Source organism: Paenibacillus sp. 01T424 (genome assembly GCF_056398745.1).
This window is the reverse complement of the sequence record NZ_JBFTPZ010000012.1, coordinates 1-115,343: the sequence shown is the minus strand read 5'-3', so window position 1 is coordinate 115,343 and position 115,343 is coordinate 1. Positions and strand designations below refer to the sequence as shown.

Sequence of the window (115,343 nt, the reverse complement as noted above, 5' to 3'; positions counted from 1 at the left end):
ATTCCTTTAAAACATCAAGTGCTTCTATAAATACAAAGTTCTTTTTGTTTTTAATCTCAATATAAAAGTCCCGCTCCAAATACTTCTCATCATCGCTAAAATAATCTTGTTCTGCTTTCTGAATCAGCTGCTTGGCGTTATCGTACTCCCAAACGACTCCGTATCCAACCATCTCGTCCTCAGCCTCGATGACGTAAATGTTTTCCGGAAGCTCTGATTTGTCCTTTTGGCTAAGCTCCCCTGCGTGATAGGCGGAGTGTATATCGCTTAACAGGTTCTGCATTTCTTGATCAAATGGTTTCGCAATAATAGTAGGCATTTTCAATCCCCTTTTTGCTACTCAAAGCATATAACGTTTCCAAACAAAAAGAAGCAGGGTATCATCTTGTACCCTGCTTCTCCTATTGATTGATTTTGTATCGTTTATTAGTCTTAGACATCTTACCATAAATGATCGAAGCCAACTAGTCGTTCTCTTTTCCAATTGTCATCTAGGCTGATTTGCCGAGCCCAATATCGATTATTCCATTAACGATTCTTTTTCCTGAAATTTTGCAGCGTATGGACAAGCTTATCTCGCGCATCCTTGTTTTTCATTAAATAAGTGACGCCAGCTCCAATTGCAGTTATCAATAGTTTTTTCTTGCTCATGGGTACTACCTCCCTGAATTCGTCTTTGTATGAATGTACCCTGTTTATTGAGTTTTTAAGCACATTATGTTTCGCATTTTCCATTTCAACTTCATTTATCGTCTTGCTATATTTTTTGAAGATTAAACCTACATGATAAGGTTTTGTTCATTGAAGACCCGTTGCTTCTAAGAAAAATACGTCAAACCTTTTCATTTGCATGAATGTTGTAAGATTGAAATGCAACTCCAAAAATCGGAGAAAATTGAAAGGGGATAACGTATGAAGCATACAAATCCATTACAAGCATTTCTTGAGGAAAGTGACGAAAGTACCATTGCTGCGATTGGAAGCTATATTACAAATCATATGAATGAAAGCTGGGAAACCATCCTTCTAAACCATCAAGATATTTTGCAAAAAGCTTACAACGAGGCAGGAGATGCTGCTTATGGAACATTTCTCAATCTGTTGTTCCTTCCTGTTCATAGGCAATTTAAAGAATCCGGTTTCCATCTCGAACCCAAACTTCCAGGCCATTTCGACCTGTYGCGGGAATGGGGAAATGCGGAGGAAACCGACCAGCAGCGTTGGATGTGGAGCACGGTTTATTCCTCCAATGACGAGGCGATAGGGACCATCGTCACCATCACATTTCACGATCATACGTTATTCCGTATTCCTCGCCAACCTCAAATCATTGCATTAAGCGTCACATCGAAAGCAGATGTAATAGCGGCACTTTCTCTCCTGTCTCCAGACTTTGAGCAAGCACTCGAGTTTACCGTTGAATACGAAAATTACCTGCGGAGCCAGCAAGGCTAGAACAGAAATAAAGCACGCTGCATCTAATGTTCATGATTTCCCTCGATTAGTGATAAAAATCATTAGTATGTATAAGAAGTAAACATAACCATTTGAAAAATAGACGATATAATAGAGATACAGCAAAAAACCTCCTTTTGACAGGAGGCCAGTTATCATGATTACAGTGTCATAGCTTGACCATGCCTTGCTAGAAACTCTTCCTTCTCTTTGTAATCCGGCATAATGCTGCCCACTCGTCTCCAGAAGGAACGATCATGATTCATATGCGTCAGATGGCAAAGCTCATGGATGACGACATAATCGATTACCTCAAGCGGAGCCATCGCCAGTCGATAATTAAAGGTTAATTTTTTACTTGAGCTGCAGCTTCCCCACTTCGTTCTTGACTCTTCGATTTCGAAGCTTTTATGTTTTACTTTCAGCTGCTCTTGATATCGTTTGATTCGTTCTCCAATGATTTTCTTACAGCTTGCAAAATAAAACTTTTTAAGATTGATTTTTAACTCCTCTTCACTCAGATCAGCTGTGTCGATCAATTCATGAAGAAAGTACTCTTTTCCAAGGTGAAGGAATTTTCCTTGCTCTTGATATTCTTTTGTCTTAGGGGTATCTCGAACCTTCGCGATCTGCTGCAATCTCTGAGTGAGCTGTTTACCATGCTGCTCCACGGCCCGCATGACATTCTCTTCCGTTGTTCCATTGGGAGCCTTCACGGTTATGAATCCCAATGAGTCCATTTGGATATATATCTTTTTTCTATTGGCATATTCAACATTAAACTCAATGATATGATTTTCAAATTCGATTTTCATAGCGACCATCATTTCTATTAGGTTATTTCTGAATCCCTTTCATTTTATCACAACTACAACAATGACCGTTCAAAATGCTTTTTTCTAGCATGCTATGGGTTTAACTCGATGTTGTTTTTAAAGATCGAGTTAAACCTCTATTTCCTGTGCGGAATATCCCATTTTTATTATATTTTTGTAAAATATTCCCCTTTTATCATCGTAATTTACCCCTTCCTTTCATGAAATCAACGTCTCATGCTAGGAATAGTTATACAAAATAAATGCAAGTTTTGCAGGAGGTGATACCAAATTATCCCCTTTTAATTCCGTGACAGTTGGTGATTGTGACTGCCAAATTCGGTCTCGGAAAAGCAAGAACCCGCCCAAAATACTCCGTAACACATTGAGAAAACAACCACACCCAGACTTGCACATGAATGCTAATGCTGCAATGTTCGACTATGAAAATTAGAGGTGATATGGTGAATATTTTTGCAAGAAAAAAAGGAATGAAGTTTGTCATTATGTTTATGTGTCTCGCACTTCTCGTTTCTCCTTTCCTTGACACAACAACAGCTTATGGGAATGAAGCAGCGTTGCCAGCATTGAACGAAGCTGCTCGAGCCGTAACGGATGCTGTCTATGAGGCAGCCCCTCCCGTCCCTCAAAACCTAACTGTTGTAACCGATTCCATCACTGCGACGAGTGCACAGCTTAAATGGGATGTTCATCCAGAGCAAGCTGACGTTGATGTATGGTACTACGTAACTCCAGACCCTGCTAATCCAACAAAAGAAGATATAAACAACTATTTAGCTACAGGGAAAGGCGGCAGTGTGGAGCTGCAAAACTTGCAGCCTAATACGACGTACAAGCTGTATACCACTTGGTACAAGAGACCTTACACGCGGGTGTTGCGAAGCAACTACGTTGAATTTACGACACTTGCCGGCGAGCCTTCCAATGAGCCGACTGGCAATCCAGGACCTAGCAACCTAAGTATTGTGAATGTTACACATAATACGGTAACCGTTACCTTTGATCCTGCGCATAAGCTAGATGATTACTGGGTTTGGAATCCGGACAATCCTCCTCTTAACAAAGATCCTTATTCCGGCTTCACACAAGTAGGAGGCAGTACGATTGGCGGATTAAAGGAAGAAACCAAATATACCTTCTTCTTAGGTCCGAACGGTACTCAATATGCTAATCTAACAGATAAACAGAAGAGCAATTCGATTACTTTCACTACGCCAAAGGATACAAGTGAATATAAAGAACCGCCATTAACGCCTCCTCAATATTTAAAGGTAAGCGATATTACATCATCCAATATTACGTTCAAATGGACAGGCAGTCCTGATGCCAACGGCTATGACTTCTATGTTAACGGTGGATGGAAAGGCGGAATATGGAATGGCTCCGACACATTCATCTATACGTTCCCAGAAGGTGGACTTACAGCAGGCAGCATCTACAAATTTATGGTTGGCGCGCAAAATGGCGCTTCCGGCAAAGATCCGGTTAACGGCCCACCTTTAGAAATCAAATGGGGCGAGCTTGCGGCGCCGCTCGATCTTCAAGTCATTACAGCCAACCGCACAACTGCTTCTCTAGGCTGGGCACCGACCCCTGGCGCAACGAGCTACGACATCTATGAAGCAGGCAAGCTTATCGGCTCCAGCGATTCCAATCGGTATGTTGCTGAGGGTTTAACAGAAGGCAAATCCTACAGCTTTACAGTTGCAGCCAAAAATGCGCTATGGAAATCAGCTGCCAGCAGCGCAGCAACGACGATTCCAGGTGCGGACTACACTAATTTCACCTATTACGGCAGCTGGTTTTCCTATGACAATAATCGTCAATACTTTCCAGAAGACATCGATGTTTCACAGCTTACACATCTCAACTACGCCTTCTCCGATATATGCTGGCGTAAAGTTGGTTCAAACGGTGTAGCTTGCCAAAATAAAGACATTCCGCTGCAAGAGAATTATGTTTTCGACGGAGAGCTTGTGCTTGGAGACCAGAAGGTCGATATTGAGCAGATTGCTGCTTTTAACAAAATTAAAAATAATAACCCTGAGCTGAAGCTGATGGCTTCCGTAGGCGGCTGGACATTCTCCAATCATTTCTCCGACATGGCTGCATCTGAGGTCACACGTCGTACGTTTGCGAATTCCGTCGTTAAATATTTGCGTACGTATAAGATGGATGGACTCGATATCGACTGGGAATATCCGGTTGAGGGCGGAGAATCGGATAATATCAATCGTCCAGAGGATAAACAAAACTTCACTCTTCTCATGCAAACCGTTCGTGCAGCGCTTGATGCAGCCGGCTCCATCGATGGCAAATATTATTTGCTCACCATCGCATCCGGTCAAGGAGATGATTTCGTAGTCAATGCTGACTTCGTAAATTCTGTTCAATACCTAGATATGATCAACATTATGAGCTATGACTATAGCGGAAGCTGGGAACTGCGGGCTTTCCATAATTCGCCTCTCTATCAAGACCCTAATAATGTAAGAGCCTCTGCGAAGCGCAACAATGTTAGAGGCGCCTTGCTTGGTCATTTGAACGGCGGCGTTCCGGCTTTTAAACTAAACATGGGTGTTCCTTATTATGGAATAGGCTGGAAGGGTTGTTCCGCAAACGGTGAATATCAAAACTGCACATCCATTCCTTATGGATCATGGGAGAGCGGTAAGTTCGATTTTGCCGAGGTTGAGAACAATATGATAGACCAAAACGGATATACCCGTTACTGGAACGAGCATTCAAAGGTCGCTTATGTTTACAATAATGAAACCGGAATGTTTATTACTTATAATGACCAAACAACAATGATGTATAGCACTTCGCTTGTCAAAACGTTGGATTTGGCTGGCGTTATGACTTGGGACATTAGCGGTGACCGCAACAAAACACTTACAACGCAGTTGATCAGTGATCTTCCGATTGACGGGAAGGTGAATGAAAACGCACTAGCTGCTCCTCAAAATGTAACAAAGCTCAGCGCGGACAAACAATCCTTTGAAATCAAATGGGATGCTGTCCAAGGGGCTGCTGGCTATGAAGTATTCGTGAACGCCATATTTACAGGATATACAGCGAATACGCAGTTTAAAGCAGACAAGCTGAACCTTGGATCAGACTACACCGTTACCGTGCTCAGTATCAGAAAAGACGGCAATAACATTACAGAGGTTTCTCCTGCAAGCAGTGCACTGGTTGTAAGTACAGCAGGCGTAATATCTCCAGCTCATCTCACGGTTACGAGTTCAACCTATGACGCGATTAGCGTTCAATGGACAGCTTCTCCGAAAGCAGATGGGTATGACGTTTATCTGGGTGATAAATTGGTGGAATCTACAACTGCTACAAACTACACGTTTACGCAACTGACGCACAGTACGACCTATTCCATTGGTGTAGTAGCCATTACTAAAAATGAGGATGAGATAATCGAAAAGTCCGAAATGACAAAACTAGAGGCAAAAACATTAGATTACACGGCTCCGCCAGAGTCGTCATCTGGGAACCCGCAAGCGGTCAAAGATAAAAATGAGCTTGATTCCAACGTTACGAAATCCGGCGGCAAGTGGACCGTTACGATTTTGAAAGATGCGGCTATTCAAACTATTGGAGCGGCTAGCTCCGCCGAGCTAAAAGTGACTGTCGGCAACGATGCAGCCCAAGTGGATGTCATCCTTCCTAAGGAAGTTATTGCAGCGCTTGCCAGCAAAAACGATAAGGCGAATTTGTCCATCATCTGGAACGGAGTTACCTATGTCATTCCAGCCCATGCGATTCACCTGAAATCAGATATCAAAATTTCGATTACTCCACCGACTGCGAGCGAAGCAGCTACAATTGAACAAGTGGCGAAAAAGAATGGCTATACGCTAAAAGTTTCGTCGCTTGATTTTAAGATTTTTAAGCTAATAGCTGACAACAAATATGAGGAAGTCACTGATTTTGGCCAGTCTGTTCTCACCCGTATTTATCAATTGAATGCTAAAGATATAGATACAAACCGTGCAAACGGCGTTGTTTACTTGCCTGGCACAAATGAATTCCGTCCACTCCATACGGTGTTCAAAAAAGACGATAAAGGCGGAGTTACCGCTCATCTGGTCAGCAACGGCAACAGCATCTATACCATTGTCGAATCCATCTTCAACTTCAAAGACGTGACGGCTGAATGGAACAAAAACCATATCGAGCGTGCAGCAGCCAAATTAATCGTTTTTGGACAATCGAATGAACAATTCGGAGGAAACACGATCATCACTAGGGCTGAATTTATTTCCATGATCAGCAGAGGCCTCGGCATCGTGCCAAAAGTAGAAGGCGCTCCATTTGATGATGTAGCGGCAGATTCCAAATATGCTGGAGATATTGCATTAGCTAAGGAATTAGGCATCATTACAGGCAAGAGCGAGCAGCTATTTGATCCGAACGGTACGATTACTCGCCAGGACATGGCAGTCATTTTGGCAAAAGTGATGAAGCTGATTGATCGTACGGCAGACGGTGACGCAGCATTGCTTGAGTCATTCCGTGATCAAGCTTCTATATCATCCTATGCTAAAGCTTCCGTTGCACTATTAGTTAAAGAACAAATTTTGCAAGGCGTATCCGAGACGAAATTTGATCCTCAGTCGAAAGTGACGAAAGCACAGGCAGTCGTAGCCGTGATGAGATTGCTTGATGATTTGGGATTAGCGAGCAAATAACCTTTTTAAAAAATGCAAAAGAGGGACGGCGCAGTTTGAACTGCTCCGTCCCTCTTCTATTACTGTACTGTCTGCATTTTCTCGTATAAATTAAATTCCCCCATCGCATTGGAGGATAAACCTTTATGTTCATACCCGCAGCTTAGGTAGAATGCATTGAGCTTCGGATTATTCGCAATACAGTCCAGCCGAATACGGTCTTTTCCCTCAAAATGAATACCTGATCCTGCCCAATCCACAATGGCCTCACCTAAGTTTTTGCCTGCAACCTCACGGTTAATGTTAAGTCGATGCAGATAGATGGACTGTTCATGCCCCTCTTCGCCCCATAGCTCGCGATCCCAAGCGCTTGCTTGCTGCATAAGCATGACCATTCCTGCCAATCGGTTGCCTTGCCTAAATAGGTATACTTCACCGCGTTTAATTGCCTCAGGCGTTTGATGAGAATCCTCACCCTTCAACAAGCCGCTCCACTGCGTAGAGCCTTTGCTCTTTAGCCATTTAGCTGTTTGGATGAGAAGCTGCAATACAGCTTCCGTATCCTCTGGTTTTGCTTGATATACGTTGATATCCGGTTGAATGACGCCAATATGATCCGTGCGTGTAAATATAGACATGTTGATTAACCTCCATATAATAGGTCCTTCTATTATAACTCTTCTCGTCTTATTTCAGCTATGTCAGCCCTCTTCCATGCGTCAAATCATATATTGCCGAAACTGCTAAAGCGAATCAACTTGCTCACTATAAATGCTGCCACAACTAAACCACGTGTGAGGATGTGGTTTTTGTTCATTAATACATGATGCAGCTCAACTATCGGAGGTTTTAGAAAAAGCCAGAGAGTCTATCGAGGACGAAGAAAAATAAATAAAAACAACGGTAGTTTTTAATAGATCGTTGCTTTTAGAATTAAATTTCTAAAAATCATCTATTATAATAAGATACCTCTATAATTGTTTATGGGTGTTGGATTTAACTTTAATTTGGGGGTGTTGGAAATAGATAACGGTGCTTTTGTTGCAATTTTTTCGAGTTTTATGGCAAACACTCCATAGCTTCATGCTCATCTACAACAATGTGAAAGAATGCTTGCCTTTTGTTTGAGAGCTTCGTCAGATTCCCCCTTTCATTTCTTACTGCTGTACTATCGTTTGACCGATCAAGCTAGTATCATCGACCCATTGTCCCCCTGCTGTACTCACCAGGAGTTATTCCTACTATCTTCTTGAATGCTTTAGAAAAATGATGAATATCTGAAAACCCACAATAACTTGCGATCTGCTCTTGTGTCAGCTTGGATGCAAGCAGCAGATCACAAGCATGATCTATGCGTGTTTTTAACAAATATTGATGCGGTGTTACACCGTACTGCATTTTAAATACATCGTTAAATCTTGAAGTAGATAGATTAGCTCTTCGCGCCATATCAACTACCGATAAAGGTTCGCTCAAGTTAAACGAAAAATAAGAAGTAATCCAATTTAATGCCTGCGGTGACATTTGCTTCACATGATTGGCAGGTATGTAATCCTCTAGTATGGAGGTGATCAATTCCATCATTCGGGTTTGTGCCTTCAATTGCATAATGGAGTCTTTATACTGCCAAAATTCCACCACTTGCAAAAATGTATCCCGAAATTTAGATGGATGACTTAGCTTCAGCTTCACCGGAATATGAGTTTGGAACTGCTCGTCCAATCTCGGCTGCATAAGATGCTGATAGGGGGTCAAATCCAATTGGCCCGCTCGTGTTGGGAAGCTTTGGTCGCTAGTCGTGCTATAAAATAGATCAAAGTGTGCAAACGGCGTTACCGTATTCGTTGTCCCTTCCAAACGATTCACACTATTCGGCTGAATGAAACAAAACTCACCTTTTTCGAATGGATAGGCCACCCCATCAACTGTGAACAAGCATTCCCCTTCCTGTACATAGACAAGCAAGTAATCAAGCAAGCGGCGTTCCGGCAGTACCCACGGTTTTCGCAGCGCAAAATCGCACTCCCGTATATAGGGCACGATCCGGTGGTTCATCGTTGCATCCATGCCAGGTTTCATGAACATCCTCATCCTCTACTCGTAATTACTCACAGAATATCATATCTATCCCACAATTACAGTTGTTTTTGACAAACTTATTTGAAGCTTTGACAAAGCCAGATCATAGAAGAATCCTTTACACTGTATGTATTGCGAAGCTGAAACAAACACATACAATTAGGAGGAAATATGATGAATGAAAACAATAGGTTAAGCACGCTGCCCCTGCTTGAAGAAAGCTATTCTCTCACGCAAGAACAAATCGCTTCTTATCAAAAAGATGGCCATCTCTTTTTAAAAAATGTCGCATCCGCAGAAATGATAGAAACGTATGAACCAATCATTAGTGACTTGGTATTTAAGCACAATTACCATGATAAACCGGTCTCTGAACGGGATACTTACGGCAAAGCTTTTATACAAGTAGGCAACCTTTGGGAGATGAGTGAGGCTGCAGCTGCATTCACACTGGCAAAACGTTTTGCAAGAATAGCTGCAGAATTAATGGGTGTTGAGGGTGTCCGGATTTATCATGATCAAGCATTATTCAAAGAACCTGGCGGCGGTCATACGCCATGGCATCAAGACCAAATTTATTGGCCTTTCGATACCAATAATACCATTACGCTGTGGATGCCGCTGGTCCCTATTCCTGAAGAAGTGGGTACAATGAACTTTGCTTCCGGCACCAATCATTTGGGTTATGTCAGCAGGCAAGAAATTTCGGATGAATCACATAAAACCCTTGGTCAATTCATCGAAGGACGCAGCATTCCTCAAGTAAATTACGGTGCTATGGCGGCTGGAGACGCTACCTTCCATGCAGGTTGGACCATCCACTCTGCTCCGGGTAATCCAACTGACCATATGCGCAAGGTGATGACCATTATCTACTATGCAGACGGTACACTCGTTGGTGAGCCAGACAGCAAGGCAAGACGCTCTGATCTTGAAAATTGGCTGCCAGGCTGCAAGCCGGGCGGAATCGCAGCGAGTATTAAAAATCCGTTGGTTTATAAGAGGGAAAACGAATAATAAATAGTTTTAATAAAACAAAAAGAAGAGGGGCTGCGTGCACCCCTCTTCTTGATTTATTCAAATATACCCTGACTTGTTTTAACTCTTTAAGCTTCTTCTAATTATTATACAGCTCACTCTTAGTCTTATTTGTTTTCACACTAGCTTTCTTAAGAGCCGATTTCACAAGAGATTTCAAATAGCTATTCAATTCCCCTTACATTCTATCAATTCCAGTCCGTATATAAGGAATCGCTAATTTGATAAATTCTTCCGGCGGTGTCTTGTGACTATTTCTTCGCCATTCTACAGAAACCCCATAAATTCCCCAGCTTAATAGGACAGCTGTAAGTTTTAGAGCTTCATCCTTCTCCGCTTTATGCTGCTTTAACAACATTTTATAAAAAATAATTTCAAGCTGTTCCCTAATAATACGGGCAATGGTATCTTCGTAGCCTCTATGGCAACGACTGGATAATGACTTTTGAAAATTTGTTACAGCTTCAAAGATGCTAACAAATACTTCTTCATTTAGTTCGTCATTTTGATAAAAGTCATAATTCAAATTGACTAACAATACTTCTGACAGTACTTTTTCCAATAAGTTGTGTATATCTTCAAAATGATAATAAAAAGTTGCACGATTAATCATCGCTTCTGTAGTTATATCTTTTATCGTAATATCTTTAAATTCCTTTTTCCCTGAAAGTTCAATGAAAGAATCCATAATTAATTTGCGGGTACGTAGAACTCGGGGGTCCGACTTTGATTCGGTCATTTTGTTAACCTCCTACTTTTTAAACAACTTCTTAAATGTGTTGTATAAACGACACATCCACAGATCTATTGGTGTTGATGATTTTAATTATGATTTAAAATTTAATTGCAAGCAAATAAATATGTATTTCGCTAACGAGGTATAAGTGTTTGCTTTTCATCGCTTATCTTTACTTATTAAAAGAGAAATGAGGAATTAAAATGGGGAACAATAATAATATGGTTTGTGATCTACAAACAGGCGTATGCGGGGTAGCTGAAGAGGAGGAAGTGGAGATTATTGATTTTAATCCGCCCACAAAAGCAGTTAATCTTTACTATGTGACCGATCCTATTTGTTCGCATTGCTGGGCGCTTGAACCTGTGCTTCGTCGTTTTGTAGAGCAATACGGGAACTTTTTTAACTTTCATAAGGTTATGGGCGGTTTGCTGGAAAAATGGCATGATGGACCAATCGATCCGGCAAACGGCATTCATAAACCAGCCGATGTGGCCCCTCACTGGAGAGAAGTTGGAGAGCATTCAAGAATGCCAATTGATGGGACTTTAATGATAGATAATCCAGTTCAATCATCCTACCCGCCTTCTCGTGTATTTAAGGTGATTCAAAAAAATCATACTGATGCAAAAGCAACAGAATATTTGCGTCGTTCAAGAGAAGCACTGTTTGCATTTAATCAAAATATATCAGATAAATCGGTTATGATTGAAATCGCAAATCATATCGGCCTTGATGGAAAAGCAATTGTAAACGAAGCTGAACAACAGGTCGGTCTTCAATTGTTACATGAGGATTTTGATCTAGTTAGAAGGTTGGGTGTCCGAGGTTTCCCTACCATTATTATGACTAATGAGGAGAATAAGGGCGTAAAAATTGTTGGCAGCCGTCCGTTGGATAACTATGTTGACGGTTTGAAAAAAGTTCTGAATCTCGAAGATTTACAACCCAAACCAGTCCCTTCCCTTTCTGACTTGCTTGAAAAAGAAAAGCTTCTTTTCTCCAAAGAAATTGAAGTCATGTATGATGTTGAACAAGCAGACGTAAAATTTCTTATTGAACAAGAGCTTCCAACAAATCATTATCAGGTGAACAAAATTTTAGGAGAATTGTATTTTACCGCTACTAAATAAACAAAGGGAAGTGACTATAATGTCGTACGTATTACAAGTGGATTTTAAAATGAATGGACCGTTCGGAGATGAGATGGCAGAGGCGTTTTCTGATTTAGCAAAAAGTATCAACGAAGAAGATGGATTCATATGGAAAATCTGGACAGAAAATTCCGAAAAAAATGAAGCCGGTGGAATTTATTTGTTTGAAACAAAAGAAACGGCTGAAAAATATAACATTATGCACACTAGCAGATTAGCTGACTTTGGTATAACAGATATCAATGCAAAAATCTTTTCCGTCAATCCCAAACTTACTGAAATCAATAAGGGACCTGCTTATTGCAATGAGAGTTCTAGTCCGGGAAATCCTACTTCATAGTTACCAACTCCTTCTATTCTATGTATATAGCCCTAGCGTAGAATACGTTCGGGCTTTAAATGGCAGGTAAATGTGGCTCATAAAATGCTAATTACTAACGAGCGACAAAAAGCACTCCACATGTGTGGAGTGCTTAACATAGCGATATAAACTATTTCAAAGTTATTACCTTCGACAGCTCGACTTCCATCGGAATAACCTTGTATTACTTGCTCGCTAGCGCCATATCAATCCACGAAGAAACTTTTAGCATCTTACATGCTTGCGTTTGAAACCAAGCCGCTGTTTATCAACTGCTTTTTGAATCTGTTCAGATGCGACCAAAAAACTGCTTTTTTTCTTGTCCCGATTAACTTCTACCGGGCCTACTTCCAATGCGATCTCCATTGCTTTATCATGGAGCCGCATGTAGGATACCCCTACTGTGTAAATAAAATTATTCATTGCATATTTTGTTCGTTCGGGAGCATCATGAATCGTATTTTTCACAGTTTCGAGCAGATTGGCCATTTTGCTTTCGGTAAATTCATCATCCGGCCGACTCCCCAAAAGCCAGCAGTAACAGCTCCAACCCGCAGACATTTTCAGTTCTTCTCCGCTTGCGATCCATTTGTCAGCCACTTCTTGTGCAATATCGGCTTCTGCCAAGGTTACCGCAACAACATAATCGGACAGCATATAAAAATAAGCTCCATCCATCCAACGGTCATAATCCGCTTCCGTCATCGCATTGGGATCTGCAATAATTCCGGCAAAATACATGGCGTCGTAGTTCCCTGTAGCATAAAGCTGCTCAGCCAACGGTTGATTTATTTTTGTTTTTTTGAAAATAGGCTTCATTTGGCCTGTAGCAACACCAAAAAGCGGTTCCTGTGCGCCATTGGATTGGTATATTTTTTTAGTTCGATCCTTGCCAAGAGCTTCAATCTCCTGCATAACCATTTCTAAATTCATTGTTTTACACTCCCTTTTGAGATTTCACCGTCTTCTCCTACACCAGCAGTTTGTTTCTGTTGCATTAGTAACTTTTCATCCTATTTCAATGACCTTCTATAAAAAAACCACAGACCAGTAAGATTTTATTTATCCATAAAATTCGTTTTTCGCGTCCGTTTCACATCAAAATCTCAACGAAGACAAGTATATGTTACCACTATTTGAGCATAGAGAATATGAAATGAAGTTAAAAAATCATTCCTTGCTAGAGCACAACCACATGAACCATACATGGGATTATATCTAGCTTCGGCACTTCATGCTTGAACCTGCTCCCTTTGCTGTTACTTCATTTTTCGAAAAAGTCGTTCAAACGAAAAAAATGCCCCAGAGAAAATTCTCTGAGGCATTTTTTCAATGGAGCATCTCTGCTCCTATTTCTTTTTCTTCACTTTTTTATTCGCGGCTTTTTCAATATTCTCAGCTACTCTGTATTTTACGATCTCACCAATTAATTCGTAAGGTATAGGCTCGTCTAAAGGGAAGCGAATCGACCCTTTTGCCCCTTTATACGGGGATAATTGCTGTTTAAAGGCCTCAATTCCGCTTGGAGCCGGATATAAGCCGATATGATTTTTGTAAGCTGCAAAATGAACCAAGTTCCCGTGGAGCACGAAGGTCGGCATTTGATAGCTGATTTTTTCTGTCGCTTCTGGTGCAGCCACTTTAATCACGCCTCTTATCTTCTCCAAAATGTCCTGAATCTCAGGAGAGTAATGGGCGATATACTGATCGATTGTCTCAAATGTGATTTTATTGCCGTCCATGGCTGCTCCTTTCGGGCCTTATAGTTATTTGCGGCGCTTCTGGGCCATTCTCGAATAAATGATGAATGCTGCGACAAGCATGCTAATGAAACCAACATTTTCTGCCGGTCCCTGTTCCATCCCAAATACCATACAAAGATTCGTAATAAGGCTTTTTACAAGCAGTGCTATGACAATCAGCATTAACGGACGAATAAAATTATATTTCTTCATCTTTAGTACCACTCCTGACGACGCCCATAGTAGATCAGCTCCCGCTAAAACTAGCAATTGAAATCGCTTTAATAGGAGCAATCCCGGCAAGTATACCAGTTTCCAGCCTGATCGTCCAACCTTTCCGCGCAGCTGGCTTCTACAAGGTCCTCGCCTGTCCATGCCTTGCTAGATACTCCTCATTTTCTTTGTAATCCGGAATGATGCTTCCTACGCGTCGCCAAAAAGAACGGTCATGATTCATAGGGGTAAGATGGCAAAGCTCAAGGATGATTATATAGTCGATCACCTCATTAGGAGCCATCGCACCAGACTCCCACCATTAAATCCCCATCTTTAACAGCCAAGCAGAAAGCTTTTCCTCCCGCCCCTTAACATCGTCGCTATCAAAACGATATTTCCCTAAATACTGCTCGCCAACAATCTCTCCATCCTCCATCAACAGGACGCGCTCGGTTTTGGCAGCGACCTTGACGTCGTGCGTGACCAGCAGTATGGTAGTTCCGGATTGGTTGATGCTGCCAAGCAGCTCCATGATGTCAGATGTCGCTTTCGAGTTTAGTGCTCCCGTCGGCTCATCTCCGAGAATAATCTTCGGCTGGTTCATGAGCGCCCGGCAAATGCTCACCCGTTGGAGCTGTCCGCCGGAAGCCTGCGTTATATCGCGGTCTGCGAGCGCAGAGATTCCTGTTTTCTTCATCAACTCCTCCGCTCGCAGGCGAATGGAGTCCCGGCTCTCTTTGGCTGCAAAATATTCGGACAGAATGATATTATCGAGCATGCTGAGATTTTTGAGGAGATGGATCTGCTGAAAAATAAATCCCATTTTGTTCTGGCGCAGCTGATCCAATTCCTTCTCCGAAAGGGAGGAAATATTTTGCCCATCAAACAAGACTTGTCCGGAAGTCATCCGATCCATGCCGCTAATTGTGTAGAGCAAGGTCGACTTTCCCGAGCCTGACGCCCCCATGACGGCAACGAACTCGCCCTCGTGTATCTGCAGATTAATATTTTTCAGTACGGCTTGTTCTTGCCCTTTGCTTATTGAATAGGTTTTATTCAGGTCTGTAATCTCCAATATGTGGTTCATGCTTTATCCCCTCATTCGGTTATCATTCTCGTCATGCTGTATTTTTTCATCGATAGCGTGCCTACCAGCGTTGCAATGGTGACAACTAAACCAAGAGCTAATGGATACAAGAAATAAGATACCCATGGGTTCGTCACAAACTGGATATTGGAGGCTCCCATCGAAGACATCAGCAAACCTACCAGACTTTGCCCAAACGTATGGGCCATAAGCGTACCCATGAGAATACCGCCTGCAAGCACAACCAGTATCCGTATCACGTACTGCTTTCGAATATGTGCGGCGGCAATACCAAGGCTTCTCATAATGGCGATGCCGGAATAATCTTTTGCGGTCAGCAGCTTTAAGAAAAGCGAAGTAATCAGAATGGAGATAAACACAGCAATGATAACGGCAAGTACCGTAACCATCTTGATCTGCTTAATCGTCGAGCCGAGTGTCTGATGCATATAATCTTGGAGATGCGTCACTTTCACCCCTGGAAAAAGACCCGTATATTCGGTTATTTTGGCCCCTATATCGCTGCCATGTCTAATGTCCGCATTAAAGGTATACCAGAGTACATCCTCCGGTTGATAGGGCAGCAGCGCTTTGGCTGTTTTGCCGCCATTGGTCACGTCCTGATAAATGCCGCTAACGGTCATCTCATGCTGCTTACCGTTAATGACTAATATCAGCGCGTCTCCCACTTTTTTCGACAGAGCGTCAGCGTTCAGACTGGAGAGAGCCATATCGTTTTTGTTGATAGGAGCGTTGCCGCTGCTGTATTTCAAAGGGAAAATGGAGAAATCCCCCGTTTCAACCTGTATGCTCTCTAATGCTCCTTCACTTCCTACGACGCTGTATTTACTCGTCACGAGCGGAGAAAATTTCACTATATCCGTATCTTGAGCAAGGTAATGCTGAACTTCGTCAAATTTATCCTGCATGTGATCGGATTGCTGCAAATCCATTCGCATATCGCTTTGTCCGACCCCCATATACGCAACAAAGCTAGGTGACTGCATCGTATGCAGGAAATTGACCGGAACAATGATGATGAAGAAGCAAATGACAAAAATAATAAACAATAAAAAATACATTTTAAACCGTCCGACGACATCTTTCAGCGCCAAAAATACGTTAACACTAGGAATTCTGCTTTTATAAAGCGGCAACCGCTTCGTATTCACCTTAAGCTCGCCCATCGCACCGGCTCGCAGCGCTTCAACGGCCGAGATTTTATGAAATCGCCTCAGCACAAGGGTGCAGAAGAGCAGAACGAAAGCAAACACCAATCCAGCTACCAAAATAGGAATCAAGCTTTGCAGTATGCTTTGCGGAGCAATCCCGATATACAACGCCATATTGGATAGGAATAGCGGACGAATACAAAGGGAAAGCACATATCCGAAAAGACTAGCGGCCCCCGCCAGAACAATATATTTGGTCAGATAGATGTTTCGAATATGCTGTTGACGGATGCCGAAGGCTTTCATGACGCCAATCTCTTTATAATCCTCTTCCAGCGTGGTCAGTATGGTGAACCGCAGACACAGCACCGCAATAAGAACTAATAAGCTGCTGACCAGAAAGATGATGACAGCGACTACCCCGTCCGTTAATGCATGAAGCATCTGGAACAAGGAATAGTCAATGGCAGGGCCTTTAGCCGGTAGTCCGGCTGACTGGTATGCTGTCTTGAATTCATTAAGCTTGCTTAGATCCTTAAGCTGAAATGCAATCATATACTCCGTTTCACCGGTCATACTCTTCAAGGCTTCATGATCCGCTTCGCTTACGACGAAACGCTTGGAGCTGATAATCGAAGGATTCATTTGAACATCACGCACAAAATCTGTAATGGTGAACGTCATATTCTGTGATCCAACCGAAATTCGAATCGGATCGCCCAGGTTTAAGTGATGCTGCTGCCTATAATAAATAGGAACCGCAATCTCCCCGTCCAAAACCTCAATCCGCTTATTTTCCAGCGTAAGTAAATAATCAAAGCTCTTGTTCTGCACGACAAAGCCGTTATCCATTACGCTGCTGCTATCCGCTTCCTGATTGTCGCCAAAGAAGAGATTAGCATTGTCGATCACCAGCATTTCAGAGATTTGCTCACTCTTGATAAGGGAGTTCTTTGCCGCAAAGCTCTGAATGGCAGCTCTGTCCACGGGTCCGGCGTGCATCTGCACGTAGTGCGGCGCACTAGATACAGTAAATAAATGGTTGATGGAGCGAAATAGCTGCGTTATCATCGTCGTCCCGCTGGAAGCAAGCAGCACAGACAGCATAATGAACACGAACAAGATAATCGTAATCGCCTTATTTCGTTTAAAATCTTTTTTTATTATTTTCGCTAGCATGTTAGTCCCTCCTTTCCTTACTTTGTCTCCAGCGCCCGAATCGACTYCATCCTTGCCATAATAAGTGCTAAAACGATGACCAAAATGCCAGAAATAATAAATAACAAGCCGATACCGCGCCCTTGGCCGCTGCCGATCCATTTTCCAACCGAGGAAGCTAGCCCCCCACCTTCAACCATCAGAGGATTAAATATATAGTCGGATAAAAGACCTGCCGATGCATACGCAGCAATATAGCCGAATTGGGAAACCACTCCGATCATTCCCCAAGCCCTGCCTTGTGCTTCGTTTGGTATGTTCGTTCGAATCAATACATCTGCGCTTGTATTAACGAAAGGCAAGGTCGCAAAAAACAGAAAGCCTGCGGCTGCGATTACGTAAATATTCGTTGATACTCCAATAAGCGAGAAGAAAATGCCAGCGACAAAAAGTCCAGCGGAAAGCACTCGTGCATACTGTTGATTAACGCTGAAGATACCAATAAACAAGCTGCCAAGCAGCAGCCCTGTCGCACTGACCGATTGGACGATCCCTAATGTCTTGGCATTAGATAGCGGAAGCACCATGGGCGTAAATAAGGTTTGCAGAATGCCCATATAAAAGGTGACCACAGTCATTAGCAGCGTGAGAGTAAAAACCCCTTTTCGAGAGACAAGGATACGCCATCCCTCTTTCAAATCCTTTGCTAAGCTGAACTTCTTCTTACTGACTGGCTTAGCAACCAAGCATCGGCGAACGGCGGAAATCGTAATGATCGTGATGAATACTGTGCTTATATCTATAATCAGAAGTACCTCGATATCCACCACAGCAAGCAGCATGCCCGCAATGACAGGGGAAAATAAATATTTGGAGGAACCGGCAAGCTGCACCAGCCCACTCGCTTTCGCAAACTGTTCTTCAGGCAGCAAATCGGTAATCGTCGCTTTATAAGCCGGGTCGGTCAACGATGCGAATATAGAGCTGATCGTCACCCCCACACAGAGCTGCCAAAGCTGTGCCTCGCCTGAGAACATGACGATTAGAATGTAAATAAGCCCAAGCGCCGAGCCGCCATCACCGAGCAGCATCATCAGCCGTCGATCAAATCGGTCCGCCAATACACCGCCAACTGGACTTAACAGGATCATCGGCAAAAAGGTGCACAGCGTCACGAGTGACACTGCCGTGGCGGAGTGGGTCGTCTGGAAGACGTAAACCCCTAAGCCGAACGCGGTTAAGCCGCTGCCGATACTGGAAACCAGTTCCCCGAACCATAGAATGATAAATTTTCTAAAAGCATTATTCGCCATTCGTCTTACCGTCTGCCGGGTCTGCTTGCTCAAACAGCCTTGCCACGTAAGCGAAGCTGCCTTTCTCTGCTCCAAGCAGCGTTTCCATGGCATAAATGAAGCCTTGAATTTTTTGAGATATCTCCTGCGGCTGCCAGTTGAATATGCCCTCATCAAATAGGGTTACAGCTGACACAAGCAGTAACTCTATTGCTTCCTTCGGATATGGCGTGGCAAACAGCTTTTCTCTTATTCCTTGCTCTGTAACCTCCTGCAAAATAGGAGTCAGCTTGCACACCGTCTCTGACAAGCTTTTTTGATGCATTTGGGCGTTATTGACGTCATGCAACGTTTCAATAAGCTGGCTTTTTGAGCTGTTTGAGGCCGGCTTTTGCGCGAGCATGATGTACAGAAACTTCTCGTGGACGGTAAGACTAGCATTTGCGGAGATTTCTTTGGCTGCCAATACCCCGCTATCCACAATCCTGATGACGATTGCATCCATCACTTCTTCTTTCGATTTGAAGTAATAGTAGAAGGTTCCTTTTGCAATTCCGATTTCTTTCAAAATATCGTTGATCGTCGTCTTGTCGTAACCCTTGGTATGGAATAAAGCTTCCGCTGTATCCAATATTTCATTTTTCCGTTCTTCCGGCTCTTTGAGCGTTCTCATGAAGACCCTCCGTTCTATAGACCGACCGTCAGTCTATAAAGAGGATTATAATATATGATCCTTATTTTGTAAATATGGAGAATGACGCGGGGTAACACAGCCGAATGAACAATACGCAAAAAAAAGACGCATAAGAGCTCTGCTCCCTGCGCCCTATTGGTGATGGTACCTGCAATCATTTGGAAGCCGTTGAAGGCTGTTCAAAAAACAGCTATAATAGCTGGCCAAATCTGTATATGAGTCTAGTTTATACGTATCAACTCTCTATTTCACTAGCGTAATACCGAAAGCAGATCCCGCATTTCCAGCAAATACGATATATCCGTTCGCAGGCAATACAACTTCATTTTTACCGCTAATGACCGTATTATTCACCAGTGCTCCTGCTTCATCGTATACCATAAAACTACCTTTAGCTGGCATCTTGACTACCATTTTCTTGCCAGCAGCTGTTTCGGGAACGCTGAACCATCTAGCATAACCGTCAGCTTGAATTGTAGTTATCGACGATTTGCCTTTATACAGCGGCTTCACTCCATCCTCGCTCATATACACGGTTGCAGCCGCATTAAGGTACTCTACGCCCTCTTTAGCATAAAAAAGAATACTCAGTGTATCTCGGCCTGCTGTTCCAGGAATCTGATGCTGGCTCTCAGCCGTATTGGCACCTGTTATTTTTATATCATTGAAATAACCTTGGCTTGTCTTTATTGTTGGCCTAATAATGTTCATATTGGCGATGGAACTGAATTTCTCGTTGACTGGATAGTAGGATTTGCCTTCTCTTTTTGCCCACGCATCTGCCGTTTCTTTATCCAGCACTGCACCTTCCAATTTCTCCGCTTTGTATTCAGAAAATGCAAGCTGGCCTAATTCAGGTACTGAAACATACTGGCTCATCCACAAATAAGTCCGTCCGTTGCTTTCTTTTACAAAACTAACCTTTGTGCTTCCATCTTCGTCGACAAAAGTTCCATCCTTGGTGTATATAAATTTCTGATCTGGAGCAACCATTCCTGACAACGACAGTTCCCCGTCTTTTATAGCTATATTCCACTGATCGCCTTGAGTACTGTAATAACCTGCGTACTTCACAAGATCTTTTGGCATGTCAGCCTTAACCGGCTTGCCAAATGATTTATCTGGCTTGATCTCTTTAATTGCGCCCTTCTCTTTCATCGCCTGAAGGAGCAATTCACTCGCTAGCAGCTGATTTATTGAGGAGCTACCGCCTGAGGTAATGACTGCTGCAGCCATGTTCTGCTCGGGAAGCACGATGAAGGAGGAATGATACATCTGTGTGTCTCCTCCTTTGACGAGGGCTTTTATACCATAATCATTGAAAGGGAATAAGCGTACGCTATCCCAACCAAGTCCGTAGTCCATCGAGTTATCCGCTTCTTCGGGCCATAATCCCTTCCTATACTCTTCTTGCTCCATGGCCTGTGCTGATTTGATGGAGAGTACGTCCGCTCTCTTCCCAGTAAAGATTTGCGAGAATCGAACCAAATCCTCCGCAGTAGAGTAGACTCCGCCTGTACCAATCGCATTGGTCGTCTCCGTTGGAAGCTGGCCCTCATAGGCTGGAGAGTAAAGGCCGGCAAATTTGCTCGTCTCTACCATGTCTTGTGGCGTCATGGTATGGCTCATACCCAAAGGCACAGCAAAATTGTCATGAATGAATGCGGTAAAAGTCATTTTGCTGACTCTTTCTACAAGAATTTCTGCGAGCGTGAATCCATCATTACAATACACTGAAAAAGCTCCCGGTTCTGCCTTTAATTTCTGTGTAGACAAGTTCTTTAGCAGCGAATCGTGTACGTACGTATCTGGATCATTAAATAAAAATGCACTGTTTAAACTCGAACCCTGCAAACCAGATGAGTGATTCAACAACATGCGCGGAGTAATCTTTTTATAACGTTCATCTTCCATCTTAAAATCCGTAATATAGTGTACGACGGGGGTATCGAGATTGATCTTACCTYCATCCACTAATTTCATGACTGCTGACGCGGTAAACATTTTGCTCGTAGAGCCAATACCATAGATGGTTTCCTTCGTTAAAGGGATTTTTCCTTCTATGTCGTTAACTCCTGATTGTCCCGATACTTTGATCACTCCATTATCGATCAAGGCATACTGCACGCTAGGTATTCCATATTGTTCAGTTAGAAGTGCCGCTTTCTCAGAAGCAATCTTCTCTAGCGTCTTAGAATAAACCGAAGCTACGGTGTTGGAAGCCATTGCGTTTGTAGGAATAAGCGGGGTCAGAACTAAGGCCGCTGCAAGCGTCCATATGAATCTTTTTTTCAAATCATCCACATCCTTTTGTCTCTCATTTTGAACGATTACGAATTTTCCATGATTCAATTCTAGCCTGTACTGAGTCTCCTTTCTTACCGTCATTCTAGCATTCCAGTCTTACACGCTATTAAACTTAACCTTAATTCCATCTACGATATTTGGAAGACAGTTAAGTTTCTGTTAAGGCTCTCCATAATTGAGCTGTGTTCTGAAAATAAAAAAAACCGCGTTAATCGCGGTTTAGATAAAACTATGTTTTATATGTCATTTCTATTAGCAAAGCTTATTTGGATCCTTATATACTTCATCATCTGTATTTAGATTCAATCTTATTTTAAGATTTGTACATGAAAAAGAATAACTCAATTTTTCTCTCTGTTCATGTTTTGTTAATCTCTTAAATTTATTTCCACTAACCATCATATCAAAATAAATCGTATCGTCCTTCTTCACATACCAGGCCGTTGATTTTCTTTTATGATAGACAGTGAAAAAAAGTTCTATATCAAAGTTGGTCTGGCGCCTCTTATCTCTTAACTCTTATAAACCAAAAAATTCCTCAGACGTTTTTCTCGTAGCCTCAGCTACCTCTTCTACTGGTTTTCCTATACACCGTGATACAGTTTGCAAAATGTGTGGTAAGAAAGCCGGCTCATTCCGTCCATCCTGCGGCTTCCCTTTCAAATCCCGTGGCGTTAAAAATGGCCCATCCGTCTCGATCATGAGCCGGTCCAGCGGAATCATCCTTACAAGCTCTTTCAGGTGTTTGCCTCTTCGCTCATCACAAATCCAGCCTGTGATTCCAATATGGAATCCCATTTCGAGATAAGCCTTAAGTTCTGGCAAAGTCCCCGTAAAACAATGGACGACCGCTTTCCGAACCGATTGTTCCTTAAGAATGGCTATAAAATCCGAAAATGCTTCCCGCTCATGCAGAAACAGCGGCATATCCTGCTCAAGCGCTAAATCAATTTGCTTGGCAAACCATTTGCGTTGTACATCCCGTGGAGAGAAATCTCGGTTATAATCTAGTCCGCATTCTCCGATAGCAACCACCTGTGGCTGTGCCGCCAGTTGTTTGAGCTGCTTCATTGTCGCATCTGTACAGCTCTTCGCATCGTGTGGATGAACACCCGCAGTAGAGTACAGCTTTCCGGGTAAACGACCTGCATAGCGGGCAGCTTCCATGCTGTTCCTCAAGCTTGTTCCCGTAATAACAAGTGGAGAAACCCCATTTGCTTCCGCCCTTTCAACCACCTGTTCACGATCTTGATTATACGATCGATGCATCAAGTTGACGCCAATATCTATAATTTTATGCTCCATTTTTTATTTGCTCCGTTCGATTTCATTTCTTGTTGCTTCTAATGTACATACATACTCACCACATCCAAATTATTCTAATTATATTATAAGCATTTCAAATCAATGGAGGGTAGGGACTGTTTGATTAAAAGCATTTTTTACAATGAAATGATATTGCTTCAATGGTTACTTTCATTTTTCAACTTAGCTATATTCCTTTGCATCCAACACATGCATTTCACTTTGAAGCCACAGAAAAAAGCTAATATAGGCGTGGAATCATCTCCTACATGAACTGTTGCTCCACTACCCAATAATCACAATAAATTAAAATATTGACGCAAAAGATAATAGTGTATATATTATATATATACGGTAGATACTCTATCAACGAGAACGAGGTAATGAAACATGAAAATTATTATATCCAACGCATCAAGCGATCCGATTTACATCCAAATAATGAACCAGATTAGGCAGAGCATCTTGAGCAATGAAATACGTGCAGGTGAACTCCTTCCCTCCATTAGGCAGCTTGCCAAGGATTTGCAAGTTAGTGTAATTACAACTAAGCGTGTTTATGAAGAGTTAGAGAAAGAGAAGTTAATCGACTCAGTTGTAGGTAAGGGCTGTTTCGTATCAGGAGCAAATAAAGACTTTATTCGGGAGCAGCGTATGAAACTATTAGAAGAGAAAATGATAGAAATCATTCGAGAAAGCAAGGAACTAAACATGAGTCAACAAGATCTAATCAATCATTTCACTCTCTTTTTCGAGGAGGAACAGACCCCATGAATGCAATAGAATTACGTAATCTTACGAAAACGTACAATCAATTTACAGTCGATAATGTATCTTTAGATGTAAAAAAGGGCTACATAACCGGACTGATTGGTCCGAATGGTGTTGGTAAAAGCACTTTGATCAAAATGATGCTCGGCATGATCCGTCCAGACTCCGGTAGTGTAAAAATATTAGGCCGCGCTATGCCTGAACATGAAGTTGATATTAAGCAGCGCATCGGCATCGTGTCGGATGACTGCTTCTATTATGAACATCTTACGATTCGTGATATGAAGGAGATGATCGCACCTTTCTACAAAAAGTGGAGCAATACTAAGTTTAACGGCTTACTTGAACAATTCGAGTTGTCTCCTAAGAAGAAGATCGATGAGTTATCAAAGGGGATGAAAATCAAGTTTTCACTTGCAGTTGCCTTATCGCATGAGGCAGAGCTCTTAATTATGGATGAGCCAACCTCTGGACTTGATCCTGTGTTTAGAAGAGAATTGCTTGATCTACTTGGGGATATGATGCAGGACGAGAGAAATACCATTATATTTTCGACCCATATTACAACAGATTTAGATCGCATTGCTGACTACATTACTTTCATCAATCGTGGAAAGCTCGTATTTAATGAATCAAAAGATGAAGTATTCGAGAGGTATGCAATCGTCAAAGGTGACTTGCAACTGCTTGATTCGGATATACGAAGCAATTTTATCGGGATTCGTGAGACTGATGTTGGGTTTGAGGGCTTAGTAAACAATAGGCAAGATGCCTTACAGTTGTTTGGCAATTATGTTGTTTTCGATAAACCATCCTTAGAAGACATCATCTATTACACCGCTAAGGGAGGACGAATTCATGCTTAACTTGCTTCGTAAAGACTTCATCGCTTTAAAAAGCTCACTAGGGCTTATTATACTTTTTCTCGCTGTATACAGTATTGCATTTATACCAAAACATGAATCTTCTATTCACCTTGTGGCTATCTATACAGCTTGTGCATCACTTAGTCTAGGTATGATGATTGATATCAAAAAAAATCACCATAATTTTCTGGTCACGCTGCCGATTAGCCGTAAACATATTGTAAAAGCGAAATACATAACAGCCATCATTTACACACTTTTTGGAGTCCTTGCTTCTTATGGGATTCACTCTCTCGTTAAACTAGCATTCCCTCAGCTAAACAAGCCGGATTATTCGGTCATAGACATGCTAGTTCCATTAGGAATAGTGCTTATTCTAACTTCCATCTATATGCCACTCTTTTACACACTTAGTAAAAAAGGAACCGGTATTATAAATTTCGTATTTATGATTATCCTAATTGCTCTGGCGCAGCCTACAGCTATGTTTATGAATATGATAAACAACCAAGGCTTTAGCAATAACCAAACGCTATTTCTTATCCCGATTGCTGTCTTACTGTTATTCATTGCTTCCTATTACTTAACTGTACATCTGTTTACTAGAAAGGACTTATAGGAGGCCGCACAAGTATATAACAAGTGATGAAATAATAAGGAGAACTGGTCAAATGAAAGTTACACCAAACAAAGGTCGATCTAATCTAAAAAGAAGTTGGATGTTTCCGATTGGACTATTTCTTGTTTTACAATTATTCTTTATTATCTGTGATCGTTTTTCATGGGCGCCAAACTTGCAAGATGGGGCATTATTTAACCGGATCTATAACTCCATATCTCATTCGAAGCTGTTTACGGAATGGTTCGTCCCTTATAAAACCACACAATTCAACATATTCACAGCCATCTTTTCTATTACATTACTTCCCTTTGCATTAATAAGTGCAGTAAAAAGCAACGATTCCAGAAAATGAATGGTTTAGTACTTATATTGTCTGCCGTTCCTCTAAACACAAAACCAGCTCATGCAAATTTCGCATGAGCTAGTTCAATGTCTATATTTTCGTATATATGGATCAGACTTTTCCGATCAATTGTTTATACGATTTAGTAAAACTACCGACTCCACATGAACCGTCCAAGGAAACATATCCACCGGCACAACCTCAGTCGTCCTATACCCGCCGTCCTCCAGCACGCGCAAATCCCTTGCCAGTGTAGACGGATTGCAGCTCACATACACCACTCGCTCCGGCTTCATCGCCAGAATCGTCTCAAGCAATGCAGGATCGCAGCCTTTGCGCGGCGGATCAACGACAATAACATCGGCCGTTATGCCTTCCTTGCGCCAGCGAGGAATAACAACCTCCGCAGGGCCCGCCTCGAACGAGGCGTTCGTAATGCCGTTGAGCGCCGCATTCCGCGCCGCATCCTCGATTGCCTCGGGTACGATTTCAACGCCATAAACGCGTCCAGCCTGCCTTGCAAGGAACAACGATATCGTACCGATGCCGCAATAAGCATCAATAACGGTTTCCGAGCCTGTTAAGCCTGCATACTCGACCGCTTTACGATATAACTCCACCGTTTGCATCGGATTGACTTGATAGAACGATCTCGCCGATATTGCGAAGCGAATGCCGTCGAGTTCATCATAGATAACCTCGCTTCCCCAGAGGACACGAGTCTCATCACCGAATATAACGTTCGTATTCCGCTCGTTCACATTTTGAACGATGCTCTTCACGCCCGGGAGCTCCTCGCGGATGCGCCTAACCCATTCATCCGACGAAGGCAGCTTCCTGCTGTTCGTGACCAACACGACCATGATCTCGCCGGTGACAACGCCTGTCCGTGCCATCACATGGCGCAGTACGCCGCGGCCAGTTTCCTCATCATAAGGTGTGGCGCCAAGCTCACGTCCGATTCGCTTCACGACACGAATAACCTCATCATTATGCTCATGCTCAATCAGACAATCGTCCATATCGATAATTCGATGACTGCCTCGGGCGTAGAAGCCAGCAATTAATTGACCATCTTTAGAACTGGTGCCGATTGGTACCGATGCTTTATTGCGATAACGCCATGGCTCGTCCATACCAACAGTAGGGTGAACAACAATCCCAGTAGACGCATTCTCTCCATCTGACAGATTGCCTTCACCATCCACATTCAGTTTGCCGATTCGCATCAAGTTATCCACAACATGCTGGCGTTTCCACTCCAGCTGCGCCGGATAATCGAAATGCTGCAGCTGGCAGCCGCCGCATTCCTTATAAATATCACAAGGCGGTTCTATACGCGATGGGCTCTTAAGCATCAGCTCTTCAAGCTTCGCATAACCATACTGCTTCTTTACCTTCATCACCTTCGCGCGCACACGCTCACCAGGAAGTGCTCCCTGTATAAAAAGGGTAAAGCCGTCAGCGCGGCCTACCCCTTCTCCATCATGTGTCAGGCCGATAATATCGACGGTGACTTCTTCATTTTTCTGAAAAGGTGCATCTGCTGAAAACGCCGCTGCACGAGTACCCGTACCCGCAGCACTGCGCGATCTGCCTTTGCCGCCTCTGCTTCTACCTTTGTTCATAAACTCTCTCCGCTCTATCTTCAATGCTGTTGCATGCTAGTTCCTATTTATCATTCCCAGATTTCCGAATACATAAGGGCTTAACGGTAAGTCGATTCCCCAGTCTCATCAGCAAAAATACGCAAATGCGACGGCAGCACCGAAAAAGTACACGGCAGCACGCCGCCATATTCGCCATCGAGGTTAATTTGCACATAATCCGGTGTAGTCACCTTTAGTTCATCCGTCCGAAAATGAATCACATGTGGATCGTTCAAATGCTCACCGCGCAGCGCAAGCGTCACAAGCTTTATAAATTCCGGCAAATTGCATTTGCGGATAAGCAGGACGTCCAGAAGCCCATCATCAAGCTTGGAGTCCGGCGCCAATCGCTCGAAACCGCCAACCGAATTGCTGTTGCATATGAGGAACATCATGAACTCGTCATGGAATTCCCCTACACCAGCTGCATGAAAAGTCAGCTCAGTTGGCCGAAGTCGGGTCATTTTCTCCATGCCCTTCATATAATATGCCAGCTGCCCAATCATCGTCTTAAGCTTGCTCGGCACATCATAGGTCAGTTCCGTTAAGGAGCCGCCCCCAGCAATATTGATAAAATAGCGATCATTTGCCTTACCGACATCAATCGGCCGGCTATATTGCTGAATAATAAGGTCGACTGCGTACTCCCAATGCTTCGGAATACCCATCGCCCGTGCGAAATCATTGGTTGTGCCTACTGGCAATATGCCAAGCGGAGGTCGATTCGCCTTGTTCGTCAAGCCGTTGATAACCTCATAAAGCGTACCGTCACCGCCTGCAGCAATGATCATATCATAACCGCGGTCCGCGGCTTCAGCCGCTGCAAGCGTAGCATCACCCTCGCCTATCGTGGCGTGGCAGCTCGTCTCAATACCGCCCTGTTCAAGACGCTGAAGAATATCTGGCAATCTTTTTTTCATTTCTTCTCTTCCCGATGTCGGGTTATATATAAGTCTTGCTCGTTTGATTGCCATCTCGGTTCACCCCTAACAATCATTCAACCTAACATTTATTCTGTAAACGTGACATGCTTCTCTTCGCGCAACCGTTGTAAACCGTCGATCATCTGATGCTCCAGCCACTGCTCAATCGCTGCATTAGGAAGCATCGCCTTGCCGTTATAGCGATATACAAAACCATTAAGCCGATTTGGAATGACATGATTAGTAAAATAGCCTTGGCTCAGAAATAGCGGCACAACAATGACCGCTTCCTGTGGATTCGCTGCCTGCATCACTGCCAGCTTTCCTGCCGCTTGATCTGGCAATAGCATGGCATACTCTGCGCGCTTAAATCCACCGAGCCCTCTAACCCGCTCGCCAAGCTTCTTCAGCCCTTCCTGCCAGCGCTCATGAAATACCTTTTCTTTGCTTCCGTGGCCAATAAGCAGTAACGATTCTGACTCTGGTCTTGTGGATAAGGGTGCAATGTTTGAAGCCAGCAGCTCTGCAATTTGGGGATCATCGTCAATTGGGAGACCATAATGAATTGTAGCTTTGACTCGAAATGTACCTAAGTCACCCTCCAGATCGGAAACCCATGGAAAACCAAATGCTTGCCCAATTTCATCCACATGTGTACTACCCGAAGAAACGAACAGCGGCACTACGAACATATCCGTAACACCTTGCCGCTCTAATTCATCAATGCCATCCTGAATAAGCCGTCCCTCCACGATCTCGAGAAAGGACGACATAATTGGAACACCTGATAAACTGGGCGAAGCTGCTGCTGCTGCAATCGCCTCATCGACTAACTGTACCCATGCAGCTTCTCTGGAGCCGTGGCTAATGATTAGAATGCCTGGCTTCATCGAATGATTCCTACCTTCCAAGCCGTTCTAAAGCCATTTTATAACCGTCATTGCCATAGTTCAAGCAACGCTTCACTCTCGATATTGTTGCTGTACTCGCGCCTGTCTCGGCTTCAATCGCATTATAAGTGCTGCCTTTTCCGAGCATCCGTGCTACTTCAAGTCTTTGCGATAACGATTGGATCTCATTCACCGTACACAGATCATCGAAGAAAACATAACATTCCTCAACTGACTTCAATGTAAGCACCGCTTCGAATAATTGATCTATTGCTTTATCGTTCAGCTTTTTAAGCTGCATGCGAATTCACTCCTATTAAAACTAATGCTACTATTGTAACTTTTTTACCCGTTTTTTTCAAACATTACCGAATTAACGCAAGGAAATGCTCCACTTATTTGACGCGAACTCACATACAAGCAGCAGGCATTTATCTAGAAAAAAATCTGCACCCCGAGACATTCGTCCAATCCTTATGTTCGCCTACTCCATAAACTGTTATAAAAGAAGGGTTGTGATCCGTGTGAACTATCGCAATAACCCCGGTACCGGCAACCAGCAAAACGATTGGCACGGCGGCCAGCGTCTGGCACAAGAGCCGTTCAGCAAATCGTCTGGCGCAAAGTCGAGCGGTTTCAGCTTTGGCGGAAACCTGCCAACAATGCCGCCGGCTTCGCAGCAGGCGCAGGATATCCTGCCCGTCGTTGTACCGGATACAGCTGCTGAGCTTATAGAATCGACCAGCACCAAAGCAAGCGGCTTCTCACTTGCCAATCTAGGCGAAATTAAAGGTTATATCGATCGTTTGGGCGGCATCGACGGTATCTTAACGACCGTGACAAAGGTCCAGAAGGTCATGTCGAGCGTTTCTCAGATGGCTCCGCTAGTCAAAGTGCTTATGGGCTCCTTCGGCAAAAAAGACAAATCTGATGACGATGATTCTGACGAATGGAAACCAAAGCGCCGCAAACGCCGCAAGCCAAGAGCTGGTTCCGGCTCAGGCAAAAAAACAGTTCGTCGTCGCCGTACTACGCCTAAGAAACGTTAAACACGGATTCGAAGGTTTATTCTAAACATATTTAACCTACATCTATTAAAGTGAAGCACCCTGATTGCCGCGAATAGCGCAGCGATCGGGGTGTATTTTATTTCATCCATTTATGCACATTATCACACTGAAAATAAAATAGTTATCCAGCTGTGGATAACCCATTTCCCTTGTCTGTCCACATAAAAACCGTTCGAATTCGTACATCATTGTTGTGAACTGTGTACAAGTACAACCTTCGACAGTTTTCGTCAGCTTCTATCTTGCAATCCATACACAGCTGTTCGTACAATGTGCATATGTTTTCTGCTTATGCTGAAAATATATAAATATTTAAAAGATAAACGAATCAATTCTGCCGCATATTATGGTAGCAACGAAGCTGCATCGGCTGTACAATCATCAAATGTGGAACTCATACACAGCTGTTATTAATTATGTGCATAGATGCAATTTTCGCGTTTTTTCGATAAACGTTGTCCACAGTGGGTAAACGTTAGAAGAGAACACAAAAAATAGTGAGGAACATCTCATTCCCCATGAGCCTAGGCTCATGGCGAGTGAGGTTTTCCTCACTATCTCATTTAAAGAGTCAGATCACTATATTACCGAAGAGTAATCGTTTTTTCAAGCTTTTCTTATAGGAAGAAGAAATGAATGATCCAGTAGAAAAACATCGCCATGATGATTGTAATGGGAATTGTAATAACCCACGCAACGATGATACGACCTGCAACTCCCCATTTAACAGCGGAGAAACGTTTCGCGCTGCCGACACCAAGGATTGAAGACGTAATAACATGTGTTGTACTTACTGGAAGATGAAGCATCGTAGCCGTCAAAATAACAGCTGCTGAACCAATGTCAGCTGCAAAGCCGTTGATTGGCTCGATTTTGAAAATTTTTGTCCCCATCGTTTTGATGATTTTCCAGCCGCCGACTGAGGTACCGAGCGCCATTGCTGTCGCCGCGGAAATTTTAACCCATAGTGGAACGTCCATCGTGGTTTGAATACCGGAAGCAACTAGAGCAAATACGATAATACCCATTGCTTTTTGAGCGTCATTCGTACCATGAGAGAACGATTGGAAAGCAGCTGTCAGAATTTGACCGAAGCGAAATCCTTTATTCACCTGATGCGGGCTTGATTTGGCAAAGATTTTCTTGAGAATCCACATAATGATAAAACCTGCGGAGAAAGCAATGAGCGGTGAAAAAATCAACGCTTGTACAATCTTGATCAATCCGCCGCTGTTAATTGCACTCATGCCTGCTCCGCCGATTACTGCGCCTGCGAGGGAGCCAATCAAAGCATGTGAGGATGAGGAAGGAATACCGAACCACCAAGTAATCAGGTTCCATGCGATTGCTGACAATAGAGCCGCAATAACTATGGGAACGCCGTGCTCCAGCTCTGCTGGATTGGCTACACCTTTACCAATTGTGGCCGCAACGCCTGTAAACGTAATTGCACCGACAAAGTTCATTACGGCGGCCATTACGATTGCAACTCTAGGTTTTAACGCCCGAGTCGACACGGCAGTTGCAATCGCATTTGCCGTATCATGAAATCCATTTATAAAATCAAACGAAAGCGCTAGAAATACGACAATCCATAGAACCATTAAATCCATTGTAAAAGACTCCCACTCTCTAGATTAGCTATTACGCATAATGATCGATTCCAGCGTATTGGCAACGTCCTCGCAGTAGTCGGTCGTTTGCTCTAGCATCTCATAAATCTCTTTGCGCTTCATCAGCTCAATTGGATCTGTAACATTTGCGAACAAGCTCTTGATGCAAACCCGAAGCAGGTCATCAGCTTGGTTCTCCAGCTCGTTAAGTGCAATATTTGGCTCGCGTATAGCAAGCAGCTTCCGTTCTGTAAGCAAATAAATTGCTTTCTTAATTTGATGCGACGAACGAACGAGAATATCGCCAAACAACGTTATGTACTCGTCCTTCTCAAGAATGTTGTACATTTCAAAACGAGATGCGCAAGCTTCGATGCCATCAAGCACATCATCAAGCGAAGTCGTCAGGGCCATAATATCTTCACGTTCAATCGGAGTAATGAACGTTTTGTTCAGCTCCTTCAAAATCGTGTGTACATGCTTGTCGCATCTACTTTCGTATTCCTTCATGGTCTTGGCGAAAGCTGATACATCCGATAGGTCTGACAATCCTTTGGCAAAGTACTCCACAGCCTCGACAATTGCGTCAGCCATTTCTTCGAACGTCTTAAAGAAAATATCCTTTTTCTTGAACATCGTAATCCCCTTTACACGACTTGATGTTTAGGCGCACTGCTATGAGCCCACAATATCTTAACATAGTTTACATGTGAATTGTTAAGAGAATGTAAAGGTTTTATGAAAAATTTTAGATTTTCATAAAAAATATAAAAAAGACGCAATCCTGTAACAAGATTGCGTCCTTTTGATCCTTGGAAGCTCATCCGTCAACGTCTGTTAACAGTGTCTCCAACTTGCTACGTTTGTACCCATGTTACATGCCCTTCGAATGTCGGTTTGTTTGGCACGATATGAAAGAAAGTTTTTCCAGGGACAAACGGCAGCTCTGCTCCATTCTTTACAATTCGAATCATTCCATCTGGAGCTCTTACCCATTCTGCTTCGATCGCTTTGCCTTTCTGGAACAGAATCGCCGAGCCCCCTTTTGTCAGATCGACGGCCAATCGTCCCTCTTTATCAAGCGTCTTGTGATCCGCTCCAAGAACAACCAAATTTGTACCGGAAAGCTGTTCATTATTGTTCATATCAATATGCGGTTTGTCGCCTATCGACCGTTTGTATAAGCCTGATACTGAATCGTACTTGTATCCGACGTTATAATTTTTGAGCATAAAATTTATTGTAATGTCGGCTGCCGGGACACCAACCTCTGTGGAACCCGCTTCCGCGAACGTGTAAGGCGGAACCTGCTTGTCCATGCTGTATTTCTTCTTCTCTGCGCCCGTACGAAGCTTCTCTAGATTTGAATACAAATTATGGGGAGCTTTGCGTTCCTTGCTTCTCCAGAAGTAGCTGCCTGCATTCGAGATTTCATCCAAATAAGGTTTGCCCTGCCTTTGCAGCACTGCATAACCATCATTGCTCGCTCCTGCATGGGCAAGCACCGCGCCATAACTGTCTCCAATATCAATAAGATAAGGTCTGATGCTGCGTATAGGTCCAATCGTATCGGTTATTGCGCTCGTACTCTGAAATACGGCAATTAAACGAGTAATGCCGCCTTCCGCAAGCACTTCCCAGATGACATCAGCATTCGTTAAACCAGACTGTGGACGAGCTGCTGCGAAATTATTAATCATAACAACAATCGGTCTTGAGGTTGCCGCATTTTCCAGCTTCAGTCCGCTTAGTGGAGCATCATAAGGGAGCGGCGTCGGATCTGTCACTGGCTCATCCGTACTATTAGGATCAATAATATCATTTGTCTCTGTCGGTGTATCGTTGCTGCCTTTCCCTCCACTGCAAGCTGTAATAAGGAGTATAAGCGATAATAATAGCAAAACTGCCGATTTTCGAATTCTTTTATTCATGCGTTTACCTGCCTTTTCCCGCTAAAACATAGCTTGTATTCGTTTTCATATTACTTCCATTTAAACACAATTGAGGACGTATGTCTCGACAAATAAGTTGCTTTCCAGGTTAAAAAATCCAAATTTTTCATATCATATCCCAATTTCCTGACARAAAGCTTGGTCTTAGCACCGCATGGACGTGCGGCAAAAAAATAGAAGGGACAAGCTCTTGGTTAACAAGAACTTGCCCCTTCTATTTGTTCATACCGCTTTAAATACTCCAGTGATGCCATTCTTCTTGCTGTTTATCAAGTCCGTTTAGCCAATCTGAGGTTACGCGAATCGCTTCCTCCTGATGATTGCGAGCGGAGTAGGTGTGATTCGCTTGAAAAATAATTTCCTTATCGCAAAGGCCCTCATTGCGGGTCCAGAACACCTTCTGATATAAGAAGCTGTAATCGACAGGTATAAGCTCATCGCTAGTACCGTGAACCAGCAGCACCTCGCCGCCAAATTTAGTAGCTGCTTGGAAAGGCTGGTGTTGAAGCAGCGAATCAAAAAATACAGGTTGCAGCGTATACCCTTGATAATCGGAGCTTCCTCCAGTTACAGCATCGTCATAGCTGCTGCGTCCTACGATCCGTACAATATCATTGAACGGATAAGCAACAGGCGACCAAAGCACAAGACGTTTAGCGCGCTTGTCTTTAACTGCTGTCATAATCGCTACCGCCCCGCCGAGGCTGTGGCCAAGCAATACGATTCTGAGCGGATCAACACATTCCATGCTTGATAAATAATCAATCGCGCTTCTAGTCTGATCTACCATGGAATCAAAGCCGAGAGCACCGTAATCACCGCTGCTCTCGCCGCAGCCGCCATAATCGAAACGAAGGACATAAGAGCCTTGCGCCGCAAGCGCTCTAGCCGTTTTTACAAACAAACGGTCAACGCCTATGCGAGAGCCTATGAATCCATGGCAAATAATGATGGCTTGTTTTTTTTCTGAATCGTTTTTATTTCCATCCGTAGGGTAATGCAGCGTTGCCGCAAGCTCAAGCTCGTTATGTCGCAGCGTCAAGTGCTTTTCCATCCGATAACCTCCTGAAAGCCTATATATAATAATTCCTACCCGTATACTATGAATTAATATTAAAACCATAATATCATCACTGCTCTGTACCTGTCAATCTCACAAAGAAAATAAAACCAGCAAACTTTATACTGCTCCTAATCGGGACATACTACCCATATGTTTGGCAGATTCACATTTTAGGAGGTGCAAAGCTATGCCTTTATGGATTGCCTTTATAAAGGATCACTGGCTATCCTTGCTGCTTATTATAGGAATCGCAGTTGCGATATCGTTTGTATATGCGAACCGCAAGCTGCTGTTCTATAAAGAATGACGATAAGAGCACCGCAAGCAGCTGAGGGAATGGATTATTCCTCATGCATGATCGGCACTCGAATCGTCACAATTGTTCCGGCTCCACGTTCGCTGTCAATGGTTAACTGACCGCCGTGGAGCTCAATGATCTCCTTGCATATAGCTAGTCCGAGTCCAGATCCGCCATGGCCGGTACTCGCTTTATAAAACTTTTCAGTGACATGAGGCAAGTCCTCTGCTTCAATCCCACAGCCTGTATCCGCTATCGTGAGCATCGCGCTATCTTGTTCGATGGTCGTTGCTACATGAATGGTGCCGCCAGCAGGTGTAAACTTGAGCGCATTGTCAATTAGATTAATGATTACCTGCTTGAGCCGATTCGCATCCCCTCGAACAACAATTGGGCTTTTTCCATAGTTAGCCAAAATACGTACCCGCGTATGCTCCTCGCGAACCCCTAGCTGATTAACCGTTTCTTTAACCGGACCATTGAAATCAAGCACTTCACTATGCAGCTCCATCGTCCTAGCCGACAGCTTCGAGAAATCGAGCAAATCTTCAACCAGCCCCGATAAGCGCTCCGTTTCCTTGCTAATAATGGATAAGCCCAGCTTTACCTCTTCATCATCCTCGGTAGGCTCGCTTTCCTTTAAGGTTTCACTCCAGCCCTTAATCGATGTAAGCGGGGTGCGAAGCTCATGGGATATCGAAGAAATAAAGTCATCCTTCAGCTTCTCACGTTTGCTAAGCTCTAATACCATGGCATTAAACGTTTCCGCTAGCTGACCAATTTCATCATCATTCCGCTGAATAGCCCGATGTGTCCAATCTCCCTCGGCCATATAGCGCGCCGCTCGTGTAAGCTCTCGAATCGGCTTGACGATTCGCTGGGCGAGAAACAAGCTTAAGCCAAGAAACAACAGGACAACTCCGATACCAACCGCTGTTGCCATCCGGATAAGCAAGCTCACCATCGCATCTACTTGATTTAAGGAAGCTGAATAACGAAGCATGGATACGACCCGTGTTTCATTCCAAAGCGGTATCGTGACCGACATGACCCGCTCTCCATAATAAGGGTCAACTCCCCGCCAGCTTCCCGTTGTCCCTGCAATCGCGGACTTTACGTCAGCAGTCGTATAACGAATATCTGGTGCAAAACCGTCGGAATCGATCCGAATTTGCCCCGTGCTGTCAAGAAGCTGCAGCCTAGTGCCGCTTTCAACCATGTATTGCAAAATATAATCGCCCTGATCCTTCACTGTAAGCGAGGAAAGCGAACGGCTGTGCAGTGTTAACGCCGACTCCGCACGTTGTTTAACGGAGCTCTGCGCGCTTCCGTAATAGTAGTTCCACATTAATGCTGCGAACACGCCACCAAGTACGCTGACGACAAGCACGATGAGCAGCAAATAGCTCCACACCATTCTCGTTTGTACGCTTTTCATTCGTTGCCGCCCCGCTTCCACCGATAACCATAACCCCAAACCGTTTCAATAAAGGCTGGATCGGATGGGTTTTTCTCGATTTTCTGGCGAATTCTTCGAATATTCACGTCCACTACCTTAAGATCTCCAACATAATATCTGCCCCATACCTCTGTCAAAATATGATCTCGGCTGACGCTCTCGCCGACTCGTTCCATCAATAGTCGTACAAGCGTCCATTCCGTAGGCGTCAAAATAATTTCCTTGCCCTGCTTCCACAGCTTCCGCTCTGCTACAGAGAGCCGGAACGGCTGTACATGCAGCTCCTGATGATGAAAGCCCCCGCTTCCATAAATCGTCGTAGGCTGCTGTTCTTCTATCGGACGCTGTACATTAAATGCAGATGTCGCTGCCGCTATAGGCGCTGCTTCGCCACGGGACACTCCCTCACTTGCCGCAATCGATTCAGATGCAGCACCAACCTCTTGCTCCTGATCATCCAGCTGAGGCTTCATTCTCCGATAGAGCGACTTAATCCGCGCAATAAGCTCGCCTGGACTGAAAGGCTTCTGCACATAATCATCTGCACCTAGCTCCAGCCCATGAATTTTATCCTCTTCCTGCGACTTCGCCGTTAGCATAATAATACCCATGCGCGGATAGCGGGCACGCAGCTGCTCGCACACTTCAAACCCGCTGATCGTCGGCAGCATAACGTCGAGCAGCGCAATATCGATAGGCCCTTCTGTATCTGCAAGCGCTAACGCTGATTCGCCAGTTTCCGCCTCTATCACTTCCATATCGTTGCGCTTTAGATTAATGCGGACAAAGCCGCGGATGGACTCCTCGTCCTCCAACAATAATATACGCATAGCTTAAAGCACCCGCTTTTCTCTCTTAATCGTTACGGATAGTAAGCGAAGATGCAAACTCTGCTTCTACCCCTGCCATCTCGCTAAAAGCTTGCCGGTCTGCTTCAGGCCACTCGGCTGGAGCTTCCACTACGAATGAAACCGCAAAAACATTGCCGCTGTCCGTCATTAGCTGCCGATATCGTTTAGATTGCTGCTTCCAAGTTGATTCAACGCTATCCCACTGCTTCTGCGGTACTGCATATAAGGTCGCCAGCTTGGCTGTCTTATTCAATTTTTCATTCCAGTAATCGATGGATACAAGGGCATGCGGCTCGTTCAAGCTGTGCATCGTATAACGGCCTAACCATTGTTCAGGTATACGAAGCTGTATACCATAACTATAATCAGAAAATTCCTCTGTTATTTTCACAAAATCAGATTTACCGTCCCATTGCATCCATTCATCCAACCATTTGGAATCGGAATAAGGAACCTCTGAATAACCCGGAGCCTCTTTCGTCCATGGCAGTTCAAAAATGCCATCGCCATTTATATCCTTGCTCATCGTTGGCGTTCCGCTAATTCCTTCCTGCCCTATAGAACGATTCGGATAAACGAGCCTGAGCTTGTTTCGCTCCCAAACGTACATAGTGGTATAAGTACTATGCGCGCCGGTCGACGCTTCCAAAATAATACCTCTACGAGTAGGTGAAATCCGTCCAATGAGCAAACGATCATAACTATTCACTTCTTTATACAGGTTCTCTGTATGTATTTCCCGCATGCTCCCGTTGATCCAATTGTAAATGGTTAAATGGAATTCAGGCAGCGCCATTTCTTGATTCGTACCAATCTCCGATATAATCGCAAGCTCAATTCGTCCATCTTCATTAATGTCGCCCGTATCTCCATAAGAATAAGGCAAGGTCTCCATAGGCTTCAATGTCAATTTGCCGACATCATTGCGAACTGGCTTCGATTTAAACGAATAAATCTCGAGAACATTCGGACTGTCAAAAGCTCCGATCCACCCGATCATGATTTCCATTTGACCATCGTTATCGAGATCCTCTATTTTCAGCCAATCGATTAATCTGGCCAGCGGCTGCTGAATGAGCACCCACGGCTTCCATACGGAATTCGTATATTTGAACACCATTAACTCAGGTGAACTGTATTCATTGTAATAAGAAACGATAGCCTCTTCCGTTCCGTCTCCGTCCACATCAATGAGGCGTATGGCTTCCATATGATCCTCTCTAAGAGGAAGTGTCAGCTTGCTGTAATCCGGTAAATTTTTTTCAATTGCCTGCACGATAGCCTGTTTCTCGGGTGAAATAGCAGGCTTCTGCAGAAGATCTGCAGGCGCGGCTGTATAACGACAGCCAGCTGCGAGCAATAGGAGTGGAATCAAGCCACCGAGCATTAAGCTCCATCTCATGATTGGTCCACGCCTATTTCTCACATTACTATCACTTGCGTTATCCAACGTTGCAGCCTCCTCGTGCATGTTCCCAGTTAAGCCAATTGATCGGCAGTCACTAACGTATAACCCATATTTTCCAAAAGATCAATGATAGCAGGTAAAGCGTGTACCGTATTTTTAACATGTTTGCTTCCAAAAGAATGCATTAATATCATACCATTTGGTTTGGCTTCTTTCTTAATCATTTTGATCATATCGGAAGACGAGGTGCCCGCCCAGTCGCGCGTGTCGATATTCCAGCCAATTAGTTCACGATGATTTTCTTTCACTAATGCTTTAACCGTATCCGATACTGCCCCATAAGGCGCACGAACCATTGCTGGTGTAATGCCAATTGCTTCTTTAATTGCGTTGTCCGCTTCTTTAAATTGTTCAATAATTCCCTGCTCGTCTAGCTTAGACAAATCCTTATGATTGTTTGTATGATTGCCAATTGCATGCCCTTCGTCTACAATACGCTGCAGCACTTCTGGATTTTTCGTAACTTGTTGCCCGACTACAAAGAAAGTGGCCTTAACTCCTTTTTCCTTCAGGATATCCAAAATATCGGTTGTATAACGCTTGTCTGGACCATCGTCGAACGTGAGCGCGATAAGTTTTTTACCTTTGTCAGGCTTTGATGCTGCTATAACTTGATCCGGCTTGTCCAGCTTTTCCGTTACAGGAACTTCAGGTTTTCCCTTGTCTGGTTCGACTGGCTTATTATCCACATCGCCATGAATGATATCACCGTCTTTGCCTCCGTTGTTGCCGATAATAACGACATCTCCGTCACCAGTGGTTCCGCTTCCCGTTTCTGGCCCTTTCTCGTTGTTCCCATTATCTACAATGGGATTTTTCTCACCTGTCAAAAGCGTTGATAAGCTTAATCCGCCTTTTGCCCCACAAGCACTGAGGCTCATGATTACTACAATCGATAGAACTCCTAAAAACAAAAAACGACGCTGTCTTACTTTTTTCATTACACTCACCTTCTATTCCTCGCTGATAGATTCATTGTAACGCTGCGGCATATTGATAGAGTTACAAATTAGTAACACCTTTCGAGTGATTTTGACACACTTGGCACAAAAATAGGCGAAAATAAAAAAAAGCCAACCAGAGATTTCTGGTTGACCAAAATAAAGGAAAGACCATATTTTTATTTCGTACTAAGCAACTTAGATTAGTGCTTTAGCTGCGATGTCCGTTCGGTTTTGCTTGCCTTCAAAATCGATCACGCTAACCGCTTCATACGCGCGTGCACGAGCCTCTGCAATGTCGCGGCCGCGGCCAACGATACCTAGAACGCGTCCGCCATTCGTAACGAATTGCCCATCCTTCTCAGCTGTTCCAGCATGGAACACAAGTGCTCCCTGCGCTTCTGCTTCTGCAAGACCGGTGATTACTCGACCTTTTGGATAAGAAGCTGGATACCCTTCCGATGCGACAACAACACAAACGGCTGCTTCCTCGCTCCACTGAATATCAAGTTGATCCAAATTGCCATTCAGCGATGCAAGCACGATGTCGATCAGATCCGTTTGCAAACGAGGCAGTACAACCTGCGTTTCTGGATCTCCCATGCGAGCATTAAATTCGATCGTTTTTGGACCGTCCTTCGTAATCATAAGACCAGCGAACAAAACGCCGCGGAATGGACGGCCTTCGCTGACCATCGCTCTTGCCGTTGGAATGATGATGTTCTGAATCGATTCGTCAATGATGGCTTGATCGATATGAGGCAGCGGTGTATAGGTACCCATGCCGCCTGTATTTGGCCCTTTGTCTCCATCAAAGATGGGCTTATGATCCTGTGCTGGAACCATAGCGCGCACCGTCTCACCGTCAACGAAAGCGAGAATGGACATCTCTTGCCCTACTAAGCATTCCTCGATAACGATTTGGCTTCCTGCTTGGCCGAATACTTTATCAACCATCATGTCGCGCAGCGCTTGCTCCGCTTCCTCTAGCGTAGCTGCAACCGTAACGCCTTTGCCAGCTGCGAGCCCGTCAGCTTTAATAACGATAGGAGCGGATTGCTCGCGAAGGTAAGCGGACGCTGATTCATAGTCGGTGAATGTTTCATATTTCGCCGTAGGAATATCGTATTTTTTCAATAGATTTTTCATGAAAATTTTGCTGCCTTCGATTTCAGCCGCATTTTTGCGAGGACCGTATGCCACGATTCCTGCTGCTTCGAATGCGTCTACGATACCATCTGCAAGCGGATCATCTGGACCTACAAAAACAAGATCAATTGCAGCATCCTTTGCAAACTGAATAAGCTCATCAAATTGATTGACCGCAATCGGTACAATTTCAGCTAGCTGAGCAATGCCTGCGTTGCCCGGTGCGCAAAAAATTTCTTTTACCTTCTCGCTTTTCTTAAGCGCCCATACGATTGCATGCTCTCGTCCGCCGCCGCCAACTACCAAAATACGCATAACCGATAACCTCCCAAATGACTAAATACAAGTAAAAACGCCTTCGGCGACCTTTGTACGCTGAAGCAGCTTTGACGAATAAAAACAAGCCCTTTATAAGCTAACAAACTTATTTTAAAAAATGCAGCCGCCGCCCGCGCCAGCTGTCTGTCGTTAACGTGCGGCTGCCTATTTGAATAGCTGCGCCAGGTTCTAGTGTTTAAAGTGACGTACGCTTGTGAACACCATCGCGATGTTGTTCGCATTAGCAGCAGCAATCGACTCTTCGTCTTTGATTGAGCCGCCTGGTTGAATGATCGCCGTGATGCCAGCTTTGGCAGCAAGCTCTACCGTATCGCCCATTGGGAAAAATGCGTCCGATGCAAGTGCTGCTCCTTTTGCCGCTTCGCCAGCTTGTTCAATTGCAATGCGTGCTGCGCCTACGCGGTTCATTTGACCAGCACCAACGCCAATCGTCATATCGTCCTTCGCAAGCAAAATCGCATTCGATTTAACATGTTTAACAACTTTCCAGCCGAATAGCAGCTGTTTCAGCTCTTCCGCAGTCGGTTTGCGATCTGTTACAAACTGCAAATCTGCTTCTGTTACCGAATGAACGTCGCTCTCTTGTACGAGCATACCGCCGTCAACTGAAGTAACAAGCCATTCCGGCTTGCGCTCACTAGCTGCCGAAAGCTCTCCCAGCTTCATCAAACGGATATTTTTCTTCTTCGTCAAAATCTCAAGCGCTTCAGGCGTGAAGTCAGGCGCGATGATGATTTCGAGGAAAATACCGCCAAGCAGCTCAGCTGTGTCTGCACCGATCGTACGGTTAGCAGCTACGATACCGCCGAAGATCGACGTTCGGTCTGCTGCATAAGCTTTTTGATAAGCTTCATGGATTGTAGCGCCGATTCCTACGCCGCAAGGATTCATATGTTTGACAGCAACGACCGCTGGCTCATCGAATTCTTTTAGAATTGCGAGTGAAGCGTTGGCATCGCTAATATTGTTATAGGAAAGCTCTTTGCCGTGCAGCTGCTCAGCAGTCGTTACGTTGCCTGCTGCTGCAAGCGGCTTGCTGTAGAATGCAGCTTTCTGGTGCGGGTTCTCGCCGTAACGCAGATCCTGTACCTTCTCATAAGTAACGGTGTACGTTTCAGGCAATGATTCGCCCACTTGCTTGGTCAAGTAATCAGAGATAAGGGAATCATAAGCCGCAGTATGACGGAACACTTTGGCAGTCAGGCGTTTGCGCGTCTCAAGCGTCGTATCGCCTTGTGCTTTCAATTCCTCAATCACCGTACCGTAGTCGGCTGTATCTACTACAACCGTTACGAATGCGTGGTTTTTGGCAGCTGAACGAAGCATCGTCGGGCCGCCGATATCGATATTTTCGATTGCATCCTCATAGGAAACATCAGGTTTCGCAATCGTTTCTTTGAACGGATACAAGTTAACGACAACGAGGTCGATGTAATCCAGACCAAGCTCCTTCATCGTGTTCTGATGCTCTTCATTGTCACGCACCGCGAGCAAGCCGCTATGTACGGCCGGGTGAAGCGTTTTGACACGACCATCCAAAACCTCCGGGAAGCCCGTTACATCGGAAATACCGATAACCGGAATGCCTTCCTTTTGCAGCAGGCTGAATGTACCGCCCGTCGAAATAATTTGCACACCTTGGCTAGCCAGTTCTCTAGAAAACTCCACGATTCCTGACTTATCCGAAACACTAATTAACGCTCTGCGAATTGCCATGCAAATCCCTCCTCATCTATTTGACCAAACAATTTCTCTTCTCCAAATACTGCATCCACACTTGCCGATATGATTGGTCTCATCATCGGTGTTGTTTCGGTTCACACTATCGCACCAAATTGAGCTTATATTAGCCGTTTACTGTCACATGACGACCATTCAGTGTGACGCGACCCTTCGCGATATGCTGAATAACTGCGGGCAGCAGCGCCTGCTCGGCTGCGTGAATACGCTCCGCTAGCGAATCTTCCGTATCTCCGCCTTGCACTTCCACTGCTTGCTGCGCGATAATTGGTCCGCTGTCCATGCCGCCGTCCACGTAGTGAACGGTGACGCCAGTCAGCTTAACGCCATACGCAAGCGCCTGCCCGATGCCATTCACGCCGGGGAATGCCGGCAGCAGCGCCGGATGAATATTAATCATCCGACCATAAAATGGCTCAACCAGCAAAGGCGTAATAATGCGCATGTAGCCTGCAAGCACGATCAGCTCAACGCCGCGCCGCGCTAGCTCAGCGATAATTTCCGTCTCATAAGCTTCGCGAGACGGGTATTCCTTCGGCGTGAACAGGAACGTGTCCACACCAGCCTTCCGTGCGCGCTCCACAACGGGAGCGGCAGGCTTGTCACAAACAAGAAGCTCGATGGTTACATCGAGCTTCCCTTCCTGCACCGCATCTACAATCGCTTGGAAATTCGTACCTTGTCCCGAAGCGAAAACAGCGATGCGAAGTGCTCCCATTATACTTCCGCTCCCGTAAACGTTACGATGCGGCTTCCTTCCGTAACCGTTCCGATACGGTAAGCCTGCTCACCAAGCTCAGAAGCAATGCGAAGAGCTTCATTTGCTTGATCAGCTGGAACAACAACAACTAGACCAATACCCATATTGAAAGTCGTGAACATATCACGATTCGTAATCGCGCCTTTATTTTGCATCAAATCGAAGATTGGCAAAATCGGCCATGAGCCGTATTCCACATCAACGTTCACGCCGTCAGGCAGTACCCGCGGAATGTTCTCGATAAAGCCGCCGCCAGTAATATGTGCCATGCCCTTCACTTCCACTTGCTCAACCAGCTTAAGCGCCGATTTCACGTAGATGCGTGTTGGCTCAATCAGCACATCGCCTAGCTTCGCGCCGCCAAGCTCTTCAAGCTCTTGATCAAGCGAATAACCTGCGTCTTCAAGCAGCAAGCGGCGAACGAGCGAGAAGCCGTTGCTGTGAATACCGCTGGAAGCAAAACCGATAACCGCATCGCCAGCAGCGATAGTTGATCCGTCGATCATTTTTTTCTTATCCACAATACCAACTGTAAAACCAGCGATATCGTATTCTCCGCCTTGATACATGCCCGGCATTTCAGCTGTTTCGCCGCCGATGAGTGAACAGCCAGCTTGTACGCAGCCTTCTGCAATACCTTTAACGATCGCTTCGATTTTCTCAGGAACGACCTTGTCGCATGCCAAGTAATCAAGGAAGAACAACGGCTCTGCGCCTTGTACGATAATATCGTTCACGCACATGGCTACGGCATCAATGCCGATCGTGTCATGCTTGTCCATGGCAAAAGCAAGCTTCAGCTTCGTTCCGACGCCATCTGTTCCAGACACGAGTACAGGCTCATCGTACTTGTCCTTGTTAAGGCTGAACAGACCGCCAAAGCCGCCAAGTTCTGCCAGCACCTCTGGACGGTAAGTCCGTTTTACGTGCTTCTTCATCCGTTCAACCGCTTCGTTGCCTGCCGCGATATCGACGCCGGCTTTTTTGTACGCTTCTGACACTCTCGGTCAACTCCTTAACTAATTTAGGAGCAGCAATCGCTCCATGAGGTTAATCATTTATGTTATTAACAGCTGCAGCTTTTGTCTGATTCTTCGTTAACTGGTGTTGGGTAGTCATTATCGAAGCAAGCTAGACACATGCCGCGATTATAAGCCCCATCATTGCCGCCAACAGACTCAACAAAACCTTCGTTGCTTATAAAAGATAATGAATCAGCATTAATTTGCTTGCGGATTTCCTCTACTGTCCTTGAAGAAGCAATGAGCTCTTTGCGGTCAGGAGTATCAATTCCGTAGTAGCATGGGTTTTTGAAAGGCGGCGATGTGATGCGCACATGCACCTCAGTCGCTCCCGCTTCACGAAGCAGGTTTACGATCCGCAGCGATGTTGTGCCCCGAACGATTGAATCATCAATCATAACGACACGTTTGCCTTCCACCACTTTACGAACGGCAGACAGCTTCATTTTTACACCCTTCTCGCGAAGCTCTTGAGAAGGCTGGATGAATGTCCGGCCGGTATATTTGTTTTTGATAAGGCCAAGCTCGTATGGAATACCGGTTTGCTCCGCGTATCCAATTGCTGCTGAAATACTCGAATCCGGCACACCCGTTACGATATCCGCATCAACAAAAGATTCGGAAGCAAGCTGGCGACCCATCCGTTTGCGGGCCATATGAATATTAATGCCATTGATATCACTATCAGGACGGGCAAAATAAATATACTCCATCGCACAAGTTGCGCGGCGGTCAACCTCCGCGTAACGTTCCTCGCGCATGCCGTCTGCATCAAGAATTAGCAATTCACCAGGCTGTACATCACGCTCATACACGGCACCAATTGTCTCGAATGCACACGACTCCGACGAGAATACATAACCTTCGCCAATACGGCCCATAACAAGCGGACGAAGAGCATGCGGATCAGCTGCAACGAGCAGCTTGTCGTTTGTCATAATCAAGAAAGCAAATCCGCCAACGATGCGCTGCAGTGCTTCCTTCGCAGCCGTCTCGAAATCCTTCGATGAACGTGCAATAAGATGCGCGATAACTTCCGTGTCGCTGGACGTTTGGAAGATCGAGCCCGACATCTCAAGCTCACGGCGAATTTCCGGCGCATTCACGATATTGCCGTTTGTAGCAACAGCAAGGTCACCGTCGCGATAGCGGAAAATAAGCGGCTGTGCGTTCGCAAGCTTACTTTCTCCCGCTGTCGAATAACGTACGTGGCCGATAGAGCGATCCCCGGCAAGCATATCGAGATTTTCCTTGTTGAATACTTCTTTTACGAGACCCATACCACGGTGATAAGCGAACTTATTGCCATTTTTCGTATCAACCGTACAGATTCCCGCACTTTCCTCACCGCGATGCTGAAGCGCATGAAGACCATAATAGGACAGGTTGGACGCTTCGGGGAGATTAAAAACCCCGAAAACGCCACATTCCTCACGCAATTTATCAAACATATCGTCACGGCCAATACCTTCGTTATAGTGGTCGCCCGTCCATAACAAAGGTTCCTGTCTTATTTGTTCATCAGACATGGAATCGCATCCTTCCAGACCTTCTCCAGTTGTGTTACCGGCGCCTGAATGCCGGATTTTCCGTTTACGCTTATGGTCAGGCTGCTGCCTTTAACGTTACCAACTTGTGCATGAACAACGCCTTGCTCTGTAAGCCATGCTTGCAATGCCGCTGCTTGATCCGGCTTAGCCGACAGCAAGATACGGGATTGCGATTCGCTGAACAATAGGTGATCAGCACGTAGATCAGATGACAATGCCACTTCTGCGCCTAGACGACCGCTAATGCATGATTCTGCAACAGCTACCGCAATACCGCCTTCGGACAAGTCATGAGCCGATGCTACGAGACCTTTTTGAATCGCGCCAAGGACAGCATCCAGAACCTTCTTCTCTGTAGCAAGATCGATTTCTGGAGGACGGCCAGCAGCAGCGCCTTGCGTAACGTACTGGAATTCACTTCCGCCCATTTCCGCTTTTGTTTCGCCTACGAGAATAATAACATCACCCTCAGCTTTGAAGCCTTGCGTTGTGATGTGATCGATATCGTGTACAAGACCAACCATACCGATTACTGGTGTCGGGTAAATAGCACCCTTAGCGTTCTCATTGTACAAGCTTAYGTTACCGCCGATAACCGGTGTGTTAAGCACGACGCAAGCCTCGGACATCCCATCTGCCGATTTCTCAAGCTGCCAGAATACTTCTGGCTTCTCAGGGTTACCGAAGTTAAGGTTGTCAGTTACAGCAAGCGGCTCAGCGCCTGAGCACACGATATTACGAGCAGCTTCTGCCACCGCAATGCGTCCGCCTACTTCTGGATCTAGATATACGTAACGTCCGTTGCAATCCGTTGTCATCGCAAGCGCTTTGCGCGTGCCGCGAATCGTTACGACTGCCGCATCGGAGCCTGGCTGAACAGCTGTCGATGTACGAACCATGTAGTCATATTGATTGTAAACCCACTCTTTGCTAGCAACTGTCGGGGAAGCAAGAACCTTCTCCAGCGCGCCAGTCAAATCCGTTACTTCATCATATGCCGATGTATCTACAGCGGCATTCTCGCTGTAATATGCAGGCTCTTTGGATGGTTTATCGTATACAGGGCACTCGTCAACGAGCGCTTTAACCGGCATATCGGCAACCTCTTGGCCTTGGTGGAACAAACGAAGACGACCGTCATCCGTTACTTTACCTACTTTGGCGCAAATAATGCCCCAACGATCAAAGATTTCCTTCGCTTGCGCTTCATGCTGCGGCTCTACGACGAAGAGCATACGCTCTTGCGACTCCGAAAGCATCATTTCATAAGGCGTCATGCCTGTTTCACGCTGCGGTACCTCGTCAAGGTAAAGCTCAAGGCCGTTGCCAGCTTTCGAAGCCATCTCAGCACTGGAGCAAGTAAGACCCGCTGCGCCCATGTCTTGAATACCAAGAACGATACCGGAGTTGATAAGCTCAAGCGTCGCTTCCATAACCAGCTTCTCCATGAATGGATCGCCGACTTGAACAGCTGTACGTTTTTCTTCTGATTCCTCGGAAAGCTCAACCGATGCAAAAGTAGCACCGTGAATACCGTCGCGGCCAGTAGCAGGACCAACGTAGAATACCGGGTTGCCTACCCCTTTTGCGACACCGCGCTGAATTTTATCATGATCGATTAGACCTACGCACATCGCGTTAACGAGCGGATTGCCCTCGTAGCTCTCATCGAACATAACCTCGCCCGCAACTGTCGGAATACCAATACAGTTACCGTAGCCAGCAATTCCGCTAACGACGTGCTCAAACAAATATTTAACGCGCTCATTTTCAAGACGGCCAAAACGCAAGCTGTTCAGCAATGCGATTGGGCGTGCGCCCATGGAGAAAATGTCGCGGATAATGCCGCCTACGCCAGTGGCAGCGCCTTGATAAGGCTCAACCGCTGATGGATGGTTATGCGATTCGATTTTGAATACAACCGCTTGGTTGTCGCCAATATCGACGATACCCGCGCCTTCGCCCGGTCCCATGAGAACGCGAGGTCCTGTGATCGGGAATTTTTTCAAAATAGGCTTGGAGTTTTTGTAAGAGCAATGTTCTGACCACATAACGCTGAATACGCCGATCTCCGTGTAGTTTGGCTTACGGCCAAGAAAGCCGCAAATGAGCTCAAATTCATAATCGGATACACCAAACTGGCTGTAAATTTTTTGCTCGGCAATTTGCTCCGCTGTCGGTTCCTTAGCTGTTAACTGCTGCGCCATGTTGTTCCCTCCATGCATTCAAAATCGATGTAAACATCCGTTTGCCGTCTTCCGAGCCAAGCAATTGATCAACTGCACGCTCTGGATGCGGCATCATGCCTACTACGTTACCTGTTTTGTTGCTAATGCCCGCAATGTTCTCTACAGAACCGTTCGGATTTGTGTCGCCCGCATAGCGGAAAATAATTTGATCGTTCGCTTTAAGCTCAGCAAGCGTTGCGTCGTCGCAATAGTAGTTGCCTTCGCCGTGTGCGATTGGAATATTTATAATTTCACCTTGCGAATATTGGTTGGTAAAAGCTGTGTTGTTGTTTACCACTTCAAGCGGCGCTTGATGGCAGCGGAACTTCAGTCCGTTGTTGCGAATCAAGGCGCCTGGCAGAAGGCCAGCCTCCGTCAAGATTTGGAATCCGTTGCAAATGCCTAGAATATATTTGCCTGCTTCGGCTGCTTTTTGAACTTCCGCCATAACAGCAGCGAATTGCGCAATTGCGCCGCAGCGCAGGTAATCGCCGTAGGAGAAGCCTCCAGGTACTAGAATCGCATCATAAGAAGACAAGTCTGTAGCTGTGTGCCATACGTAGTCAACCGACTGGCCGATCGTGTCTTCGACTGCTTTGTAGCAATCGATGTCACAGTTGGAGCCTGGAAATACAAGTACTGCAAACTTCATCGCCCTATCCCTCCAGCTCAAAACGGAAATCTTCTACAACCGTGTTCGCAAACAGCTTCTCGCACATAGCTTTAATGCGTACTTCCGCTTCTGCGTGGTCAGTCGTATCAAGCTCAAGCTCCAAATATTTGCCGATGCGTACTTTTTCGACTTCAGAGAAACCAAGTGTGTGAAGCGCTCCTTGTACAGCGGTTCCTTGTGGATCCAAAACGTTTTGCTTGATAGTGACGTAGACGGTTGCCTTCATAATAGCCTCCTGAAAATGTGGGTTTTTTCTCGCAGCAGATTTTCGTCAAAATGTGATTGCCGCTCGGGCGTGGGAGTTATTGCTTACGCCGCTTTCGAAGCCGAGAAATTCTGATTACACGCTTTGCGGTAATTTCCCGGCTTCAAGAAGCGATCGCTGTCGCTCTCCAGCAACAACTTCCCGCTCTCCGAGCTCACACACTTTGAGATAAAACCTTTGCGAGGGTGGTCGGTGAAGCGTTTGTTTGGCGGCCGCGCTCTCGCTGGCCACCATGATTATTGTGATTGGCCTGTGCTTATGCTGCCTGTCAGTAATGCATTTGCAGCCCTGCGCTTTCGCGCTCAGGCTTATGGGGTGCAGCAGCGCTCTCGCTGACTGCCTGCCTTAGCGGCATGCGCTTCCGCGCCCCTATGTCAGCGTCATCGCTCTCGCTCAACGTTGTTAAAGTCATTCCATTCGGCTTTCAGCGGCGGATTTTAATATAACGGGAATTCCTACCGTTAAATCAAGCCTAAAAGCTAATTTGCTGCGATTAGCGGGAATTTTGGGCGTTAATTTTACTAATTTCGACGTCCTAGCTCGATTTTGCAGCATTTAACGCCTGTTTTTCCCGTTAATCCAACTATTAAAGCTAGTTTGCTGCGATTAGCGGGAACTTTGGGCGTTATTTGCAGAAACTTCGGCGTCCTAGCTCGATTTCACAGCATTTAACGCCCTTTTTTCTGTTGATCCTACTCTTAAAGCTACTTTGCTGCGAATAGCGGGAATTTTGGGCGTTAATTGCATCAATTTCGGCGTCCTAGCTCGATTTCGCAGCATTTAACGCCCGTTTTCCCGTTCTTCACTAAGCTAACAAAGCTTCCTACAGCTCTACGCCAGTAAGACGGCGGTAGATATCGCGGTAGCGGGACGTTGTTTCAGCTACTACGGAATCCGGCAGCGGTGCTGGCTTGCTGTCGCGATCCCAATCTGAGCCTAGCAAGTACGTGCGAACCGGCTCTTTGTCCATGCTGTCGATCTCGATATCCAGCGCATAATTGCCTTCCGCCCAGAAGCGGGAGGAGTCAGGCGTGAAGATTTCGTCGATCAAGATCACTTTGCCGTCGATGAGTCCAAACTCGAATTTGCAATCGGCAAGGATGATGCCATGCTCTGCGCAATAGCCATGAGCGTATTCGTACAGCTTGATGCTGCGGTCACGAAGCTCCTCGGCAAGCTCAGCACCGACCATTTCAGCCATTTTCTCAAATGGGATGTCCTCATCGTGACCAACGTCGTTTTTCGCTGCCGGCGTAAAAATTGGAGCAGGAAAACGTTCGTTTTTGCGGAGGCCCGCTGGAAGCTCTATACCGTTAATCGCTGACGTTTGCTGATACTGTCTCCAGCCGCCGCCAGTGATATAGCCGCGAACCACACATTCGATATCGATGCGCTCCGCTTTGCGGGTAACCATAATCCGGTTTTTGAGCAGCTCCGGCTCGGTTACGAGACCGCCAAGCTTCTCCACATCGGTATGAACGACGTGGTTCACTTGAATGTCAGCGGTTTGCTCGAACCAGTAAGCGGACAAACGGTTCAGCACATTGCCCTTGTCCGGCACTGCCGGGTCAAGCACGTAGTCGAATGCGGAAATGCGGTCGGTTACGACGATGAGGAAATGCTCGCCCAGATCGTACAGCTCACGAACCTTTCCTTTGTAAATCAGCGGAGCTTTAATATAATCGACAGCTGTCGATAGAGCTTGCGATGGTGCAGTCATCAGGCCAGCCTCCCCTTAAATCAATCCAAGACGTGTAAAAATCGTATCAACATGCTTTAGATGCCAAGCTGGATCGAAGCAATCATCGATTTCTTCTGTCGTCAGCACGCTTGTAATTTCCTCTGTCTCACCAATGAGTTCGCGGAATTGACGTTTTGTTTCCCATGCCTGCATTGCACGCGGTTGAACCGTGTCATAAGCTTTCTCACGACTGAAGCCTTTGTCGATCAGCTTCGTCAATACGCGGCCAGAGAATGGCACGCCATATGTCGCTTGCATGTTGCGCTTCATGTTTTCCGGGAACACGGTCAGGTTGTTGATGATGTTGCCCAAACGGTTCAGCATGTAGTTAAGCAGCATCGTTGCATCCGGCAAAATAATACGTTCAACAGACGAGTGGCTAATATCGCGTTCATGCCAAAGGGCAATGTTCTCGTAAGCTGTAACCATATGTCCGCGAATAACGCGGGACAAACCGGAAATGTTCTCGCAGCCGATTGGATTGCGTTTGTGCGGCATTGCGGATGAACCTTTTTGACCTTTTGCGAACGCTTCTTCTACTTCACGGAACTCACTCTTCTGCAAAGCGCGAATTTCAGTTGCAAACTTATCAAGCGAAGAGGCTACGAGTGCAAGAGTCGCCATATATTCAGCGTGACGGTCACGCTGCAGCGTTTGTGTTGAGATTGGAGCTGCGGTAATGCCAAGCTTCTTGCATACAAATTCTTCAACAAAAGGATCGATATCTGCGAATGTACCTACCGCACCGGACATTTTACCGAACTGCACGTTGTTCGCAGCATGGTGGAAACGCTCCAGGTTACGCTTCATTTCCTCATACCAAAGCGCCATTTTCAGACCAAAGGTTGTTGGTTGCGCGTGTACGCCATGCGTACGGCCCATCATCGGCGTATCCTTGTATTGCAATGCTTTGTTCTTAAGAATTTCGATAAAACGTTCGATATCTTTCACAAGAATCGCGTTAGCTTGAAGAAGCAAATAACCGATAGCTGTATCTACAACGTCCGTAGAAGTAAGGCCGTAATGCACCCATTTGCCTTCAGGGCCTGCTTTCTCAGATACGGCGCGTGTAAACGCGATAACGTCATGACGAGTGTCCTGCTCAATTTCATAAATCCGATCGATATCGAAATCAGCTGATGCGCGAAGCGCGACAACGTCTTCCTTCGGAATAACGCCTAGCTCAGACCAAGCCTCGCATGCGCAAAGCTCAACTTCCAGCCATGCTCTGAATTTATTTTCCTCTGTCCAAATAGCTCTCATTTCCGGTCTGCTGTAACGATCTAACATGATTGCTTCACACCTTCCAAATAGTTGTTTCTTCGATCCAGCTAAGCGCAGCATCCGTCGTTTCTGCCAAAACATTGACATGGCCCATCTTCCGCTTCACAACAGCTTCCTTTTTCCCGTACAAATGCAATTTCGGAGCGACATTCAAGCGCTTAGCCGCTTCATCCGCGCGAGCTGTGAGCTCTAGAAGCGGTGCGACATGCTCACCCAGCACGTTCACCATAACAACAGGACTCATAAGCGTCGTATCTCCGAGCGGCAGATTGCATACCGCGCGTACATGCTGCTCGAACTGTGACGTTCGGCAGGCTTCCATCGTGTAGTGACCGCTGTTATGCGGGCGTGGTGCAAGCTCATTTACGAACAGCTCACCATCCGCTGTAACGAACAGCTCTACTGCAATTAGACCAACTACGCCTAATCCCTCAGCGATACGCTCTGCAAGCCGTTCTGCTTGCTGCTGCAAATCCTCCGTAATTCTTGCTGGCACGATAGACAAATGCAATATATTATCGACGTGTATGTTTTCCGCGACAGGGAAAACCTTGATCTCACCCTGCGGACTTCTCGCCGCTATAACTGATATTTCCTTATCAAAACGAATGAACTGCTCAAGCACCAGTTGGACGCGCGCTCGTGCTAAGGTCTCATACGCTTCTTCTATTTCGCTTTCGCTGCGAATGACCCATTGGCCTTTGCCATCGTAACCGCCCATAGCTGTTTTCAATACGCAAGGTGTTCCAAAGGCGGTAACAGCCTCGCGCAGCTCGTCTGCGCTGCGAATCTCGCGGTAAGGGGCAACACGTACGCCAGCTGCTTCAATCGCCCGCTTCTCGCGAAGCCGATGCTGCGTTGTATACAGCAGCTCACTTCCCTGCGGCACATAAGACTCTGCCATCAGCATCGCCGCTACATCTGCATCCACATTCTCGAATTCGTATGTGATGACGTCCGATCGTTTTGCAAGCTCCCTCGCTGCATCGTGATTGTCGTAAGCTGCGACGATTTGCTCTGCTACTTGTCCAGTCGGAGCATCCGGCGTTGGATCAAGAGCAATGAAGCGATACCCCATCGCGCTGCCTGCATTCGCCATCATTCGTCCAAGCTGCCCGCCGCCTAATATGCCGATCGTACTGCCTGGCAACAGCGTCTGGATCGTTTGCTTGTCCGTTTTTTGACTCATAACGTCTCACTGCTTTCCAGCACTTCCTGCTTTACACGCTCGCGACGTGCGATTACACGCGCTTGCACCTCGGGATCAAACGCTCCCAGCATTTGTGCCGCGAGCAGTCCAGCATTCGTTCCGCCTGCGTTGCCAATGGCTACCGTAGCTACTGGAATGCCGCCAGGCATTTGAACGATAGAGAGCAAGGAATCAAGTCCGCTCAAATTCGAGGACTTCACGGGAACGCCAATAACCGGCAAAATCGTCTTAGCAGCGACCATGCCGGGCAAATGTGCAGCTCCGCCGGCTCCGGCAATAATTACCTTAAGCCCTCGTTCTACTGCAGTTTCTGCATACTCGAACATTAAATCCGGTGTCCGATGCGCGGAAACGACTTTTTTCTCATAAGGAATTTGCAATTCCTCTAGTACGTCGCAGGCTAATTTCATTGTGTCCCAATCCGATTTGCTGCCCATGATGACGCCAACCTTCGCAGACATGCGTTCAAACCCACTTTCATCTATAAGATAATTAATGATCAAGCATCCTATAAAACAACACATCCAAAATAGAAAAGGCCCTTCAGCAGCCATAAGAATGGGGATGCCGCAGGACCGGAGCGGAAGCACAGACCGGTATTCATGCGAATCCATGGCCAATCAAGCTTCACTTCAATGAGGACGAGACAAATCGTGCTGCAGAGCCGAAAAGACAACAGAAGGCTGCCCCGTAAAGGAGGCAACCAGTGTCCAACTAACAAGGCACTTTGCAGACTTGCATTTGCTTTATGGCGATCCGAAACCTTACGATTCGATATCGCTTATCGTCTCATTTTGCTCGTAGTCCGAAAATTAAGGTTCTCGGGTAGAAACATTCAGGCCTGATCCCGAATATATACGAGTAAACTTTAAATGAAATAGTAGGAAGACAAACAAACAGCAATACGTTCCAGCGGACAATTCCGCCTCAAACCTATTCTAGTTTATCTAATCCCCAAACCACTGTCAATGAAATACGAACATTAAAAGAGAATGTTTTATAAAGGTTCGTTTTTTTGAACAAAATAATCGGAAATCCCGTATGAAATAACCATATTTAGGTGTATCGCACCTGATCATTCCCTAAACTTACCTTCTTTACTATTCTGTACAACCCCCATTCGTATTGGCTTTCGTACTTTTTCTTTGGCCTCTTCCTTATCATTCCCATTTCTCCGTCTGCCTTAAGCGAACGGATTGTCATTTCCCATTCGAATGCGAGAGCCATTTAATGAATACATTATAAAAGAGTCTTTTCTTAGCATTCAGGCAGGCACCGCAGCCGAGACCGCAATAGCTAATCATTTTAAAAAGGAGGCTCGAATAGGGTGCATATTCATGTCGTGCAAAAAGGAGATTCCATCTATAAGCTTTCTCAAATATACGATTTGTCGATAAACGATATCACAGATGCAAACGGCCTTAGCGACCCAAACGTACTCGTTATTGGTCAGGCGCTTATTATTCCAACTGATGCAAGCACTCATAAAGTACATTACGGTGAATCGCTCTGGCTAATCGCCCAGCGATATGGCGTTACACTGCAGGAGCTCGCGAAAATAAACAAAATCTCTAATCCCGCCCTTATTTACCCGGGGCAAACACTCGTTATTCCTCAAACCGTGCGGCCAACAATTGAAGTAAACGCCTATACACAGAAATTTGACGCTGCCGGTGTTCGTTTAATTGAGGACATTGGCCAACATCTAACCTATTTAAACCCATTCAGTTACCGTGTACAGGCTGACGGTACTTTTACGCTTTTAGATGATTCAGCTATTATAAATGCAGCCTACCAGACACAAACAACGCCTATGATGGTTCTAACTAATTTCGAAAACGGCACATTCAGTCCTGATACTGCCCATGCGGTGCTCGCCGATGCCGGGCTTCAACAAAAACTCATATCGAGCATTCTCATTATGATGAAGCAGAAAGGTTATCTAGCGCTCAATGTTGATTTCGAATATGTTCCGCCTGCCGATCGTGAGTTATTTCAACATTTTATTCAAAATCTCGTCGACAGCCTGCACCCGGAAAATTATCTCGTATCCGTTTGCCTCGCGCCCAAGCTGAATGCCGACCAAGCAGGCACACTATATGAAGCGCATGATTACCAGGCTCTAGGCCGCATTGCCGATTTTGTTATTCTCATGACCTATGAATGGGGCTGGTCGGGCGGGCCGCCGCGAGCCGTCGCTCCGCTGAACGAGGTCAACAAGGTGCTGCAATATGCCCTCAGCGTTATTCCTCCCCAAAAAATCGTAATGGGCATGCCTTTGTATGGCTACGATTGGACACTTCCCTACGTCCAAGGCGGAAAGTGGGCACCGACGATCAGTCCGCATGAAGCGGTAATTCGTGCGAATACTTACGGAGCCACTATTCAATATGATGATGAGGGACAATCACCTTACTATAACTATTACGACAAGGAAGGCCGAGAGCATGTGGTCTGGTATGAGGATGCACGCAGCGTTCAAGCCAAATTCAATCTTGTCAAAATATATAAGCTTCGCGGCATCGGCTATTGGGTGCTCGGCGTACCGTTCCCGCAAAACTGGTATGTGCTGCAAGCCAATTTTAAAGTGAAAAAGCTCATATAATTAATGATTTAATACAGATAAAAAGAAGGGCCGTATCGTTCGGCATAATCGAACGGTACGGCCTTCTTTTTTATTTATTAAACCAACCACACCGTTTTTGCAGTGGCAGGTACACGCTGCGGCTCTGGAGCCGTCATATCCGGATAACCTAGGTAAATAAAACCTACGATTTGATCTTGTTCACGCAGGCCGAATGTTTCTCTCATAATCGGGTGGTACATTGGATCGCCCGAACGCCATATCGCCCCAAGTCCATTCGCATGTGCTGAAAGCAGCAAATTTTGCACCGCTGCTTGAGCAGCAGCAAGCTCCTCTGCCAGTACAGCACGCGGATCATCCGACGGTGAGCATACTGCCGCAATAACGACTGGGGCACGGAATGCTTTGGTACGTTCTTTAGCCAAACGATCTTCAAGCGGCTGTCCGCTCAGCTCAGGAACAGCGGCCGCGGATACACGCGCATATCCTTCTGCAAGCCGCCCTCTGCCTTCACCCGTCATCACAATAAATGACCAAGGCTGCGTATTATGATGGCTAGGCGCCCAAACAGCTGCATCCAACAACCGTTCAATAAGTGCACGGTCAACAGGGTCCTTCTTCACTCTTCCAATCGTTCTTCTCGTGCGAATCGCTTCTTCTATGTTCATTTCAGCTTCTCCTCCACCCAAATGTCTATAATAAGATGCTTAAAAGCTTATTGCTCAAACAGATGCAAATATTCGCCGTATCCTTCTTCCTCCAGCTTATCCTTGCCGATAAAACGCAGTGAGGCGGAATTGATGCAATAACGAAGCCCCGTCGGCTGCGGTCCATCATCAAATACATGACCGAGATGAGAATCGCCCTCTTTGCTGCGAACCTCGACCCGTACCATATAATGCGAGGAGTCCGTATGCTCAGAAACAGCTGCTGCTTGCAACGGCTTCGTGAAGCTCGGCCAACCGCAGCCAGCATCGTACTTATCGCGGGAGCTGAACAGCGGCTCTCCAGAAACGATATCTACATAAATGCCATCCTCGGTGTGATCCCAATACTCCCCTGTGAATGGACGTTCTGTTCCACTGTTTTGTGTGACCTCATACTGGATCGGCGTAAGACGCTGCTTCAATTCTGCAGGGTCTTTCTTAATCGCCCAGTTTTGTGAAATAAAAGCGTCGCGGCCAGAGCCTTTACGATACATTTTGTAACGATACGGATTCGATTTGTGATAGCCCTGGTGATAGTCCTCTGCCGGATAAAAAGCTTGTGCCGGTTCGATTTCCGTTACGATTGGCCGGTCGAAGCGACCGCTAGCTTCAAGCTCTTGTCTAGAAGCTTCCGCCAGCTCGCGCTGCTCTTCATCATAATAATAAATACCTGTCCGATAAGATTCCCCGCGATCATGGAACTGACCGCCTGCATCCGTAGGGTCGATTTGCTTCCAGAAAATATCAAGCAGCTTCTCATAAGGGAAGATCGCAGGATCATACGTAATTTGTACCGCTTCCGCATGACCTGTCGTCTCCGAGCATACTTCCTGATACGTTGGGTTTACCGTATGTCCACCCGTATATCCGGATACGACCGATATAATTCCCGGCATTTCCTCGAATGGCGATACCATGCACCAGAAGCAGCCTCCTGCGAACATTGCTYTTGCTTCTTTTCGGCTCGCGCCGTTATTTGTAATTGGTTGATCCATGCTGATCATCCTCCTAGTTGGTTCAAATGATAATGAATCTCTATTATACAATACTAGGTGGGCTAACAACAAAAAAAGGAGGAAACATCGCTTGGCAGCGACGTTTCCTCCTTCTATTGGTTATTTAAAGTCCGAGCCTGGAAAAAATACGAATAAGATCGGTAATGAGCTTGCGCCCGGTGATGAATACTGAATCGTTACTTCTGGCGCAGGCTGCATGCCAGCTGCTCCAGCGGGTTGATTCGGTTGCGTATAGATCAATGCGCCTTCGCCTACCTTCACATGACCGCCTGAAGGGACGTACACCACTTTTCCATTTACACTAACTGCGCCTTGGAAAATTCCCGCTCGAGGATTAAGAATAATCCGTGTTCCCCAAGCGACATTTTTGAGCTTGACCGTCGTTACGGCACCATATTCCCCGCCGTTAATTGTCATTCCGCCTGTCAATGCATCTACACCTGCCATAGCAGGGCCACGTTGACCTAAGCGCAGCTTGCTTTCTGTAACGCCAACCTTCTCATTCACTTCAATATATTGATCGGTATCGAAGAACTTGCCGCGATTTCCGACCTTCTCCAGCTCAGTAACCATAGACACTGCACTAATCGGGTCGGTGTCTACTTTAAGCGCCATCGTGGAAAATGTCAGCTTACCGTCCATGTCGACATCAAGCAAGCCCGAGAAACCTTCGTCTGGATTCATAATAATTTTCTCAAGCTCCGGCAGCAGCACAGCGGAAGTGCCAGGCTCAATAATCATCTCGCGCGGCTGTGAGCTTGCAAAATATCTAGCCACTGCAGCCGATCCAAATTGCATTGCACTAACGCTTGGTCCAGCAAGGCCGCGATTGCCAATCGTCAGCTTTACGCTTTCGCTTTCGTTATTCGTAACCACAACCGCCAGCTTCAATCGCTCGTCTGAGCCGTTGCGGTGATGAAGGAATAAACGACTTGCATCATTCAAAGTATCTTCGTACAGCAAACCTTCTCCAAAGAAACGCTCCGGCGCATTCGACATATACAATGTGCGGCCGCCTTTGGATTCAATCGTATCCACCTCTTTGAAGGTGTTCATTAGTTTCCCGTCAACTTCAAATTTATCGCCCGGGTTACCATAACGCATGTAGTATTCATAAGGCGTATACATAACCTCTTCTGTTACACGAATATCTTGAGACACGACTTCACTTCGTGCGCCATCGTTGTCGTAGACACTTTGAGTAACGGTATAAACACCTGGCTCAAAATATGTACTTTTACGACCGGTCCACTCTGTCTTCACGATTTTACCATCAGGGTCATAGCTCAAATCCTTAAATTCGATTGGCTCCCCGAGCTTCACCTCATACGGAGCTTCGAAGCGGGCTACTGGCGGCACGTTTGGCTCCGGCTGAATGGTTATGCTAATTTGCTTAAGCTGTGCATTAAACACATATGTCGCATTCCACAGCAGCTTGACTGCTGATAAAGGCACATGCATCGTTCCATTAATTTGTGTAGCTGCATTAGGCAATACAACGTAGCTTCCGTTGCGATTCGCACCGCGCATATTATTGTTCAGTGTAACTTTGTTGAAATACGTATCGATATGAGTGCCTTTACTATCAGCATAAACGCTTGCTCCAACGGAAGCAGCAATCGTCCGAACAGGAATCATTGTAACTCCCTTTACTACCGGCAGCGGCGCCGTCATTTGCTGCGCCTTGCCGTTTATCGTCATTTTTTTCGAACCATGCACAAACTCTACCTTTATCGGCTGACGCTCAGCTGCATTAACTTCCTCCTTCACTCCAAATCCAGTACCTGCCAGCGAAACGAGTAAGCCTGCTATGAGAACTCGCTTAGTCATTTGCTTAAACCAATTCTGTGTTTTCATCTTGTTCTCCTTCCAATTTGCGGCATCGGCTGCCGCATCCCTTATGGTTAGACGCCGAAAGGAGGGAGAATGTTCCGGTCCGATTTGAAATTTACAGGAAATTCCCATATATCGCAAAGGACATCTACGTTTGTCTTTGTTACAATAAGATGACATCCGCAACTATTTAGGAGCAATTGAAGTCTAATCTATGTACCCTTGCTAGCAGTTCGTTCATCCGATCTTTCGTGCAAGTGACTATCAAGAGAGGTGAATGAATAGAATGAGTGATTTGATTTTGGAACAACGCACTGCCAGCCAATTCGATAAGAAAACACGCAGAAAGAAAGGAAACCGTACCTTCCTTCTTTTTGTCTGCATATGGGTCATTATTATATGCTCCGGCATATTGGGCGCCAAATGGTATACCGAACGGATTCAGCAGACGTTATCCGCAAACTTGGAGCAGCAAACCGCTGGCCAAATTGCGGCTATGCAGCAAGCTTATGAGGCTCGCATGCTGAAGCTCGAAACCGACTACACCGCAGATCTTGCTGAGCTAAAGGCAAAAGTCGATGCGCTAAATGAACTGCTTACGTTCACGAAGGACAACGCCGCTTCCAAAACGGACAACAGCAACAAGCTGTATACGCAGTTGAATGAAGTCAAAAAACAGCTCAATGAGCTGCAAAAGAGCTTGGACGTGCTCAAATGAATATAACCGTCAAAGCGTTAAATCGAACTGCACTGCTTGCCTGTGCACCTTTTCTAGGCATTATGATCTGGCTGTTATTGTCTGATATCGTTATTCAATTATCTGCTGAAGCCTTTCCGAAGCCCATTACCGAGCAAACAAGGCTTCCCGAATCCGATATTAAGCATGCCGCTGCCGGCCTTGACCTCGCACAGGAGACCGCATCACAAACACGAGAGTCCATTCAAAGACAGCTGAAGCTGTACAAAGAAACGAATGCCGATATGGCAAAGATATCTTCTATGGCTGCATCGCAGGCAATGAGACCTTTGCAAATTTACGACCGCAATATTACGAGCAAGCTTGGCAAGGTCGCCGGTACGATTGAATCGGACAAGCTAAGAGCGCAGCTTTTCTACATAAAAGCAGAAAACTTCTCGGCGTACGCGCTCAAGGTGAAGCTTAAGAGCAAAGATGCGATGACGATGTCGCTCGGCGGTGAAGAGCTTGGACAAGCAGAGACTACTCTCGCCGCAGTAGCCCGGCACGGAGCTGTTGCCGGCATTAATGCAGGCGGCTTTGCAGATGGACGAGGAAAAAGATATCCGCTAAGCACAACCATTGTGGACGGAGATTACGTGACAAGCTTCGAACCGCCGCGTGCGGATTTGTTTTTTGTAGGCTTAAACGAGCAAAATGAGCTCATCGGAGGAAAATTCGCAAGCAAACAACAGCTGGATGCCAAAAACCCGAAATTCGGTGCATCCTTTGTTCCTGTACTGCTGCGCGGCGGATCTCCACAACCGATCCCAGCCAAATGGCAGACCAGTCCAAAGCGCGCGCCACGGACCGTCATTGCTAATTTTAAGGATGATCAACTACTGTTTCTTGTAGCTGACGGCTACAACGAATCAGGCAGCTCAGGGGCTACGCTTGGTGAAATGCAGCTATTGCTGCAGCGCTATGGCGCCGTTGACGGCTACAACCTGGATGGCGGCGGCTCGTCCTCGCTCATTTTTAACGGAAGAGTCATTAATAAGCCTTCCGACGGACAGCTTCGCAAGCTGCCGACGCACTTTTTGTTATTTAAATAATTAGGCCTGCATAGCGCGATGAAGATGATTTCTGAATATACTATTATCGAACTCCTAAGTTTTGACCCCTACTACTGTTCTTCGGAAAGGAGCAGCACGAATGGGCATTGGATCGAAATGGTACCGCAAATCATTATTGACGATTACAGGCATTCCTCTGGTAGAAAGGCTTTCAACTACGTATGGAAAAAAACTCGCGAGCCGATTTATTGCGGGGGAGACGCTTGAAGAGGCTTTGCTTGAGCTCGAAAAGCTAGGCAAGCTAGGCATTATGGCAACGCTTGACCATCTTGGCGAAGGTATACAGGACTTAAGCGAGGCATCAGCATACAGAGATCAATATTTGAAGCTAATCGAAGGCATAGCTGATCGAAAAGCTAATTCTCATGTATCGCTGAAGCCTACTCAAATGGGTCTCGCTCTTGACCAAGCGGCTTGTTACGCCAATATTCGAGACGTAGTCAAGCATGCAAGGCGCCATCGAAACTTCGTTCGAATTGACATGGAGAATACGCCTTACACGCAAGCTACAATCGATATCGTTAAAAGGCTCCACAAAGAAGGCTTAACCAATGTCGGCACCGTGCTGCAGGCTTACCTATTCCGAACGGAGCAGGATGTTAACGATATGCTTCAAGCACGCATAAGCTTGCGACTCGTTAAAGGCGCCTACAAAGAATCGAGTGAGGTCGCCTATCAAGATAAAAACGAGGTCATCGACAATTTCAAAAGCATGGCCAAGGCTCATTTGGACAAAGGCATCTATACTGCCATTGCCTCACATGATGATGCTATTATTAGCTGGGTAAAAGCTTATGCGCGCACGAACCGTATTGCCAAAAGCGCCTTCGAGTTCCAAATGCTCTACGGCCTCCGAATGAATGAACAGGCGAAGCTCGCAAAGGAAGGCTACCGCATCCGCTGTTACGTCCCTTACGGCGCCATGTGGTACCCCTACTTCACCCGCCGACTTGCCGAGAAACCTGCAAACCTTATGCTCGTTCTTAAAAACATGTCCGGTCTAAAGAAGGCATCCCCTAAGTAAACACAGTCGAGCAGGATAGCTTTACCTGCTCGACTGTTTTTTTCTATCGATCTTCGTACCAATACCCTTTGACCCCCTTCTCTAGGCGAAGCAGAGCTTCCAAATAATAATAATCGCCCCAAATCATAAAATCGTCCGGAGACGATCCGCCTCGAACATGGTAAGAGCCTCTTTTGATCAGGCCTTCCACATTCGGCTCATTGATGGTCGAATAATTGAGTACAAGCGACTCCATCACAAGCCGTATTCTGCGTTCGAAATACGCGCGCTCCGGGTCACTCTCATCCATCAAATCGAGCAGCTCCAACAAACCGGCGCAAAAGATGGCAGAAGCCGAGCTGTCACGAGGCGTTCCAGACTCGATAGGCGCATTAAAGTCCCAATAAGCCACTTCATCCTCTGGCAGATGGCTCAAGAAAAACCGCGCCAGCCTTTTTGACGTCTCTAGGTAAAGCCGATCCTCCGTATACCGGTACGACAGCGCGAATCCATATACACCCCATGCTTGTCCCCGTGTCCACGTCGACCCGTTTGTGTAGCCTTGAGCTGTATCGCCGCCGATCGGTTCGCCATTTTTTTGATCAAAATGAAAGGTATGATAGGACGAGTCATCCCCGCGGACCAGATAACGTCGGCTCTTGTCAGCATGGAGGACCGCAGCCTGACGGTACCGTTCATCGCCTGTCTGCTCGAAGGCCCAGTAAAGCAAAGGCAAATTCATCATGCAGTCGATAATAATGCGGCCGCCGTTTACAGAGTCGCCAGCAGGTCCCCACGCTTGAAAATATTGACCCAGCTCGCGCCACCTTGCCATTAGTTTGTCGGCGGCCCTTAAAGCAAGCTGCCTCGCAGCTTCATCCTTTTCTATGATCCACTGTGCTTTAGCCGACAGCGAGTACAAAAATCCGATATCATGATGATCCAGCACCCGGTCCGCTTCATAGCGCTCCCGGAAGCTTTCAACGGTTCGGGCTGCCGCTTGCCGAAATGCGTCATCGCCGCTGTACTCGTAACAAAGCCATAACATGCCGGACCAAAAGCCGTCGGTCCAATCCTCATTGGCGTTCAACTCATACGAGCGGCCACCGTCCGTGCTGACATGTGGAAATTGATCGCCAAATTTGCCGATATTCCGCCTCGTCTTCTGTAAAGCGTCCTCAATAGCTGTTTGCCATACGCTCATCGGATTCATCCTCCCCATATTCCGGCATCATTCAAAAATAAAAGACGGCTCTCAGCCTCACCGCTCTAGAGCTTCTCTTCCGTCCCTACTCTGCCTATACTGTCCCGGCGTTATGCCTTCGTACTTTTTAAACACCCTTAGCAAAGATTGGCTGCTTGCAAAGCCGCATTGCTCGGCAATATCTTGAATGGCGTGGTTGGTCTCAGCAAGCAGCGATTTCACCTTGTCAACACGCCGCTTATTAACAAAATCAACGAGATTCTCTCCGGTTTGCTCTTTGAAAAATCGAGATAAGTAAGTCGGATTAATATCGAAAGCAAGCGAAATGCTCGTCAGGCTAATATTCATATCATTCAAGTTATGAAGGACATGCTCGACAACTTGGCTCTTCAAATCGGTATTATGGCTTTTCTTCTTTTGCTGCAAATAATCACAGGCTTTCTTTAGGAAGTCCAAAATTTCTTCTTCCATCTCTGCGAAGGTTTCGCATTCTGTAATCTGCTTAATTAAATCCGTTTTCTCCACTATAATTTCTTTCGTGCTAAGTTGAAGCTGCTCTACCGCTTTCAGCATCGTGCCGACGAGTTCGAACATCAGCAATTTTCCCATTTGAATGGACAGCGTTCCCTCGGAAAAATTCGTAATGAGGATACGCTGCAGGACAGCTGCCGCCTCATCGTAATTGCCTGCCGCCATCAAGTTAATTAATTGACGTTCGGTATCGAGCGGATAATACAAATCATTTTTGGGACGCTTAATCGATTCATAGGAAATGATTTGGTTGGAGCCAAGAACAAGCTTATATTCCAGAGACTCGACCGCTTCCTCGTAACATTTTGGGAGCGTCGACCAAAACGTATGGATATCACTGACACCCACGGAAAAACGAACGAAAAATTTATCTTGAATAAAACGTTTAGCGTCATTTGCCACTTTGAGCAGCTCTTTCTTTGCTTCCTTCTCTTTCCCTAGGACGTTTACAACGCAAGCAATCATGCCGTCAACTTCCGTGAAATAAGTGCGATGGCCTGCGGATAACAGCTCCTCAAAAATGTTCGTAACGATCAGGTAAACGAATTGAAGCTTCCTCTCCGCATCCATTTCTTGATTCGCCTGAAACAGCCGTTCATAGTCTTCGATCTGCAGCAGCAAGACGGCAAACCGGTCTGTCTCGAACCGAAAATCAAACGATTCAATGGCTTGCGGCAGTGCGGAGCTCATATCCACACGGCCTTTCAGCAGACGGGCCAAAAATTGGTTGCGCAGCACTTGATGCTGCTCGAGCAGCTTTCTACTTGCTTCATCTTGGATGGCTGCGCTGTCGGTCATAAACGATTGCAGAACCGCAAATTCGTTCGGCATATTCATCATGTTTGTTTTGACCTTTGTTGAAACAAAATTCATCATATTTTGAATAGGGGCATAATTTCTTCGCGTAAGCCAAAAGGCGCTAAGTCCGCCCAGTCCGATGCAAAGCAGCATCGCAATATAAATCAAATTTTTCAGCAGCTTCACTTTAGCGGAATACACTTGCTCCGGCAAAACCGAAATATAGGTCCAATTCGTCGTATCCGACTTCACATAAGATATGGCCGCATCGTTGCCGTCCACTAATTCCGTAAGAAAACCGCGTTGATTGCTCATTTTCGGTATCGGCAGCTCAGCCAGTCCAGTCTGAGGGCCAGTAATCATGATGGGATGGCCCTCGCGATCGAGGATATAAACCGAACCCTCGGTTGCTAGACCGACTTTCGAAATCGCTTGCTTGAGCCGATCCTGATTGAGCAGCACAACAAGAGTCGCAGGGGCAGCTTTAATCTCTTGAATTGGCAAGGATTGCACGTAAACGAGCGAGTTTTCCGTTTGTTTGGCGCCTTCATTTAATGTAACGAAAAGACCAGCATGGCTCGCCCGGAGCCACTCTGTCCATTCCGCAAAGCTTTTTCCCGATGCCTTATGGAGCACGGAATACAAATCGTCTGCCGGCATAAACGTCGTTGTCGTTATCCCATATTCTTTGTTCTTGAGATAGATATAGGCATCGGTTATATTGCCGTTGGCAATCGTATAAGACTGAAGGCTCGAGATCATTTCCATCGTGCCGAACCTGGCTTCCGCCGTATCCAACGTTTCACGGTTTAAATACGTCATGACTTTCGGGTCAAACGATAATTGCGTGCCTAACCTTCGAATGTCAGTGATCTGATTGTCCACTAATTGCCGAACCTGATCGAGGAGCGTGTCGTTAGCTCTGCGCACTTCCTTGACCAGCATTTCTTGTGATTGCAGTAGGACGATTAAGGTAATAAGGATTGGAATAAATAAGACAAATAAATACGAGTACAGCCAAAACTTATAAACCTTGCGTTTCATATGAGCATCCACCGCCAGAGAATTATACTCCGAGTATATACCAACTACTCTTTTACCGCACCGATCATAACGCCCTTCGCGAAAAACTTTTGCAGAAACGGATATACAAGCAATATTGGAAGCGTCGCAACCATAATCGTGGCATATTTGATGCTTTCCCTGATTCCTTCTTGATCCGCCATCGCGTCTCCCAGCTGCATGGAGCTCGTATCGTTAATGACCAATATTTCTCGTAAAATGATCTGCAGCGGAAATAATTCACGGTCACGGATAAACAACATCGCATTGAACCAAGAATTCCAGTGGGCAACGCCGTAGTAAAGAATCATAACCGCGATAATCGGCATGGAAAGCGGGACGACGATTTTGAATAAAATGCCGAACTCCCCGGAGCCATCTATTTTGGCAGATTCGATCAAGCTCTCGGGAATCGCCTCGAAGGAGGTGCGCATGATGATCAGATTCCATGTGCTGATTGCGACCGGCACGATTAATGCCAGCAAGCTGTTGCCCATATGCAGCCAATTGTTGATCAATAAATAAGTAGGAATCAGTCCGCCGCTAAAATACATTGTAAAAATGATAGCGATCATAATCGGTTTGCGCAGCATGAACTTACGGGACAAGCCGTAGGCGCCAAGCGCCGTGAAAAACAAGTTAAACAGCGTTCCAGAGAAGAGGATCAGGAGCGTATTCCGGTATCCGCTGAATATATTAGGATTGTCGAGCACGCGGGAGTAAGCCTCCCAGCTAAATCCAAGCGGACCTAGGAGCATGCCTTGATGTGCAATCAATCGATTAGAGTCGCTTAAGGAAGCCATTACGACATGATAAAAAGGATAAATGGTGACGACGATAAGCAAAAGCATGAGAATGGCGTTCAATATATCAAATGTGCGGTCTGTCATCGTATTATTTTTCAAGTTCCCATTCCCCCTTACCATAATCGGTTCCCGGATACCCGGCGGGAAAACCAGTTGGCGCTGATGAGCAAAACAAAGTTGATGCCAGCTTGAAACAAGCCGACGGCAGAAGTAAAGCTGTAATCCTGGCCTTCCGCAAGCCCTTTCCTGTACACAAAGGAAGAGATAATATCCGCAGTCTCATAGGTATTCGGATTGTAGAGCAATATAATCTTCTCAAATCCGATATCCATAAGCCCCCCGATTCGAAGAATGAGCAGAATCATAATGATTGGAATCAATCCCGGAAGCGTAATGCTCCACATTTGCCTAAACCTCCCGGCACCATCGACTCTGGCCGCTTCGTAGAGCTCGGGATTAATGCCGCTGAGCGCCGCCAAGAAGATGATGGACGACCAGCCAAGCTCCTGCCATATGCTGGAGAATACATAAATGAACCGAAAGTTAGCGGCATCGCCAAGCAAAGTAGTGCGTTCGCCCCCGAAAAATTCGATCATCGTACTGATAATCCCATCACGGTTCGTAAAATCGAGAATGAGTCCGCAAATGACAATGAGCGATACAAAGTGAGGCAGATAGACGACCGTTTGAACGACGTTTTTGAACAGCTTCAAACGGATTTCATTGAGCAAAATAGCAAGAATAATCGGCGCTGGAAAACCAAACAAGAGCTGATAGAAGCTTAGCAGCAGCGTATTGCGCAGCACCCGCCAAAAGTAGATGCTGTCAAAAAAGTCCTTGAAATTGTCAAGGCCAACCCATGGGCTTCCCCATACACCCTTGGCAATACTGAAATCCTTAAAGGCAATAATCGAACCGTACATCGGAAGATATTTAAAAATAAAATAATACAAAACAACTGGCAGCACCATAAAATAGATGGCTTTATTTCTCACAAGATCGTTAGCTAGTTTTCTCATCATCGCAGGTGCACTCTCTTTCCACCGAAATTGATTTTTAAAGGAAGGGGAGTGTGTTCCCCCCTTCCTTCAATCGGTTTAACGTTTGTTGAAACGGTCGAAAGCGGCTTGCTGAATTTCTATCGCGCGCTCGATTCCCATTTTCTTAAACTGCTCGATCGCTTTATCGAAGCTGTCCAAACTAGAGGTGCCCATAATCAGTTTCGTGACAATCTCTGAACGATACGTATCCACATCCGTCATAATTTTGCTGAATTCGCTTGCTTCCTCCGGCGTTAAAGAAACGGGAGGAATGAGAACGGAGGCAGAGTTTTTCGCGAATTTGGCATACGCTTTTACTGCTTCCTTCTGGGCGTCGAGCGAATAGTATTGGTCATTATAACGGTCATCGTCCGGACCCGGGAACGGATAGTTCGCAATGAAGTTTTTCGCCATCGCTTGGCCGATCGGCAGTCCGTCCGGATTTTTCATGATCAAATCCGTAAATTTAGGCTGACCATCCACCAGAGTATACGTTGTGCCGTCAATACCGAAGTTTTTCAGCATAGCGCCTTCTTCGCTGAACAAATAATCAAGCGCCTTGATCGTAGCTTCCGGATTTTTGTTTGCGCTTGTGATGACAGCTCCCGTATTGCTGTAATCCCAGCCGGTTTCTGTGAATTTAGGCTCGTCTCCTTTATTCATTACCGGATATTGAGCGGCGGAAAGCATCGCCTTCGGATCCGCCTGCTGCAAGGAAGGAAGCCATGCGCCCATGCTGCCGCCAATGTAACCGAAGGTAGCGGCTGCCTTGCCTGAAGTGATCTTCGCTTCCTTCGCTTTGTTGTCGTTGGAAGCATAGTCCGGATCAATCAAACCCTCTTTATACCATTTTTGCATACGCGCCAAGTAGTCTTTAAATGCAGGCTGAAGCGGCCCATACTCAATTTTGTCGCCATTCAGATAAAAATCTTTGCCGATGCCGTATGCCCCGATAAAGTCCATCGAGCTTTTTGATCCTAGAAGCATGTCTTTCTCGGACGTATATGGAATGACACCTTTTTTCTCTTTAATCGTTTTTAGAACAATCTCCCATTCGTCGATCGTTTCGGGCAGCTGCAAGCCCAGCTCATCGAGCCAATCCTTCCGTATCATCTGGCCGGAGAACGTTTTGTATTTGCCGTGATCGCCAACCTTCAGGTTAGGGAATACGTAAATATCGCCGTTATCCGCTTTAATTTGCTTGGCGATAAGCGGATATTCCTCGAGAATTTTTTTCAAATTCGGTGCGTGCTGATCAATAAGATCGTTTAATTTAATAATCGTTCCATCCTGAAACAGCTTGGCTGGACCGCCTTGGAAGTTGGACATGTTCCACACAATCAAATCCGGAAGCACATTGGAAGCTACCATCACGCCGAATTGCTGCTGAGCATCGGCACCCGTGCCCGTCGGATGTTCAAAGTCGAATTTCACATTCGTCTTTTTCTCCCATTCCTTCACCATCGCTACATCGCTTAAGCTTTGAACGACGGCTTGCGCATTAGGGTTTAAAGGATGCCAGAGCTTTAGCTTTACAGGTCCAGCCGATTTATCGCCTTTCCCCGCATTTTCTTTCGCTCCGTTGCCGGATGCCGCGTTGTTAGCGGGTTGTTCTGACTTGCCGCTGGAGCAAGCCGTTGCAATTCCTCCGAACATCAATACGATGGCAAGCAGCAGAGCAATTCTAGTAAAAATACTTCTTTTCATGCGTGACTCCCCTTTACGAATTTATTTATGAGGCGCCTGCCGGTTGCCGGCTCGCCTTAATCCCAATCTAATGGATAATAGCAGCCCCGTACATTTTCAATTGCTATAACGGTATTCATTTTTATACAAACAGCGATTTACGATTCTTTACACGATATCCTTTTTTGTAGAAAACCTTTAAACAATGCTGTTGCGACGCCTTATTTCATGATTTCCGCAAAAAAAAAGATGTCCCGGATTCCTAAGAATATTCGGGACATCTTTGCTTCTTCGGGCTATTGAATTATAAGTGCTTGTATTAACCGATTTCCGGCTGATGCTCCGGCTGATGCAGGGCGACCGTGCCGTCATCAAGACGCAGCCATGATTCCACTTTCCGTTCGTTTTCGGTCAAGCGGATCACGCGGGCACCCCGCGGGAAACCTTCCTTGCCGTAAGTGTTGTATCCTGTTGCTCGTCCGTAATAAAGGCGAATCCCGTAAAGCTCTCCCCAATAGTCGTTCGTGTGGTCATGGCCGCAAAAAGTTGCAATCACGTCTCCCTGTGCCAACATCGCTGAGAAGAAACCTGCTTGCGTCTGCGCGGCGCATACCCCCTCATGTTTATGGCCATAGCACACTTCCCGGTCCCACACTTCTTGGTATTCAGGCAGAGGGATGTGAAAGAATGCGAGTGCCGGCAATGCAGCGCCCTGATGACGAGCTTTCCAAGCCTTGGATTGCTCCATGTACCACTGCACTTGATCATGCTGAATCCAATCGTAGCCGGGTACGCCAGGCAGCTTGGAATAATCGCCAGAATCCAGGCAATAGAGCATAGCAGCCTCTTGATCGTTGTCAGACCCAAGTACAGGCAACGCGTAGTTGCCTGTGCCATGGATATCCCGCGGTCCCGGCTCGGCAAACGTGTGAGCGTGCTTTAGCACCTCGCCCATCAGGTCATCGCGGGTAATATCGTTCTCCGTATCGTGGTTGCCGAATACGATTCCCCACGGAATGCCTCTCTGCTCGGCAGCGGCAACCGCGTCCCGAAACGCTTGAAGCGGATCTTGGCATAAGACTGCCCCGTCTGAACCTCTGCCCGTGAAAATGACATCTCCTGTAAACATAACAAAATCCGGTTGTTCAGCCTCAAGTACAAGCTCCATCGTAGCCTTGGAACGCAAATCTAAGTCCGATCCGTCCTGCCAATGAATATCTGTAAACTGGACAATTGTAAAAGTGCCGTCTTTGCGAAAACGAAGCTTTTTGGCGTTTTCCATCTTCATCCTTACTCCCTCTCCATTAGGTATTCAGGTGCTATTGTTTAATGCCCTGATGACGCAATCATAATAATGCCCATAACTACAGCGATCGAAGCCGTAATTCTGCGAGTCCCTTGCGACTCTTTTAATACAAATAGACCAAGGAGCGTGCCAAACACGATTCCTACCTCGCGCATAGGCGCAACTGTAGAAATATTGGCATTTCTGGCTGCAAACAAAAACAGCAAGTACGAGCCCGGAGACAAGATAGCGCCAATCCAAATAATATTAATATGAGTGCGAATAACATGCTTAAGCCGTTTAGAACGAAGAACAGCAGGTGTCAGTCCGAGTACAAAACCGATATTCGTCACCTCAAGCAGCGCAAGTGGAGAAAGATGCTGTAAATTCACTTTATCGATAAGCGTGTAAGTGGTAATGCATAGCCCAACGCTCATCGCCAGCAGTACAGGCTTATAGAAAGACTGCTGATGCCCTTTGCCCGAAGATCTTCCGATCATGACGATGAACCCGATCAGCATAAAGCTGAGTCCGATCCACCCCCACAAAGGCAATGTCTCTTTTAATAGCAATACGCCGATGGCTGGGATAAGCAAGGTTGGTGTCCCCCGCATGATCGGATACACTTGCGATAAATCTCCAGCATTATAGGTGTAAGCGAGCAACAGCGAATAAACGCTTTGCATAATTAGCGATGCCCCGATTAACAGCCACTGTGTCTGAGATAGTGACGCACTCGAAAGTTCATTAATGAGTGTCGGCAGCAAAACAATAGTTGCAGGCATATAAATCACCCATAAGAACAACGCTTTATCCGTACTTTGCTTTGCTAGCATATTCCACACCGCATGCGCCAAACCGGAACACAAGACAAGAATAAGAGAAATAACAATCAATTATGAAACACCTCCATCGATCCTCATTTAGATTCAACTATCAGTTCCACATATTCCAACACAATATCACACAAACACACACATTTACAATATCTTAATATTTACTTTTCATTAGAAAGCAAAAAAAGACCCTTGGTATATAACCAAGAGTCTTTAGGACAGTCAAAGTCCCCTTTATTATTCATCTCTACTCATAAACAATCTCAATGCCGCTCCGTTTATATTTATCGACTAGATCAAGGCTGATCTTCGAATCTGTAACGAAACGTTCTACATCCGCGCAACCGCACACCTTGAGCAGGGAGACTTGATCAAATTTGCTGCTGTCTGCAAGCGCGATCGTGCTTTTTGCGTTTGCTTGCATAATCTTCTTCACCTGTACTTCACCAATCGCGTTGTCGGTAATGCCTTCGTCCAATGTAACTCCGCTCATGCTCATAAAAAACAAGTCTGCATGAAAGCGGGAAGCGAATTCTTCAGCCAAGTCTCCGATAATGCTCTGTTCTGCTTGACGGATAATGCCTCCGATCATGATCAGCGTAAAACCGGGGACATCGATTAATTCATTTACAATTGGCAAGGAATTCGTAATAATCGTCAATCGCTCGAACTTTGTCTTGAGCATCTTCGCAATCTGAGTATTGGTTGTGCTTACATCAAGTGCGATGGACATTCCTTCCGTTACATATCGAATGGCGAGCTGCGACAATTCCGTCTTCTCCGTCAAGTAAATCGATTCACGAATCGGCAGCGGGATTTCCCGGCTGTAATCCGGCTCTTTTAAAATCGCACCGCCATGAACCCTCTGCAATAAGCCTAGGTTCTCCAAATGCTCTAGATCGCGCCTTATCGTTTCAAAAGAAACGCCAAACGATTCCATAAGCTCCGACGCTCGAATCGATTTGTCGCTATTTATTTTTTGGATAATTAATTGATGCCGCTGCTGTGCGAACAATTGCTATCACTCCTCTATGCCGTGCCTTCCAGTAATTCCTGCTTCTTGATTAGTAGTCTACCATAAATCAAGGAAAGAGGCTCAGCCGCTAAGAGCAGTGTTCATCTTGTATCCCTTTCATTCGCAGCATTAAATTTTAATGCAATAGCGGCTTTCAGCATTCTCATGTCACGCTCGCTGTCCAAATAAAGCTGTTCCGCTTCTTGCTGCGTGATCCTCTCGAACCGAAAACGGTCGCCGGGCTTTAGCTGTGCAAAAACAGGAATATCGACCGTTGCGACTTGCGCAATACGTAGATAACCGCCCGTTGTCTGTCTGTCCGCCAGCAGCACGATCGGCTCTCCGCCAGCCGGCACTTGGACCGTTCCGTTTGCGACAGCCTCCGAAAGCAGCTCAAGCGGCTTCGCGAGCGTCAGCTTCTCTGTTCCTTCGAGCCGATATCCCATTCGATCGGACTGTGCGGAAATCTGGAAGCTCTGGTTAAATAAGCTCGCTCGGCTTGTCTCTGTAAACAGCTCGTAATGCGTGCCCGTCATCGCGCGAATGATCGGGTCTTCTAAATTGTCCGCTATCGCAAAATGACTCGCATGCCAATGAGGCACAACGAAGCTGCCATTCCATCCCCGGCGCAAAGCATGCTCCATTCGCTCTGACAGCAAGCTCGGCGCCTTAGCTGCCAGTACATCTCCTGACTTTAATGCCCTTCCGAAATAACCTCCGATTGCGCCGCGCAGATACGTACTTTTGCTTCCCATGACCTCCGGCACATCAAATCCGCCCGCAACGGCGAGATAGGAGCGGCAGCCCGATTGGCAAGCTCCGAATTTCACGCTCATTCCCGCGCGAACGAGTACTGGTCTCCATAAGGGCAGCGTCTCACCTCCAGCGGTAACAGACATACGCGCGCCGCAAATAGCGAGCAGCGTATCCTTCTCCATAAAGAGCTCCGTTCCGGTAAGCGTAATTTCCAGCACTGCCTCACTATCCTCGTTGCCGACTAACAGATTAGCCGCACGCGAAGCTCCCGTATCCATAGCCCCGCCGGCGACTACGCCGTATTTTTGATACCCATGCCTTCCGAGATCTTGTACAGTAACGAGCAAGCCGGGACGAACAACTTTTATAGTCATAATTCACCTTCTAAATAAAGCTTGTACTGCCGCTCCGTTATCGGCTTAAACCTAATCAAGTCCCCCGGTCTAAGCAAGCTTGGAATTTCGTCCTGAGGACGAAATAGAGCAAGCGGCGTTCTGCCGATCAGCTGCCAGCCGCCCGGCGTTGCAACCGAATATATGCCCGTTTGCATGCCAGCTATGCCGACGCTGCCCTGAGGAATGATCGTCCGAGGCGTCTGATGTCTTGGTGCGGCAATCCGCTCAGACATTCCTCCCAAATAAGGAAAGCCTGGCGCAAAGCCGAGCATATGGACCAAGTAGCTGCCACCAGCATGTATAGCGATCACTTCCTCCTCCGGAAGTCCGTTAAGCTCAGCAACTAGGCTAAGGTCAGGACCGTACTCTCCGCCATAGCAAACCGGAATTTCAATCGTTCTATCCGCCTGATCGGAAGAGTGCAGCTGCTCTAGAGATAGGTACGTCTGCACTCTAGCGCATACCGTTTCAAAGATTGTAGCATGCTGAAGCTCGGCTGCAGTGCGGCTTCTCTTCACCAGCAGCGGGTCATAGTGGATCGCCACCGAGACAAAGGATGGGACGCATTCAATGAACCCAGCAAATGGTTTCCACTCCAAATGGCGGCTTAAATTCATGACCGTTCGGTTCGTTTCTTCGTCAATGGAGCTGCCTAAACGAATAATAACGGCAGAGTCACCAAGYGGCAGCATTTCAATAGGAGCCTGAGGTTCCGTTGCAGCCTTCTCCATGCTCATACACCCGCCTTCTGAACAGATATGCTCGCTGCCTCTAATGCCGCCCGCAGTCTTATGACATGCTCTACTGCGCCTGGCGTATCCCCATGCACGCATACCGTATCCGCCTTCAAAATAAAGCTATGATGCTGCCTTGTATTAACCTCGCCATCTCTGATCATCCTTATCGCTTGCTCTGCAGCGCGAACAGGATCAACAATAACAGCACCTTCCGTCCCTCGCGGCGTTAGTAAGCCGTCCGACTCGTACGTTCGGTCTGCGAATACTTCATGGATTGTACGCAAGCCTATATCCTCGCCTGCGTGAATAAGCTCACTGCCCGCTAATCCGAACAGCATCAGACTCGGATTAACCTTATATATTGCCTCTGCTATCGCGTCAGCTAACGGTCTGCTCTTCGCAGCCATATTATACAAAGCGCCATGCGGTTTCACATGTGCGACGCTTCCACCTTCTGATTTAGCAAAAGCATACACCGCACCCAGCTGATATACCGTCAGCTCATATGCCTCCTCCGGCGTTATGGCCATCATCCTTCGACCGAAGCCTGCCAAATCCGGAAGCCCTGGATGCGCTCCAATGGCTACATCATTCTCTAGCGCCAGCTTAACCGTGCGCCGTATTGTCGCTGCATCCCCAGCGTGAAAACCGCAAGCGATATTCGCCGAAGTAATATATTTCATCAGCTCGTTATCGAGGCCAGCTGTGTAAACCCCAAAACCTTCACCCATATCGCAGTTTAAATCCACGCGAAACATATGCTCTCCCCCGTCTGCTCGCCTGCCAAAGCCAGCTCTATTTCCAAAATTATATCAAATTTCAGCTCGAAAATAAGCAGCCCTATCCTCTGCGTCTCTCCACCATAAGGCTAAACTACAAAAAAAAGAAGCAGCGCCGGTCCAGCGCTGCTTCTTCCATAATATTTGTTTATTCCCCGCCCATAAATACGTAACGGCCAATGATAAGCACCGCTAGAATCCACATGAGCCAGTGAACCTTGTATTTGCCTTTGCCTGTTACATTAGCAACCGTTGCAAGCAATACGTACGATACGATACCGAACGAAATACCGTTTGCAATGTTGTAAGTAAGCGGCATAAGTGCAAGTGTCAAGAAGGATGGAATCGCATAAACCATATCTGAAAAATCGATATCTTTTACGGATTGCATCATCAGCACGCCTACGATAATTAGTGCAGCAGCTGTAGCTGCGCCTGGAACAAGCGCAACGATTGGAGACAAGAAGATAGCAAGCAGGAAGCAAACGCCTGTCGTTACTGCCGTTAGGCCCGTACGTCCGCCTTGCGCAATACCTGCAGAGCTTTCTACGAATGCGGTAACTGTACTTGTACCAAGCACCGCGCCGCCGCTGACGCCGATCGCATCAACGAACATCGCTTTACCTACACGTTTTTTGCCCTTTTCAGCGTCCTTCATGTAGCCCGCACGGTTTGCTGTACCAACAAGCGTACCGAACGTATCGAACATTTCGACGAAGGTAAATGTCAGGATAACCGTTACCAGTCCGACTTCAAATACGCCTGCAAAGTCAAAATGCCAGAAGTTCATTTTGGAGAAATCAGGCACCCATGTTTGACCAGTGAATGCTGCTTTCACATCAACATGACCCATTAGAATAGCAATAACAGTCGTACCAAGAATACCGAACAAAAGCGCTCCCGGTACACGCAGTACCATCAGCACGCCAATAAGAAGCAATGCAATCACGGTAAGTACAACCGTTTCATTATGGAAGCTTCCCAGTTGAATAACGGTTTCGGAGCCGCCCACTGGTGTGAATTTACCTGCTTCAATGTCTGTGAAGCTTGATACTGCGATTGTCATAATACCGCTGTTTTTCAAGCCGATAATGGTGATGAACAAGCCGATACCGACTGTAATCGCATGCTTCAAGCTGTCTGGAACAGCTGTGATAAGCATTTGGCGAATTTGGGTAAGCGTCAATATGATAAAGATAATACCTGAAATAAATACCGCGGTTAGTCCCATTGCTGGTGAGATCGGTGCGTCCGTTGACGCCGATGCGATAACGACCGATGCAAAATACGCATTAAGACCCATACCTGGTGCTAGCGCAACTGGGAAGTTAACGAACAAGCCCATCGCGATAGTGAAGATACCTGCTGCTAGTGCCGTTGCAAGAAACACGGCTGTCCAATCCAAGCCAGCTGGCGTTAGTATGATTGGATTGACGGCTAATATGTAAGCCATCGTCATGAAAGTCGTCAGCCCCGCCATAATCTCTGTTCTGACATTTGTTCCGTGTTCCTTTAAGCGAAAGAAACGTTCCATTTTGATTACAAACCTCCCAAAAATGTGGTGGAACAAACAAAGAAGCCTAGTAAAAATGCAATAGATCGCATTTCTCCCAGGCTCTGCAAAAAGGGGAAAAAGATACCCGCTGGACCGCTGCGAGCTTTTTCCGCCAATTTCGTAGCCTGATCATTTACGGTGACCGAGTAGAGACTCTCAAGCCGATTCTTGAGATTATACGAAAAGATATGCTGTTGTTGTTTTCCGTTTTCAATTTTAAAGAGAAATTGCCCATTTTGTCAACAACTTTTACGAACGTTATTGGCAATACATACGTACAACATTCGTTTTTAGCAAACATTTCTAACATTCTACCTTTTTTTGACGAGTGAACGGTACATAAGAAACAGGAAGTATGGAGCTCCAATCAGCATAATGATGAGCCCGGAAGGAATCTCCTTCGGAGCCATTACCGTTCTTCCGATCGTATCCGCAATTACGAGCAGCAAGGCGCCAAGCAGACCTGACAGGATGATCGAGCGCCTTGTGTGATGTCCGACCATCATCCTTACCGCATGCGGCGCCATCAATCCAAGGAAACCAATCGTTCCTACACTCGCCACCGCTCCCGCAGCAAGCAGCACACCAATGATCATAGCCCAAAGCCGTGTGCCTTTTACCGGTAAGCCGAGACCTGTCGAGCTTTCATCTCCGAAGGCAAGTAGATCAAATTTCCTGCTCAAATAATAGGCCGCCGGTACAAGAATAAGCAGAAAAATAAAAATACTGTTAAAATGGCTCCAGCTTCGGCCATACGTCGTTCCCGTTAGCCAAACAAATGCCGTGCTGCTCCATAGGCTTGCCTTCACGATCATCGCCTGAATGCCTGCAGCTCCGATGGCAGACACCGCTATGCCAAGCAGGATCAGAACGGATGGGTTAAGCGATTTGCGCCAAGCTAAGAAAAATACAACCGCGGCAGCTATAGCCCCGCCAGTAATAGCGGCAATCGGCAGCGCGAAGATCGGCAGCGTTGGCCATGCAACGAGCACGACCAAGGCCCCAAAACCCGCACCCGAGGTGACGCCGATAATAGAAGCATCTGCGAGCGGATTGCGAACAGCGCTTTGAATGAGTACGCCGCTGATTGCGAGCGCAATGCCTCCCCCTGCTGCAACGAGGGTGCGCGGAAGCCTTAGATTCAGCAGCACAGAATAGGAATCGTCTCCTGCTCCGAATAGGCTTCTAAGCAATTCCATGATCGGAATTTTTGTACCGCCGAGCGACAAGCTAACGAGAATGACCGCAGCCAGCAATACGGTCATGGCTAAGGCAGTCGGTGCAAAACGCAAGCGGAATGGAGCTCCTCCAATGCTCATCGACGACTGTCCTGAGCCCGAACCGGAAATATTTCTCATCTTGGTAAGCACCAGCCAAATGAGCCAAGGCGCCCCGATAATCGCCATGACGGCGCCTACCGGCATTTCGCCGAGACTGCTTCGTACCATGCGAGCAAGCACATCCGCTGCCGTTATGAGCAGCGCTCCCCAAAGCGCGCTCGCAGGAATGAGCAAACGATGATTTCGAATGCCGGAGAGCCTAACCAAATGCGGAGCTACAAGACCAACGAAACCAATCGGCCCTACGACGCTGACCACGATGGCTGCCATAAGCACAGAGAGCGCCAGCCCTCCCGCCCGGGTTAAGCCTACGCGCTGCCCTAATGAACGAGCAGTCGATTCGTCCAGCTCGAGCGCATCGAACTTGCGTCCGGCAAGTATTGCAATGACGAGCAATGCCGCCACAAGCGGCCAAGCATACTTCACGCCGCTCCAATCAAGCTGAATTAACGTGCCTCCACCCCAAAGAAACAACGATTGCGTTTCCGTCGCTTTAAAAATATGAATGGCCGACGTAAACGCACCGAGCACCATCGAGACAATCATCCCCGATAGCGCTAGCCGAACCGGCGTTGCCGCCCGCCCGCCGCCAAGAAAATAAGCAGCCAATGCTGCAAGGAACCCTCCCACTGCCGCCAGCAGAAAAGGTGCCTCATGCTGCAGTGCAGGAAAAGCGACCATGCCGAGCACAACCATAAAATAGGCTCCAGCATTAATGCCCAGTGTATCGGAGGCCGCAAGCGGGTTTTTCGTTATCGTTTGCAATAACGCTCCTGCCGCCGCTAACGCAGCTCCCGCTATAATGCCGATAACGGTCCGCGGCATCCTAATATCCCAAAGCAAATTATGCTCCATCACATCCTGCCGATGAAGCAAGCCGTCAAATACGACTGCCGCTGGAATTTTGGCTTCCCCGAAGCAAAGACTCAGTATGAACAGAAAGAAAAGGGCGGCAAGGCCGCCCCCAAATATACCAATCATTCGCCAAATCATACCCAATGAGGCTTCTTTATTTTGCTTCTTCATGAGCTCGCTCATTTCGTTAATGTATTTACGACTTGGTCTACGATGACTTTGGAGGAGATCGGACCACCGAATACCCATGTCGTGCTGTCGAGAGCAAACGTACGTTTTTCTTTCACGAAATTAAGACCGTTCCATACCGAATTGTCTGTCAATGTGCCTGAAAAAATGTCGTCATCCTTTTGAACGATATAGATCAGGTTCGTATCTTGAATAGCCGGCAGTGCTTCTACCGTCGAAGTAGTAAAGCCATACATTTCGAACTGCTCCGGTTTCCAATCGTTTTTGAGGCCAATACGATCCAGCGTTTGAACCGCTAGCGAATTATCCATGAATAGACGCATCGTTGCAGCATTCTGATAGCTGAATGCTTGCGTCAGCACATAGTTCAAGCCTTCTTTGCCTGCTGCAGCAAGCTTCGTTTTTGCATCCGCATAATGCTGATCCAGATCGGCAAGTACTTTGTCGCCTTCTGGTGTTTTGCCGACTGCCGCCGCAATAGATTTGAATATATCGATCATTTGCGTGTATTGGTCGCCTTTGCCTTCAGCCGGATAAAGGCTGAATAGCAGCGTTGGCGCAATGCCCTTCAGCTGATCGTAGATCGCTTCGTGGCTGTCCGTAATGCCAATAATGAGGTCAGGCTTCAAGGCTGCGATCGTCTCAAGGTTTGGCTCGTGGCGGAAACCAACGTCCGTCACGCTTGCGTCAAGCGGCGCCTCTCCTGTTACCCATTGCTTATAACCCTCGTTGTCCGCGCTGCCTACTGGCTGCATTCCAAGGGCGATCATGTCCTCAGTAAACGTCCACTCCAGCACAACAACCTTTTGAGCAGGCTTCTCAAGGGTAACCTCACCTTTCGCATCCTTCACGACAATCGGACCATCCGCTTTCGCGCCAGCGTCGTTCGTAGCAGGAGCGTTAGTGCTTGCCTTGTTGTTCGACGCATTATTCGCACCGCAGCCTGCTGCCACCACCATTACGACGATGACCATAATCAAACTCATTAATCGTTTGTTCATTTTTTTCTTACCCCCTATTTGTTTAAACCCTGCTTCATTCTCTGGGTTGATAACTAATCCCAATTTAGTGATAATGATTATCATGTTCAAATACTTTTGTTATCATATAATCGATAGCACTAGATGTCAATGTAAATATTTTGTATTTACAGCTAATTCCCGATGCAAAGTCTATAGTTAAAAGCAAGCCAAAAAAGGGCGGGAGCTATGCTCCTGCCCTTCCTGCCAACTGCTTTGCAGCCTAGTTTATTCTTTGAAAAAATTCGGCAAATACTTTTTGTTCGCCTCAAGCATTTCTTCAAGCAACGCCTTAGCCACCGCTACGCTTGGAACAAGCGGGTGATGAACGAGCGCTTGCAGCGCGATCCCTTTATCTCCGCTGATTGCAGCTTCAATAGTTAGCGATTCATATGTTTTTACAGCATGCATTAGACCTTTAATTTGCTCTGGAACACGCTGCAAAGGCAGTGGAATCGGGCCTTGAGCCGTAACGACACAGTTAACCTCGATGCTTGCATCTTCAGGCAGAAAATCAATAATGTTGCCGTTTCTAACGTTCAACGTCTGAATATCACGTTTGTCGGTATATAGAGCATGCATCAAGTTAACAGCTGCCTCAGAATAATAAGCACCGCCGCGCTGCTCAAGCTGCTTTGGCTTCTCCGTCAAATTAACATCCTTGTACAGCTCAAACAATTCCGTTTCGACCCGGCTTACAACTTCTGCGCGCGTGCCGTTTTTCTCTAGCGAGTCTTTCATATCCGCGAGCATCGAATCCGTCATATAGAAATAACGGAGGTAATACGTTGGTATCGCGCCTAATGAGCGAAGGAAATCTGCATCCCAGTCAAACGCGGTTACGTTTGTAGCTGAATAGTCGCGACCGGCTCCGATCATTTCGTCCAATTTGTCCTCACCGTTTACATAAGCGGCTGTAACCCAGTGCAGATGATTGATCCCTACGAATTCAGGCAATACTTCACTCTCGCTAACGCCATACTCTTTAGCCAGAAACTTTTGAAAGTTAATTGGTGAATTGCATAGACCCACTGTTTTTACTTTGCTGTATTTTTGAACCGCTTCGGTTACAATACCCGCTGGATTCGTGAAATTAAGCATCCAAGCATTCGGCGCAAGCTCTTCAATATCCTTACAAATATCCAGAATGACAGGTACAGTACGAAGCGCTTTAAACATTCCGCCTGGTCCAGTCGTCTCTTGTCCAATTACACCATGTGAAATAGGAATATGCTCATCACGGCGTCTTGCTTCCAGCAAACCTACCCGCATTTGTGTCGTAACGAAATCTGCACCAGCGATCGCTTCACGACGGTCAAGTGTTAGTTTCACTTCGATTGGCAGGCCAGCTTTCTCTACCATCCGCTTCGCAAGCTCGCCAACGATTGCCAGCTTATGACGACCTTCTTCGATATCAACAAGCCAAAGCTCACGAATCGGCATTTCATCATATTTTTTAATAAAGCCTTCTACGATTTCTGGCGTATACGAGGAACCGCCGCCAATGACGGCGACCTTTAGTGGTTTTTTGGACATGTGAATGAGCCTCCCTTAAATGTTTAAACTATTTTTAAAATRTAATTTTTCTAAGTGCTGCATCTACCGCTTCATCAATCACAATGCCGCTGCTATCCATCGCACTCATTACTGCTCCAATAACCGGATCGACCGTCAATCTGACTGTCTGCGCTTGCGGCGAAACCGCTACAACAGCTTCACTGATTGCATCGACCATATGTGTAGAGCCGCCTCGCGACATTACGCTGCCAGCAAGGACAACATCGAATTTTTCTTTTTCCATGCCTAGCCGCTTAATCAACGCATTTACAGAGTTTGCATGCTCACGTCCAGCTTCCTCCAAAAGACGGATGGCTACAGCATCCCCGAGAGCAGCGGCCTCAAACATCACTTTAGCAAGCTCATGTGACGGACGTTTGCCGTTGTCCAGCGCATCATCGTACATCTCTTGAATCGTATGATAGCCAAGCCGCTGGGGAACCATTTCACTAAGAAGTGTCGCTTGCTCTCTGCCTTCCCAAGCACGAATCGCACTGCGAAAAGCGTGAATGGCCAGATCCGTGCCCGAACCATGTCCGTCCCCGAATAAATAACCAAAGCCGCCATACTGCAGTTCTTCCCCTTGAGGGTTGCGAGCAGCAGCGTTAAGGCCAGTTCCGCTAAGAATGACCGCTCCGTAAGATCGGTTCGTCCCCGCACGCATACCAATCATGGTGTCGCATGCAATCGCATGATTTTTATAGTCAAGTGAAGCAATCATCGGTCTTAAAATTGCATAGTCAGGCTCACGATCTGCTCCTGCAAGTCCGAAGTAGGCAAATGTCACCTGATCCTTCGTCACGCCAGCATCCTGAAGCGCTTGCTGACAAGCATGATCTATGCTGTTTTTTGCTGCTTCAAAAGCGGTTTGATGATTTCCATTTCCGCCAAGGCCTCTGCCAAGTACACGTCCTGTCTCATCTACGAGCAGAGCATGTGTCTTGCTGCCTCCTGCATCTATACCAAGGAAAATAATATCGCTCACACTCCTTATTTGTACTTTCTTCTATTTTAAAATAAAAAACATCGTTCTTCTAATGAAAAAGAACGATGTTATAATACTATCTTACTGTCTTTTAGGATCGCAGCTCGGATGGGAGCTTCCCTACGTGCTGCTTGAACAGCCGATTGAAATTAGATAAATTGCGAAATCCGCATTCAGCTGCCACTTCAATAATCTTTTTGTCTGTGGATTCAAGAAGATAAGCCGCCTGTGACAGCCGCATCTGTATCAAATAATCCATGGGCGAGGTCCCAACAACCTGCACAAACAACGTGCTGAACCGAGAGGGACTTAAGTGCGCGGCCTCTGCGAGCTCGCCAAGCGTCCATGGGTATGATATATCAGCCTCGATGTCATTCAGCACGCCTCGAATCGTTTCCATACCACGCACATGCTGCGCTCCCGTTTCATTATTTTTTGCAAAATAGCGATTGACGAATGCAAGCAATTGAATAAGCTTCGCCCGCACCACCACTTCAAAATGCGGCTCCTTCAGCTCAAACTCAGCAGACATGTCTTTAATAATGCCGCCAAGCTCTCCCAGCTTCGGATGCTCTCGATCAAGCACATTATCAAATCTTAACCCAATATCCCGAAATGGAATAAGCAGCTCCGCATCGTAGCGCTGCTCTAAAGCAAGGTAAGACGAATCAAACATAATAATGCTCATGACCAGCTCCTCTGACTCAAACGCACGGTGCAAATCATTGGAATGAATAAGTACGATGTCTCCTTGCTGGAAGTCATAACGGCTCCCGTTGATCAGATAGTAGCCGCTCCCCTTCTGTATGTAGTTAATTTCGAGCGCTTTATGCCAATGCAGTCTTTGAAAGGTCGGGGAAACCCCTACAGATTGCGAAATCGTAATGGGAAAAGCCAGCGGCAGCTCAATCCGATCTTCGCTGATTGAAGGATATAGGTTCATTTGATTTATTCTCCTTAAAGGTTTTCGTAGAAAACCTACTTCGTAAGCATGGGCTTAGGTTTTCGTAGAAAACCTACTTCGTAAGCATGGGCTTAGGTTCGCGAATGCAAATCTACTCCGTAAAACGAGGTTGGATTTACTATTGTTCTCATCAAAGATTATAGCAGAAATCAGCGTCTTGACGACATCTGTAAGCATTTGGTATTATATAACCATTGGTTAGTAACCAGTGGTTACTATCATAAAGAGGAGTGAATGATCATCGCTACTAAAAAAGAATTCCGCGCAGAGGAAACAAAATGCGCCATCATCGCCACAGCTGAGAAGCTGTTCGGAGAACGCGGATACGATTCCGTTTCAATAAGAGAAATTGCAAAGGAAGCCGGCTGCTCTCATACTACGATCTATATTTATTTTCAAGATAAAGAAGCATTGCTTCATGCCTTATCTATGCAGCCCTTACAGCTGTTGAAGGGTGAATTGGACACACTTGCAAAAGACGCCTTCCTATCCGCTGACGAGAAGCTTAAGCGAATGAATGATTTGTTTATTCGGTTCTGCTTAAACAATAGAAGCATGTACGCTATATTTTTTGAGGTTAAGTCCTCCCGTGTCGATGAACTGGAGCCTGAGCTAGAAATCAATCGTGTTCGCAATCAAATGTTCAACGTTATCGTCCAGCTTTTGAAAACAAATCTTAATTTGCCTGAAGGCGAGCAGCTCCTAAGCTGTTCACGCATTTATTTCTATATGCTGCGCGGGATAGTTGGCACCTATACGCATTCGGAAGAGAGTGTGGACGCCATTTTCAGCCGACTCTCCACTACCTTTGATCATGCCTTTGAAGCACTCCTTATTGGATTCGACAAGCAGATAAACGAAAGAAGGACTGATACATGACTTTTTTAATGTTTCTCTTTCTATTTATCGTCGTATGCGGCTGGCTTGATGCACGAATTGAACGAAAGGTGGCGAAGTAAATGCTGGCTGGACATTTTGGACTTGCGGCCATTGTAAAAGCGATGGAGCCCAAGGTACCCTTGTGGGTTTTGATGGCAAGCACGCAGCTTCTCGATATCGCGTTTATCCCGCTGCTGCTCACAGGGGCAGAATCTATTGATAAAATAGGCGACGGAGGTTATGGTGAAGCTGTTATCCATGCTGACTATACGCATTCTCTGGCTGGAGCTTTGCTAATAGCGATTGTTGCTGCTTTAATTTCATGGCGGATATGGAATAAGCGAAGTGCAGCCATCATTGGCTCACTGGTCTTCAGCCATTGGTTGATTGACCTGCTCGTACATCGCAGCGACATGCCGCTCTTGCCCGGAAATTTCGGCGATTTCCCTCTACTCGGCTTCGGACTGTGGAAACTGCCGGCAATTAGCGCCTTATTAGAGCTGTCCCTAGTTCTAGCGGGTGCCTGTTTGTATTTTTGGTCTATTAAGAAAAAAACGGCAAAACAAAACCATGCTGACTCCTCTGCCCCTGTACCATCGAAACGAACCTATGGTGCAGGCTGGATCATGGCGGTACTCCTAATCCTGACGTTTGCAGCCGATTATTTTTCACTCTAAGACACAGCTCATACAAAGCCCAAAACCTTCGCGAATCAGCCAGCAGGCTGATACGAGAGTTTTGGGCTTTTTTCGTTATTTAAAATAGCGTTCATTTACACGATTATTTTTCTTGACAAAGTATTCCATTCGAGATACATTACATATATCAAATAGATATATCAACTTGATACATTAAGGAGAACGACGATGATTGAGCTAGTTACTTTAGGAATGCTGATGCAAGGGAAAATGAGCGGATATGATATTAAAAAAATAACAGAGCAATCAATCGGGATCTTTTACAAAATGAGCTATGGAAGCCTATACCCCGGACTTAAGCGTCTAGTGGAAAGTGCATACGTGATGGAAGAAGAAACGAATGACAGCAAAAACAAAAAGATGTACAGCATCACAAGCGAAGGGCAGAAGCATTTTATGCAGTGGCTAAGAGAACCCCTTCAATCGAACAAACGCGAGTATCTCATTAAAATCTTCTTTTACGATTACCTTGATGAGCCTACGAAAAAACAAAACTTAATGGCGTATCAACAAAACATCGCGCGCAACATTGCTCAAATGGAGGCCGTTCAGTCCATCGTGTCCAAGGAGCTGGAGCAGCTCGAAGATAAAAACGATTATTATTACCGCGTATCTGTCATGCATTACGGCTTGCATTTTTTTAAGATGGAAAATGAATTTTTAAAAAAAATAATCGAAAAAGAGGAATTCTAAATGATTACAACGGACAGCTTTACAGTAAAAAGGCCTATTGTTGCGCTTATTCTAATCGAGCTTATGCTGATGATTTTTGTAGCCGGCGGCAGCGCCTATGTATCGATTGCTGAACTTACGCATCCACTCGCTCCATTTCTAGGCTTTATTCCGATAGCATTATTTCTAGTGATCTATATGACGGTAAAAAAACGGTGGAGCACCTTTTATTTCAGCGGTGTTTCCAAGCTTACAAAGCAGCAATGGCTTGAATATCTTCCTCTGCTGCTCGTCTTAATCGTCTTATTGATCGCCAACAAAGGCTTTCAACCCGCTTCCTTCTCGTTTTTCGCTTATATGCTGCTGTCGCAGCTGTTCTTAGTAGGATTTGTAGAGGAAACATTGTTCCGGGGAATGATGCTGCGGATTCTAATGCCAAAAGGAAAAATGACAGCTGTCATCGTCTCCAGCTCGTTGTTTGGTGTCACACACGCTTTGCAGGCGCTTGGCGGCCAATCGATAGAGGATACTCTTTTGCAAATTGGATATGCGTTTATAGTGGGCTTTGTATTGGCGATGCTGGTCGTTCGAAACCGCGCCATTCTGCTCACAATCCTCTTCCACGGCTTGCACAACTTTCTAAACTTCACAGGCAATGATCCAGGCACACATCTATACGACTATCTCGTCATCGCTATTCTTGCTGTTCAATTAATTTGGCTGCTTTCTTCCTCCAAAAAAAATTCGATTAACACAAACACCATTTACACCTAATATGAAGCTCTACGTGAAGAAGAAAAGCACCAACCAACCGAATGATGGTGCTTGAACTTCATTTTATTGAATTAGCAATGTCCACTAAAACATCAGCTGTTACCTTATCCTCTACACGCTTATCAATCGACAATATATATTGCCATCCATTTTTTTCAAAACGCAATACATCAAACGCAGGAGGTCTATCACCTAATGTTGGGGTCGTACCGTAAACAGCTTTCTCTCCATTCTCTAACTCATATATGCGGATAACATTGCTTTTGCGTGGAAATCCATTTCGGTGTCCCGAAGGATTCACCCATACCATGTAATGATTATTTGAACCTTGAAGCTCATTAAGGTACTCGATTTCAAAATAGTCGTTTACACCACCAAGTTGATTACATCTTGCCAAATGGTGAGTAAACGAAATCGGCGGCAGCTTAAAAGGCAATTTAATCTTTTTTCTGAAGTGAAGATTACATTCACTTAATGCATCTTCAACTGTTTTATAGCCACCATATTCAATATACATCTTTTCAAAAGGCACACGCTCGTCACTTGATGGCTTTTCGTTATAGGCATATGTAGTTGAGCCAGTCATGAAAGTGAAAACAAATATAAGCAAGCTAATCCTCTTTATCATCGTATACCACCTTGTAATCTTTTTATCATGTAGCCTTCCCCAAGATCACAATGTCTAACTACTCGTTTCTACAACAACATCTATGCGTGGGCTTCCTAGACGCACTCATTAGCATGAAAAAAGCGCCAACTAAGTACATTTCAAATTAGTTCTTTGATTTTGATCAAACAAAAAAAACTCCCTTCTATTTGCTGAATAACACAAATAAAAGAGAGTATTTTTTTGTAATCAATTAATTCCAATCTATTCCCACTCAATTGTAGCAGGCGGTTTTGAAGTTACGTCATAGACGATACGGTTAACGTTGTCTACTTCATTAACGATACGTACGGAGATTTTCTCAAGCACATCCCAAGGGATACGTGCCCAGTCTGCTGTCATTCCGTCGATTGAAGTTACGGCGCGGATACCAACTGTGTACGAATACGTACGAGCATCGCCCATAACGCCTACGCTCTTCATGTTCGGAAGCGCAGTGAAGTACTGCCAAATTTCACGGTCAAGACCAGCTTTGGCAATTTCGTCACGAAGAATCGCATCCGACTCACGAACGATATGAAGCTTGTCCTCTGTTACTTCGCCTAAGACACGAATCGCAAGACCCGGACCTGGGAATGGCTGACGCCATACGATAGCTTCTGGAAGGCCACATTCTTCGCCGACTTTACGAACCTCATCCTTGAATAGCGCTTTAAGAGGCTCGATAAGTTTAAACTTAATGTCCTCAGGCAAACCGCCAACATTGTGGTGAGATTTAATCGTTTGAGCTGTAGCTGTACCGCTCTCCACGATGTCTGTGTAAAGTGTACCTTGTGCCAAAAATTCAAAGTCATCCAGCTTGTCCGACTCTTCTTGGAACACATAAATAAACTCATTGCCGATAATTTTACGTTTTTGCTCTGGATCTTCTACGCCCTTCAGCTTGCCAAGGAAACGCTCTTGCGCGTCGATTTTGAGCACTTTCATATCGAATTTGCCTACGAATGTTTCCATAACGCCTTCAGCTTCACCTTTACGGAGCATGCCGTGGTCGATAAACATACAAGTAAGCTGATCGCCGATCGCTTTGTGAAGAAGAATAGCTACAACAGAAGAATCTACGCCGCCGGAAAGCGCGCATAGTACTTTTTTATCGCCAACTTCATTACGAATATCACGAATAGCATCTTCAATGAACGATTCCATCGTCCATGTGCCATCACAATCACAAACATTGTAAAGAAAGTTGCGAATCATTTCATTACCGAATTCAGAGTGACGAACCTCTGGGTGGAATTGAACGGCAAAGAATCCGCGGTCTGGATTGCTCATCGCTGCAACAGGAGCATGATCCGTGCTTGCATCTACTTTGAAGCCTTCAGGCAGCTCAACTACGTGGTCGCCGTGGCTCATCCAAACCGTTTGAACTTTATCTAAGCCAAAGCCGATTTGCGAACCTTCCACAAATTCCACTTCTGCTTTTCCGTATTCACGTTTGCCCGCGCGCTCAACCTTACCATTAAGCTGATGCGACATCAGCTGCATACCGTAGCAAATACCGAAAATTGGAATGTTCAAATCATAAATCGCAGGGTCAACCATTGGTGAATTTTCTTCATAAACGCTTGCCGGTCCTCCCGAGAATACGATACCCTTCGGCTGTAGTTCACGGATCCGTTCTACCGACGTGTTATACGGCAATAGCTCGCTATATACGCCCAAATCACGAATACGGCGTGCAATAAGTTGGTTATATTGTCCTCCAAAATCGAGTACAACGATGATTTCATTTTGCTTAGTCATTACCGAGCCTCCCTCAAATTATGTAGTAATTATATATAAGGCTGTTTAAGCGAGTCAAGGCAAAGCGGAGTGACAATTCATTGAAGTAAAAATGTAACCGCTTATCTGCTTGATTATAGGCTTATAAATAGAATGTTATTTAATGTGCCAAGTCATACGGATTAGTTGAAAAAATATGAGTAGCTGCAGGCTGCTGCATCATTTCATCCATGCTTTTTTCATGCGGATGCCTAAGTTAAGGGCAGATTATATAGTAAAAACGCTTGGTAATTCTGCAACTATGCTTATTGCGAGTGTTTCAACAGCCTCTTGAGAAAATAACGGGAAAAGCTCCTTTTAAAATGTCTCAAAATGAGCATTGCAGCGAATTAACAGAAAAAACTCCCGTTAATTCTCGAGAAATAGCCATCATCAGCTAAATCATCAACAATTAACGGGAGAAATTCCTTCTATTGCAGAAAATAATCAAATGTACACCATATTAACGGTAGTTTTTCCAGCTAAACGGCGTTTCATGTTTCGTTATATAAATCGACTTACAGCTTAACCCTTTAGGAGCCAAAATGTATCATCGTCTCCTGCAACTATTTAGGAGCCTTGACTGGCATGTCGCTTCTCTTCTGCTTTTGCAGATTATCCGCGGAGTGCTTCTTCACTTTCTGAATCGGCTGCTTGTCCAGCACTCGCAGAACCGTCCGCAGTGCAGAAGGAGTAGGTGCACCCGGCCAAGGACCGGGCGCAGCAAAATGCGCTTCCTCAAGCCAGCTTGTAAGCTGGCGCAGCGCATCCTGCTGCTCCGCACCGAGCGTCGGCTCAGCGGCGCTCGCATATTCACGCGCCGTTTGCCCCGGCGCCTGCACGCCGAAACGGCGCTGCAGCAGCGGCGCTAACGCGCTGCTCACTGCAATGAAGCTCGCGCGAATCCGCCCATCGGCGTCGCGCGGCGTTTTTCCACTGCGCGGCGCCATATCCTCCGCCGCGCCGCCAGTGCCAGTGCGCCAGCGCGCGACCGCCGCTGGCGCTGCATCCATGTCCGTCACAGATTCATGTGACGGATAGGGCGCGGCTGCGCCGGCGAGCTTCGCGATGCCGGCGTGAGCCGCGCCATAGCGGCGCAGCGCCAGCGAGAGGCGAAGCCGCTGGTGCTGTGCCGCAGCAATGGCCGCGGCCGCAAGCGCTAGCGCGGCCGCGCATGCGGTAACTACAGCGGCGGGCGATGCCGCCGCTGCGCTCTTGGCGGCGCTTTGCGCCGCATGCACGAGGGCGTCTGCTCCTCGTGCAATGGCTGCTGCCGCCGCCTCGAATGAAGCAGCGACCCGCGATAAATTGGACTCGCTATGGCCACTTGCTCCAGTTGCCGCTGTTCCTGCTGCACCCATCGCAGGAGCAGCAAGCTGTCCGTCCACAGAACCGACGGACGCGATAGTTGATACATCGCTGAATCCCGGCGTCGGATCAAAGGGTACCCAGCCTGCGCCTGGGAAATATACTTCAACCCAAGCATGCGCATCTGAGCTTCTAACCTCATAATCCACCAGCTTCAAACTATTTTCAGTGGTTTGCCCAGCACCACTGCTTCCCGCGCTTAGCATTTCACTATTCAAACCCTCTGTACTCGAATTAAGCGTTCCTTGCTTCCCGCTATCATTACTTCCGCCGCTCTTATTTAGCGCTCCTTGAGCTCCGCTATTATGACTCCCACTACTCAGCTGTTCATTCTTCATACTTCCTGTACTCGTATCTATCGTCCCTTGCGACCCGCTATCATTACTTCCACTGCTCGTACTCAGCGAGCCTATCTCCGCGCTCTCCCCCACTGGAGTGCCTGAAGTAAAGCCTTTCACCCACCTAGCGGGTATCCCTTGCGAACGAAGCAATACGACCATGGCTGTGGAGAAATGCACACAATAGCCCTGCCGCTGCTCGAAGAGGAAATGATCGACGAAGTCGCTTCCTTCCGGCGGAACTGCACTGTCCTCCAGCGAGTAGGTATAGCTCGCTTTCAAAAAGTCCTCGATCGCCTTCACCTGATCGTAGCGGCTCGTAACTCCGCCGCCCGCAACCTCAGCAGCTAATGCAGTTACGCGGCTTGGCAGACTACTCGGCAGCTGCAAATAAGGCTCAAGCTCCGCAGCACTTTCTACTGTTGCCGCCTGTGCTCCATCACCTGACGATAAATTATCGTCAGCGGTACTGCTCAAAGCGCGCAATTGTGCTTCATCCGTTATGGAGAGCACACTCTCTATTGTATATTTCTCAATCTTCGCCGTATCCGATTGCGCGTATAAAGAGTCTTTATCCGCATTGTATACGTAACTTCCAAGCTTCCTGCGCGGATCAGCTGCAACAAGCTCTGTCACATTGCCAAAGTGACCTGATGCAAAGAGCGGCATCCCCGCTGTCGGCTTAGACCAAACTACGGCTTGTCGAATGAGCGGACCCAGCTGCTTATTTCCAGCTTCTGCTGCCGCCTCAGTGGAGGCTGCTGCATCAGAGCCTCGTATAGGAAGCAGAACAGAGCTACCCGCGGTATCAATCCAGCCCCGGCCGTCGTACACCTGCTTTGACTCCCCGCGCCAGTATGCTTTTTCAGTGGAGCTGCCTGTAAATAATACGCCGTTATCCTTTTGTACAGGTGCTCCCAGCACGCCGTCATCAAAACCATAACCCGTAAATGCACTGCCTAATCGTTCAAATCCGGTTTGCCCCATTACATGGATAGACCCTTGCTGATTACCCATAGACTGAATGGTTTGCTCTAAACGATCATTAAGAGAGGCAGTCCAGCTAGCAGGCGGCATCGTTTCACCTTTCCCGCCTGCAAACAAAAGACCGCAGCCAAGTATCGTAAGTACAACAAAAATGGAGCTTGATAACCAGCGCATATCAAGACCTCTAAGCTTGCCGGCACCTGTATTAATCATTCGCTTAACACGCGGTACAGAGACAATGGCACCTAGTAGGAGCCCTTCTGCCACGGTTCGCATTAAGCCTCCCATTACATCCATACCCAGCCAGACATGCAGCGCAATTAAATAAACTAGCGTGAAACATGCGATGCCAAGAGCCGTCTGCCTCATCCATAATAAAGCCTGCAATGCAGGTGCAAGCATCGCCCAGCCTATAAACAGCAGCAAAGTCCGAAGCTCTCCAGACATTGACCACAGCCCATTTTCTATAATCAGAACGAAATGGTCTCTCAACATGCCTGGAAACGCAAGCAGCCATTGCAAACTGCTTTGATCAGCGCTTTTATAAATCCACATGAGACTTAGTATGCACAACAAAGCATTCATAACGAACGAAAGTGCAATCGGCAAACGAAACAGCCCTGCCAGCAGCACCACTCCGATAACAAAAATTAGCGGGGCAGGATTATAAATAGCCGACCACTCACCTGCATTCACCCAAGGCAGCAGCCATTCCGATAGCAGTCCGAACAGCAGCAATGTTGTGATCAATCGGTATTCAAACGATTCCTCAGCAGCTTCTCCTCGCAATAAATTATGCTCAGCTTTCAGAGGTTTATCGCTCCTCCCTACTACATCGCTTTTAAGCAAGCTCATGATTGTCGCCTCCTTCCTCGGCGTAAGGGAGCGCGTTCATACTCGAAGGGACATGCAGCCACGTCACTTTGACGCCGCCGCTTTCCAACCATTTTTGTTGTTCGCGCATAGCGAAGGTCGGTACATTGCTGCGCGTAATAATAAATAGTTCCAGCCTGCAGCCTTGCTCGCCTGCGAATCCGGCAAGCTCTCCCCAGCTCCGGCCGCCTCTCCAATCCGCAGTAAATACAAGTATCGTACTGCCGCGTGCTTGCAGGTTTGATTCCTCGGCGAGTCTCCCAGCAAGAGAGCCCTTTCCATCTGCGCGAAGCAATGCCATTGCATGCAGCATCTCTGATAAATCAGCCTGCGTTCCTCCATCAACAGATGATTGCATGACAGGAGTGCCTTGTCCGAGCAGCAGTGTCACAGCGTGGCCGAGTGAAGCAGACTGAGCTAGTGCAAGCGAAGCCCAGCCTACACAAGCATCAAACAACCGATCGTCCTGCCCATAAGCCGAAGCAAGCGTATCGACAGCAATAACTGTTTTGGCTGGCCGCTCTAAAGGATGGATTTTTGTCTGTAAGCCGCGCCCCTTAGCTGCACTTCGCCAATCCAGATGACGCAGCGAATCTCCTTCGCGATATGGACGGCTGTCTGGTCCAAGTCCCGCTGCACTCACCGCCGCTTTGATTTCCTCACGACCCGCATCTCCTAGGTGATCCGTACTTGGATCAGCGGTCAATGATYGCACAGCGTATAATGCTGTGCCTCTTGCACGTTCCGCTTTATGTACCTGATCGGCATGGGGCAGTCCTGGCAGCACTACAAATTCTCCTGCGGTATATAAACGTTTATGGATCGCTGACAAGCCGAGCCAGTCCCCCACTGTAATCGATATAGGCTCGAAGGGATAACGCCCGCGCCGTAAGTGATGAAGAGTATATCGGTAAGTCATCTCTTGGCGGAACATTGGCATAAGCACCGTACGCACGCTTATTTTCGTATTTTCTGATGAACTTTTATTACTCGTCTCATCGGAAATAGCAACCCATACAATAGGTATGAGCAAAGAACGCTTTATTCTCAGGCTAATTTCGAGCTGCCCGCCTTCTCTCGTCATTTCTTGCGACATCATCCTCATTGCAGTTAATCCCTTGGCAGCCATAATAGGCGCAAGCCCGCTAATGATTATAATCATGCTGAATACGGACAGCATAAACCACTCTACTGCACCGCCCCGCATTATTACAGCTGCCCAGCTGCTTGCCCAGCCCGCCGTAATGATACACCAAGCGATCCATCTCGTACGATAAGGATAAGCTAGTTGATCCCATTCCTTATTTACAAGGACAGCTTCTTTTACTTGTACCGACGCTGTTCTTTGCCCACTCCTATCAAGCGGAGCTGCGCTGTCGCCCTCTTGAGTATATGTCGTCGTATCAACAGCCTCATTCTCCGGCGTTCCGCCTTCCAATAATTCATCTTGAAAAGGTGCATTCATCGGCGCTTCCCGCTTCCTACCGCAGCAGGCATCGGACATTCACGTATCGTCCGTCTCATAACTGCAGCTGCATCAGCACCAGCCGCAGTCGCGTTAAAACGCAAAGACAAACGATGCGGAAGCACAGCATCAGCTGTCGCCAGCAAGTCATCTGGTATCGCAAATCCGCGCCCTTCCATATACGCATTCGCCTGTGATGCCCGCAGCCAGTCGCGCAGAGCGCGTGGACTTAAGCCCAGCACAACCTCAGGAGCACGCCTTGTCGCATCGGCTACTTGCACCATATATTCAAGCAGTGCCGGATGCATGTGAGTCTGCCTTGCCTCAGCCTGCATTTGCAGCCATTCCTCCGTAGCAATGACAGGACGAAGCCGTTCGGGTTCAATTCGATTGCCATTCGCGTATTGCTCGAGCATCCGCTTCTCTTCCGATGAGCCGGGATAACCAATCGTCAGCCTCATCATAAACCGATCCAATTGTGCTTCCGGCAGCGTGTTTGTCCCCTCGAAGCTAAGTGGGTTTTGTGTAGCTATGAGCATAAAAGGAACCGGCAGCTTGCGGGTTTTCCCCTCTACCGTCACTCGTCTTTCCTCCATGGCCTCCAAAAGCGCAGACTGCGTACGCGGCGACGTTCTGTTAATCTCATCAGCAAGCACCACATTGCCCATAATCGGTCCAGGCCGATAGACAAGTTCACTCGTCCGTGCATCAAGCACGACTCCGCCAACAATATCAGCCGGAAGCATGTCGGACGTAAACTGTATTCGTTTAAAATCTCCACCGACCGCTCTAGCAAACGCCTGAGCGAGCAATGTCTTGCCAACACCCGGCACATCCTCTAGCAAAACATGTCCGCCAGCCAGAAGTGCAGTTAGCGTATTTCGAATGACCTGCTGCTTGCCTAGCAATACACTCTCTACCTTTACTAGCAATCGATGCAGCAGCACCTGTGGTGCTTCCGGCCAATGACTATAACGTTCCTCTTTAGCATCCTCAGAAAATTGGGGAGAAATCATCGTATAAATCGCCTCCTGAAAAATAAATCTATCTATTTTTCAGTGTCCCCAGCTTTCTCTCACTTTAGACCTGCTAGAAACCTTTCTATTACTCCGTTATCCAAATTTCCCGATCGGTATCGTTGTACACATATCTTGTTATCGCAATTCCAAGTTTTTGCAGCGTCTCACGCACTGGAACTACGATCTGCTTCTTGGGCTCATCCATCACAGGTTTCTCCTTGCCGGATTTCGGCGGCACCTGGTTTGTACTTACGTACGATTCTATGGAATCAGTATTCAGCTCAAATTCCGTGCTGTCTTCAATCCATTCCACAAGCTTTTGCAGCGACACTTCGATGGCGCCGTTTTTTATTCCGTATTCGCTTGACGCAAGCACTAGACTTTTCTCGCCACGATGCAAAATTAAATTTGGAACCTGCTTCTTTGTTTGGGCAGACAGGCTGCTTTGACCTAGCTTCTCCGAAAACAGAGTGAGCTTATCTACTTCCTGCTGCGTGACCTGCTTTCTGCTCCACTTGAGTTTGCTTGCCACCCTAAACTGAATAGGTTCAACCTGATCCGTCAGCTTAGCAAATGTGTACCCTTTATCTTTGTAATATTTAATGATGGCCGGCAATGCCTTAACAGACTCTGCATGCCCTGCACTGTCATGAAGCAAAACATTCAGCTTGTTTGCAATCTTTGAGCCTTTAATCGTCGTCATAATCTCGGAAGCTGGTACTCCTTGCCGCTTCGAATCCCCACTGTCTACATTCCAGTCATGCACCTGATAACCTGCCGCTTTCATTGCATCGAAGTATCCCTGATCAAAATTGCTATATGTGCCGCCCGGCGCGCGAACTAATGTAGTTCTAACTCCAGTTGTACGATAAATAGCTTCATCCGTTTTCATCACCTGATCAGCAAATTCAGCAAAACTTCCGTATAAATGATCGTATTTATGGTCGAACGTATGATTGCCAATTGCATGTCCTTCCTTCACGATCCGTTTAACTAATTCCGGCTGCTTCAGCACATGTTCACCAAGCACAAAAAAAGTCGCCGTTATCCCTTCTTGCTTCAAAATATCCAGCACCTGCTCTGTATTCTTACTAGGTCCGTCATCGAATGTTAAATACAAAATCTTTTGATCTGATCCTAGTGAATCTACTTTAACTCTATCATTTTGCGATGAAGCAGCAGCTGACGACTTGCCTTGCTCCAGCTTTTTCCCAGTATCGTAAGATGCCTGCACCGTTAGAAGCGGCATCGCCTCATAATTCGTAACCGCAGCAGCGGCACTTGCCTGTACGATCTTCTGATCACTTGCAGCATCGTCTTTATTCGCCCCAAAACCATCAGGCTTAAACAAACCAAAGCAAACAACTAGCATACAAATCGCTACCCGCCAAATCCGCTGCATTCACGCTGCCACCCTTCTCTACCTATGAATAATTAACTGAGTCATTCTGATAGATTATATGAACAGTTGAACTGGTAAATGACTATGCTAGTCAATTTCAAATGTCAGCTTCGAATAAAACATGAAGACAGCAGTGCGCAACTTATTGTGGTGCATTCGCGTCTTCATTCCATATATATTCCATTTAATTGAAATTTAGGAGAGTGATTGTAATGAAATGGAGCATTGCAGCCGTTATTTTGGTATTTGCACTCCTGCTGCCAACCCCTGTCAGTGCGGCATCTCAGGCAAACTATGAGTTTAATTGGGATTCCGGCACTCGCTCTTATGGAGGAGCACTCGTAAAAAATGGCGTTACATTCGTATCAATGGATAGTGTCGGAGGCGGAGCGGGGCTCGAAGTGAAATGGGATAAAGCGGGCAAGCGGGCTCAATATGACGGTTGGAATAAATCGATTGCGGTGCGTCTAGGCAGCAAAACAGGTGTACTCGATGGAAAGATGGTTAAGCTCGAAAGCGCACCATTTTTGTATGAGAAAAATGTTTATTTGCCTGTCCGTTTCGTTGTCGGAGCATTAGGTGGAGATAACGTGACGTGGGATGACAAAAAAAAGACGATAAAGGCTGATCATCTGAAAACGTTCAAGCAGTATCTCTACTCATATGGTGGATTAACTTACACCGTAGAGCCTAAGAAAGGCATTGTCTACGTCACTGAGGCAAAGGGTGTAAGGCGTGAGCTGGCAAAGCTAGGTGAATCCATACATGAATATTTGACATTCAAATTTCAAAAAACACCGGGCGGGCTGCTGGTGATTAATCTGGAAGATAACTATGGAGAACCGCATATTCACAACCAGCTATTCACGCTTGTCATGAAAGACGGCAAAGTCATACAGCAATCCAGCGTTTACTATTTCAACCGATTTGAGCAAAATATGACTCAAGCAGACGGCAACTTGCTGCTGAACGATGGGAAGACTTTGCACCTGATTAAAGACGGTACCGGAGAAGTGATTGAAACGATTAATTTGGTTAACCTCAGCGGAGAGGATGACAATTATTTTATTGAGTATTTTGACAAGGATGTTTTTCTCTTGCGGGCAAATAAAAGCGGCATTTTAAAACTTGTGAATAGAAAAGATATGACGACTACAGTGCTTTACAAAGAATTATTGGGTGCTAAGCAGCAAGAATATGTAGAAACAAATGATCTTCCTTATCTCGGCGATTACCTAAAGTTCATCAAGCGTGAAGGCGATATTTTGTATTTCAAGAATGGTTTCCCGTATGACAAGGATAATCAAACCTATAGTTTAAGCCTTTCGTAACAAGAAGGAGCTTGTTGGCAGAGATTTAGGTATAAAAGCATTGACTAACAATAGCAGTGATGCACAAAACATAAAAAAGCTAAGCAGCGATTACTCGCATGCTCAGCTTTTTTGTCATTTTAATTAAAGTCCGGCCTGCTTAAAATGCAGCAACAATCGCGCCTTTGTAGGTCTCATCAATAAATTTCTTCACTTCAGGTGAACGCAGCGCTGCAGCGAGTTTCTGGATCGCTTCGGAATCCTTATTGTCTGGACGCGCAACAAGAATATTCACATAAGGGGAGTCATTTCCTTCAATGAAAAGTGCATCCTCTGTGGGAACTAGATCGGCCTCCAGCGCGTAATTCGTGTTGATCATAGCAAGGTCAACCTCACCTAAGACGCGCGGTAATGTCGCTGCTTCTACTTCTCTAATATCAAGCTTCTTCGGGTTAGCGACAATATCTGATACAGTTCCGCTAACGCCTACGCCATCCTTCAGAGTAATCAGTCCATTTGAAGCCATAAGGGCAAGCGCACGTCCGCCATTCGATGGATCATTCGGAATGACAACTTTCGCGCCATCCTTCAGCTCATCGATTTTTTTAATCTTTTTCGAATAAGCGCCAAACGGCTCAATATGAATAGCAGCTACATTTACAAGATCATAACCTTTGTCTTTGTTGAACTGATCCAAATAAGGTGTATGCTGAAAAAAGTTAGCATCAATATTTTTTTCATAAAGCTGTGTATTCGGTTGGATGTAGTCATTGAACTCGATAATTTCGAGATCCACGCCCTGCTCCTTGAGCATTGGCTTTACAAATTCAAGCAGCTTCGCATGTGGAACAGGAGAAGCGCCAACCTTCAGCTTAACCGCTCCAGGCGTTTCTGTTCCTTGATTAACATTTGATCCTGCAGAGTTGTCATCGGTATTTTTGTTTTGTCCGCAAGCTGCTAATGCAAACATCAGCATTAAAGTTACGATCATATAACTTGTCTTTTTCATGTTCATTCCTCCATAGTTGTCAATTCACTCTGAGCTGCATCATGCTTCTACTTATTTATTTTCTGCTGTAACGACGTACTAAGGAATCCCCGATCGTTTGCAGCACCTGTACGAGCACGATAAGAAGCGCGACGGTTACCAGCATCACATCGGTTTGGAAACGTTGATATCCGTAGCGCAGTGCCAAGTCACCAAGTCCGCCGCCGCCGATTACACCCGACATCGCTGTATAAGAGACGAGTGTGACTGCCGTTATTGTAACCGCAGCTAGCAAACTTGGACTAGATTCACGGAGCAGCACGCGGCGTACAATATCCCACTTTGATGCACCCATTGCCTGAGCCGCTTCAATAACGCCGCGATCCACCTCACGCAGCGACGTTTCCACCAGCCTTGCAAAGAAAGGCGTTGCTGCTACGACAAGCGGCGGAATAGACCCCTCTACGCCTAACGTCGTACCCGTAATGATTTTTGTAAGCGGCATGATCAATATCATCAATATAACGAACGGAACCGAGCGCAATACGTTGACGATAAATGAAAGGATGCCATACACAATAGGCTGCTGCAGAAGCTGCCGTTTTGAAGTTAGAAACAGGACGACGCCCATGATTAATCCGAAAATAATTGTAAACACGAGCGAGGCTGTCAACATATAGAGCGTATCCTTCGTAGCATCCCAAATTTCAGGAATACGTACGTTTTCGAAGCTCATCATATCGCATCCACCTCCAGCCCATCTCTACGCAAAACATCAATCACTTGATCAATCTCCGCGGCGCTGCCGATCAATTCCACAATAAGCTGACCATAAGGCGTGTGCTTCATACGCGAAACGGTTCCTTGCAAAATCGCAAATTGAACAGACGTTGGCTTCACCGCATTATACAAAATAGGCTCGTAAGTTAGCTCGCCAATATAAGTCATGCGAAGCAGGCGCCCTGAGCGGCCTCGCAGCAATTGTCCATTCACGGCGCTGTCCGATGCTTGGTCAACAAAGTCGCGAGTAACCGGATGCTCCGGCTTTAGAAATACATGCAGCACATCGCCTATTTCAACAATTTCGCCATCATCAATAACAGCGACACGATCACATATCGAACGTATAACGTTCATTTCATGCGTAATAAGTAAAATTGTAATTCCTAGCTTTTCATTAATGTCGAGCAGCAACGATAATATCGAATTCGTTGTCTGCGGATCTAATGCCGATGTCGCTTCATCGCAGAGCAATACATCCGGATTGTTTGCGAGTGCTCTCGCGATACCAACACGCTGCTTCTGGCCTCCCGAAAGCTGAGAAGGATATTTATCTGCATGACCTTCAAGCGAAACGAGCTTCAGCAGCTCATCCACACGTTTATTTACCTCTGCCTTTGAAAGCTTGGCGAGAACAAGCGGGAATGCAATATTATCTCGTACCGTAGACATCGATAGCAGGTTGAAATGTTGAAAAATCATTCCGATACGCCTGCGATGCGCTTGCAGCTGTCTCTCTGGCAAGCCGGTAAGCTCCACATTCCCAACATTTACCGTTCCCGATGTTGGTTTTTCCAGCAAATTGACGCAGCGCAGCAGCGTGCTCTTCCCCGCGCCTGAATGACCGATAATTCCAAATATTTCACCTTTACTTACCGTCAAGCTAACGCCACGAACCGCTTCTACTGAAACCGACCCTACTCGATACGATTTTCTGATGTTGTTTAGCCTGATCAAATCTATAACCCCCTATCTAACAAGCAAGTCCATATTTTATAAATGTGACAGCATACTGTCAATGTCAAAATTATCTATTTCACTGTGCTTCATAATTTAACAGCTATATATTCATTTGAGAAAGCTTCCTCTATTGTTTCCCTGCTCCATCTTTTTACTCTTGCACTTGCAGCATAACCGCGGGAACTGTCTCAAAAATAGTAAAGAGCAAGCTCGCTGAAGCAAGAGCTTACTTAGAACAAAATCGTTATTTTTCTATTCTGTTATATGGATGCCTTCGCCAAAATACACTTAAGGGTTCAACGCTTCATCGCACAGACAGCGCATAACATCCCAAAACCATTTGGCTAACGAACTGTATCATGCCTATTATGCAGAAAACTGCTTTTTTGAAGCTTTAACGAATCTTATTAACGTTATCGCGTACTGTACAGGACTCCATGAGCTGTTTTGCTCGAAATAACGATTCTGGAGTTCGTTAGAAATTCAATCCATTATAAATAGATCAAATAAGAGCTGCTGGGTTCGTAAGCTATTTGTCCGATAAGTGGAGTGCATTACTGGCTGCGATTAGCTCAGAGACTCACTATCCCTAAGTTACATCAGGCAAAACAAAAATAGGATTGTCACAAAAGCAGATTAACTCTGTTTTTGCGACAACCCTAGCTAAAGCCATTATTTCAAAGTTACAAGCTGGTCTCTTTCGACATCAAACTTTCCGATCAGCTTTTGTGGATTTTCTTTAAATTTCATAACAGCCATCGTTTTTTCTGTCTTTTGCAGCGATGACCAGGATGAGTCCTCCAGTACAACAAATGCATCGACATAAGCTCGGCCGCTCCCAATAATCAAATTCCCTTCATACTTGACTGAAATGGGATTCCCATTTCCATTAATCTTGTCTGACTCTTTTTTGGCAAACAATAAGCCTTCCCCATTTGGAACAGTCGACAAAGATTTAACCTTTTTGGTTTTGCCGTCAGCTTCCACTTCGGTTAGCAGTTCTTTTTTCAATAAGCCTTGAATCGTGGATTGCGACAAATACATTATTTTTTGTCCATCAGCAATTTCGATTTTTATTTCGTACACTTCTTTTGTTTCTAATTGCTCGGCATGTTTGGTTAATACATCATCGATCTGCTGTTTCTCTCCGTATACAATGACACCCTTAGCCTGCGGAAATATTTTTTCGATGATGCTGTCCTTGCCAACATATCCCGCGATTAGGATGACAGCGACAAGCGACAGCATTGCAATTAACAACTTTTTCATTTTTATTCCCCCATATATTTTGTGTGTATTCGATATTCTGCGATCAGCTGAGTTCAAGATATTGGAACAATTTGTTGACGCCTCCTTTACAAGTCCGTTTTCTATTTCCTATCGTATAAAAAATAGCGATTGCCAACCATCGATTAGGGTGACAATTCAGGTGACAAATTTGTAAGAGTCCAAAACAAAAAAAACAGGACGGAGCAGCTACTTCCTGCTCCGTCCTGTTTTCAATTATTTAGCAGCAGCCGGCTGCAAATCCTTTACGGCATCCAGAACCTGCTCTGCATGCCCCTTCACCCTTACTTTACGCCATTCCTGCACGAGCCTGCCCGCTTCATCGATGAGAAAAGTCGATCGGACAAGACCCATATACTCTCTGCCATAAAGCTTCTTTAATTTCCATACTCCATACAGCTCGCACACCTCATGCTCCACATCAGCTAATAACAGAAAAGGAAGCTCCTTCTTTTCAATAAAACGCTGATGAGACTTTACCGTATCTAGGCTAATCCCCAAAATAACAGTATTTCGTTTCAGCATTTCTGTGTTTGCATCTCGAAAATCACATGATTCCTGTATGCAAGCCGTCGTCATATCCTTTGGATAAAAGTAAAGGACAACATTTTTCCCGCGATAATCGCTAAGTGAAACATCTTCTCCATTTGACGCCGGCAATACAAACTCCGGTGCCATATCTCCCACTTGAAGCTGTGTCATGATTAGTCCCCCATCATTTTTGCTGCACACCTATTCAATTAAAACCAAGCCGTTTAAGAGCCGGCTCCTCGGTATCGCTTCACGCCATGGTTCCATAACAACAGCCCTAGAGTGAACACGATAATTCCCATGACCGGAGTTAAGAGCGCGAGCTGTGAGAGATCATCCGCCTTCTTCTCAAGAAAATAAGAAGCTGGGATGACGCCTACAAAAGCAAACGGCAGCAGCCATGTTAATACGAAGCGGATCATTTTGTTATAGATATTAACCGGGTAACGTCCGTAATTTTGAATGTTGTACATCAATGGCACAATTCCAGTCGGTGCATCCGAATAAAAGGAAATGGCACTAAGTGCCGTGTAGAGCCCCGCATAAATCAGCACTGCACCTAATATTAAGAGCATCAGCACAAATAGATCGAGAATCTCGAAAGGCAAACCGAGCTGTGTCCAGCATAGCACCATAATAATAGCCCCAACGAAAGAACCGATTAAAGAAGGCGGATCTACATTTTCGAGGAGCACCTGATATAGGCTGTGTGCTGGGCGGGTTAGAACACGATCCATCTCGCCCTTCACAATATAACGCTCGCTGAAATTCCATATGCTGAAGAAAGTGCTGAACACACCATATGGGATCATGAAGAAACCATAAACGAATACGACCTCTGCCTCAGACCAGCCGCCAAGCGACGGCGTGTGCTGGAACACGATCAAAATAAAGATGAGGTTCATCCCTTGGAACAATAAATCGGAAAGTACCTCAATCCAAAAGTCAGCACGATAAGTAAGACGCGTCTTCGCGTAGTTTTTAATGTACTCCAAAAATAATGATGCGTATCTCATATTTATTATCCCCCTTGCACGAACAACCGCTTGCGAGCGGCGCGCCACGTTAACCAGATTGGCACCAGCAGCCCAACAAACCAAAGCACTTGAATGCCAAACACCTGCAATATTTGATCGCTAGGCGTCCGCCCCGTGAAGACGGAGCTTGGCAAATACGTAATGGCTTGGAATGGCAGCCACTGCATAATAGCTGACAGCCAGCCTGGGAAAAACGCTATCGGCACAACTACGCCAGAAAACAAATCGACCATAACACGTTTCATTCGCATCATGCCTTCGTTATTTTCAACGAAAAATGCGAATAGGCCGGTCAAAATATTAATTTGCGAGTTGATAAGAAAGCTAAAGAACAGCATGACTAAATAAATTAGCCAGGTCATCGGATCTGTCGGTAATTTAACGGGAAATAAGAAACAAACGATAATCATCCCCGGCACCATGAAGAGCAGCATTCGGAACAAGCCTTCTCCGAAACCTTGCATCATTTTTACGACTAAATAGGAATAAGGTCTAATAAGCTGTACTGCTACGCTACCGTCCCTTATTTCATTCGCTATCTCGCGGTCCAGGTTATTGAAGTAAAAAGCACGAGCCATCCACGATACCGCAACGTAGGTTGTCATTTGAGTTACCGTGAAACCGGCCAGCGTCTCCTTGTCCCCATAAATCGCCTGCCATAGAAAGTAATAAGCGCCGATATTAATCGCATAAATAATGATACCGCTATAATAATTAACGCGGTACGCAAGCATCATGATAAACCGTATTCGAATAAAGTCGATATAAGCGCTCATCATGATTGAACCGTCTCCTTGGATGTTGCCGCAGAGCCAGAGGAATAAATGCTTCGAACGATGTCATCGGTGTTTGTTTCGATAATTTTAATGTCGCGAATTTCAACGCCGCCTACAACACATGCCAATGCATCCGAGACATTAACGGCATGCGGCAGCCACATTTTTGCGCTCACTTCATTCTCCATTGTCCATGTTACATCGAGTGTGCTCGTCAACTGCTGCAGCTTGGCAAGCGCAGTATGCCCTGCAAATTGGAACTGAATTTCGCGTCCTTTGCTCCAACGGCTCTTCAGATCCTCCAGTCCGCCATCATAGATAATGCGGCCATCATCAAGCATAATGACGCGAGAACAAAGTGCTTCAATATCCTGGAGATCATGAGTCGTCAGCAAAATAGTCGTACCCTGCTCCTTATTCATTTGCATCAGGAAATCACGAATTTCTGTCTTCACGACGATATCCAGACCAATTGTAGGCTCATCTAGAAAAAGAATAGATGGATTGTGAAGGAGTGAAGCGACAAGCTCGCAGCGCATCCGTTGTCCAAGGCTTAGCTTGCGTACAGGACGATTTAATAAGTCGCCAAGCTGTAGCCGCTCAACAAGCTCGTCAAGACGTTTGCGGAAATCCGCCTCCGAAACCCGGTATACTTTGCGCAATAATTGGAACGATTCAATAACGCCTATATCCCACCACAGCTGAGACCGCTGTCCGAATACAACACCAATGCCATTAACAAACTTCTCTCTATCCTTAAAAGGCACGTAGCCATTTACTTTGAGCTCGCCTGCGGTCGGTACCAAAATACCGGTCAACATTTTGATGGTTGTCGATTTTCCGGCTCCATTCTCGCCAATATACCCGCAAATTTCACCCTGCGGGATTTGAAATGAAATATCCTTTACCGCCGTTACCTCGTTGTACTCGCGTTTAAACAAGTCCTTGAGGGCGCCGGATAGGCCTTCTCGGTTTTTTTGCACGCTGAATTGCTTGCGTAAATCCTTTACATCGATTGCTAACATCTGGTTGTTATAGCCCCTTCCACTTCGACATTTCCTAGGAAATAGCGATCTTTATTTACTTAAAACGATAAAACTTGCTTCTGCATGTCGTTCAGCTTTATAATTTTATGATATGTAATCATACATTAGTTCACGCCTAGCGTAAACGACTGTCTTTGCCTTGTGCAGCGAAGCTTTTGTTTGCTGATGAAATATAAGCTGTTAATAAGGCTCATACTTATGCGTTCTTATATTTCTAACGTATACTGCTCTGCTAACTTCTTTTTCTGGGAGCGGATCATTCGCTATGCCATCTTTGCTCATGCTTACATTGAAATCTACCCTCATTGTTTCAAAACGATTCCGCAATATCTGAAAGGAGCACGTCTAACGAAATGCCTAAAGAGACGAATAAAGAGACGACTGAAGAATCGAAAAATGAGACTGCTAAAATGGCGAAGAAAAAAAGATGGAAAAGGATTTATATCAGCCTCTCTGTCATTCTTGGTGTGGTAGCAGCGTTTGTTATTTATTGGAGCGTAGGTGTTTACAGTGCGCTTGATAAGTTCAGTGATCCAGAGCCAACAAAGGCTCCTATCGAGGATGCTGAAGCAACGCCAGTACCTATTCCTGAATGGGAAGGCAAAGAGCGCGTTAATATATTGCTGCTCGGCGGTGACGCTCGCGGGCTAGACGAGGGGCAAGCGGCTCGTTCAGACTCCATATTGGTTGCATCCTTTGATCCTGTAACCAAGAAAGCACATCTATTCTCCGTTCTTCGCGACACTTACGTCAGCATAGAAGGACATGGGAAAGGCCGTATTAATACAGCACTTACTTTAGGAGAATATCCGCTCGCTATGAAAACGGTTGGAGACTTGCTTGGTCTCGACATACAATATTATGTTTATACCGACTTTGAAGGTTTTAAAAGCCTGATTGACGCAATGGGCGGCATTTACTTTGATGTCGAAAAAGATATGCATTACACCGATAACGCCGACGGCAATCGCTACGATATTGATCTCAAAAAAGGCTACCAGCTGCTTGACGGCGATAAAGCCCTGCAATACGTTCGTTTCCGCCACGATGCGATGAGCGATTTCACAAGAACGGAGCGTCAGAGAAATTTCCTTCAGGCGGTGTCCAAAGAGCTTCAATCGACATGGAACATTATCCAAATGAAAAAAATTCTTGAAAGCGTTCAGCCTTATGTGAAAACAAACATTAGTGTGCCGGATATGCTGAAGCTCGGTCAGCTTGGCGTCAAAAGCCATGTGGCCAGCACAACGCAAATACCGCCGATGGATCTCATCGCGGAGGATCGGGTTGGCGGCGCGTCTGTTATTGGAATTAGAGATGAAGATGAGCTGCGCTCCTTCGTACAGACGACGCTGCAAGAAGACAACACCGTTCCAGAACCTACTGCTTCGCCAAGCAGTACACCAAGCGGCAGCGACAGCAGCAATAAACAGCAGTAAACATACGTACACGCAACGGCGCTTCAAGTTGCGTGTATTTTGTTTCTAGGTGCGCCACTGCTGTACATCATACGACACACTCTCTCAACTTGTTTAAATTGACTTACAACTATGAATCCCATTGGAGGCTGCTTTCCATGACAACAAAGCGACAAAATTCCGAAAAACTATATGAAGAAGCGCTGCAGCATATTGTTGGCGGCGTCAACAGCCCTTCCCGCAGTTACAAAGCGGTAGGCGGCGGCGCACCCGTATTTATGAAACGTGGCGAGGGCGCTTATTTCTGGGATGTCGATGATAACCGCTATATCGACTATTTAGCTGCTTATGGCCCTATTATTACTGGACATGCTCACCCCCATATTACAGAAGCTATCGTTCGTGCAGCTCAGAACGGTACGCTATACGGCACACCAACGGAGCTGGAAATTAAGCTTGCTCGTATGCTGAAAGAAGCCATCCCATCTCTCGACAAGGTGCGGTTCGTCAATTCCGGTACGGAGGCCGTCATGACAACCATTCGTGTCGCTCGCGCCTACACAAAGAAATCCAAAATCATTAAATTCGCTGGCTGCTATCATGGCCATTCAGACCTTGTGCTCGTCGCAGCAGGCTCTGGTCCATCTACTCTGGGCATTCCAGACAGTGCAGGCGTGCCTGCAAGCATCGCTAGTGAAGTCATCACCGTGCCATTTAATGATCTGCCTGCGCTGAAAGCTGCACTCGATCGCTGGGGTCATGAGACTGCCGCTGTTATGGTTGAGCCGATTGTCGGCAACTTCGGTATGGTTATGCCGCATGAAGGCTTCCTAGAGGGGCTTTGCAAGCTCACTCGCGAAGCTGGAGCGCTAGTTATATACGACGAGGTCATCAGCGCCTTCCGCTTCCATTACGGAGCAGCACAGACCTATGTTGCGTTCCCTGATCACCAAGCCATCGAACCGGATTTAACCGCATTAGGCAAAATCATCGGCGGCGGCCTTCCAATCGGTGCATACGGCGGACGCCGTGAAATTATGGAGCAGGTTGCCCCTCTCGGCCCTGCTTATCAAGCAGGTACGATGGCCGGCAATCCTGCCTCGATCTCAGCAGGCATAGCGTGCTTGGAGCTGCTCCAAGAGCCTGGCATTTACGATAGAATGAACGCACTGGCTACGAAGCTTGCAACAGGATTGCACGCCGCTGCCAAGCAGCATGGCATACCGCTCACAATTAACCAAATTCGCGGCTCCTTCTCCGCACATTTCTGCGATCATCCGATTACGAATTATGATGAAGCACAGGATACAGACGGTGAGCTGTTCGGCAGATTTTTCAAGCTCATGCTGGATCAAGGCATCAATCTTGCACCATCCAAATATGAGGCTTGGTTCTTTACGACAGCCCATACCGAGGCTGACATTGATGAAACGATTAAAGCCATTAATTATGCTTTCACTAACTTGTAATAAATAAGCTTTGTAGTTTAGATCAAAAAAAGCTCAGGAGCTGAAATAGGCTCCTGAGCTTTTTTATTTCACCTGCTTTACTATAAGCAATCGATCATCCGATGGTGACGGGTTACCGCGGCCATCGGTATTATTCGTGATGACATAAATACGTCCGTCCTTTATCTTTACGTCACGAAGTCTTCCTTCGCCTTCGAATACCCTTTCCATGTTTTTGGATGCTGGGTCATAGCGATAAAGCGCCTCGCCTACTAAAGTTGCAATCCATATTCGATTGTTCTCATCGATTGTCGCGCCTGAGGGCGCAATCGCTTCTTCGCCGGTATGATAAATTGGCGTTATCATCCCTTCCTGCGCAGCACTGCCATAAATCGCAGGCCAGCCGTAATTGCCGCCCGCTGCAATTTTATTAATCTCATCATGTCCGCCAGGATCTCCCGAAGGGCCATGCTCTGTATTAAATAGAACACCTTCACTATTCCAAACAAGCCCTTGAGGATTGCGGTGTCCATAAGAATACACATAGGAGCCGGAAAACGGATTGTCCGCTGGCACCTTGCCATCTAACGTCATTCGCAAGATTTTTCCTGCAAGGCTGTTACGATCCTGTGCCAGCTCCGGCTGCTGGGCATCTCCTGTTGTTACATAAAGCAGCTTGTCGGGCCCAATCGCCAGCCGTCCGCCATCGTGATTCGCAGCACCAGGAATGCCCTCGAGCAGTGCTCTAACCTCATCCCATTGCCCGCCATTTTGTTTAATAAGCACGACTCTGTTCATTACACGACCATTTTCTTCGTAAGTATGATACGCGTAGGCCTCTCGAGACTGAGCGAAATCCGGAGCAAGCAGAAAACCTAAAAATCCGCCTTCTCCGCGGTCATGTACACTTTTGAGCAAATGAACCGCTTGACGTGTCGTCGCATCGCCATCTACCTTCACAATATTTCCTTCGCGCTCGCTTATAAAAACAATGTCCTCGTCAAAAGTAATGACCCAAGGCACTCGAAGCTCCTTCGCGAGTACAGTGTAAGCCTCGTCTTGCTCTTCTTGCTCTGACGGCTCAGTGCTTTCATCAATTGCCATCGTTTTCTCAGGCTTATCCGTCGCTTCATTTACTTTTGTATTTGTTGACGACGTTTCATTTGGTTCGCATGCAACCAGCATGCCTAAACATAAGGTTGTCATCATCATCGCAGCAATTCGTTTTTTCACTGTCACCATCGTTCACTCCTCCTGGCTTATCTCCAGTACTTCCATGCTATTTCATTCGACAAAACACATTGTAAATCCTTGCAAATTTACGTATTTGTATTACACCATTGCATTATGGATTCACGTTGTCTATAATGGACATTGTAGATCCATAATGATTAAGTACAAGTATTAAAGGAGGGTGAGTGTACCCTATGCAATATTCAAAAAGTATCGGTTATGCACTTCATGCTTTAATTCACTTAGCCCATGCTGAGCGCGGTCAGAACATAGGTATTAAAGATTTATCTTCTTCTCTCGGAGTTTCAGAGAGCTACTTATCCAAAATTATGTCCAAGCTGCGCCAGGACGGCATCGTACATGCTGTGACGGGTGCAAGCGGCGGCTACGAGCTTGCTAGAGCTGCAGATCAAATTACATTTTTTGATGTCATTCAAGTTATTGAGGGACGACAGCCTTTATATGAGTGCTTTAATATTGACGATCAGCATCATCATTTATTTTTTGAAGCTGAAGATTTAGAGCTTGAGTCCACTGACCATTCAGAAAATAAGGGATGTCTTGTAAAAAAAGTGATGATTGGTGCTGAACGTCATATGCAGCAGTACCTTCAGCAGCATACGATCCAGTGGGTGGTAGACTCTGCTGCCTTCAATCCATTAACACAAACCGTAAAATAAACAAGTCTCACTACTCTTTCTGCGTAAAAATAAAATTAGCCATTCGAGAGGATGTTTAACATGGAACAAATGATCGATGCAGCAATTATTGGCGGGGGACCTGCAGGCTTGAGTGCTGCACTTGTACTAGGCAGAGCAAGAAAAAGCGTAGTTGTTATTGATGAAGGGCGTCCGCGCAACCGAGTTACTCGCGAAACTCACGGTTTTCTTACCAGAGACGGCATTAGTCCGGGCGAGTTTCGACGAGTCGCAAAGGAGCAGATTAGCGCATATCCTACGGTTCATTTTGTAGAGGATGCTGCAGTGTCGATCACTGGAACCGATGGCCATTTTCAAATTTCGACTGCACAGGGACAAATCTATCAAAGCAAAAAGCTGCTATTTGCAGCAGGAATGAAAGACATCCCTCTCGATATTAATGGACTGTCTGAAGTATATGGAAAAAGTGCCTTCGTCTGTCCTTATTGTGATGGCTGGGAATTAAGAGACCAACCGCTTGTCTTGATTGTCAAAGGCGATAGAGCGCTGCACTCTGCCAAAATGCTGTCGGGTTGGACAAGCCAAATTACCATTTGTACCGATGGTCCTGATGAATGGACCGATGAGCAGCGTGAGGAGCTTAAGCTGCATAACGTTCCTACCTTTAACTCACCTATCCTGCGTATTGAATCTAGCGATGGCATGGTGAAGCAAATTATGCTGGAGGACGGTACTATTGTTCCGTGTACAGGAATTTTCTTTGCACCAAAGCTTGCTGCTGGCTCAGACTTGCCGCAAACATTAGGCTGCAAAGTCACTGAAGCAGGGACTGTTGTTGTTGATATGTTTGGGAAAACAAACATTCCAGGTATCTATGGCGCTGGTGATGCTGCGACGGAGCTGTATCAAGCCATTACGGCTGCTTCAATGGGATCTTTGGCTGCTGTGGGCATTAACAGCGAGCTGCTTGCAGAGGCTTGGAATAGCCGAGTTTAATACTTTCAAATTCATAAAAAAAGCAGCTTTGGCAATTTATAAGCCTGGCTGCTTTTTTGGTGTTTGTGTACACGCTGTCTATTGCGTTTATTCGCTTGCTTTCGCCTCGGCAAGCGCCGAGATAAGCTCCTGCTGAATGTGGCCATTTGACGCTACGATATTTCGCGTTCCCAATTCGTAAGGCTTGCCAACTGTACTCGTCACAATACCGCCCGATTCCTGAACGAGCAGCGAGCCGGCAGCCAGATCCCAGCTATTCAGTCCAATCTCCCAGAACCCGCTCAAGCGTCCTGCCGCCACATAGGCCATATGCATAGCAGCAGAGCCGGCTATACGGAGATTTCGAACCTGCGGGGCAACTGCTTGAATGCCTTTCAAATTTAAAGGCAGCGCATAATGATGGTCAGCCGGAAGACCTGTTGCAACCAAGCTGCCGCGCAGCGTATCCTCCTTGGATACCTGCATCCGTTTTCCATGCACGTATGCTCCCTTGCCTTTTTCGGCTACAAACAATTCATCCTTCATCGGGTCATAGACCACGCCGACGATCACCTCGCCGTTATGCGCCAAGGCAATGGATACACAGAAAAAAGGAAATCCGTGAACAAAGTTCGTCGTGCCATCAATAGGATCAACGATCCATAAATATTCAGCGTCACGGATGTTCTCTAGCGCACGTGTTGACGCTTCCGGCCCAGGCTCTACGCCTTCCTCTCCCAAAAAAGAATGATGGGGAAAATGAGTCATCACTAGATTTTTTATTAAACGCTCGGAACCTTTATCAATTTCCGTAACAAGATCATGCGAGGAATACTTTATATCAAGGCTTGCAAAATTGCCAAGCTTCGTCTTAATCCATTCTCCTGCTTTCGACGCACAATTAATTGCGACAGCAGTAAAGCTTTTACCGCCAACGACGGAAGTACTGTTCTGATCATTCACGATCCATCACTCTTCCCTCTATGTAAATTCACGAACATTTCTATCCATGTTAAGGTCTACTACGTTTGATGCTTTTACCAAGTTTCGCATGATTACTCCAACCATATCAAAATGAACGCAAGCCTTCAATGATTAATTGTCCCGCAAGCAGAAGAAGCGTCACTCTAAGCAGCCAAAGTAAGCCCTTGCCGCTCATTTTCACAGCAATTGCCGCACCCAGCTTTCCGCCGATCCAAGCTCCAGGCACTAATGCAAGCACGAGCAGCCAATCTGTTTCACCTAGATAAACGTGCATTCCGCTCCCTAGAATTGATGATAAAAAAATAACAAACATTGACGTTGCAGTTGCCATATGAGGCGGAAAACGAAATAACAGCACCATAAGAGGGACAAACAGCGACCCGCCGCCGATTCCAAATAAGCCAGACATGAGACCTACGCCAAAACCGATGCCGAGTGCAGGCATAATACCATAGCTGTACGTATGCACCTCGCCTGATGCATCGGTCATCGTTCGAACGATTGGCCACTGCTTCGAAAACGGTTTCATGTAGTCACGAGCAATTAATAATGATGCCATCAGCAGCATGAAAATACCAAAAACAAGTTGGAATACACCTGCAGGCAGCTTACCCGTAAGAGCGGAGCCAATCATTGCTGCAGGCCCGCTGGTCACAAAAAATATCCAGCCGCTGCGGAAATCAACGATTTTACGTTTGGCATAGCTCAGTGTAGATGCAAGTGCCGTAACGACTAATACCGTTAATGATATGCCAACTGCTGTTGCATGTCCAATAGCTTCTCCCGTTAATGCGGGACCAATGAGCATTAAGACAGGAACGATAATGATACCGCCGCCAAGTCCTACAATACTGCCAAACATCGCTGCTACAACGCCAAGAAGTACAAGAAGTATCCATTCCATGCGAATTCACCTTTTCAGTTACATAATGATGCATCTACTTGGAAGCGCCCGCTATATAATAACACCGCCAAGGCAAGCCCTGACGGTGTTATTTTGCTGCTATACCTACTCAGCAGTAATTTCTACGCGGCCGCCATCCAACACCTTGATGCCTTCTGCGCTTGCTTCCAGTTGCCTTAAGTCTTCTATCAGCTTCATCAAAGCCTCGTCCTTGCTTTTGGCTTCAAGCATGCAATCCAAATATTCGGTATTTCTTGCCGCATGACGCAAAAACTGTACAAGCGGCTCCGCTTCCACATGATCTGCATGACCACGGGGGTCAGATAAGCTTTTTGGACTGGAAGCGTGAATTTTGGGAGGAAGCTGGCTTGTACTAGCTATGCCCAGCCGCTCTCGCTCTTTGTCCCAGGTTTGAACAATACGCGGCCATAAATGCTCATATAATTCGTCATCTGAGATGTCTCCTGCATTAACAGCATGATGGTGAATGTCGAGCACCATCGGAACCTCAACTTGCTCAGCCGCCTCTAGCGTTTCCCTGACATTGAACGTTTTATCATCATTTTCAAGCGTAATCCGATGTTTAAAGCGAKGCGACAAGGAGCTGAACTGGCGAACAAAACGTTCACCAGCTACAACCTTGTCGCCGTATGCTCCACCGATATGTATATTGCATTTTGTCGCTTCATCAAGCCCCATTGCCTCAAGCATAAGAATATGATTGAGCAAATCCAGCTCTGATTTCGCGAGCACCTCCGGTCTAGGCGTGCTGAACACGCAAAAATGATCCGGATGAAAGGATACTCTTATTCCGTGCTTCTGCACGAACTCGCCAACTTCCTGAAATGCTGGCGCTAGCGCTTCAAATGGATTCCAGTCCAATAAGTCCTCATGAGTAGCAAGGGGTATAAGCTTTGACGAAAAGCGATACATTTGAATGTCGCTGGCTTTGCAATGCTTCAAAATCCGCAGCGTACTGCGCAGATTTTCCTCTGCTATTCTTTCCAGCTTCCGAATCCCTGCCTCGCGGTCGTTTAGCTTCGAGAAGTTCGCAAACGTCATCGTTCTTGAAGGCGATGCATTCTCAACCTGCAAGCTCATTGCGACAAAACCTAATCTGACAATCATCGATTAGGCCCTCTCTCCAAAAAACATTTCAAAAGCAAGCGCCGTTTGAACTTTTGATTCTTCCTCAGTCAATTTTCTCACGAGCTCCATCTCCACTTGTGTCACTTCTTCGCCTTGAAAATTAATTTCTGCGATAGAAGCTAAAATGCGGACAATCGCAATCGCTTCATTGGCTGGTGTATAAGCAATCACCTTTTGGCCAGTTGGAAATACGCGAAAGCCGCTCTTGACCATTTTGCCCCGACCATACTCCAACAATTCATAGAGCTCTTGTTCGGACTTAAATTTGYACACAGAATTAAACTCAGTTGCAAAACCCATATTTTTTCCCTCCTTTCAGTGAAATTTCTACCGTGCCTTCAAAGGGCTTTACTACCAAACCTTTAAAGGCTTATTTCAAAAATTTATAACATTAATATCAACTTATCAAACCTTTAAACCTTAATGTCAAACCTTTAAAACATTAATATCAAACCCTTAAACCCTTTTCAAGCTTTTCGAACCCACCCAAACCCTCCCTTCCAAGGGAGGGCCCCAAGGGTTGCACAGGGAGGGCCCCAAGGGTTGCAC

General features: G+C 46.1%; 102 protein-coding genes, 1 pseudogene and 2 riboswitches (1 of these 105 running past the window's edge). Of the genes and pseudogenes, 24 read left to right on the top strand and 79 right to left on the bottom strand.

The features are described from left to right. Both AC1DPK_RS12175 and AC1DPK_RS12170 read right to left on the bottom strand, forming a co-directional pair. Window positions 1-319: the 5' portion of a GNAT family N-acetyltransferase gene (locus tag AC1DPK_RS12175; protein WP_441884164.1), read on the bottom strand. The gene continues 158 nt to the left of window position 1, outside the view; 319 of the gene's 477 nt are visible here — the first part of the coding sequence; its start codon is at window positions 317-319; its stop codon lies beyond the left edge, outside the window. A gap of 209 nt (window positions 320-528) precedes the next feature. Then, entirely contained in the window at window positions 529-651 is a 123-nt protein-coding gene (locus AC1DPK_RS12170) for a hypothetical protein (protein WP_256711082.1), read from the bottom strand. A gap of 261 nt (window positions 652-912) precedes the next feature. Between AC1DPK_RS12170 and AC1DPK_RS12165 the strand changes: the two genes are divergently transcribed. Then, the gene (locus tag AC1DPK_RS12165) at window positions 913-1,455 is read left to right on the top strand and encodes a DUF6022 family protein (RefSeq protein WP_477510484.1); all 543 of its coding nucleotides are present in this window, start codon (window positions 913-915) and stop codon (window positions 1,453-1,455) included. 161 nt (window positions 1,456-1,616) lie between these two features. On the opposite strand, the gene AC1DPK_RS12160 is transcribed toward AC1DPK_RS12165, so the two are convergent. Further along, a complete protein-coding gene (locus AC1DPK_RS12160; RefSeq protein WP_430060975.1) occupies window positions 1,617-2,270 on the bottom strand; it encodes a M48 family metallopeptidase in 654 nt (217 codons plus the stop codon). Window positions 2,271-2,731: 461 nt separating this feature from the next. On the opposite strand from AC1DPK_RS12160, the gene AC1DPK_RS12155 reads away from it, so the two are divergent. Further along, entirely contained in the window at window positions 2,732-6,997 is a 4,266-nt protein-coding gene (locus tag AC1DPK_RS12155) for a glycosyl hydrolase family 18 protein (protein WP_477510483.1), read from the top strand. 59 nt (window positions 6,998-7,056) lie between these two features. Here the strand turns inward: AC1DPK_RS12155 and AC1DPK_RS12150 are convergent, their stop codons facing one another. Both AC1DPK_RS12150 and AC1DPK_RS12145 read right to left on the bottom strand, forming a co-directional pair. Next, window positions 7,057-7,614: a GNAT family N-acetyltransferase gene (locus AC1DPK_RS12150; protein WP_477510482.1), complete on the bottom strand. Its 558-nt coding sequence runs from the start codon at window positions 7,612-7,614 to the stop codon at window positions 7,057-7,059. 556 nt (window positions 7,615-8,170) lie between these two features. After that, window positions 8,171-9,055, bottom strand: a complete 885-nt coding sequence (locus tag AC1DPK_RS12145) for a helix-turn-helix domain-containing protein (protein WP_477510481.1) — start codon at window positions 9,053-9,055, stop codon at window positions 8,171-8,173. A gap of 171 nt (window positions 9,056-9,226) precedes the next feature. Here AC1DPK_RS12145 and AC1DPK_RS12140 point away from each other — a divergent pair, with 171 nt between their 5' ends. Next, on the top strand, window positions 9,227-10,072 hold the full coding sequence (locus AC1DPK_RS12140) for a phytanoyl-CoA dioxygenase family protein (RefSeq protein WP_477510480.1): 846 nt from the start codon (window positions 9,227-9,229) through the stop codon (window positions 10,070-10,072). Window positions 10,073-10,271: 199 nt separating this feature from the next. On the opposite strand, the gene AC1DPK_RS12135 is transcribed toward AC1DPK_RS12140, so the two are convergent. Beyond that, window positions 10,272-10,832, bottom strand: coding sequence for a TetR/AcrR family transcriptional regulator (locus AC1DPK_RS12135; RefSeq protein WP_441884144.1), 561 nt, complete (start codon window positions 10,830-10,832; stop codon window positions 10,272-10,274). 200 nt (window positions 10,833-11,032) lie between these two features. Here AC1DPK_RS12135 and AC1DPK_RS12130 point away from each other — a divergent pair, with 200 nt between their 5' ends. Beyond that, complete coding sequence (locus AC1DPK_RS12130) at window positions 11,033-11,962, top strand: DsbA family protein (protein ID WP_477510479.1); 930 nt, start codon at window positions 11,033-11,035, stop codon at window positions 11,960-11,962. 19 nt (window positions 11,963-11,981) lie between these two features. Then, on the top strand, window positions 11,982-12,323 hold the full coding sequence (locus AC1DPK_RS12125) for a monooxygenase (protein ID WP_477510478.1): 342 nt from the start codon (window positions 11,982-11,984) through the stop codon (window positions 12,321-12,323). A gap of 246 nt (window positions 12,324-12,569) precedes the next feature. Here the strand turns inward: AC1DPK_RS12125 and AC1DPK_RS12120 are convergent, their stop codons facing one another. The 10 genes and pseudogenes from AC1DPK_RS12120 to AC1DPK_RS12075 form a co-directional block, all read right to left on the bottom strand. Further along, window positions 12,570-13,277, bottom strand: coding sequence for a DNA alkylation repair protein (locus tag AC1DPK_RS12120; RefSeq protein WP_477510477.1), 708 nt, complete (start codon window positions 13,275-13,277; stop codon window positions 12,570-12,572). A 416-nt stretch (window positions 13,278-13,693) separates the two neighbouring features. After that, a complete protein-coding gene (locus AC1DPK_RS12115) occupies window positions 13,694-14,086 on the bottom strand; it encodes an iron chaperone (protein ID WP_441884132.1) in 393 nt (130 codons plus the stop codon). 24 nt (window positions 14,087-14,110) lie between these two features. Next, window positions 14,111-14,461, bottom strand: coding sequence for a hypothetical protein (locus tag AC1DPK_RS12110; RefSeq protein ID WP_477510476.1), 351 nt, complete (start codon window positions 14,459-14,461; stop codon window positions 14,111-14,113). Then, a pseudogene (locus AC1DPK_RS12105) lies at window positions 14,439-14,606 on the bottom strand (M48 metallopeptidase family protein); the annotation flags it as partial. The gene AC1DPK_RS12110 and the pseudogene AC1DPK_RS12105, both read right to left, overlap by 23 nt. Window positions 14,607-14,621: 15 nt before the next feature. After that, window positions 14,622-15,389: an ABC transporter ATP-binding protein gene (locus tag AC1DPK_RS12100; RefSeq protein WP_441884129.1), complete on the bottom strand. Its 768-nt coding sequence runs from the start codon at window positions 15,387-15,389 to the stop codon at window positions 14,622-14,624. Between the two features lie 11 nt (window positions 15,390-15,400). After that, window positions 15,401-17,740 carry an ABC transporter permease gene (locus AC1DPK_RS12095; protein ID WP_477510475.1) on the bottom strand — a complete coding sequence of 780 codons (2,340 nt, stop codon included), beginning with the start codon at window positions 17,738-17,740 and terminating at the stop codon, window positions 15,401-15,403. Between the two features lie 17 nt (window positions 17,741-17,757). Continuing rightward, window positions 17,758-19,065, bottom strand: a complete 1,308-nt coding sequence (locus AC1DPK_RS12090; RefSeq protein WP_477510474.1) for an MFS transporter — start codon at window positions 19,063-19,065, stop codon at window positions 17,758-17,760. Beyond that, window positions 19,022-19,684, bottom strand: coding sequence for a TetR/AcrR family transcriptional regulator (locus tag AC1DPK_RS12085; protein WP_477510473.1), 663 nt, complete (start codon window positions 19,682-19,684; stop codon window positions 19,022-19,024). The genes AC1DPK_RS12090 and AC1DPK_RS12085 overlap by 44 nt, the downstream gene beginning before the upstream one ends. Window positions 19,685-19,948: 264 nt before the next feature. Next, window positions 19,949-22,000, bottom strand: a complete 2,052-nt coding sequence (locus AC1DPK_RS12080; RefSeq protein WP_477510472.1) for a serine hydrolase domain-containing protein — start codon at window positions 21,998-22,000, stop codon at window positions 19,949-19,951. A gap of 531 nt (window positions 22,001-22,531) precedes the next feature. Further along, entirely contained in the window at window positions 22,532-23,317 is a 786-nt protein-coding gene (locus tag AC1DPK_RS12075) for a TatD family hydrolase (protein WP_477510471.1), read from the bottom strand. A gap of 390 nt (window positions 23,318-23,707) precedes the next feature. On the opposite strand from AC1DPK_RS12075, the gene AC1DPK_RS12070 reads away from it, so the two are divergent. The 4 genes from AC1DPK_RS12070 to AC1DPK_RS12055 are packed head-to-tail and all read left to right on the top strand — an operon-like array spanning window position 23,708 to window position 25,928. After that, a complete protein-coding gene (locus AC1DPK_RS12070) occupies window positions 23,708-24,091 on the top strand; it encodes a GntR family transcriptional regulator (RefSeq protein WP_441884111.1) in 384 nt (127 codons plus the stop codon). Beyond that, window positions 24,088-24,954 (top strand): ABC transporter ATP-binding protein, encoded by an 867-nt coding sequence (locus tag AC1DPK_RS12065; protein WP_441884108.1) that lies wholly within the window; start codon window positions 24,088-24,090, stop codon window positions 24,952-24,954. Before AC1DPK_RS12070 ends, AC1DPK_RS12065 begins: the two co-directional genes overlap by 4 nt. After that, window positions 24,947-25,573: an ABC-2 transporter permease gene (locus AC1DPK_RS12060; RefSeq protein ID WP_477510470.1), complete on the top strand. Its 627-nt coding sequence runs from the start codon at window positions 24,947-24,949 to the stop codon at window positions 25,571-25,573. Before AC1DPK_RS12065 ends, AC1DPK_RS12060 begins: the two co-directional genes overlap by 8 nt. A 52-nt stretch (window positions 25,574-25,625) precedes the next feature. After that, entirely contained in the window at window positions 25,626-25,928 is a 303-nt protein-coding gene (locus tag AC1DPK_RS12055) for a YfzA family protein (RefSeq protein ID WP_477510469.1), read from the top strand. A 116-nt stretch (window positions 25,929-26,044) separates the two neighbouring features. On the opposite strand, the gene rlmD is transcribed toward AC1DPK_RS12055, so the two are convergent. The 4 genes from rlmD to AC1DPK_RS12035 all read right to left on the bottom strand — a co-directional run bounded on the left by rlmD (window position 26,045) and on the right by AC1DPK_RS12035 (window position 29,682). Beyond that, entirely contained in the window at window positions 26,045-27,547 is a 1,503-nt protein-coding gene (gene rlmD / locus AC1DPK_RS12050; RefSeq protein WP_477510468.1) for a 23S rRNA (uracil(1939)-C(5))-methyltransferase RlmD, read from the bottom strand. Window positions 27,548-27,627: 80 nt separating this feature from the next. Next, complete coding sequence (locus tag AC1DPK_RS12045) at window positions 27,628-28,536, bottom strand: diacylglycerol kinase (RefSeq protein ID WP_179089927.1); 909 nt, start codon at window positions 28,534-28,536, stop codon at window positions 27,628-27,630. A 41-nt stretch (window positions 28,537-28,577) separates the two neighbouring features. After that, a complete protein-coding gene (locus tag AC1DPK_RS12040) occupies window positions 28,578-29,381 on the bottom strand; it encodes a sirohydrochlorin chelatase (protein WP_477510467.1) in 804 nt (267 codons plus the stop codon). A gap of 10 nt (window positions 29,382-29,391) precedes the next feature. Then, window positions 29,392-29,682, bottom strand: a complete 291-nt coding sequence (locus tag AC1DPK_RS12035; protein WP_054026535.1) for a YerC/YecD family TrpR-related protein — start codon at window positions 29,680-29,682, stop codon at window positions 29,392-29,394. A gap of 223 nt (window positions 29,683-29,905) precedes the next feature. On the opposite strand from AC1DPK_RS12035, the gene AC1DPK_RS12030 reads away from it, so the two are divergent. Then, window positions 29,906-30,430, top strand: a complete 525-nt coding sequence (locus AC1DPK_RS12030) for a tyrosine protein kinase (protein ID WP_477510466.1) — start codon at window positions 29,906-29,908, stop codon at window positions 30,428-30,430. Window positions 30,431-31,068: 638 nt separating this feature from the next. Here the strand turns inward: AC1DPK_RS12030 and AC1DPK_RS12025 are convergent. From AC1DPK_RS12025 to purS, 16 genes are all read right to left on the bottom strand, one after another. After that, window positions 31,069-32,064 (bottom strand): inorganic phosphate transporter, encoded by a 996-nt coding sequence (locus AC1DPK_RS12025; protein WP_076271085.1) that lies wholly within the window; start codon window positions 32,062-32,064, stop codon window positions 31,069-31,071. A gap of 24 nt (window positions 32,065-32,088) precedes the next feature. Next, window positions 32,089-32,700 carry a DUF47 domain-containing protein gene (locus AC1DPK_RS12020; protein ID WP_076271086.1) on the bottom strand — a complete coding sequence of 204 codons (612 nt, stop codon included), beginning with the start codon at window positions 32,698-32,700 and terminating at the stop codon, window positions 32,089-32,091. Between the two features lie 221 nt (window positions 32,701-32,921). After that, window positions 32,922-33,995 carry a DUF3048 domain-containing protein gene (locus AC1DPK_RS12015; RefSeq protein WP_477510465.1) on the bottom strand — a complete coding sequence of 358 codons (1,074 nt, stop codon included), beginning with the start codon at window positions 33,993-33,995 and terminating at the stop codon, window positions 32,922-32,924. 253 nt (window positions 33,996-34,248) lie between these two features. Further along, complete coding sequence (locus AC1DPK_RS12010) at window positions 34,249-35,070, bottom strand: alpha/beta hydrolase (RefSeq protein ID WP_475446354.1); 822 nt, start codon at window positions 35,068-35,070, stop codon at window positions 34,249-34,251. A 350-nt stretch (window positions 35,071-35,420) separates the two neighbouring features. Further along, complete coding sequence (locus tag AC1DPK_RS12005) at window positions 35,421-36,815, bottom strand: sensor histidine kinase (protein WP_477510464.1); 1,395 nt, start codon at window positions 36,813-36,815, stop codon at window positions 35,421-35,423. Beyond that, a complete protein-coding gene (locus tag AC1DPK_RS12000; RefSeq protein ID WP_477510463.1) occupies window positions 36,812-37,666 on the bottom strand; it encodes a response regulator transcription factor in 855 nt (284 codons plus the stop codon). The genes AC1DPK_RS12005 and AC1DPK_RS12000 overlap by 4 nt, the downstream gene beginning before the upstream one ends. A 25-nt stretch (window positions 37,667-37,691) precedes the next feature. Then, entirely contained in the window at window positions 37,692-39,137 is a 1,446-nt protein-coding gene (locus AC1DPK_RS11995) for a hypothetical protein (RefSeq protein WP_441884078.1), read from the bottom strand. 29 nt (window positions 39,138-39,166) lie between these two features. Next, window positions 39,167-40,096: a polysaccharide deacetylase family protein gene (locus AC1DPK_RS11990; RefSeq protein ID WP_477510462.1), complete on the bottom strand. Its 930-nt coding sequence runs from the start codon at window positions 40,094-40,096 to the stop codon at window positions 39,167-39,169. A 198-nt stretch (window positions 40,097-40,294) separates the two neighbouring features. Beyond that, a complete protein-coding gene (gene purD, locus AC1DPK_RS11985; protein ID WP_477510461.1) occupies window positions 40,295-41,560 on the bottom strand; it encodes a phosphoribosylamine--glycine ligase in 1,266 nt (421 codons plus the stop codon). Window positions 41,561-41,752: 192 nt separating this feature from the next. Further along, complete coding sequence (gene purH, locus AC1DPK_RS11980; protein WP_477510460.1) at window positions 41,753-43,300, bottom strand: bifunctional phosphoribosylaminoimidazolecarboxamide formyltransferase/IMP cyclohydrolase; 1,548 nt, start codon at window positions 43,298-43,300, stop codon at window positions 41,753-41,755. A gap of 130 nt (window positions 43,301-43,430) precedes the next feature. Beyond that, complete coding sequence (gene purN, locus AC1DPK_RS11975; protein WP_477510459.1) at window positions 43,431-44,042, bottom strand: phosphoribosylglycinamide formyltransferase; 612 nt, start codon at window positions 44,040-44,042, stop codon at window positions 43,431-43,433. Next, the gene (purM, locus tag AC1DPK_RS11970) at window positions 44,042-45,085 is read right to left on the bottom strand and encodes a phosphoribosylformylglycinamidine cyclo-ligase (protein ID WP_441884063.1); all 1,044 of its coding nucleotides are present in this window, start codon (window positions 45,083-45,085) and stop codon (window positions 44,042-44,044) included. The genes purN and purM overlap by 1 nt, the downstream gene beginning before the upstream one ends. 65 nt (window positions 45,086-45,150) lie before the next feature. Continuing rightward, window positions 45,151-46,635 (bottom strand): amidophosphoribosyltransferase, encoded by a 1,485-nt coding sequence (gene purF, locus AC1DPK_RS11965; RefSeq protein ID WP_076271096.1) that lies wholly within the window; start codon window positions 46,633-46,635, stop codon window positions 45,151-45,153. Next, window positions 46,617-48,863: a phosphoribosylformylglycinamidine synthase subunit PurL gene (purL, locus tag AC1DPK_RS11960; protein WP_477510458.1), complete on the bottom strand. Its 2,247-nt coding sequence runs from the start codon at window positions 48,861-48,863 to the stop codon at window positions 46,617-46,619. The genes purF and purL overlap by 19 nt, the downstream gene beginning before the upstream one ends. Further along, window positions 48,841-49,536 (bottom strand): phosphoribosylformylglycinamidine synthase subunit PurQ, encoded by a 696-nt coding sequence (gene purQ, locus AC1DPK_RS11955; RefSeq protein WP_441907941.1) that lies wholly within the window; start codon window positions 49,534-49,536, stop codon window positions 48,841-48,843. The genes purL and purQ overlap by 23 nt, the downstream gene beginning before the upstream one ends. Window positions 49,537-49,540: 4 nt before the next feature. Next, window positions 49,541-49,786 (bottom strand): phosphoribosylformylglycinamidine synthase subunit PurS, encoded by a 246-nt coding sequence (purS, locus tag AC1DPK_RS11950; RefSeq protein ID WP_477510499.1) that lies wholly within the window; start codon window positions 49,784-49,786, stop codon window positions 49,541-49,543. Between the two features lie 228 nt (window positions 49,787-50,014). Between purS and AC1DPK_RS11945 the strand changes: the two genes are divergently transcribed. Beyond that, on the top strand, window positions 50,015-50,158 hold the full coding sequence (locus AC1DPK_RS11945; RefSeq protein ID WP_477510457.1) for a hypothetical protein: 144 nt from the start codon (window positions 50,015-50,017) through the stop codon (window positions 50,156-50,158). Between the two features lie 487 nt (window positions 50,159-50,645). Here the strand turns inward: AC1DPK_RS11945 and AC1DPK_RS11940 are convergent, their stop codons facing one another. The 4 genes from AC1DPK_RS11940 to purE are packed head-to-tail and all read right to left on the bottom strand — an operon-like array spanning window position 50,646 to window position 54,518. Then, window positions 50,646-51,542: a phosphoribosylaminoimidazolesuccinocarboxamide synthase gene (locus AC1DPK_RS11940; RefSeq protein ID WP_076271099.1), complete on the bottom strand. Its 897-nt coding sequence runs from the start codon at window positions 51,540-51,542 to the stop codon at window positions 50,646-50,648. A gap of 15 nt (window positions 51,543-51,557) precedes the next feature. Beyond that, on the bottom strand, window positions 51,558-52,853 hold the full coding sequence (gene purB / locus AC1DPK_RS11935) for an adenylosuccinate lyase (RefSeq protein ID WP_076271100.1): 1,296 nt from the start codon (window positions 52,851-52,853) through the stop codon (window positions 51,558-51,560). 7 nt (window positions 52,854-52,860) lie between these two features. Next, window positions 52,861-54,036 carry a 5-(carboxyamino)imidazole ribonucleotide synthase gene (gene purK, locus AC1DPK_RS11930; RefSeq protein WP_477510456.1) on the bottom strand — a complete coding sequence of 392 codons (1,176 nt, stop codon included), beginning with the start codon at window positions 54,034-54,036 and terminating at the stop codon, window positions 52,861-52,863. Beyond that, window positions 54,033-54,518: a 5-(carboxyamino)imidazole ribonucleotide mutase gene (purE, locus tag AC1DPK_RS11925; protein WP_339206946.1), complete on the bottom strand. Its 486-nt coding sequence runs from the start codon at window positions 54,516-54,518 to the stop codon at window positions 54,033-54,035. Before purE ends, purK begins: the two co-directional genes overlap by 4 nt. Window positions 54,519-54,838: 320 nt before the next feature. Beyond that, a riboswitch (purine riboswitch) is annotated at window positions 54,839-54,938 on the bottom strand. Between the two features lie 446 nt (window positions 54,939-55,384). On the opposite strand from purE, the gene AC1DPK_RS11920 reads away from it, so the two are divergent. Then, window positions 55,385-56,662, top strand: a complete 1,278-nt coding sequence (locus tag AC1DPK_RS11920; protein WP_477510455.1) for a LysM peptidoglycan-binding domain-containing protein — start codon at window positions 55,385-55,387, stop codon at window positions 56,660-56,662. Window positions 56,663-56,739: 77 nt separating this feature from the next. Here AC1DPK_RS11920 and AC1DPK_RS11915 read toward each other — a convergent pair whose 3' ends face one another. From AC1DPK_RS11915 to AC1DPK_RS11905, 3 genes are all read right to left on the bottom strand, one after another. Continuing rightward, window positions 56,740-57,309: a nitroreductase family protein gene (locus AC1DPK_RS11915; RefSeq protein WP_339206944.1), complete on the bottom strand. Its 570-nt coding sequence runs from the start codon at window positions 57,307-57,309 to the stop codon at window positions 56,740-56,742. 47 nt (window positions 57,310-57,356) lie between these two features. Beyond that, window positions 57,357-58,343 (bottom strand): peptide-methionine (S)-S-oxide reductase MsrA, encoded by a 987-nt coding sequence (gene msrA / locus AC1DPK_RS11910; protein WP_477510454.1) that lies wholly within the window; start codon window positions 58,341-58,343, stop codon window positions 57,357-57,359. Between the two features lie 120 nt (window positions 58,344-58,463). Beyond that, window positions 58,464-60,221 carry a stalk domain-containing protein gene (locus tag AC1DPK_RS11905; RefSeq protein WP_477510453.1) on the bottom strand — a complete coding sequence of 586 codons (1,758 nt, stop codon included), beginning with the start codon at window positions 60,219-60,221 and terminating at the stop codon, window positions 58,464-58,466. Between the two features lie 262 nt (window positions 60,222-60,483). On the opposite strand from AC1DPK_RS11905, the gene AC1DPK_RS11900 reads away from it, so the two are divergent. The 3 genes from AC1DPK_RS11900 (at window position 60,484) to AC1DPK_RS11890 (ending at window position 63,033) form a co-directional block, all read left to right on the top strand. Beyond that, window positions 60,484-60,915 carry a hypothetical protein gene (locus tag AC1DPK_RS11900; protein ID WP_339206942.1) on the top strand — a complete coding sequence of 144 codons (432 nt, stop codon included), beginning with the start codon at window positions 60,484-60,486 and terminating at the stop codon, window positions 60,913-60,915. Beyond that, window positions 60,912-61,988 carry a phosphodiester glycosidase family protein gene (locus AC1DPK_RS11895; RefSeq protein WP_339206941.1) on the top strand — a complete coding sequence of 359 codons (1,077 nt, stop codon included), beginning with the start codon at window positions 60,912-60,914 and terminating at the stop codon, window positions 61,986-61,988. The genes AC1DPK_RS11900 and AC1DPK_RS11895 overlap by 4 nt, the downstream gene beginning before the upstream one ends. A 100-nt stretch (window positions 61,989-62,088) precedes the next feature. Then, window positions 62,089-63,033: a proline dehydrogenase family protein gene (locus AC1DPK_RS11890; RefSeq protein WP_477510452.1), complete on the top strand. Its 945-nt coding sequence runs from the start codon at window positions 62,089-62,091 to the stop codon at window positions 63,031-63,033. 43 nt (window positions 63,034-63,076) lie between these two features. Here AC1DPK_RS11890 and AC1DPK_RS11885 read toward each other — a convergent pair whose 3' ends face one another. From AC1DPK_RS11885 to AC1DPK_RS11805, 17 genes are all read right to left on the bottom strand, one after another. Continuing rightward, complete coding sequence (locus tag AC1DPK_RS11885; RefSeq protein ID WP_477510451.1) at window positions 63,077-64,216, bottom strand: glycoside hydrolase family 88 protein; 1,140 nt, start codon at window positions 64,214-64,216, stop codon at window positions 63,077-63,079. Window positions 64,217-64,273: 57 nt separating this feature from the next. After that, window positions 64,274-66,589 (bottom strand): helix-turn-helix domain-containing protein, encoded by a 2,316-nt coding sequence (locus tag AC1DPK_RS11880; protein WP_477510450.1) that lies wholly within the window; start codon window positions 66,587-66,589, stop codon window positions 64,274-64,276. A 44-nt stretch (window positions 66,590-66,633) separates the two neighbouring features. After that, a complete protein-coding gene (locus AC1DPK_RS11875; RefSeq protein ID WP_076271112.1) occupies window positions 66,634-67,533 on the bottom strand; it encodes a carbohydrate ABC transporter permease in 900 nt (299 codons plus the stop codon). Continuing rightward, complete coding sequence (locus tag AC1DPK_RS11870; protein WP_054027178.1) at window positions 67,527-68,432, bottom strand: ABC transporter permease; 906 nt, start codon at window positions 68,430-68,432, stop codon at window positions 67,527-67,529. The genes AC1DPK_RS11875 and AC1DPK_RS11870 overlap by 7 nt, the downstream gene beginning before the upstream one ends. Window positions 68,433-68,510: 78 nt before the next feature. Beyond that, entirely contained in the window at window positions 68,511-70,160 is a 1,650-nt protein-coding gene (locus tag AC1DPK_RS11865) for a type 2 periplasmic-binding domain-containing protein (RefSeq protein WP_477510449.1), read from the bottom strand. A 298-nt stretch (window positions 70,161-70,458) separates the two neighbouring features. Then, window positions 70,459-71,427, bottom strand: a complete 969-nt coding sequence (locus tag AC1DPK_RS11860; protein ID WP_477510448.1) for a metallophosphoesterase family protein — start codon at window positions 71,425-71,427, stop codon at window positions 70,459-70,461. A gap of 38 nt (window positions 71,428-71,465) precedes the next feature. Continuing rightward, the gene (locus AC1DPK_RS11855; protein ID WP_076271114.1) at window positions 71,466-72,320 is read right to left on the bottom strand and encodes a DMT family transporter; all 855 of its coding nucleotides are present in this window, start codon (window positions 72,318-72,320) and stop codon (window positions 71,466-71,468) included. 187 nt (window positions 72,321-72,507) lie between these two features. After that, on the bottom strand, window positions 72,508-73,275 hold the full coding sequence (locus AC1DPK_RS11850; RefSeq protein WP_076271115.1) for a DeoR/GlpR family DNA-binding transcription regulator: 768 nt from the start codon (window positions 73,273-73,275) through the stop codon (window positions 72,508-72,510). Window positions 73,276-73,376: 101 nt separating this feature from the next. Continuing rightward, the gene (locus AC1DPK_RS11845; protein WP_477510447.1) at window positions 73,377-74,405 is read right to left on the bottom strand and encodes a 5-oxoprolinase subunit C family protein; all 1,029 of its coding nucleotides are present in this window, start codon (window positions 74,403-74,405) and stop codon (window positions 73,377-73,379) included. Further along, the gene (gene pxpB / locus AC1DPK_RS11840) at window positions 74,402-75,157 is read right to left on the bottom strand and encodes a 5-oxoprolinase subunit PxpB (RefSeq protein WP_477510498.1); all 756 of its coding nucleotides are present in this window, start codon (window positions 75,155-75,157) and stop codon (window positions 74,402-74,404) included. The genes AC1DPK_RS11845 and pxpB overlap by 4 nt, the downstream gene beginning before the upstream one ends. A 2-nt stretch (window positions 75,158-75,159) precedes the next feature. Next, window positions 75,160-75,921, bottom strand: coding sequence for a 5-oxoprolinase subunit PxpA (locus tag AC1DPK_RS11835; RefSeq protein WP_477510446.1), 762 nt, complete (start codon window positions 75,919-75,921; stop codon window positions 75,160-75,162). Window positions 75,922-76,090: 169 nt separating this feature from the next. Next, window positions 76,091-77,476 (bottom strand): NCS2 family permease, encoded by a 1,386-nt coding sequence (locus tag AC1DPK_RS11830; RefSeq protein WP_477510445.1) that lies wholly within the window; start codon window positions 77,474-77,476, stop codon window positions 76,091-76,093. A 122-nt stretch (window positions 77,477-77,598) separates the two neighbouring features. Next, window positions 77,599-77,699, bottom strand: a riboswitch (purine riboswitch). Between the two features lie 109 nt (window positions 77,700-77,808). Next, window positions 77,809-79,863: an iron ABC transporter permease gene (locus AC1DPK_RS11825; RefSeq protein WP_477510444.1), complete on the bottom strand. Its 2,055-nt coding sequence runs from the start codon at window positions 79,861-79,863 to the stop codon at window positions 77,809-77,811. 8 nt (window positions 79,864-79,871) lie between these two features. Beyond that, the gene (locus tag AC1DPK_RS11820) at window positions 79,872-80,882 is read right to left on the bottom strand and encodes an ABC transporter substrate-binding protein (RefSeq protein WP_477510443.1); all 1,011 of its coding nucleotides are present in this window, start codon (window positions 80,880-80,882) and stop codon (window positions 79,872-79,874) included. Window positions 80,883-81,128: 246 nt separating this feature from the next. After that, a complete protein-coding gene (locus tag AC1DPK_RS11815; protein ID WP_441885178.1) occupies window positions 81,129-82,436 on the bottom strand; it encodes a 6-phospho-beta-glucosidase in 1,308 nt (435 codons plus the stop codon). 34 nt (window positions 82,437-82,470) lie between these two features. Next, on the bottom strand, window positions 82,471-83,442 hold the full coding sequence (locus tag AC1DPK_RS11810) for an N-acetylglucosamine kinase (protein WP_477510442.1): 972 nt from the start codon (window positions 83,440-83,442) through the stop codon (window positions 82,471-82,473). A 91-nt stretch (window positions 83,443-83,533) separates the two neighbouring features. Next, window positions 83,534-84,385: an AraC family transcriptional regulator gene (locus tag AC1DPK_RS11805; RefSeq protein WP_076271121.1), complete on the bottom strand. Its 852-nt coding sequence runs from the start codon at window positions 84,383-84,385 to the stop codon at window positions 83,534-83,536. Between the two features lie 255 nt (window positions 84,386-84,640). Between AC1DPK_RS11805 and AC1DPK_RS11800 the strand changes: the two genes are divergently transcribed. The 4 genes from AC1DPK_RS11800 to AC1DPK_RS11785 all read left to right on the top strand — a co-directional run bounded on the left by AC1DPK_RS11800 (window position 84,641) and on the right by AC1DPK_RS11785 (window position 87,429). After that, window positions 84,641-85,285 carry a TetR/AcrR family transcriptional regulator gene (locus AC1DPK_RS11800; protein ID WP_477510441.1) on the top strand — a complete coding sequence of 215 codons (645 nt, stop codon included), beginning with the start codon at window positions 84,641-84,643 and terminating at the stop codon, window positions 85,283-85,285. 80 nt (window positions 85,286-85,365) lie between these two features. Continuing rightward, window positions 85,366-85,962, top strand: a complete 597-nt coding sequence (locus AC1DPK_RS11795; RefSeq protein ID WP_477510440.1) for a permease — start codon at window positions 85,366-85,368, stop codon at window positions 85,960-85,962. Between the two features lie 189 nt (window positions 85,963-86,151). Then, window positions 86,152-86,676 (top strand): PadR family transcriptional regulator, encoded by a 525-nt coding sequence (locus tag AC1DPK_RS11790; protein ID WP_477510439.1) that lies wholly within the window; start codon window positions 86,152-86,154, stop codon window positions 86,674-86,676. Then, window positions 86,677-87,429, top strand: a complete 753-nt coding sequence (locus AC1DPK_RS11785) for a lysostaphin resistance A-like protein (protein WP_477510438.1) — start codon at window positions 86,677-86,679, stop codon at window positions 87,427-87,429. Window positions 87,430-87,487: 58 nt separating this feature from the next. Here the strand turns inward: AC1DPK_RS11785 and AC1DPK_RS11780 are convergent, their stop codons facing one another. From AC1DPK_RS11780 to AC1DPK_RS11755, 6 genes are all read right to left on the bottom strand, one after another. Then, window positions 87,488-88,057 (bottom strand): hypothetical protein, encoded by a 570-nt coding sequence (locus AC1DPK_RS11780; RefSeq protein ID WP_477510437.1) that lies wholly within the window; start codon window positions 88,055-88,057, stop codon window positions 87,488-87,490. Window positions 88,058-88,300: 243 nt separating this feature from the next. Continuing rightward, window positions 88,301-89,839, bottom strand: a complete 1,539-nt coding sequence (gene guaA, locus AC1DPK_RS11775) for a glutamine-hydrolyzing GMP synthase (protein ID WP_441885164.1) — start codon at window positions 89,837-89,839, stop codon at window positions 88,301-88,303. A gap of 584 nt (window positions 89,840-90,423) precedes the next feature. After that, window positions 90,424-93,405 (bottom strand): DUF4129 domain-containing transglutaminase family protein, encoded by a 2,982-nt coding sequence (locus tag AC1DPK_RS11770; protein ID WP_477510436.1) that lies wholly within the window; start codon window positions 93,403-93,405, stop codon window positions 90,424-90,426. Continuing rightward, window positions 93,392-94,888, bottom strand: coding sequence for a DUF58 domain-containing protein (locus AC1DPK_RS11765; RefSeq protein ID WP_477510435.1), 1,497 nt, complete (start codon window positions 94,886-94,888; stop codon window positions 93,392-93,394). The genes AC1DPK_RS11770 and AC1DPK_RS11765 overlap by 14 nt, the downstream gene beginning before the upstream one ends. Beyond that, window positions 94,885-95,904, bottom strand: coding sequence for an AAA family ATPase (locus AC1DPK_RS11760; RefSeq protein WP_339206902.1), 1,020 nt, complete (start codon window positions 95,902-95,904; stop codon window positions 94,885-94,887). Before AC1DPK_RS11760 ends, AC1DPK_RS11765 begins: the two co-directional genes overlap by 4 nt. A gap of 88 nt (window positions 95,905-95,992) precedes the next feature. Next, window positions 95,993-97,309, bottom strand: a complete 1,317-nt coding sequence (locus AC1DPK_RS11755; protein WP_477510434.1) for a polysaccharide deacetylase family protein — start codon at window positions 97,307-97,309, stop codon at window positions 95,993-95,995. Between the two features lie 212 nt (window positions 97,310-97,521). Between AC1DPK_RS11755 and AC1DPK_RS11750 the strand changes: the two genes are divergently transcribed. Further along, complete coding sequence (locus AC1DPK_RS11750) at window positions 97,522-98,640, top strand: copper amine oxidase N-terminal domain-containing protein (RefSeq protein ID WP_477510433.1); 1,119 nt, start codon at window positions 97,522-97,524, stop codon at window positions 98,638-98,640. A gap of 139 nt (window positions 98,641-98,779) precedes the next feature. Here AC1DPK_RS11750 and AC1DPK_RS11745 read toward each other — a convergent pair whose 3' ends face one another. The 8 genes from AC1DPK_RS11745 to AC1DPK_RS11710 form a co-directional block, all read right to left on the bottom strand. Next, on the bottom strand, window positions 98,780-99,628 hold the full coding sequence (locus AC1DPK_RS11745; RefSeq protein ID WP_477510432.1) for a MetQ/NlpA family ABC transporter substrate-binding protein: 849 nt from the start codon (window positions 99,626-99,628) through the stop codon (window positions 98,780-98,782). Window positions 99,629-99,683: 55 nt separating this feature from the next. Continuing rightward, window positions 99,684-100,346 carry a methionine ABC transporter permease gene (locus AC1DPK_RS11740; RefSeq protein ID WP_076271133.1) on the bottom strand — a complete coding sequence of 221 codons (663 nt, stop codon included), beginning with the start codon at window positions 100,344-100,346 and terminating at the stop codon, window positions 99,684-99,686. Continuing rightward, on the bottom strand, window positions 100,343-101,344 hold the full coding sequence (locus AC1DPK_RS11735; protein ID WP_339206894.1) for a methionine ABC transporter ATP-binding protein: 1,002 nt from the start codon (window positions 101,342-101,344) through the stop codon (window positions 100,343-100,345). Before AC1DPK_RS11735 ends, AC1DPK_RS11740 begins: the two co-directional genes overlap by 4 nt. A gap of 675 nt (window positions 101,345-102,019) precedes the next feature. Beyond that, window positions 102,020-102,616 carry a lipoprotein BA_5634 family protein gene (locus AC1DPK_RS11730; protein ID WP_477510431.1) on the bottom strand — a complete coding sequence of 199 codons (597 nt, stop codon included), beginning with the start codon at window positions 102,614-102,616 and terminating at the stop codon, window positions 102,020-102,022. Between the two features lie 234 nt (window positions 102,617-102,850). After that, window positions 102,851-103,336, bottom strand: a complete 486-nt coding sequence (bcp, locus tag AC1DPK_RS11725; protein ID WP_477510430.1) for a thioredoxin-dependent thiol peroxidase — start codon at window positions 103,334-103,336, stop codon at window positions 102,851-102,853. A gap of 53 nt (window positions 103,337-103,389) precedes the next feature. After that, window positions 103,390-104,181 carry an ABC transporter permease gene (locus tag AC1DPK_RS11720; protein WP_477510429.1) on the bottom strand — a complete coding sequence of 264 codons (792 nt, stop codon included), beginning with the start codon at window positions 104,179-104,181 and terminating at the stop codon, window positions 103,390-103,392. 5 nt (window positions 104,182-104,186) lie between these two features. Continuing rightward, on the bottom strand, window positions 104,187-104,981 hold the full coding sequence (locus tag AC1DPK_RS11715; RefSeq protein WP_076271138.1) for an ABC transporter permease: 795 nt from the start codon (window positions 104,979-104,981) through the stop codon (window positions 104,187-104,189). Further along, complete coding sequence (locus tag AC1DPK_RS11710) at window positions 104,978-106,003, bottom strand: ABC transporter ATP-binding protein (RefSeq protein ID WP_339206887.1); 1,026 nt, start codon at window positions 106,001-106,003, stop codon at window positions 104,978-104,980. The genes AC1DPK_RS11715 and AC1DPK_RS11710 overlap by 4 nt, the downstream gene beginning before the upstream one ends. A gap of 374 nt (window positions 106,004-106,377) precedes the next feature. Here AC1DPK_RS11710 and AC1DPK_RS11705 point away from each other — a divergent pair, with 374 nt between their 5' ends. Continuing rightward, complete coding sequence (locus AC1DPK_RS11705) at window positions 106,378-107,463, top strand: LCP family protein (protein WP_372239033.1); 1,086 nt, start codon at window positions 106,378-106,380, stop codon at window positions 107,461-107,463. Window positions 107,464-107,600: 137 nt separating this feature from the next. Continuing rightward, window positions 107,601-108,911 carry a glutamate-1-semialdehyde 2,1-aminomutase gene (locus AC1DPK_RS11700; RefSeq protein ID WP_076271140.1) on the top strand — a complete coding sequence of 437 codons (1,311 nt, stop codon included), beginning with the start codon at window positions 107,601-107,603 and terminating at the stop codon, window positions 108,909-108,911. Between the two features lie 63 nt (window positions 108,912-108,974). On the opposite strand, the gene AC1DPK_RS11695 is transcribed toward AC1DPK_RS11700, so the two are convergent. Continuing rightward, window positions 108,975-110,132 (bottom strand): PQQ-dependent sugar dehydrogenase, encoded by a 1,158-nt coding sequence (locus AC1DPK_RS11695; RefSeq protein ID WP_477510428.1) that lies wholly within the window; start codon window positions 110,130-110,132, stop codon window positions 108,975-108,977. 185 nt (window positions 110,133-110,317) lie between these two features. Here AC1DPK_RS11695 and AC1DPK_RS11690 point away from each other — a divergent pair, with 185 nt between their 5' ends. After that, on the top strand, window positions 110,318-110,803 hold the full coding sequence (locus AC1DPK_RS11690; protein WP_477510427.1) for an RrF2 family transcriptional regulator: 486 nt from the start codon (window positions 110,318-110,320) through the stop codon (window positions 110,801-110,803). A gap of 60 nt (window positions 110,804-110,863) precedes the next feature. After that, on the top strand, window positions 110,864-111,778 hold the full coding sequence (locus AC1DPK_RS11685; RefSeq protein WP_477510426.1) for an NAD(P)/FAD-dependent oxidoreductase: 915 nt from the start codon (window positions 110,864-110,866) through the stop codon (window positions 111,776-111,778). Window positions 111,779-111,865: 87 nt separating this feature from the next. Here the strand turns inward: AC1DPK_RS11685 and AC1DPK_RS11680 are convergent, their stop codons facing one another. The 4 genes from AC1DPK_RS11680 to AC1DPK_RS11665 all read right to left on the bottom strand — a co-directional run bounded on the left by AC1DPK_RS11680 (window position 111,866) and on the right by AC1DPK_RS11665 (window position 115,094). Further along, the gene (locus AC1DPK_RS11680; protein ID WP_477510425.1) at window positions 111,866-112,720 is read right to left on the bottom strand and encodes an inositol monophosphatase family protein; all 855 of its coding nucleotides are present in this window, start codon (window positions 112,718-112,720) and stop codon (window positions 111,866-111,868) included. A gap of 106 nt (window positions 112,721-112,826) precedes the next feature. Next, a complete protein-coding gene (locus AC1DPK_RS11675; RefSeq protein ID WP_441885134.1) occupies window positions 112,827-113,645 on the bottom strand; it encodes a sulfite exporter TauE/SafE family protein in 819 nt (272 codons plus the stop codon). A gap of 105 nt (window positions 113,646-113,750) precedes the next feature. Beyond that, the gene (gene uvsE, locus AC1DPK_RS11670; RefSeq protein WP_477510424.1) at window positions 113,751-114,773 is read right to left on the bottom strand and encodes a UV DNA damage repair endonuclease UvsE; all 1,023 of its coding nucleotides are present in this window, start codon (window positions 114,771-114,773) and stop codon (window positions 113,751-113,753) included. Between the two features lie 3 nt (window positions 114,774-114,776). After that, entirely contained in the window at window positions 114,777-115,094 is a 318-nt protein-coding gene (locus AC1DPK_RS11665; RefSeq protein ID WP_477510423.1) for a hypothetical protein, read from the bottom strand. Between the last annotated feature and the right edge of the window lie 249 nt (window positions 115,095-115,343).

Bases quoted from the DNA above. Each gene is read 5' to 3' on its own strand.
- AC1DPK_RS12170 (WP_256711082.1), bottom strand. From the start codon at position 651: ATGAGCAAGAAAAAACTATTGATAACTGCAATTGGAGCTGGCGTCACT.
- AC1DPK_RS12160 (WP_430060975.1), bottom strand. From the start codon at position 2,270: ATGAAAATCGAATTTGAAAATCATATCATTGAGTTTAATGTTGAATAT.
- AC1DPK_RS12155 (WP_477510483.1), top strand. From the start codon at position 2,732: ATGGTGAATATTTTTGCAAGAAAAAAAGGAATGAAGTTTGTCATTATG.
- AC1DPK_RS12150 (WP_477510482.1), bottom strand. From the start codon at position 7,614: ATGTCTATATTTACACGCACGGATCATATTGGCGTCATTCAACCGGAT.
- AC1DPK_RS12145 (WP_477510481.1), bottom strand. From the start codon at position 9,055: ATGAAACCTGGCATGGATGCAACGATGAACCACCGGATCGTGCCCTAT.
- AC1DPK_RS12140 (WP_477510480.1), top strand. From the start codon at position 9,227: ATGATGAATGAAAACAATAGGTTAAGCACGCTGCCCCTGCTTGAAGAA.
- AC1DPK_RS12135 (WP_441884144.1), bottom strand. From the start codon at position 10,832: ATGACCGAATCAAAGTCGGACCCCCGAGTTCTACGTACCCGCAAATTA.
- AC1DPK_RS12130 (WP_477510479.1), top strand. From the start codon at position 11,033: ATGGGGAACAATAATAATATGGTTTGTGATCTACAAACAGGCGTATGC.
- AC1DPK_RS12125 (WP_477510478.1), top strand. From the start codon at position 11,982: ATGTCGTACGTATTACAAGTGGATTTTAAAATGAATGGACCGTTCGGA.
- AC1DPK_RS12120 (WP_477510477.1), bottom strand. From the start codon at position 13,277: ATGAATTTAGAAATGGTTATGCAGGAGATTGAAGCTCTTGGCAAGGAT.
- AC1DPK_RS12115 (WP_441884132.1), bottom strand. From the start codon at position 14,086: ATGGACGGCAATAAAATCACATTTGAGACAATCGATCAGTATATCGCC.
- AC1DPK_RS12110 (WP_477510476.1), bottom strand. From the start codon at position 14,461: ATGGACAGGCGAGGACCTTGTAGAAGCCAGCTGCGCGGAAAGGTTGGA.
- AC1DPK_RS12100 (WP_441884129.1), bottom strand. From the start codon at position 15,389: ATGAACCACATATTGGAGATTACAGACCTGAATAAAACCTATTCAATA.
- AC1DPK_RS12095 (WP_477510475.1), bottom strand. From the start codon at position 17,740: ATGCTAGCGAAAATAATAAAAAAAGATTTTAAACGAAATAAGGCGATT.
- AC1DPK_RS12085 (WP_477510473.1), bottom strand. From the start codon at position 19,684: ATGAGAACGCTCAAAGAGCCGGAAGAACGGAAAAATGAAATATTGGAT.
- AC1DPK_RS12075 (WP_477510471.1), bottom strand. From the start codon at position 23,317: ATGGAGCATAAAATTATAGATATTGGCGTCAACTTGATGCATCGATCG.
- AC1DPK_RS12070 (WP_441884111.1), top strand. From the start codon at position 23,708: ATGAAAATTATTATATCCAACGCATCAAGCGATCCGATTTACATCCAA.
- AC1DPK_RS12065 (WP_441884108.1), top strand. From the start codon at position 24,088: ATGAATGCAATAGAATTACGTAATCTTACGAAAACGTACAATCAATTT.
- AC1DPK_RS12060 (WP_477510470.1), top strand. From the start codon at position 24,947: ATGCTTAACTTGCTTCGTAAAGACTTCATCGCTTTAAAAAGCTCACTA.
- AC1DPK_RS12055 (WP_477510469.1), top strand. From the start codon at position 25,626: ATGAAAGTTACACCAAACAAAGGTCGATCTAATCTAAAAAGAAGTTGG.
- rlmD (WP_477510468.1), bottom strand. From the start codon at position 27,547: ATGAACAAAGGTAGAAGCAGAGGCGGCAAAGGCAGATCGCGCAGTGCT.
- AC1DPK_RS12040 (WP_477510467.1), bottom strand. From the start codon at position 29,381: ATGAAGCCAGGCATTCTAATCATTAGCCACGGCTCCAGAGAAGCTGCA.
- AC1DPK_RS12035 (WP_054026535.1), bottom strand. From the start codon at position 29,682: ATGCAGCTTAAAAAGCTGAACGATAAAGCAATAGATCAATTATTCGAA.
- AC1DPK_RS12025 (WP_076271085.1), bottom strand. From the start codon at position 32,064: ATGGATTTAATGGTTCTATGGATTGTCGTATTTCTAGCGCTTTCGTTT.
- AC1DPK_RS12020 (WP_076271086.1), bottom strand. From the start codon at position 32,700: ATGTTCAAGAAAAAGGATATTTTCTTTAAGACGTTCGAAGAAATGGCT.
- AC1DPK_RS12015 (WP_477510465.1), bottom strand. From the start codon at position 33,995: ATGAATAAAAGAATTCGAAAATCGGCAGTTTTGCTATTATTATCGCTT.
- AC1DPK_RS12010 (WP_475446354.1), bottom strand. From the start codon at position 35,070: ATGGAAAAGCACTTGACGCTGCGACATAACGAGCTTGAGCTTGCGGCA.
- AC1DPK_RS12005 (WP_477510464.1), bottom strand. From the start codon at position 36,815: ATGAAAAGCGTACAAACGAGAATGGTGTGGAGCTATTTGCTGCTCATC.
- AC1DPK_RS12000 (WP_477510463.1), bottom strand. From the start codon at position 37,666: ATGCGTATATTATTGTTGGAGGACGAGGAGTCCATCCGCGGCTTTGTC.
- AC1DPK_RS11990 (WP_477510462.1), bottom strand. From the start codon at position 40,096: ATGAAAAAAGTAAGACAGCGTCGTTTTTTGTTTTTAGGAGTTCTATCG.
- purD (WP_477510461.1), bottom strand. From the start codon at position 41,560: ATGCGTATTTTGGTAGTTGGCGGCGGCGGACGAGAGCATGCAATCGTA.
- purH (WP_477510460.1), bottom strand. From the start codon at position 43,300: ATGGCAATTCGCAGAGCGTTAATTAGTGTTTCGGATAAGTCAGGAATC.
- purN (WP_477510459.1), bottom strand. From the start codon at position 44,042: ATGGGAGCACTTCGCATCGCTGTTTTCGCTTCGGGACAAGGTACGAAT.
- purF (WP_076271096.1), bottom strand. From the start codon at position 46,635: ATGTCTGATGAACAAATAAGACAGGAACCTTTGTTATGGACGGGCGAC.
- purQ (WP_441907941.1), bottom strand. From the start codon at position 49,536: ATGAAGTTTGCAGTACTTGTATTTCCAGGCTCCAACTGTGACATCGAT.
- AC1DPK_RS11940 (WP_076271099.1), bottom strand. From the start codon at position 51,542: ATGACTGCACCATCGCAAGCTCTATCGACAGCTGTCGATTATATTAAA.
- purB (WP_076271100.1), bottom strand. From the start codon at position 52,853: ATGTTAGATCGTTACAGCAGACCGGAAATGAGAGCTATTTGGACAGAG.
- purK (WP_477510456.1), bottom strand. From the start codon at position 54,036: ATGAGTCAAAAAACGGACAAGCAAACGATCCAGACGCTGTTGCCAGGC.
- purE (WP_339206946.1), bottom strand. From the start codon at position 54,518: ATGTCTGCGAAGGTTGGCGTCATCATGGGCAGCAAATCGGATTGGGAC.
- AC1DPK_RS11915 (WP_339206944.1), bottom strand. From the start codon at position 57,309: ATGAACATAGAAGAAGCGATTCGCACGAGAAGAACGATTGGAAGAGTG.
- AC1DPK_RS11905 (WP_477510453.1), bottom strand. From the start codon at position 60,221: ATGAAAACACAGAATTGGTTTAAGCAAATGACTAAGCGAGTTCTCATA.
- AC1DPK_RS11900 (WP_339206942.1), top strand. From the start codon at position 60,484: ATGAGTGATTTGATTTTGGAACAACGCACTGCCAGCCAATTCGATAAG.
- AC1DPK_RS11895 (WP_339206941.1), top strand. From the start codon at position 60,912: ATGAATATAACCGTCAAAGCGTTAAATCGAACTGCACTGCTTGCCTGT.
- AC1DPK_RS11890 (WP_477510452.1), top strand. From the start codon at position 62,089: ATGGGCATTGGATCGAAATGGTACCGCAAATCATTATTGACGATTACA.
- AC1DPK_RS11885 (WP_477510451.1), bottom strand. From the start codon at position 64,216: ATGAGCGTATGGCAAACAGCTATTGAGGACGCTTTACAGAAGACGAGG.
- AC1DPK_RS11880 (WP_477510450.1), bottom strand. From the start codon at position 66,589: ATGAAACGCAAGGTTTATAAGTTTTGGCTGTACTCGTATTTATTTGTC.
- AC1DPK_RS11875 (WP_076271112.1), bottom strand. From the start codon at position 67,533: ATGGTAAGGGGGAATGGGAACTTGAAAAATAATACGATGACAGACCGC.
- AC1DPK_RS11870 (WP_054027178.1), bottom strand. From the start codon at position 68,432: ATGAGAAAACTAGCTAACGATCTTGTGAGAAATAAAGCCATCTATTTT.
- AC1DPK_RS11865 (WP_477510449.1), bottom strand. From the start codon at position 70,160: ATGAAAAGAAGTATTTTTACTAGAATTGCTCTGCTGCTTGCCATCGTA.
- AC1DPK_RS11860 (WP_477510448.1), bottom strand. From the start codon at position 71,427: ATGAAGATGGAAAACGCCAAAAAGCTTCGTTTTCGCAAAGACGGCACT.
- AC1DPK_RS11845 (WP_477510447.1), bottom strand. From the start codon at position 74,405: ATGACTATAAAAGTTGTTCGTCCCGGCTTGCTCGTTACTGTACAAGAT.
- AC1DPK_RS11835 (WP_477510446.1), bottom strand. From the start codon at position 75,921: ATGTTTCGCGTGGATTTAAACTGCGATATGGGTGAAGGTTTTGGGGTT.
- AC1DPK_RS11830 (WP_477510445.1), bottom strand. From the start codon at position 77,476: ATGGAACGTTTCTTTCGCTTAAAGGAACACGGAACAAATGTCAGAACA.
- AC1DPK_RS11825 (WP_477510444.1), bottom strand. From the start codon at position 79,863: ATGAAGAAGCAAAATAAAGAAGCCTCATTGGGTATGATTTGGCGAATG.
- AC1DPK_RS11820 (WP_477510443.1), bottom strand. From the start codon at position 80,882: ATGAACAAACGATTAATGAGTTTGATTATGGTCATCGTCGTAATGGTG.
- AC1DPK_RS11815 (WP_441885178.1), bottom strand. From the start codon at position 82,436: ATGTCCAAAAAACCACTAAAGGTCGCCGTCATTGGCGGCGGTTCCTCG.
- AC1DPK_RS11805 (WP_076271121.1), bottom strand. From the start codon at position 84,385: ATGAACCTATATCCTTCAATCAGCGAAGATCGGATTGAGCTGCCGCTG.
- AC1DPK_RS11800 (WP_477510441.1), top strand. From the start codon at position 84,641: ATGATCATCGCTACTAAAAAAGAATTCCGCGCAGAGGAAACAAAATGC.
- AC1DPK_RS11795 (WP_477510440.1), top strand. From the start codon at position 85,366: ATGCTGGCTGGACATTTTGGACTTGCGGCCATTGTAAAAGCGATGGAG.
- AC1DPK_RS11790 (WP_477510439.1), top strand. From the start codon at position 86,152: ATGATTGAGCTAGTTACTTTAGGAATGCTGATGCAAGGGAAAATGAGC.
- AC1DPK_RS11785 (WP_477510438.1), top strand. From the start codon at position 86,677: ATGATTACAACGGACAGCTTTACAGTAAAAAGGCCTATTGTTGCGCTT.
- AC1DPK_RS11780 (WP_477510437.1), bottom strand. From the start codon at position 88,057: ATGATAAAGAGGATTAGCTTGCTTATATTTGTTTTCACTTTCATGACT.
- guaA (WP_441885164.1), bottom strand. From the start codon at position 89,839: ATGACTAAGCAAAATGAAATCATCGTTGTACTCGATTTTGGAGGACAA.
- AC1DPK_RS11770 (WP_477510436.1), bottom strand. From the start codon at position 93,405: ATGAGCTTGCTTAAAAGCGATGTAGTAGGGAGGAGCGATAAACCTCTG.
- AC1DPK_RS11760 (WP_339206902.1), bottom strand. From the start codon at position 95,904: ATGATTTCTCCCCAATTTTCTGAGGATGCTAAAGAGGAACGTTATAGT.
- AC1DPK_RS11755 (WP_477510434.1), bottom strand. From the start codon at position 97,309: ATGCAGCGGATTTGGCGGGTAGCGATTTGTATGCTAGTTGTTTGCTTT.
- AC1DPK_RS11750 (WP_477510433.1), top strand. From the start codon at position 97,522: ATGAAATGGAGCATTGCAGCCGTTATTTTGGTATTTGCACTCCTGCTG.
- AC1DPK_RS11745 (WP_477510432.1), bottom strand. From the start codon at position 99,628: ATGAAAAAGACAAGTTATATGATCGTAACTTTAATGCTGATGTTTGCA.
- AC1DPK_RS11740 (WP_076271133.1), bottom strand. From the start codon at position 100,346: ATGATGAGCTTCGAAAACGTACGTATTCCTGAAATTTGGGATGCTACG.
- AC1DPK_RS11730 (WP_477510431.1), bottom strand. From the start codon at position 102,616: ATGAAAAAGTTGTTAATTGCAATGCTGTCGCTTGTCGCTGTCATCCTA.
- bcp (WP_477510430.1), bottom strand. From the start codon at position 103,336: ATGACACAGCTTCAAGTGGGAGATATGGCACCGGAGTTTGTATTGCCG.
- AC1DPK_RS11720 (WP_477510429.1), bottom strand. From the start codon at position 104,181: ATGAGATACGCATCATTATTTTTGGAGTACATTAAAAACTACGCGAAG.
- AC1DPK_RS11715 (WP_076271138.1), bottom strand. From the start codon at position 104,981: ATGATGAGCGCTTATATCGACTTTATTCGAATACGGTTTATCATGATG.
- AC1DPK_RS11710 (WP_339206887.1), bottom strand. From the start codon at position 106,003: ATGTTAGCAATCGATGTAAAGGATTTACGCAAGCAATTCAGCGTGCAA.
- AC1DPK_RS11705 (WP_372239033.1), top strand. From the start codon at position 106,378: ATGCCTAAAGAGACGAATAAAGAGACGACTGAAGAATCGAAAAATGAG.
- AC1DPK_RS11700 (WP_076271140.1), top strand. From the start codon at position 107,601: ATGACAACAAAGCGACAAAATTCCGAAAAACTATATGAAGAAGCGCTG.
- AC1DPK_RS11695 (WP_477510428.1), bottom strand. From the start codon at position 110,132: ATGGTGACAGTGAAAAAACGAATTGCTGCGATGATGATGACAACCTTA.
- AC1DPK_RS11690 (WP_477510427.1), top strand. From the start codon at position 110,318: ATGCAATATTCAAAAAGTATCGGTTATGCACTTCATGCTTTAATTCAC.
- AC1DPK_RS11685 (WP_477510426.1), top strand. From the start codon at position 110,864: ATGGAACAAATGATCGATGCAGCAATTATTGGCGGGGGACCTGCAGGC.
- AC1DPK_RS11675 (WP_441885134.1), bottom strand. From the start codon at position 113,645: ATGGAATGGATACTTCTTGTACTTCTTGGCGTTGTAGCAGCGATGTTT.